The 115,343-nt window shown below is 52.7% G+C and carries 89 protein-coding genes, 1 rRNA gene and 1 riboswitch (1 of these 91 running past the window's edge); of the genes, 21 read left to right on the forward strand and 69 right to left on the reverse strand.

Annotated elements, in window-relative coordinates; all coding sequences use genetic code 11:
• A 16S ribosomal RNA gene (locus tag F1379_RS13155) occupies positions 1-373 on the reverse strand; the annotation flags it as partial.
• Between the two features lie 490 nt (positions 374-863).
• On the opposite strand from F1379_RS13155, the gene F1379_RS13160 reads away from it, so the two are divergent.
• Both F1379_RS13160 and F1379_RS13165 read left to right on the forward strand, forming a co-directional pair.
• Positions 864-2,120: an MFS transporter gene (locus tag F1379_RS13160; protein ID WP_150270327.1), complete on the forward strand. Its 1,257-nt coding sequence runs from the start codon at positions 864-866 to the stop codon at positions 2,118-2,120.
• Between the two features lie 174 nt (positions 2,121-2,294).
• Positions 2,295-3,563, forward strand: coding sequence for a molybdopterin-dependent oxidoreductase (locus F1379_RS13165; RefSeq protein WP_150270329.1), 1,269 nt, complete (start codon positions 2,295-2,297; stop codon positions 3,561-3,563).
• Positions 3,564-3,659: 96 nt separating this feature from the next.
• Here the strand turns inward: F1379_RS13165 and F1379_RS13170 are convergent, their stop codons facing one another.
• The 8 genes from F1379_RS13170 to F1379_RS13205 form a co-directional block, all read right to left on the reverse strand.
• Positions 3,660-5,543 carry a transglycosylase domain-containing protein gene (locus F1379_RS13170; RefSeq protein ID WP_150270331.1) on the reverse strand — a complete coding sequence of 628 codons (1,884 nt, stop codon included), beginning with the start codon at positions 5,541-5,543 and terminating at the stop codon, positions 3,660-3,662.
• Positions 5,540-6,205 carry a hypothetical protein gene (locus F1379_RS13175; protein ID WP_150270333.1) on the reverse strand — a complete coding sequence of 222 codons (666 nt, stop codon included), beginning with the start codon at positions 6,203-6,205 and terminating at the stop codon, positions 5,540-5,542. Before F1379_RS13175 ends, F1379_RS13170 begins: the two co-directional genes overlap by 4 nt.
• Positions 6,206-6,318: 113 nt before the next feature.
• Positions 6,319-7,425, reverse strand: coding sequence for a sensor histidine kinase (locus F1379_RS13180; RefSeq protein WP_150270335.1), 1,107 nt, complete (start codon positions 7,423-7,425; stop codon positions 6,319-6,321).
• Positions 7,426-7,440: 15 nt separating this feature from the next.
• Positions 7,441-8,148 (reverse strand): response regulator transcription factor, encoded by a 708-nt coding sequence (locus F1379_RS13185; RefSeq protein ID WP_150270337.1) that lies wholly within the window; start codon positions 8,146-8,148, stop codon positions 7,441-7,443.
• 144 nt (positions 8,149-8,292) lie between these two features.
• On the reverse strand, positions 8,293-9,255 hold the full coding sequence (locus F1379_RS13190; protein ID WP_239004661.1) for a hypothetical protein: 963 nt from the start codon (positions 9,253-9,255) through the stop codon (positions 8,293-8,295).
• 13 nt (positions 9,256-9,268) lie between these two features.
• Entirely contained in the window at positions 9,269-10,606 is a 1,338-nt protein-coding gene (locus tag F1379_RS13195; protein ID WP_150270339.1) for an ABC transporter permease, read from the reverse strand.
• On the reverse strand, positions 10,603-11,322 hold the full coding sequence (locus F1379_RS13200; protein WP_150270341.1) for an ABC transporter ATP-binding protein: 720 nt from the start codon (positions 11,320-11,322) through the stop codon (positions 10,603-10,605). The genes F1379_RS13195 and F1379_RS13200 overlap by 4 nt, the downstream gene beginning before the upstream one ends.
• Before the next feature lie 12 nt (positions 11,323-11,334).
• Positions 11,335-13,056, reverse strand: coding sequence for an alkaline phosphatase (locus tag F1379_RS13205; protein WP_150270343.1), 1,722 nt, complete (start codon positions 13,054-13,056; stop codon positions 11,335-11,337).
• Positions 13,057-13,311: 255 nt separating this feature from the next.
• Here F1379_RS13205 and F1379_RS13210 point away from each other — a divergent pair, with 255 nt between their 5' ends.
• Positions 13,312-13,788 carry a GNAT family N-acetyltransferase gene (locus F1379_RS13210; protein ID WP_150270345.1) on the forward strand — a complete coding sequence of 159 codons (477 nt, stop codon included), beginning with the start codon at positions 13,312-13,314 and terminating at the stop codon, positions 13,786-13,788.
• A gap of 162 nt (positions 13,789-13,950) precedes the next feature.
• Here the strand turns inward: F1379_RS13210 and ligA are convergent, their stop codons facing one another.
• From ligA to F1379_RS13325, 23 genes are all read right to left on the reverse strand, one after another.
• Positions 13,951-15,963 (reverse strand): NAD-dependent DNA ligase LigA, encoded by a 2,013-nt coding sequence (gene ligA, locus F1379_RS13215; RefSeq protein WP_150270347.1) that lies wholly within the window; start codon positions 15,961-15,963, stop codon positions 13,951-13,953.
• 109 nt (positions 15,964-16,072) lie between these two features.
• Entirely contained in the window at positions 16,073-18,415 is a 2,343-nt protein-coding gene (gene pcrA, locus F1379_RS13220; protein ID WP_150270349.1) for a DNA helicase PcrA, read from the reverse strand.
• A 256-nt stretch (positions 18,416-18,671) separates the two neighbouring features.
• The gene (gene pcrB / locus F1379_RS13225) at positions 18,672-19,382 is read right to left on the reverse strand and encodes a heptaprenylglyceryl phosphate synthase (protein ID WP_150270663.1); all 711 of its coding nucleotides are present in this window, start codon (positions 19,380-19,382) and stop codon (positions 18,672-18,674) included.
• 421 nt (positions 19,383-19,803) lie between these two features.
• Entirely contained in the window at positions 19,804-20,664 is an 861-nt protein-coding gene (locus F1379_RS13230) for a phosphatidylinositol-specific phospholipase C/glycerophosphodiester phosphodiesterase family protein (RefSeq protein ID WP_150270351.1), read from the reverse strand.
• Positions 20,665-20,754: 90 nt separating this feature from the next.
• Positions 20,755-22,155 (reverse strand): undecaprenyl-phosphate glucose phosphotransferase, encoded by a 1,401-nt coding sequence (locus F1379_RS13235; protein ID WP_150270353.1) that lies wholly within the window; start codon positions 22,153-22,155, stop codon positions 20,755-20,757.
• Positions 22,152-23,105, reverse strand: coding sequence for a glycosyltransferase family 2 protein (locus F1379_RS13240; RefSeq protein ID WP_150270355.1), 954 nt, complete (start codon positions 23,103-23,105; stop codon positions 22,152-22,154). The genes F1379_RS13235 and F1379_RS13240 overlap by 4 nt, the downstream gene beginning before the upstream one ends.
• Before the next feature lie 273 nt (positions 23,106-23,378).
• The gene (locus F1379_RS13245; protein WP_239004662.1) at positions 23,379-24,473 is read right to left on the reverse strand and encodes a glycosyltransferase family 2 protein; all 1,095 of its coding nucleotides are present in this window, start codon (positions 24,471-24,473) and stop codon (positions 23,379-23,381) included.
• A 151-nt stretch (positions 24,474-24,624) separates the two neighbouring features.
• Complete coding sequence (gene rfbD, locus F1379_RS13250) at positions 24,625-25,485, reverse strand: dTDP-4-dehydrorhamnose reductase (protein WP_150270667.1); 861 nt, start codon at positions 25,483-25,485, stop codon at positions 24,625-24,627.
• A gap of 8 nt (positions 25,486-25,493) precedes the next feature.
• Entirely contained in the window at positions 25,494-26,516 is a 1,023-nt protein-coding gene (gene rfbB / locus F1379_RS13255; RefSeq protein ID WP_150270357.1) for a dTDP-glucose 4,6-dehydratase, read from the reverse strand.
• A gap of 315 nt (positions 26,517-26,831) precedes the next feature.
• Positions 26,832-27,653 carry a glycosyltransferase family 2 protein gene (locus F1379_RS13260; protein WP_150270359.1) on the reverse strand — a complete coding sequence of 274 codons (822 nt, stop codon included), beginning with the start codon at positions 27,651-27,653 and terminating at the stop codon, positions 26,832-26,834.
• A 19-nt stretch (positions 27,654-27,672) separates the two neighbouring features.
• Complete coding sequence (locus F1379_RS13265) at positions 27,673-28,485, reverse strand: sugar phosphate isomerase/epimerase family protein (RefSeq protein WP_150270361.1); 813 nt, start codon at positions 28,483-28,485, stop codon at positions 27,673-27,675.
• Positions 28,482-29,255 (reverse strand): NAD-dependent epimerase/dehydratase family protein, encoded by a 774-nt coding sequence (locus F1379_RS13270; RefSeq protein WP_150270364.1) that lies wholly within the window; start codon positions 29,253-29,255, stop codon positions 28,482-28,484. The genes F1379_RS13265 and F1379_RS13270 overlap by 4 nt, the downstream gene beginning before the upstream one ends.
• Before the next feature lie 15 nt (positions 29,256-29,270).
• A complete protein-coding gene (locus F1379_RS13275; RefSeq protein ID WP_150270366.1) occupies positions 29,271-30,245 on the reverse strand; it encodes a glycosyltransferase in 975 nt (324 codons plus the stop codon).
• The gene (locus tag F1379_RS13280; RefSeq protein WP_150270367.1) at positions 30,242-31,354 is read right to left on the reverse strand and encodes an FAD-dependent oxidoreductase; all 1,113 of its coding nucleotides are present in this window, start codon (positions 31,352-31,354) and stop codon (positions 30,242-30,244) included. The genes F1379_RS13275 and F1379_RS13280 overlap by 4 nt, the downstream gene beginning before the upstream one ends.
• 16 nt (positions 31,355-31,370) lie before the next feature.
• Positions 31,371-31,718: a DMT family transporter gene (locus F1379_RS13285; RefSeq protein WP_150270369.1), complete on the reverse strand. Its 348-nt coding sequence runs from the start codon at positions 31,716-31,718 to the stop codon at positions 31,371-31,373.
• Between the two features lie 53 nt (positions 31,719-31,771).
• Positions 31,772-33,892, reverse strand: coding sequence for a DUF6020 family protein (locus F1379_RS13290; protein WP_150270371.1), 2,121 nt, complete (start codon positions 33,890-33,892; stop codon positions 31,772-31,774).
• 23 nt (positions 33,893-33,915) lie between these two features.
• On the reverse strand, positions 33,916-36,111 hold the full coding sequence (locus tag F1379_RS13295; protein ID WP_162551155.1) for a glycosyltransferase: 2,196 nt from the start codon (positions 36,109-36,111) through the stop codon (positions 33,916-33,918).
• 40 nt (positions 36,112-36,151) lie between these two features.
• Positions 36,152-37,324 carry a class I SAM-dependent methyltransferase gene (locus F1379_RS13300; protein WP_150270375.1) on the reverse strand — a complete coding sequence of 391 codons (1,173 nt, stop codon included), beginning with the start codon at positions 37,322-37,324 and terminating at the stop codon, positions 36,152-36,154.
• Between the two features lie 11 nt (positions 37,325-37,335).
• The gene (locus F1379_RS13305) at positions 37,336-38,067 is read right to left on the reverse strand and encodes an ABC transporter ATP-binding protein (protein ID WP_150270377.1); all 732 of its coding nucleotides are present in this window, start codon (positions 38,065-38,067) and stop codon (positions 37,336-37,338) included.
• 25 nt (positions 38,068-38,092) lie between these two features.
• Positions 38,093-38,869: an ABC transporter permease gene (locus F1379_RS13310; RefSeq protein ID WP_150270379.1), complete on the reverse strand. Its 777-nt coding sequence runs from the start codon at positions 38,867-38,869 to the stop codon at positions 38,093-38,095.
• Complete coding sequence (locus tag F1379_RS13315) at positions 38,866-39,813, reverse strand: NAD-dependent epimerase/dehydratase family protein (RefSeq protein ID WP_150270381.1); 948 nt, start codon at positions 39,811-39,813, stop codon at positions 38,866-38,868. The genes F1379_RS13310 and F1379_RS13315 overlap by 4 nt, the downstream gene beginning before the upstream one ends.
• A gap of 597 nt (positions 39,814-40,410) precedes the next feature.
• A complete protein-coding gene (gene galU, locus F1379_RS13320; RefSeq protein ID WP_150270383.1) occupies positions 40,411-41,298 on the reverse strand; it encodes a UTP--glucose-1-phosphate uridylyltransferase GalU in 888 nt (295 codons plus the stop codon).
• 234 nt (positions 41,299-41,532) lie between these two features.
• Positions 41,533-44,052: a U32 family peptidase gene (locus F1379_RS13325; protein WP_150270386.1), complete on the reverse strand. Its 2,520-nt coding sequence runs from the start codon at positions 44,050-44,052 to the stop codon at positions 41,533-41,535.
• A 255-nt stretch (positions 44,053-44,307) separates the two neighbouring features.
• Here F1379_RS13325 and rfbA point away from each other — a divergent pair, with 255 nt between their 5' ends.
• Positions 44,308-45,186 (forward strand): glucose-1-phosphate thymidylyltransferase RfbA, encoded by an 879-nt coding sequence (gene rfbA / locus F1379_RS13330; RefSeq protein WP_150270388.1) that lies wholly within the window; start codon positions 44,308-44,310, stop codon positions 45,184-45,186.
• A gap of 24 nt (positions 45,187-45,210) precedes the next feature.
• Positions 45,211-45,774 (forward strand): dTDP-4-dehydrorhamnose 3,5-epimerase, encoded by a 564-nt coding sequence (gene rfbC, locus F1379_RS13335; RefSeq protein WP_150270390.1) that lies wholly within the window; start codon positions 45,211-45,213, stop codon positions 45,772-45,774.
• Between the two features lie 104 nt (positions 45,775-45,878).
• Here rfbC and F1379_RS13340 read toward each other — a convergent pair whose 3' ends face one another.
• Complete coding sequence (locus F1379_RS13340; protein WP_150270392.1) at positions 45,879-47,843, reverse strand: stalk domain-containing protein; 1,965 nt, start codon at positions 47,841-47,843, stop codon at positions 45,879-45,881.
• Positions 47,824-48,894, reverse strand: a complete 1,071-nt coding sequence (locus tag F1379_RS13345; protein ID WP_239004663.1) for a S1C family serine protease — start codon at positions 48,892-48,894, stop codon at positions 47,824-47,826. Before F1379_RS13345 ends, F1379_RS13340 begins: the two co-directional genes overlap by 20 nt.
• 381 nt (positions 48,895-49,275) lie before the next feature.
• Here F1379_RS13345 and F1379_RS13350 point away from each other — a divergent pair, with 381 nt between their 5' ends.
• Positions 49,276-50,907, forward strand: a complete 1,632-nt coding sequence (locus F1379_RS13350) for a nitrite/sulfite reductase (RefSeq protein WP_150270396.1) — start codon at positions 49,276-49,278, stop codon at positions 50,905-50,907.
• A gap of 81 nt (positions 50,908-50,988) precedes the next feature.
• Here the strand turns inward: F1379_RS13350 and uvrA are convergent, their stop codons facing one another.
• Both uvrA and uvrB read right to left on the reverse strand, forming a co-directional pair.
• Positions 50,989-53,862, reverse strand: a complete 2,874-nt coding sequence (uvrA, locus tag F1379_RS13355; RefSeq protein WP_150270398.1) for an excinuclease ABC subunit UvrA — start codon at positions 53,860-53,862, stop codon at positions 50,989-50,991.
• A 440-nt stretch (positions 53,863-54,302) separates the two neighbouring features.
• The gene (gene uvrB, locus F1379_RS13360) at positions 54,303-56,294 is read right to left on the reverse strand and encodes an excinuclease ABC subunit UvrB (RefSeq protein WP_150270400.1); all 1,992 of its coding nucleotides are present in this window, start codon (positions 56,292-56,294) and stop codon (positions 54,303-54,305) included.
• 181 nt (positions 56,295-56,475) lie between these two features.
• On the opposite strand from uvrB, the gene F1379_RS13365 reads away from it, so the two are divergent.
• From F1379_RS13365 to F1379_RS13375, 3 genes are all read left to right on the forward strand, one after another.
• Positions 56,476-57,261: a flagellar motor protein gene (locus tag F1379_RS13365; protein WP_150270402.1), complete on the forward strand. Its 786-nt coding sequence runs from the start codon at positions 56,476-56,478 to the stop codon at positions 57,259-57,261.
• Positions 57,258-58,157, forward strand: coding sequence for an OmpA/MotB family protein (locus F1379_RS13370; RefSeq protein WP_150270404.1), 900 nt, complete (start codon positions 57,258-57,260; stop codon positions 58,155-58,157). The genes F1379_RS13365 and F1379_RS13370 overlap by 4 nt, the downstream gene beginning before the upstream one ends.
• Before the next feature lie 75 nt (positions 58,158-58,232).
• Positions 58,233-58,874: a hypothetical protein gene (locus F1379_RS13375; protein WP_150270407.1), complete on the forward strand. Its 642-nt coding sequence runs from the start codon at positions 58,233-58,235 to the stop codon at positions 58,872-58,874.
• A gap of 94 nt (positions 58,875-58,968) precedes the next feature.
• Here F1379_RS13375 and gcvH read toward each other — a convergent pair whose 3' ends face one another.
• Positions 58,969-59,361, reverse strand: a complete 393-nt coding sequence (gene gcvH / locus F1379_RS13380; RefSeq protein ID WP_150270409.1) for a glycine cleavage system protein GcvH — start codon at positions 59,359-59,361, stop codon at positions 58,969-58,971.
• A 250-nt stretch (positions 59,362-59,611) separates the two neighbouring features.
• Positions 59,612-59,710: riboswitch (glycine riboswitch) on the forward strand.
• A 234-nt stretch (positions 59,711-59,944) separates the two neighbouring features.
• Here gcvH and gcvT point away from each other — a divergent pair.
• From gcvT to gcvPB, 3 genes are read left to right on the forward strand one after another with little or no spacing between them, the layout of a single operon-like run.
• A complete protein-coding gene (gene gcvT / locus F1379_RS13385) occupies positions 59,945-61,069 on the forward strand; it encodes a glycine cleavage system aminomethyltransferase GcvT (RefSeq protein ID WP_150270411.1) in 1,125 nt (374 codons plus the stop codon).
• The gene (gene gcvPA / locus F1379_RS13390) at positions 61,066-62,418 is read left to right on the forward strand and encodes an aminomethyl-transferring glycine dehydrogenase subunit GcvPA (protein WP_150270413.1); all 1,353 of its coding nucleotides are present in this window, start codon (positions 61,066-61,068) and stop codon (positions 62,416-62,418) included. The genes gcvT and gcvPA overlap by 4 nt, the downstream gene beginning before the upstream one ends.
• Positions 62,415-63,875, forward strand: a complete 1,461-nt coding sequence (gene gcvPB / locus F1379_RS13395) for an aminomethyl-transferring glycine dehydrogenase subunit GcvPB (RefSeq protein ID WP_150270415.1) — start codon at positions 62,415-62,417, stop codon at positions 63,873-63,875. Before gcvPA ends, gcvPB begins: the two co-directional genes overlap by 4 nt.
• A 142-nt stretch (positions 63,876-64,017) precedes the next feature.
• Here the strand turns inward: gcvPB and F1379_RS13400 are convergent, their stop codons facing one another.
• Entirely contained in the window at positions 64,018-64,806 is a 789-nt protein-coding gene (locus F1379_RS13400) for a helix-turn-helix domain-containing protein (RefSeq protein WP_150270417.1), read from the reverse strand.
• 269 nt (positions 64,807-65,075) lie between these two features.
• Between F1379_RS13400 and F1379_RS13405 the strand changes: the two genes are divergently transcribed.
• From F1379_RS13405 to F1379_RS13415, 3 genes are read left to right on the forward strand one after another with little or no spacing between them, the layout of a single operon-like run.
• Positions 65,076-66,128 (forward strand): ABC transporter ATP-binding protein, encoded by a 1,053-nt coding sequence (locus tag F1379_RS13405; protein WP_150270419.1) that lies wholly within the window; start codon positions 65,076-65,078, stop codon positions 66,126-66,128.
• Positions 66,109-66,915, forward strand: coding sequence for an ABC transporter permease (locus tag F1379_RS13410; protein WP_150270421.1), 807 nt, complete (start codon positions 66,109-66,111; stop codon positions 66,913-66,915). Before F1379_RS13405 ends, F1379_RS13410 begins: the two co-directional genes overlap by 20 nt.
• The gene (locus F1379_RS13415) at positions 66,905-67,732 is read left to right on the forward strand and encodes an ABC transporter permease (RefSeq protein WP_239004664.1); all 828 of its coding nucleotides are present in this window, start codon (positions 66,905-66,907) and stop codon (positions 67,730-67,732) included. The genes F1379_RS13410 and F1379_RS13415 overlap by 11 nt, the downstream gene beginning before the upstream one ends.
• Before the next feature lie 107 nt (positions 67,733-67,839).
• Here F1379_RS13415 and F1379_RS13420 read toward each other — a convergent pair whose 3' ends face one another.
• The 5 genes from F1379_RS13420 to F1379_RS13440 form a co-directional block, all read right to left on the reverse strand.
• Positions 67,840-68,124 carry a hypothetical protein gene (locus tag F1379_RS13420; protein ID WP_150270423.1) on the reverse strand — a complete coding sequence of 95 codons (285 nt, stop codon included), beginning with the start codon at positions 68,122-68,124 and terminating at the stop codon, positions 67,840-67,842.
• A 244-nt stretch (positions 68,125-68,368) separates the two neighbouring features.
• Positions 68,369-69,532 (reverse strand): cation:proton antiporter, encoded by a 1,164-nt coding sequence (locus F1379_RS13425; RefSeq protein WP_150270425.1) that lies wholly within the window; start codon positions 69,530-69,532, stop codon positions 68,369-68,371.
• A 250-nt stretch (positions 69,533-69,782) separates the two neighbouring features.
• Positions 69,783-70,946 carry an ABC transporter permease gene (locus F1379_RS13430; RefSeq protein WP_150270427.1) on the reverse strand — a complete coding sequence of 388 codons (1,164 nt, stop codon included), beginning with the start codon at positions 70,944-70,946 and terminating at the stop codon, positions 69,783-69,785.
• The gene (locus tag F1379_RS13435) at positions 70,939-72,120 is read right to left on the reverse strand and encodes an ABC transporter permease (protein ID WP_150270429.1); all 1,182 of its coding nucleotides are present in this window, start codon (positions 72,118-72,120) and stop codon (positions 70,939-70,941) included. Before F1379_RS13435 ends, F1379_RS13430 begins: the two co-directional genes overlap by 8 nt.
• A gap of 18 nt (positions 72,121-72,138) precedes the next feature.
• On the reverse strand, positions 72,139-73,080 hold the full coding sequence (locus F1379_RS13440; RefSeq protein WP_150270431.1) for an ABC transporter ATP-binding protein: 942 nt from the start codon (positions 73,078-73,080) through the stop codon (positions 72,139-72,141).
• Positions 73,081-73,272: 192 nt separating this feature from the next.
• On the opposite strand from F1379_RS13440, the gene F1379_RS13445 reads away from it, so the two are divergent.
• Both F1379_RS13445 and F1379_RS13450 read left to right on the forward strand, forming a co-directional pair.
• Complete coding sequence (locus F1379_RS13445; protein ID WP_150270433.1) at positions 73,273-74,436, forward strand: sensor histidine kinase; 1,164 nt, start codon at positions 73,273-73,275, stop codon at positions 74,434-74,436.
• Positions 74,437-74,526: 90 nt separating this feature from the next.
• Positions 74,527-75,177 carry a response regulator transcription factor gene (locus F1379_RS13450; protein WP_150270435.1) on the forward strand — a complete coding sequence of 217 codons (651 nt, stop codon included), beginning with the start codon at positions 74,527-74,529 and terminating at the stop codon, positions 75,175-75,177.
• A gap of 128 nt (positions 75,178-75,305) precedes the next feature.
• Here F1379_RS13450 and F1379_RS13455 read toward each other — a convergent pair whose 3' ends face one another.
• The 5 genes from F1379_RS13455 to ftsE form a co-directional block, all read right to left on the reverse strand.
• On the reverse strand, positions 75,306-76,610 hold the full coding sequence (locus F1379_RS13455; protein ID WP_150270671.1) for a PDZ domain-containing protein: 1,305 nt from the start codon (positions 76,608-76,610) through the stop codon (positions 75,306-75,308).
• A gap of 554 nt (positions 76,611-77,164) precedes the next feature.
• A complete protein-coding gene (locus F1379_RS13460) occupies positions 77,165-78,634 on the reverse strand; it encodes a S41 family peptidase (protein WP_150270437.1) in 1,470 nt (489 codons plus the stop codon).
• A 120-nt stretch (positions 78,635-78,754) separates the two neighbouring features.
• The gene (locus F1379_RS13465; RefSeq protein ID WP_150270439.1) at positions 78,755-80,053 is read right to left on the reverse strand and encodes a murein hydrolase activator EnvC family protein; all 1,299 of its coding nucleotides are present in this window, start codon (positions 80,051-80,053) and stop codon (positions 78,755-78,757) included.
• Between the two features lie 55 nt (positions 80,054-80,108).
• Positions 80,109-81,023: a permease-like cell division protein FtsX gene (ftsX, locus tag F1379_RS13470; protein ID WP_150270441.1), complete on the reverse strand. Its 915-nt coding sequence runs from the start codon at positions 81,021-81,023 to the stop codon at positions 80,109-80,111.
• Positions 81,013-81,699, reverse strand: a complete 687-nt coding sequence (gene ftsE / locus F1379_RS13475) for a cell division ATP-binding protein FtsE (protein ID WP_150270443.1) — start codon at positions 81,697-81,699, stop codon at positions 81,013-81,015. The genes ftsX and ftsE overlap by 11 nt, the downstream gene beginning before the upstream one ends.
• 281 nt (positions 81,700-81,980) lie before the next feature.
• Here ftsE and F1379_RS13480 point away from each other — a divergent pair, with 281 nt between their 5' ends.
• Both F1379_RS13480 and F1379_RS13485 read left to right on the forward strand, forming a co-directional pair.
• Positions 81,981-83,408, forward strand: coding sequence for a VanW family protein (locus tag F1379_RS13480; protein ID WP_150270445.1), 1,428 nt, complete (start codon positions 81,981-81,983; stop codon positions 83,406-83,408).
• A gap of 208 nt (positions 83,409-83,616) precedes the next feature.
• Positions 83,617-84,018 (forward strand): CBS domain-containing protein, encoded by a 402-nt coding sequence (locus F1379_RS13485; protein WP_150270447.1) that lies wholly within the window; start codon positions 83,617-83,619, stop codon positions 84,016-84,018.
• Here the strand turns inward: F1379_RS13485 and F1379_RS13490 are convergent.
• The 8 genes from F1379_RS13490 to F1379_RS13525 form a co-directional block, all read right to left on the reverse strand.
• Positions 84,005-84,622, reverse strand: a complete 618-nt coding sequence (locus F1379_RS13490) for a DL-endopeptidase inhibitor IseA family protein (protein WP_162551156.1) — start codon at positions 84,620-84,622, stop codon at positions 84,005-84,007. The two genes, F1379_RS13485 and F1379_RS13490, sit on opposite strands and share 14 nt — an antisense overlap.
• A 202-nt stretch (positions 84,623-84,824) precedes the next feature.
• Positions 84,825-85,466, reverse strand: coding sequence for a type 4a pilus biogenesis protein PilO (gene pilO, locus F1379_RS13495; RefSeq protein ID WP_162551157.1), 642 nt, complete (start codon positions 85,464-85,466; stop codon positions 84,825-84,827).
• On the reverse strand, positions 85,450-87,051 hold the full coding sequence (gene pilM / locus F1379_RS13500; RefSeq protein ID WP_162551158.1) for a pilus assembly protein PilM: 1,602 nt from the start codon (positions 87,049-87,051) through the stop codon (positions 85,450-85,452). Before pilM ends, pilO begins: the two co-directional genes overlap by 17 nt.
• A 16-nt stretch (positions 87,052-87,067) precedes the next feature.
• Positions 87,068-87,817: a prepilin peptidase gene (locus F1379_RS13505; RefSeq protein ID WP_150270455.1), complete on the reverse strand. Its 750-nt coding sequence runs from the start codon at positions 87,815-87,817 to the stop codon at positions 87,068-87,070.
• A gap of 148 nt (positions 87,818-87,965) precedes the next feature.
• Positions 87,966-88,478: a type II secretion system protein gene (locus F1379_RS13510; protein ID WP_239004666.1), complete on the reverse strand. Its 513-nt coding sequence runs from the start codon at positions 88,476-88,478 to the stop codon at positions 87,966-87,968.
• Positions 88,479-88,621: 143 nt separating this feature from the next.
• Positions 88,622-89,830 (reverse strand): type II secretion system F family protein, encoded by a 1,209-nt coding sequence (locus F1379_RS13515; RefSeq protein ID WP_150270457.1) that lies wholly within the window; start codon positions 89,828-89,830, stop codon positions 88,622-88,624.
• Positions 89,817-90,878, reverse strand: coding sequence for a type IV pilus twitching motility protein PilT (locus tag F1379_RS13520; protein WP_150270459.1), 1,062 nt, complete (start codon positions 90,876-90,878; stop codon positions 89,817-89,819). Before F1379_RS13520 ends, F1379_RS13515 begins: the two co-directional genes overlap by 14 nt.
• Before the next feature lie 18 nt (positions 90,879-90,896).
• Entirely contained in the window at positions 90,897-92,561 is a 1,665-nt protein-coding gene (locus F1379_RS13525) for a GspE/PulE family protein (protein WP_150270461.1), read from the reverse strand.
• 369 nt (positions 92,562-92,930) lie between these two features.
• Here F1379_RS13525 and F1379_RS13530 point away from each other — a divergent pair, with 369 nt between their 5' ends.
• Positions 92,931-97,670: a collagen-binding domain-containing protein gene (locus F1379_RS13530; protein ID WP_162551159.1), complete on the forward strand. Its 4,740-nt coding sequence runs from the start codon at positions 92,931-92,933 to the stop codon at positions 97,668-97,670.
• Between the two features lie 61 nt (positions 97,671-97,731).
• Here the strand turns inward: F1379_RS13530 and F1379_RS13535 are convergent, their stop codons facing one another.
• The 3 genes from F1379_RS13535 to F1379_RS13545 are packed head-to-tail and all read right to left on the reverse strand — an operon-like array spanning position 97,732 to position 100,849.
• Entirely contained in the window at positions 97,732-99,582 is a 1,851-nt protein-coding gene (locus F1379_RS13535) for a hypothetical protein (RefSeq protein ID WP_150270465.1), read from the reverse strand.
• A gap of 12 nt (positions 99,583-99,594) precedes the next feature.
• The gene (locus F1379_RS13540) at positions 99,595-100,125 is read right to left on the reverse strand and encodes a PulJ/GspJ family protein (RefSeq protein WP_150270467.1); all 531 of its coding nucleotides are present in this window, start codon (positions 100,123-100,125) and stop codon (positions 99,595-99,597) included.
• Positions 100,109-100,849: a prepilin-type N-terminal cleavage/methylation domain-containing protein gene (locus F1379_RS13545; RefSeq protein ID WP_162551160.1), complete on the reverse strand. Its 741-nt coding sequence runs from the start codon at positions 100,847-100,849 to the stop codon at positions 100,109-100,111. Before F1379_RS13545 ends, F1379_RS13540 begins: the two co-directional genes overlap by 17 nt.
• A 183-nt stretch (positions 100,850-101,032) precedes the next feature.
• On the opposite strand from F1379_RS13545, the gene F1379_RS13550 reads away from it, so the two are divergent.
• A complete protein-coding gene (locus F1379_RS13550) occupies positions 101,033-101,818 on the forward strand; it encodes an alpha/beta hydrolase (protein WP_150270471.1) in 786 nt (261 codons plus the stop codon).
• Positions 101,819-101,877: 59 nt separating this feature from the next.
• Here the strand turns inward: F1379_RS13550 and argH are convergent, their stop codons facing one another.
• From argH to secA, 10 genes are all read right to left on the reverse strand, one after another.
• The gene (gene argH / locus F1379_RS13555) at positions 101,878-103,284 is read right to left on the reverse strand and encodes an argininosuccinate lyase (protein WP_150270473.1); all 1,407 of its coding nucleotides are present in this window, start codon (positions 103,282-103,284) and stop codon (positions 101,878-101,880) included.
• Positions 103,285-103,437: 153 nt separating this feature from the next.
• Positions 103,438-104,676: an argininosuccinate synthase gene (locus tag F1379_RS13560; protein WP_150270475.1), complete on the reverse strand. Its 1,239-nt coding sequence runs from the start codon at positions 104,674-104,676 to the stop codon at positions 103,438-103,440.
• Between the two features lie 291 nt (positions 104,677-104,967).
• A complete protein-coding gene (argF, locus tag F1379_RS13565; RefSeq protein WP_150270477.1) occupies positions 104,968-105,936 on the reverse strand; it encodes an ornithine carbamoyltransferase in 969 nt (322 codons plus the stop codon).
• Complete coding sequence (locus F1379_RS13570; RefSeq protein WP_239004667.1) at positions 105,936-107,219, reverse strand: aspartate aminotransferase family protein; 1,284 nt, start codon at positions 107,217-107,219, stop codon at positions 105,936-105,938. Before F1379_RS13570 ends, argF begins: the two co-directional genes overlap by 1 nt.
• A 568-nt stretch (positions 107,220-107,787) precedes the next feature.
• Complete coding sequence (gene argB / locus F1379_RS13575) at positions 107,788-108,588, reverse strand: acetylglutamate kinase (RefSeq protein ID WP_150270479.1); 801 nt, start codon at positions 108,586-108,588, stop codon at positions 107,788-107,790.
• Positions 108,589-108,630: 42 nt separating this feature from the next.
• Positions 108,631-109,860: a bifunctional ornithine acetyltransferase/N-acetylglutamate synthase gene (gene argJ, locus F1379_RS13580; protein WP_150270481.1), complete on the reverse strand. Its 1,230-nt coding sequence runs from the start codon at positions 109,858-109,860 to the stop codon at positions 108,631-108,633.
• 21 nt (positions 109,861-109,881) lie between these two features.
• On the reverse strand, positions 109,882-110,931 hold the full coding sequence (gene argC, locus F1379_RS13585; RefSeq protein WP_150270483.1) for an N-acetyl-gamma-glutamyl-phosphate reductase: 1,050 nt from the start codon (positions 110,929-110,931) through the stop codon (positions 109,882-109,884).
• 188 nt (positions 110,932-111,119) lie between these two features.
• A complete protein-coding gene (locus tag F1379_RS13590) occupies positions 111,120-112,004 on the reverse strand; it encodes a YitT family protein (protein ID WP_150270485.1) in 885 nt (294 codons plus the stop codon).
• 223 nt (positions 112,005-112,227) lie between these two features.
• Positions 112,228-113,341 (reverse strand): peptide chain release factor 2 gene (prfB, locus tag F1379_RS13595; RefSeq protein WP_150270487.1). Its coding sequence is split into 2 segments (ribosomal slippage): positions 112,228-113,268 and positions 113,270-113,341, totalling 1,113 coding nucleotides; the frame shifts between segments, so codons are not numbered across the junction.
• 359 nt (positions 113,342-113,700) lie between these two features.
• Positions 113,701-115,343: the 3' portion of a preprotein translocase subunit SecA gene (secA, locus tag F1379_RS13600; RefSeq protein ID WP_150270489.1), read on the reverse strand. Its footprint extends 862 nt past the window's final position; the window shows 1,643 of its 2,505 coding nt (coding positions 863-2,505); its start codon lies off the right edge, out of view — the gene reads right to left on this strand; it ends in the stop codon at positions 113,701-113,703.

A 115,343-nucleotide genomic window follows, 5' to 3' on the forward strand; every position in this document is an offset into this window, starting at 1 on the left:
TCCCTACTGCTGCCTCCCGTAGGAGTCTGGGCCGTGTCTCAGTCCCAGTGTGGCCGTTCACCCTCTCAGGTCGGCTACGCATCGTCGCCTTGGTGAGCCGTTACCCCACCAACTAGCTAATGCGCCGCAGGCCCATCCCTTGATGACAGATTGCTCCGCCTTTCATTCTTCCGCCATGCAGCAGAAGAAATTATCCGGTATTAGCTACCGTTTCCGGTAGTTATCCCAGTCCAAGGGGCAGGTTGCCTACGTGTTACTCACCCGTCCGCCGCTAAGCTAATCAGGAGCAAGCTCCATCATAACTCCGCTCGACTTGCATGTATTAGGCACGCCGCCAGCGTTCGTCCTGAGCCAGGATCAAACTCTCCAATAAGGTTTTTTCAAGCGGTTACTTCATTCGAATTGCTTCGAGAAAATAACCATCCGAAAATCTATCGAATAAGCTGATAGCTCATTTTGAAACTGACGATTCATTAAATGAATCTATTACTTTTAAAGCGTTCCATTTGTTCAGTTTTCAAAGAACTTGCTTCCCGTCAATCAACTTTCGTTTTTTTTGAACAGGAATTAGAGTATATCATGTTGTGTTTCTTCTTGTCAACTTATTTCTTCTTCGCTTTATCAATTCAGCGTCGATGCCTCATAAGCACAAGAGCTAATATATCACGCTGAGCTCAGGTATGCAACACTTTTTTATCAAGACCCAATTTCAATGTATTACATGCCTTCTAGCCGCACAAATTGATTTCCATAATATCGAAGCTGTCGCTACAATAGAGGTTACACGGATAGTGGTTACATAGGATGTTATTTACACCCTGATTCCTTCTATTACTATTACGACTGTCCCGAAAGGAGATTATATGCAGAACGATTCTACTCCGGCTGCACAGCCGCTGAAATTGACAGGCGAGCAGCAGCGGAACAGTCAGCAGACTACGGTTTACCGGATTTTGCTGGCGATCAGCTTTGTGCATTTATTCAATGATTCCATCCAGGCCTTGATTCCGGCGATGTTTCCTATCCTTAAAGATAATCTCGTGCTCAGTTACGCCCAGATTGGCTGGATCTCTTTCGCGCTCAATATGACCTCTTCGGTAATTCAGCCGGTGATCGGCTATGCAGCGGACCGCAGGCCCCGCCCTATCCTGCTGCCGCTGGGCATGTGCTGTACTTTCCTCGGCGTGTTAATGCTGGCTTTTGCCGGGAATTATGTACTGGTCATCTTCTCGGTAATGCTTGTTGGCTTCGGCTCTGCCGCATTTCATCCGGAAGGCATGCGCGTGGCTCATATGGCCGCGGGTCAGCGCAAGGGCTTGTCCCAATCTATCTTTCAGGTAGGCGGTAACGCCGGACAATCACTCGGCCCCCTGTTAATGAAGTGGATCTTTATTCCTTTTGGGCAAATAGGGGCGCTTGGTTTCACAGTCATTGCTGCCGCCGGCATCGCGGTTCAGTCCTATGTGGCGAGATGGTACGCCCAGATGCTGAATGCGGGTTACAGCTTCAAGAGCAAATCATCCTCCCGTACAATGGATCCGGCCCGCCGCAAAAGCATATTGACCGCAACGGTAATCCTCGTCTTTATTGTATTCGTCCGTTCCTGGTACGGCGCTTCAATCGGCGGCTATTACTCTTTCTATTTGATAGACCGGTATGGTATCTCACTGGATCAGGCTCAGGTGTATATCTTTATGTACCTGGCTGCGGGGGCGGTTGGCACATTCTTCGGCGGACCGCTGGCCGACCGTTTCGGACGGCGCAATCTGATCCTGGCCTCTATGCTGGGGACTGTCCCTTTTGCGCTGGCGCTGCCTTTTGTCAATCCGTTCTGGGCGGCAGTACTTCTGATCATCTCCGGATTCATCCTGCTCTCAAGCTTTTCGGTAACCGTTATCTACGCCCAGATGCTGTACCCGGGCAAAATCGGCACCGTATCCGGCCTGATCACCGGTCTGGCGTTCGGGCTGGGCGGCATCGGATCTGTGGTCATTGGTGAACTGATCGACCGGATCGGTATCGTCACGGTGTTCGTGGCATGCGGGTTCCTTCCGCTGCTTGGCCTGCTTACTCTGCTGCTGCCGAATGACCGGAAGCTTGAGGAGTGGGCGGCTGAATAATATTGCCTGAGGATTCATCTTCTCTTCCGGGAGAGTGATGGATCCTTTTTTGTTGTATCCCGGACTTGTTACAGGAAGCTCTGCGATCCAATATCAAGCGGCTCTTTTCTAGGGTACAATTAATTAAAACTTGAACTATCTATAATGGCCCACGGGCAAGCAGGAGGGATAGGCTTGAAAAAGGCGCTTGCAACCATCCGGCGCGGATACGGGAAAAAGCTGGTGTCCATTCACAAATGGAATGCCTGGCTGGTGTTGTTTCTGGCTATAAGCGGCCTTGTGCTGATCGGAGGCTTCTGGCGGGAGGTACTGGGCGAAGGGCGGGTGTGGCTCAAATGGGCGCATATTGTCCTTGGGTTGGCACTGCTGGTCCCGGTCGTCTACTATTTGCTGCTCGCAGCCAAGCATTGGAAACGGCTGAAGGGTAAGCCGGCACAGAAAGCCAATGTGATCTTCGTGCTGGCCCTCCTGATTGGCTGGCTGCTGTCAGGCATTGTGCTGTGGCAATTCCGGCTGGCCGGGCCACGCGCGGCCAATACCGCCCTGATCATACACGATTTGCTGACCTGGGTCGGTCTTCCGGTCATCATCTATCATTCTGTAACGCGGGTCAAGTGGCTGAACCAGCCGCAGAAGCGTTCGGTCACGGCTGAGGCAATGTCCACGGAGGCGGGGGACAGATCGGCCAAACAGGAGCTGCCCAGCAGCGGCCCGCAGCCTATCTATACTCGGCGCGGTTTTATTAAGGTCGCCGTGGGGGCGGGACTGGCTGTTACCGTCGGCCCCACCTTTGTCCGTTGGGTCGGCAGGTCCCTGCAGCTGCCGGGCGCGGTGGATTACACGGCAGAGAATGCCAATGCGCTGCTCCCAGACCCCGTCCCTCTGGCAGATTCCTCTCCCCCGGTAGGCGGAGGAGCGGACGGATACTTCCGTGTATATACCGTGACGGATATCCCGGCGTTCGACAACTCCAACTGGTCGTTTACTGTCGATGGTCTCGTGGACAAACCGCTGCACTGGAATTGGGAGCAGTTCGTACAATTGCAGCGTGAAGTCCAGGTCAGCGACTTCCACTGCGTTACCGGCTGGTCGGTCTATAAGAATACCTGGGAGGGCATCCCGCTCTCCAGACTGATGGACATGGCCGGCGTGCGGCCTGAAGCGGTCATGGTCAAGCTCTACTCCGGCGACGGCGTCTATACCGATTCTCTGACGCTTCCGCAGGCGCGGATGGAGGATGTAATGGTGGCTGTCCTGCATGACGGCAAGCCGATCCCCAATCAGCTCGGCGGGCCGGTCCGTCTTGTCACGCCCCAGATGTATGCCTACAAGTCGGTGAAGTGGCTGAACCGGATCGAGCTGATTGCCGAGGATCACGTCGGCTATTGGGAGCAGCGCGGGTATGACAAGGATGCCTGGCTGCCCGGAGCCAAACGGGTGTAGAACAGGCTTCATAAAACGCCCTGTACAGGAACGGGCGGTAAAACCACCTGCACTGGAAGCTCTGTACCTGTACACGAGCAGTATCTGTAACGGGCTTTACCAAGATCCGCTTCCCGTTACAACCTTTGACATCACGGCCGCGAACAAGGCGGCGGCTTTGCCGCTGCCTTCGTACAATACATGCTCCTTGTCGGTGCGGTCGAAGCCCATCCAGACAGCCGCTGTCCAATCCGGCGTATAGCCGGCAAACCACAAATCCCGGTTAGCCTTGGCGGAGACACCGGGCAGGCCAGCCTGGGTGGTTCCGGTCTTCCCGGCCACGGGAACGGCCAGTCTCGCCTTCCTCCCCGTCCCTCCGTTCACCGCTTCGCGGAGCATTCGGGTCATGCTCTCCGCTGTCTGCGCCTTGATTACCCTTTGCGGTTCCGGCTCGTAGCGGTAGAGAAGCCGCCCATCCGCACCCGTAATGCTCCGCACGGTATGGGCTTCTTGATATATCCCGCCGCTGGCAAAAACACTGTAAGCCTGCGCCAGCTTCAAGGGCGATACTCCCTGGTGCAGCCCTCCGAGTGCAATGGACAAATGACTGTCCTCCGGCGGCAGCGCAATACCCAGCCTGGCCGCAAATTGCCGTGCCGGGGATATCCCCACCTGCTTCAGCAGCCACACGGCAGGGGCGTTGATCGACTCCCGGAGGGCCGTACGCATACTGACCTGTCCCCGGTAGACACCGTTCACGTTCTCCGGGCTGTAACCCCCGTATTTCTGCTTACGGTCCGGTAATATGCTGTCCGCTGTATACCGTCCGCTCTCCAGCGCCGGCCCATAGGCTATAATCGGCTTAAAAGCGGAGCCCGGCTGGCGTGCGTCAATAATGGCCCGGTTCAGGCTGCCTGTGGCTGCATCCCTGCCGCCGATCAGCGCAGCCACTTCACCGCTGTGCTGGTCTATAATGACCATCGCCGCCTCAACCCGGGCAGATGCACCGTCAGGCGGGAAATTGTCTGCGTTGCGGAAGGCCTGCTCCAGCGCTCCCTGTGCCTGGGCGTTCATGGCAGTCAGTATCCGGTAACCGCCGGTCTTCAGCTCTTCCGGAGTTATGCCGGTATGGCGGGCCGCTTCCTGGAGCGCCGCATCAATATAAGAAGCGCCTATGTAGCTGCTTTCACCAGCGGCCTTGGGCGGATGGTATTCTCCGCGGGCGGCCAGCGCCCGTTCCTGTGCAGTAATCAACCCCTGCTGCTCCATAATCCGCAGCACCAGCTCCTGCCTCGCGGAAGACACGGCATTATTCTCCGCAGGGTTGTAAATGGAGGGCCCCTTCGGGGTCGCTGCCAGAGCGGCAATCTGCCCTATATCAAGCTGCCGTAAATCCGTTACACCGAAATAGTATTCGGCAGCGGTTTTCACTCCGTACTGCCCCTGTCCCATATAGATCTGGTTCAGATATAGCTCCAGAATCTCATCCTTGGACAGCCTTCTCTCCAGCGTCAGCGCAATGGAGGCTTCATTCAGCTTCCGCAGCAGTGTCCGGCTCCGGTCCAGATACAGATTACGGGCCAACTGTTGGGTGATGCTGCTGCCGCCCTCCGTAATCTGCAAGTTGAGCGTGTTGCGGACAGCCGCGCGGGCAATTCCGGAATAATCGAGTCCGTTATGGGTGTAGAACCGCCGGTCCTCCACTGCCAGAACAGTCTGTATCAGCAGCTCCGGCATTTCGGTAAGACGGGCTATGCTGCGGTACCCCGATTCCGGCAGGCGGATTCTGCGCAGAACCGTTCCATCCGCGCCGAGAATGACGCTGGATTCCTGAAGAATCAGCCGGTCGGCGGCACGGTTCACAACCGTCTGCCCATAGGTATGGATGTATAACAGCAGCGCTAAGAACAGAAGCGCAGCAAGCACAGCCAGATCAAAGCCGATGTAGACCGCCCGTCCTGGAAACCTCCGGCGGAAGGCGGCTCCATGTCTGGCTCTCATGACTCCGCCAGCAGGCTTGCCAGGACCTGCTCCATACCCGCCGCTTCGTGCCGGAGCGCCTTCAACTGCTCCGCAGGCCAGCCCTCAAGAGACGCATTGTGCGTCAGAGTGTCCAGCATGCGCTGCAATGTCCGCAGCCGAAGAGCAAGCGTAAGCAGCTCTTCATGTCCGGGTCTCTCCACCCCTGCGGACTCCATGGCTGAAGGAGCTGCCGGGGCTGCAGCGGGCGGGAATGGTTCACGAGAATCCAGTATCCGCAGGTGTTCGGCGATCAACCCCAGCTCCCCGCCGGACATAACCTTCAGCTCCCGCAGTGAGCCGCGCTGCGCCAGATCCCCCGTCGCCTGCACGAGCGAACGGAGATCATCCGCCTGCTTCTGCGAACGCAGCAGAAAGAACAGCACAAACAGTCCGGCGAACAGCAGCAGTGCCACCGGCGTCCGCCCGATATGATTAATGATCCAGCGCAGCAGACGGATGGCCATAGCGGCAGAATCCGGCGTGTTACGTGCATACAGATAGCCTGCCGCTGAATGCAGGATCAGAATGGCGGCTCCGCTCAGCAGCAAGCTCCCTATGCAGATATAGAGATATACGGCGCGCACTGTGTATTTGTTGAACAACTCATTTCCTTTGTTAAACCAATTATTGCTTTTGAACAAGACAATCCCCTCCCGTTACCCGGACGCCGCTTCCGCCCGTAAGCAACAGGATACCTGTAAAATCTAAAGAATCCCCCGCAAACTTCTAAAGATCCTCTTAAGATTTCCCCATCTTAAGCCGGCGGCGGAATCAGCGGAAAGCGGGTAATGAAATCAGTGCGGCTGCTGTCGCTCTGCGCTGTAATGCTGCCCTGATGGCGTTCCACAATGCCTTTGGCAATGGCCAGACCCAGACCGGAACCGCCGGTATGCCGCGAACGCGAGCGTTCGGCTCGGTAGAACCTTTCGAAGATGAGCGGCAAGTCGCTCTCCGCAATCATCTCCCCAAAGTTGCTGATCCGCACAACGGCTTCCTCCTCCTCCCGGAGAAGGACAATCTCCAGTCTGCGGCCGTCTTGTCCGTAGCGGATCGCATTGGTAATCAAATTCTCATACGCACGCAGCAGCTCGAAGGGGGCTCCCTGAATCCAGAGCGCATCCGGGGTATCGTGAAGTTCATATACCATACCCGCCCGGGCCAGCTCTGTCACCGACTCCTCCGCCAGCTGCCGGATGAAGGCCTTCAGATCCAGCGGCTCGGCCACCAGCGGCTGCCCGCCGCTGTTCACCCGGGTGTATTCGAACAGGTCGTCGATCAGCTTGCGCAGGACCAGTGTTTTTTGATAGGCAATGGCGACATAATAGCGCAGCTCCGTCTCCTCCCGGCAGCGGTCCTGCTCGATATATTCCAGATACCCCAGCATTGAGGTCAGCGGTGTGCGCAAATCGTGGGAGACCCCGGTGATAAGGTCGTTTTTGGCCTGGACGGCCTTTCGTTCCTCCAGCAGGGATTGCTTCAGCCGCTCAGACATGATATTGATATTCTCCGCCAGTACCCCGAGCTCGTCGCCGGTTCTGACCGCGATCGGCTGGAATTCCCCCAGCTTCGTTATCTGCTGGATGCCGCGGGTAATTTCCTCAAGGTAGGAAACGATTTTGCGCGTATAGAGAAAAAAGAACAGCACAAAGCTGGCAATACCCACCGCCGCCATCACCGGTAGAGACCCGATATGAATGACGATCCATTTCAGCACCGGTGCTGCGGGCGACGCCGGATTGTTAAGCAGCAGAAAACTGGCTAGCCGGTAGCCTCCCAGGAGGATGACGGCACCGGTCATCATACTTAAAATAAACGCCCAGATGAACTTCCAGCGTACGGTATTTATATATTTGACACTCATCTGCTCACCTCCGCCTTAATAAGGCCCGTCCAATTTATAACCGACGCCCCAGACGGTCTGAATATAGCGGGGCTGCTTGGGTTCCGGCTCGATTTTCTCGCGGAGGTTGCGGATATGCACCATTACGGTGCTTCCCCCGTCCAGAAAGGGCTCATTCCAGATATTCCGGTAGATCTGCTCCATGCTCAGCACCTGCCCCTGATGACGTGCCAGCAGCTCCAGAATGGAGAACTCGCGCGGAGTGAGCTTGACCTTCCGTCCGCCGGCACTCACCTCATGCTTCAATATATCAATTACCAGATCATCAAACACCAGCTCGTTCTCACTGCTCTTCGCCGTCGTATCCTTATTCAGCCGGTGATAGCGCCGCAGCTGGGACTTGACCCGCGCTACCAGCTCCAGCGGATTAAACGGCTTGCCGACATAATCATCCGCCCCGATGCTGAGCCCGGCGATCTTGTCCATATCGGTATTTTTGGCGGAGAGCATAATGATCGGCATGTTCCGCTCCTCGCGGATCCGCATACAGGCGGCAATCCCGTCGAGGTTCGGCATCATCACATCCATAATAATCAGGTCTACCGTCTCCTGCTCCAGGCAGGCCAAGGCTTCCATTCCGTCAAAAGCCTTCAGCAGCCGGTAGCCCTCGTTGCTTAAATAGATCTCCAGCAGGTTCACGATCTCACGTTCATCATCCACCAGCAGTATCGTTTCTTGTCTCACAGTCAGCAATCCTTTCCTGATCCGGGTTCAGTTAGCACTGCCTCTATCATACTATGAGAAGCTGCCCGAACGAAAAAGCAAAAAGCCTGCGTGACCGGACACATGTCCCGGACCAACACAGGCTTATGGCATACTGACAGAGGATTACAGGCTCTTGAAGGAGGCGTCATAGAGCCGGAACATTGTTTTGTAGCCGGATTCGTCGATCTTGATGCCGACATCCAGGCGTCCGCTGATCTCCAGCGCACCGGAGGTATAGCGGAGCTTGCTGCCTTCCGGCACAAATACGATCATGATTTTGTTCCAGTAGGTCTCGTCGCCGTTGTCGAACGGACATTCTGCTCCCGGCTCCGGAATCAGCAGGAACCAGTTCTTCTCGAACGACAGCACCTCGCCCATGAAGCCTTTAATGGTCACCTTGCTGCCGCTCAGATCCCAGAACTCCTCCGAAGGCCGGGTCTGGTCGTCGCCGTCAAAGAAGCCGTCCCAGCCGATCAATGTATTGCCGGCTGGCGCCTTGTCCGCGGGCGCGGGCGGTTTCGCGCTTGCGGCTTGGGTGGCCGCCGGACTTGGCGCGGCGGCAGCTTCGGTGGCCCCCGGCGTCGCTGAGCCGGGGGCGGCGCTTGCAGCGGCTGCAGGCGCCGCTGCGGGCTTCGGTGCGGCAGCGGTGCTGGCCGCTGCCGCGCTGCCCGGCGGGCGCTCCCCCGCCGGGGAGGCCTGCGGCGCAGCCGGCGCGGTGCCCGGCTGGCCGGAGGCGGCCGGTGCCGGCGCGGCACTGCGCGGCGCCGGGGAAACGGCAGCGGCGGCCTCCGCTGCTGGCGGCGACGCTGCTGGCGGCGACGCTGCCGCCGAGGCCGGCCCGCCGGCAGGCGCAGCGGCCGTGGCGGCATTGCCGGTAGCCGACGGCAGCGCACCTTCGGCTGCCGGCTGGCTTGCTTCCGCAGCGGCAGCTGCCGTGGCTGAAGCTTCCGCCGGTGTGCCATTGCCGGCAGCCGCAGCGAAGGATTCTCCGCCGGCGGAGTCTTGGTCTTGTCCGCAAGCCCCAAGCATCAGCATGGCAATAAGCACTCCTGTCAGCGGCCATAACCTGCTCTGTACTGTTCTCAACGTGGTGTACCTCCTAAGATTTGAACAACGCAAGCGGATGCTGGCGGTACATCCGGAAAGCCGGCCCGAGCGAAGACAGCAGTCCAATCGCCAGCGCGCCCAGAATAATGAGCACATGCTCCGAAGTGAAATGAAAAGGCTGAATCTGGATGCCGGCCTGTGCAAATAAAGCATCCTTGAGCATAGCTGCACCTGCATGTCCCAGCACAAGACCGGCAAGTAGTCCTGCAGCCGTTACCAATATGCCCTCGCTGGTCAGCGTCAGCCAGACATAGGCCCGGGATTTACCGAGCAGGCGGAGCAGGCCCACGTCCTTGGTCCGTTCTCCGGCTGCCGCAATTAATGAGAGCAGGATCGCAACTGCTGCCAGCAGCACGCAGATGGCCGTTAGCACGCCAACCAGCTTAGAGCCCTGGTCTACGGCGTTCAGCACATCGCCTACGGCATGGCTCGTATAGACGGCCTGTACACCATTCTCTCCGTCCAGCGCCTCTTTCAGCGCATGGGCGCCCAGCAGGCTGGCGGGCTTCACCAGGACCGCCGTAATTTCGCGCTCTTCGGGCGTCAGCCCGTGCACCGCCCAGGCGTAGTCGGTCGTTGTAAACACCGCGCGGTCATCGGGCGTATGCAGCTCAGGCAGAATGCCGGCTACCGTATACCGGAAGCTCTCATGGGCATGCGCCTCCTCCGTTCCGCCGGCTGCGTGTGCATCTCCATCTTCTCCAGCTCCGGAAGTCTGCTCTTCTCCATGCCCCCCGGCTGCACTTTCATGCTGGTCTTCATGCTCCTCTGCTCCGCCGCCGTGTACATCATCATGATCATCGTCATGATGATCTTCATGGCCTTCCTCCTGCACCAGCCCATGCGCTCCGGCAAAGGTATCCCCTACCTGAAGCCCCAGTGTTCTGGCGACATAGGCGCCGACAATCGTCTCACCGGTAGAAGCATACATCGCACCTTCCTGCAGACGTCCGCCGTCATAACGGACAGCAAAGTATCCGGGGTCGATGCCGACAATCGGAAACCCTTTATAGTTGTCTCCGGCCGTCATCGCATAGGCCTGATCGACACCGGCATCCGCCTGGGCCTGCTCCAGCACCGCAAGCGGGATATTGCCGGTCGGAGCGCCGACATGATAGAACGTGTTCAGCACGAGCTGGGTCTCGCTGCCCGCTGCCCCGATGACCAGATCGAAGGGACCGTAGCCCCGCTTGGCTCCTTCCTCGACACTCTCCCTGGACAACGACAGCAGTACGATAAAAGCGACCGTCACGGCGACTGCCCCCACCGTCAGCAAGGACAGAAAGCGCCGGTGCCAAATGTTGCGCAGTGTCAAGTGGAATAAGCTCATACAATCCCTTCTTTCCGCTGCTCCGCTCCGGGCGGCCTGCCTTGCGGCTTCTCGCGGCGGACACGGTTAATGTCCTGAATGTTCAGCCGCCGGGGAAAGCGGGCCGCCATATTCAAGTCGTGGGTGACCACAATCAGCGTATGCCCCTGTGCGATGCTCAAATTCAGCAGCAGAGAGGAGATTTCATCTGCGGTCTCCCAGTCCAGGCTGCCGGTGGGCTCATCGGCCAGCACCAGCGCGGGATGGTTGACCAGTGCGCGCACAATTGCCACCCGCTGCTGCTGGCCGCGGGAGAGCTGGGAAGGCAGATGCCCGCCGCGCTCGCTTAAACCTACCCGCTCCAGCCAATCGTCCACAAGCTGCCGCCGCTGCTTGTGGGCAAGCGGGGTGGTCAGGGCAATCTCTACATTCTGCCTGGCCGTCAGCGCAGGAATGAGATGGAATTCCTGCAGCACATACCCGATATGGGCGGCGCGGAACCGGTCCCGCGCCGCCTCCTTCATGTGCTGCAGCGGTGTCCCGTCCACCTGGATGCTGCCGCTGTCCGGCTGCAGAATGCCGCTGACCAGATGCAGCAGCGTGCTTTTGCCGGAGCCGCTCGGTCCGGTGATCGCTACCTGTTCCCCGCGCTCTACACGCCACTCTGGAATATCAAGAATGGGCACCGTTCTTCCGTCTACGCGAAAATGCTTGTTCAGCTCATGAATCTGGAGCAAGGCCTGCCACTCCTATCTCAGTGAAATCCGTTCGGAGAGCGAATCCCATTTCAAAGTCGTGCCCTTCAACTGGCTGAATGCGCCAAGCGGCAGATACAGCACGCCGTTATCTACATCCACGGTGTAGGATGCAGCTTTGCCGTTAAAGGTTGCCGTACCGGCTGTAAGGTTAACGTTCAGCGTATTTTTTTGCAGCGTCAGTTTCGCAGTGGTGGCATTGCCTGTGTACGAGCCGCCAAGCGCTTTAACCAGTGCGGATGCAGGATAGAGCACTTCGTTGTCGCGGCTGATTTTAAATTTCGGATACACATATTTCGATTGCAGCTCACTGGAACGCTTATTCAAATCAAGGCCGAGTGTAGCAGCGCCCGCTTTGGCAATCTGCGTATTGTCCACCTGCCCTCTGACCTGATCGGCAATCGGACCGTACGCCCAGATCCCAACATCCACAGCCGAATGGCCATGTCCTGACCAGCCGACCAACAGACGCTTGGATACCACGGCATTATAGGCTCCCTCACGCTTATAGGAGGAGCCGTCGCCCGCCATAATTTGCGCCACTTCTTCGTCGGTCAGATCGGTAATCCACGTATTCTGGGTCACGATGCTGCGGATTTCCTCGGCAGTCTGGGCGGCTTCCAGCGAGGCGGCGATACTTTCCGAGGAATGCTTCTGCTTATCCCACAGATCGATATTGATTTCATAGATATTGTCGCGGGAGAGCGACAGACCGCCTGTCTCGTGGTCGGCTGTAACGACTACAGAGGTATTGCCGTCTTTTTTGGCGAAATCAATGGCTGTCTTAAAGGCCGCGTCGAAGTCGAGCGCTTCCTGCACCAGTGTCGGCAGATCGTTGGCATGACCCGCATGGTCGATGCGTCCGCCTTCAATCATGATCACAAAGCCGTCTTTGTCTGCGGACAGGATATTCAGCGCTTTAGCGGTCATTTGCGACAGGCTGGGAATTTCCGCTGTACGGTCAGGTACATAGGCCACATGGGAGCTGCCGAAGAGGCCGAGCACCTTGTCATTCTTGGAGGTCAGTTTACTCAGTGCACTGGTGTTCTCCACGACGATATAGCCTTTGGCGGTAAAATCGCCCAGAATGTTCTTGTCCGAGCGTTTGCCCTTCTCATCCTTGGTGACAAAGAACTGCTTGCCCCCGCCCATCAGCACATCGACGCCGCTCTCCAAATACTGTGATGCAATGGCTGCCTCATTGTCGCGGCTGCGGACATGGGATGCATATACTGCCGGAGTGGCATGCGTAATCCGCGCCGTTGTAACGAGTCCTGTCGCCTTACCGGTGCTTTCAGCCGCTTCGATAATCGAAGCAAACGGCTTCGACACATCCTCATTGGAGACGCTGATGCCGGCATTGTACGTCTTGTGGCCTGTGGCAAAAGCAGTGCCCGCCGACGCGGAGTCCGTGACGATTCCCGATACTACCGTTCCGCCGTCTTCGCCGCGGTCCGCATATGTAGTAGCTTGTCCCACATAGTAGGGGTCCAGGTTCAAGTGACTGATATTCTTGGTGTACTGCTGATAGTATCTCGCTGCAGAAATCTGCGCCGGACCCATGCCGTCGCCGATCAGTACAATCAGGTTTTTGGATTTCGCCTTAGCCGCTCCCCCGGCCGTATTACTGCTCTGTGCCGCCGTTGCCAGTGTTGCCCCGGAGACGACAGCTGCCGCCAAACCTCCAATTACCATACCCCTCATTAACTTGTTCATGGTATTCCCCTTCCTTGTAATGGATATCTTCACCAATTCTACATGAGGAAGGTTATGGAATTGTCAAAATAAGTTAAGGGTTGTATTAAATCCTTCATGGCGCTAAGGTGGATTGGTAGCTACCATTGGAGAGACGTCATTCAATACGAGGAATCCGGGAAGACTGTGCCGAATTGCCGAATAGTTGAAAGAGATTACGAGAGTCAGACCAATTACACCTATGATTCTGAACTGTCTTAATGGAGGGAAATACGCATGGAAGTTTCATTATGTAAAGCCGACGTAAGCGAGGCGGCACTTATTCACGAAATGCAGGTCAGAGCCTTTATGCCTTTACTCGAAAAATACCAGGATTTCGAGACAAGCCCTGCGAATGAGTCCGTAGAACGGGTGAGCGCGCGCATCAGTCAGCCACTGTCCGATTATTACATTATTAAGTATGGCGAGGCAGCGGTCGGCGGAGTCCGGGTCGTGCAAAAGGAAAACCACCTGCATTGGGTCAGCCCGGTATTTATATTGCCTGAGTACCAGGGCCACGGCATTGCCCAAAGCGTTTTTGCAATCCTTGAGCAGATCTATCCCGATGCCCGGCTGTGGGGGCTGGCTACCATCCTCCAGGAGGAACGGAATTGTTACCTGTATGAGAAGCTGGGCTATGTACGAACAGGAGAGCCCAAAGCCATCAATGATAAATTGACTATCGTAGTGTATGAGAAACATCTCCAGGGGTAGAGCTTATAAACGCCTATATTATAAAAAAGCCCTGTGGGCCTCGCCGTTAAGCGAATGTCCCACAGGGCTTTCGTATGCAGAGAGTTGGGCCTCCATCAAGCCAATTCGGCTGTAAGGCTGCCCTTCTCCTGTTCTTATAGCTCATTGCTCATTGCTCAGTGTTCAGCTTTCCAGCAGCCGCAGCAGCTCATCTTCGTCGTCGATGACGGTGATGCCAAGCTGCTGCGCCTTGGCCAGCTTGCTGCCCGCCTTCTCCCCGGCGATGACCAGATCCGTCTTCTTGGAGACGCTGCCGGACACCTTGGCCCCCAGCGCTTCCAGCCGCTCGGCTGCCTCATCCCGGGTAAGCTTGTGCAGCGTACCGGTCAGAACAACGGTCTTGCCGCTGAAGAAGGAATCTGTGCTGACCTGGCGCGGCGCCTCCGGCTCTTTAGGCTGCACACCCAGCTCCAGCAGACGGTTGATTCCCGTTACGATGAACGGGTCGGCGAAGTAGCTGACGATGCTCTCAGCGACAATGCCGCCGACATCGGGCAATCCGGTCAGTTCCTCCACGGTGGCGTTCATCACTGCGTCAAGGCTGCGGAAATGATCGGCCAGCATCCGGGTGGTCGCCTTGCCGGTATTCGGGATACCAAGGGCGTACAGGAAGGAGGCGAGGTCGCGCCCCTTGCTCTCCTCAAGCGCCTTGAGCAGATTGTCGGCCTTTTTCTCACCGAAGCGTTCCAGCTTCACAAGCTGCTCCAGCTTCAGCTCATACAGATCCGCCGGCTCACGGACATTCAGTTCCTCGTACAGCTGTCCGGCCGTCTTGTCGCTGAAGGTCTCGATGTCCATGGCGTCGCGGGACGCGTAATGGGTGATCCGCGAAATAATCTGCGGCTTGCAGTTCAGCTTGTTGTTGCAAAAGAGATGGGCGCCGCGCATTTCCAGCGGGAAACCGCATGCCGGACAATCAACCGGATAGATAATCTCGCCGCCGTCACTCTCTTCCGTAACCTTGCCGAGGATCTCCGGAATGACATCGTTAGAGCGGCGGATGAAGACCCGCGTGCCCAGGGCAAACTTCAGATTCTTGCGTTCGATATCGCCGACGTTGTTGAGCGTGCAGTTTTGCACGGTAACCCCAGCCAATTCCACCGCCTCCACACGGGCGAGCGGGGTGACCTTGCCCGTACGGCCCACATTCCAGCTGACCGACTCCAGGATCGTTGTCGTCTCTTCAGCCTCGAATTTGTAAGCTACCGCCCAGCGCGGGAATTTATCGGTATAGCCAAGCACCTCACGGATGCGGAAATCGGTGACCTTGATAACGGCCCCGTCGATCAGGTAGTCCAGACTGGCCCGCTTCTCTTCGATCTCCGCGAGCTGCTCGGTCACATCATCGAAGTTCTCGAAATAGGTCAGGTATGGATTTACCTTGAACTGGTTGGTCCGCAGGAAATTCATCATTTCCTGATGATCGGCAAACTGCGTGCCTTCCGCATACCCCACATTGTAAAAGTAGGCGTTCAGCCTGCGCTCGGCCGTTAGCTTCGGATTCAAATTCCGCAGCGCTCCGGCCGCACCGTTGCGCGCATTCTTCAGCGGCTCTGCCGCGCGGGTATTGTAGTCTGCCAGCACGGACAAATTCATAATCCCCTCGCCCTGCACTTCGATCAGTCCGTCCTTGAACGGAATGGTCAGCGGCACGGACTTGATCGTCTTCACCTGGGCCAGAATTCCCTCGCCGACTACGCCATTGCCGCGCGTAGCCGCCTGTACCAGCTTGCCGCCCTCATAGGTAAGATTAAGCGTCAGGCCGTCGAACTTCAGCTCCACCGCATAGCAGGGCGCAGGCAGCGGCCGCTCCGGATTCTTGGTGTTGTAGTCATTCACCAGCTTAAGCACCCGTGTGTTCCAGCTGCGAAGCTGCTCAATATTTTGCGCTTTATCCAGACTCCACAGCGGCGCCAGATGCCGGTGCGGTGTGAAGCCCTTCAGCAGCTCCCCGCCTACCCGCTGGGTCGGCGAATCGGGCAAAGCAATCCCGCTTTGTGTCTCCAGGGCCAGCAGCTTATCATAGAGAACGTCATATTCCTTGTCGCTGACCAGCGGCGCGTCGAGCGTATAGTAATGATAGTTGTATTTATTCAGCTCGGCGACGAGCTCTTCCATGGTATGCATTTGATCCATCCGGGCAGATCCCTCCGTATCGGGGTTAAAGTACCGCTTCTTAGTATCTTTATATTCCATAATCGCATTCGTTAACCGTATGCGGTTATCCTGCGGCTTATTCTGCCGATTATTCGACCTTCGTAATCGGTGCGAACCCGGCCAGCAGGCGCTTCACGCCTGTCGGCGCCGGAAAAGCAATCTGCAGCTCCGTATCGTTTCCACTGCCCTTCACGGCCACAATGGTGCCGATGCCCCATTTGCCGTGGGACACCTTGTCGCCGGCCTTGAAGCCGTCCGGCGACACCGCTCCCGGAGCGCGCATTGCGGCTCCGGTCGTCACGGTCACGCGGCCCGCTGACGGGGCCGCGGAGGCTGTGCTGCCGCCGCTTGCTGCTGCGGCGGCTCCGCCAGTTGCGGCAGCGCCTGTGCGGCTGCCGAAGTTGCTGCGGCTGCCGCTGCCGAAGCCGCGGCTGCCGTAGGCTCCGCCGGCGTCAATGCCGCGCCGGAAGCGGTCGCCCCCGGAGCCGGTATCTTCCCTCAGCTCCTCGGGAATCTCCTCCAGGAAGCGGGACGGCGCATTCGCGGTCGTCCGCCCGAACAGCGTGCGGCTGCGCGCGCAGCTGAGGAACAGCTGCTTCTCCGCACGCGTAATGCCCACATACGCCAGCCGGCGTTCTTCTTCCAGCTCCTGATCGTCCTGGAAAGCCCGGCTGTGCGGGAAGACCCCTTCCTCCATGCCGATGATGAAGACAACCGGGAACTCCAGGCCCTTGGCGCTGTGCATCGTCATCAGTACAACAGCATCGCTGCGCTCTTCCTCGTCATCGTTCACGCTGTCGATATCGGCAATCAGCGCAAGATCCGTCAGGAAGGACACGAGCGACTTGTCGTCGTTGTTCTTCTCAAATTCCATCGTTACGGACAGGAACTCGTCGATGTTCTCCAGCCGCGCGCGCGATTCCAGCGTGTTCTCGTTCTGCAGCTCCAGGCGGTACTGCGACATCTCGAGCACCTTCTCCGTTAACTCCGTTACGGACAGGAACTCCACCATCCGGTGCAGCGCCTCGATCATATCGTAGAACTCGACCAGGGCGTTACGCGTCTTCCCGGCAAAGCCCAGATCATCGACAGTCTCCAGCACCCGGAAGATGGATACGCCGCGTTCGCCCGCAGCTGCAGCCAGCTTGGCAACGGTCGTATCGCCAATCCCCCGCTTCGGCACGTTGATAATACGCACCAGGCTGATATCGTCGTCGGGATTGGAGAGCAGGCGCAGATAAGCCAGCAGGTCCTTGATTTCCTTACGGTCATAGAACTTAATGCCGCCGACAATTTGGTACGGGATATCAGATTTAATCAGAATTTCTTCTATAACACGGGACTGGGCGTTCGTGCGGTACAGAATGGCGTGATTCTGGTAGGCCTGGCCCTGCTTTACATTCTTGCTGATCTCTCCGGTGATGAAATAGCCTTCATCATGTTCCGTATCCCCGCGGTATACCTTGATCTTCTCGCCCTCGGCAGAATCCGTCCAGAGCTTCTTCGGCTTACGCCCGGAGTTGCGGGCAATTACGCCGTTGGCGGCATTCAGTATGTTGGAAGTCGAGCGGTAGTTCTGCTCCAGCAGAATTGTCTTCGCTTCAGGATAATCCTCTTCGAAATTGAGAATGTTCGAAATATCGGCGCCACGCCAGCGGTAGATTGACTGGTCACTGTCGCCGACGACGCATATCCGGTGATGGCCGTCCGCCAGCATCTGGCAGAGCATATACTGCGCCCGGTTAGTATCCTGATACTCATCGACGTGAATATACTTGAATTTCTTTTGGTAGAAATCAAGCACTTCCGGCACAGTCTTGAACAGCTCGATCGTCTTCATAATAAGATCGTCGAAATCGAGCGAGTTGTTGCTCTTCAGCCGCTTCTGGTACATCGTATACACCTTGGCGACGATACCTTCGAAATAATCGCCGATCTTCTGCTCGTATTGCGCCGGAGTCACCAGTTCATTCTTGGCGGTGCTGATCATCGCCTGTACGGCTTTAGGCTCGAATTTCTTGGTATCAATATTCTGATCCTTCATGCAGTTTCGGATGACAGACAGCTGGTCCGCTGAATCCAGAATCGAGAAATTGGAGGTGAAGCCAATCCGCTCAATATCCTTGCGCAGAATGCGTACGCACATCGAGTGGAATGTCGAGACCCAGATGTCACGGCCTTCCGGACCCACCAGCTTGGAGACACGGTCCTGCATTTCGCGTGCCGCTTTATTGGTAAAGGTAATCGCCAGGATAGCCCATGGCGGCGCCTTGCGGGTGGCTATAAGATAAGCGATCCGGTGTGTCAGTACCCGGGTCTTGCCGCTGCCTGCACCGGCCATAATCAGAAGGGGGCCCTCCGTTGTTTCGACCGCCTGCCGCTGCGGGGGATTCAACCGGCTTATGGCGTCATGTATGTTAACAAGCTGCATGGTAAACATGCTCCTTTCTGCAAATAAACCTTTATTAAATTGAACTAATTTATTCTATATCGGATTTGCCGTGACTCCAAAGAATGTTTGGACCTCCGGCCGCTGTTGTCTGAAGATTTCTTTAATTGTAGCCGCTATTCGCGGTAGAAATCCGCAGACAAAGGCGGGCGCTATCGCTCCTCCAGTTCCAAACTTCTCCTCCGCCACTTCTTCCTTTAAGATTATTTACAAGTCCAATTTATAAAGTTTCTTTTATTTAATCAACAGCAAGCTTCACCGTATTCTTCACGGCCTCAACCGTAGCCAGCCCCTGCTGCACATCGCTGTATATAATGTTGCCGACCACGACCGTATCGCACAGAGCGGCCGCTTGCTTAGCTTCAGTCTCACTCTTAATGCCGCCTCCGTAGAAGAGCTGGCTGCACTCAACCACTTCCCTAACCGTGCGTACGGTTTCCATATCGCCGAAGGTACCGCTGTATTCCAGGTACACTACCGGCAGCTGCATCAGCTTGTCCGCTATCTGCGCATAGGCAGCCGTCTCCTCGGCGTTCAGCGCGCAGTCCGCTCCCGTCAGTCTGGCCACGGAGGAATCGGCGTTCAGCACGATATAACCCTCTGTCAGCAGCAGATCCCAGGGAATCAGGCTTCCATAGCGCTCAATCGCCTTGCGGTGCTGTCCGAGAACCCAGGCGGTATCAGCGGTGTTCAGCACCATCGGAATCATATACAGGTCAAAGCCCGGGACCGCCGCCGCCAGATCGGATACCTCCAGCGCGCATGGGAGCCCGTAGGGGCGTAGCCTGTGCAGCAGATCCTGCGTATTCCTGTACGTCACACCGGTAGAGCCGCCCACCAGAATGGCGTCGGTTCCGGAGCCGCAGACGAGCGCGAGCTCCGCTTCGCCGAGCTCCCGATCCGGGTCGAGCTTAAATACATGCCGCCAGGGCTTGATCAGTTGCCGCATTTCGTTCATGGCCGTCCATCCTCATTCATTAATTCACAGCCTGCAGGCCGTACTCGCAGGCCCCAAAACCGTAACTCTAGCATATGCCAGCGGCAAGGGGGTGTCAATTTATCGGGCAGAAAAAATGCGAACATTTTTTCGCTTTTTTATATTCACATACAGTGTATTTGGAGCCCAGCAAAATCACAGAATAAGCTACAGAGATGCACTTCACTTTGTGGGGATATAAATCGGGGCCCCCGCACAGTATTCGGATAACGCTACAGCGTTTCGCTTCACTTTGTGGGGCATCTGTGGGGGTCCCCGCAAAGTACCCGGAATACGCTACAGAGATGCACTTCACTTTGTGGGGTTATAAATCGGGGCCCCCGCAAAGTACTCGGAATAAGCTACAGAGGATCGCTTCACTTTGTGGGGATATTCAGCGTATACCCGGGTAACCTGCAAGCTCATCCTCCGGCACAAAATCGGTATAAAACCCGTCTACCCCAAGCCGCGACAGCTTGACAATCTCCTTCTGATCGTTGACCGTATGCACATAGATCCGGGCACCGGCCTGCTTAAGCTGGCGCACGAAGCTTTTGCTGGCTTTAGTGACAGGCATCGTGATGTCTACGCCGGTCTCTTTTACAAAATCAACAACCTGTTCCTCACTGTCCCGCGACTGATAAAGCGTATATATAATTTCGGGAAACTCATGCACCTTGTTCACCATATCCAGCATATCCCGGCTGTAAATCTGCGGCACAATACGCGCCAGCAGTGCAGGATCACGGCTCTCCGCGGCTTCCACAATCAGCTCAAACTGCCGGGTCACCAGCTCCGGCTTCAGCTCCTTCGTATCCGTGACTATATAGGCGTCGGGGTAGGCCCCCAGCAAATCCATGAGCTTATCAATATCGACCGGCGAGTATAAATCCAGAATCGGACTGTCCATAAAATCACTGTAGGTCAGAACGGCCCCCTGCTTAGCCGCAGGAAGGACCGTCAGCTGGCCCAGCAGCTTGCTCATGTTACCGGTCCACTCATGGCGGGCAACCAGCTTGTCATCGGCGCTCAGCAGCAAATCCGCTTCAAACACCCGGGTTCCCATCTCATAATTGGCGATAAACGCTTCATAGCTGTTCGTGTAGGTGTATCCGTTAATGCCGCCCAAAGCATGGGCAATCACTTTGTATGCAGCAAACCCGGTCTCCGGCTCTTTCCTGCCGCTCAGGGCGAAGACAAACAGCAGCGCTATTGCACATATCATCATCACGACGGCCAGCATTCTTTTTTTCATATCTGCAGATTCCTTTACACAGTTGGTAGTAGAAAAAGAAAAAACGGCTGTGCCCTTGTTCAAGGTTGGCAACCGTTTGGATGAATGAGTTCAATACGCATTTTTGAAGCCGTTGCGGATGGTCTTGAAGATGATCCGGATATCAAACAGCAGCGACCAATTCTCGATATAGAATATATCGTGCTTGATCCGCTCCTCGATTGAAGTGTCGCCGCGCAGCCCGTTGCTCTGCGCCCAGCCGGTAATCCCCGGCCGCACGTGATGCTTGACCATATATTTGGGGATCTCTTCACGGAACTGCTGCACATAAAAGGGACGCTCCGGACGGGGACCCACCACGCTCATCTGGCCAAACAGTACATTAAAGAACTGCGGCAGCTCATCAAGACTGGTGCGGCGGATAAAGCTGCCAAACCGGGTGCGGCGCGGGTCCTGCGGCGTGCTCCAGCCGGTGTCCTCTTCGCCGTCCTGCTGCATCCGCATAGAGCGGAATTTATACATCATGAAATTATGACGGTTCAGGCCGACCCGCTCCTGTTTGAAAATAATCGGACCCGGAGAGGTCAGACGCACACCAAGCGCGACCAGCAGCATCACCGGTGACATCATAATAATTGCAAATAAGGAGAAAATAATATCGAACGCCCGCTTGGCGACTTTGTTGCCCGTCATATCCAGCGGAATATCGCGTACATTAATCATCGGCATTCCGGCGAAGTTATCGAAGTACGGCCGGGCCGGCAGATAGTCGAAAAAGTCGGGAATAATCAGCGTGCGCACACCGGCTTTCTCACAAGCAGCGATAATCGCCGGATACTTGGAGTGTGCGTCGAGCGGAAGTGCCAGAATGACCTCATCCACCGGCAGCATCTCCAGCATTCCTTCCAGCTCATCAACCTTGCCGAGAATCGGCTTGTAACGCTGCGCCTCAATTCCGTCCCACCTATGATAGTCATCCAGGAAGCCGATCGTTTCGTATCCCAGCTCCGGATACTGCACCAGATTGTTGTAGAACCGCTTGCCGAGTGTGCCCGCCCCGATGATCAGCACGAACTGGCGGTTGTAGCCTTTTTGGCGGAGTGATTTCAGCATCTTCTTCAGCACATAACGGTACAGCATGATGGACAGGACATTGAAGCCCATATAGATGGCCAGGTATTGGCGGGAAACGTCGATTTCCTTCAGGAAGAACATCAGACCGAGCAGAATAAAGATCGCCATGATGTGTACCTGGAATATTTTTAGAAACTCATCAACGAACCGCTTCTTGCGTTTAGGCAGGTACAGCGAAAGCAAGAATCCGATCATTACGGCTATAGCACCGTAGAGTAAGCTCCAGTATGCATACGATTCAACGGGCAGCGTGTTATAGGACTCCAGCCAGCCGCTTCTGAATTTCAGCCACCAGGCCGCCAGAAACGACAGCTGGATGACCAGGAAATCGGCCACCATATAGAGATTGGTCAGAAACTTCTGATTCCGGCGGATCATAATCTCACCTCGGTATTCGAATCTTGTCGACCGGTGTTCGTTCCGGTGCCAGAAAGACTTTGAGCCGGGGACGGGACCGCGCGTGGTGAAATCAAAGCGTTCTTGAGCAGTGAAAGTGCAAATTTGACGCCGACACCCGCATAGACTACTCCATTAATCATAATGTTATAACGGCCGGCATAATGCTTCCGGTGAAATAAAATCATCGCCCGGTGGAACTCATACACAATCTTGAACGGTCTGCGCCGGGCGCTTCCGCCCTTGAGATGGACGATCGACGTCCGCGGGTAATAATAAATGCCCCATCCGGCCTCCTTGATGCGGTAGCACCAGTCCAAGTCCTCCCCATACATAAAGAACTCCTCATCCAGCCCGCCAACCTGCTCCAGCGTCTCCCGCCGAACCAGCATAAAAGCCCCCACCAACGCGTCAATTGCATATTCCTGATCAGGGTCGAGGTAACCGAGCTGGTAGCCATTAAATCTGGGCTTATCCGGGAACAGTCTGCTGAAGCCGAATGCGTAATAGAAAGACGCCATTGGGGTTGGAAATCCACGTTTACAGGCTTTGTCGAGGGAGCCGTCCGGCAGAATGATTTTGCAGCCAGCCGCTCCAAGGTCGGGACGCCGGTCCATCAAGGCCACCATCGTCTCCAGCGTATCCTTCCGCACCACCGTATCGGAGTTAAGCAGCAATACATACCGGCCGGTTGACACTTCCATTCCCTGGTTATTGCCCTTGGCAAATCCGACATTCTCCGTGTTGGCGATCAGCCGCACATCCGGGAACTCCTGCCGGATCATCTCCACCGAGTTATCATGGGAGTTGTTGTCTATTAGAATAATTTCATAGGAAAAGCCTGTCTCCGAATCATAGACCGACCTGATACAATCCATCGTCAGGCGGCATGTGTTGTAATTGAGTATTAATATGCTTACATCTACACTCACTGCAATAACGCTCCTGACAAAATTAGTAATCTATCGACAACCATTATAACACAAAACCTCCCTCATAGGGACCGCCTATGAATGGGAGGTTTATGCAGAATGCAAGTGGATTAGGGAACAATAATGGAGCGGCTCGCTGATCCAGAGAATCCCTGTTGCGACACGCTCCCGACAATCTACCAGCCGAGAGTCTTACGCATAGCTCTTCCGGTAACCGTCTTAATGCATTCAACATTTCGGCTTATACTATATTTCTTTCGGCCCGTACTACAGCTACTTTTCCCGCTGCTTCACCCGCTTTTGAATATACCTCCGCTTCCGCCGCAGCTCCTTGCGCTGCGACCAAAAGGTCGTCCAGGCTTTGAGCAACTGCGGTTCCCTCAGGAGCATATAACCATTGGCGGCAATTTCGTACGGCAGCGAACATATGAGTGTAGGTAGAAGCGTACGCGCGGGTTCATTTTTATAGAGCATCTTGTAACGGTTAATATAGGAGATCCGCCGGATAAATAGCGCCTTGCCGCTGCGCCCCGCTGTCTTCCAGCCCCGCTCATGGTAGCCTACAGCTTCTGCATCGTAGAATGCGTTCCAGCCGAACAACTGCGCCCGCCAGGCAACATCCACATCTTCTTTATACGCAAAAAAATCTCCGTCAAAGAATTCATCCTCGACGCTGATATCCTCGATCATCCTCCGGGAATACATCGCCGCCGCTCCAGATACGCCAAACACAGTGCCCGAGTCCGGCCCCAGCGCCGCCGCTTCCCCCGCTCCCCGGTCAAACGCCCGCCGGGCCCGGTTCATCCGCAGCCCCGTACTGTCCAGCAGCGCCGGATTGGCTTTCAGGAGCAGCTTTCCCGTCGCACTGCCGATCCGCGAATCGGCTTCCATGACCGCAACCAGCCGTGATACATAATCAGGCGCCAGCTCCAAATCGGGATTAAGCACCAGCACGTAGTCCGTATCCGTGGCGGCAATCGCTTGATTGTGTGCGGGAGCGAAGCCGGTATTGATTGTATTTTCGATGAGGGTAAGCCCAGGGAGAGTAATGTAATGTCTCACTACCGGATGTTTCTCCATCAGCGGGTTCCCAGCCGATTCGTCTGAATTATGCCGCTCAGCCTTCGACAGTTGATCTCCTGTTTGGCTAATCATCGGCCCTTTCTGGAATGCTGCCTCTTGTTGCTGTGCTTCCATCCCGCGGTACCACTCACGTACTCTGTCCGCTGAGCCATCGGTTGAGGCGTTATCCACCACAACCATCCGCTCTATCGGGTAATCCTGGGCAACCACCGCCTGAAGACAATCTATAATGTCGTCCCCGCTGTTGTAGGTAACGATATGTACGCTGACCGCTTTCATGTTCATTAGTAACTCCGCATCTTTACAAGATTGGTAATTCTATTCGTCCATTATATCGAAAACATTGCGGGTCTGCTATGCATGGGTCTGTCAAAGCAAAACTCCCGTACCGTCAGTCGCGGTCCGGGAGTGATCTCATTACCTATTCGGCTAGTGTTTACTTCAATTCCAGCAAGAAATCCCGCAGACCTTCCCGCCATGGCCGGATATCCTGGAAACCATTCGTACGGATCGACAGATGCTCCATAACGGAATACTGCGGACGCGGCGCCGGACGCGGAAACTGTTCGGTCGTGCATGGCTCCAGCTTAGCGGTAAACTTAATTCCAAGAAGCTCCTCAGCTTCAGCAAAGATCGCCTGCGTAAACTCATACCAGGTGCAGGCTTCGCTGTTAGAGGCATGGTAGACTCCGTATTTCTCCGTTTGGATCAGCTCAAGTACAAAGCGGGCCAGATCAACGGTATAGGTCGGTGACCCCTTCTGATCGTCAACAACCTGGAGCAACGGCTTCTCCTGTCCCAGCTTCAGCATGGTCTTGACGAAATTGTTGCCGTATTTGCCGTACACCCAGGAAGTACGAACAATGAAGAATTTAGACGACAGCGACTGAACCAGAATCTCTCCGGCCCGTTTCGACTTGCCGTAAATGCTCTGCGGGTCTGTATTATCGTATTCGTGGTATGGCTTCGTACCCATGCCGTCGAATACATAATCGGTACTGATATATACCAGCTTCGCTCCGGCTTGCTCCGCAGCCAGTGCGACGTTTCGGCTTCCCGTGGCATTGATCAGATATGCGCCATCGATATCTGTCTCCGCGACATCTACTGCTGTGTGCGCAGCGCAATGAACTACGGCATCGGGCGCAAAGCCGCCAATTACTTCTTTGCACTGATCCAGATCGGTAATATCCATCTCCTGTCGGTCGCAGCCCATCACTTCATGACCCTGAGCAGTCAGCAGCAATACCAGGTCCTGACCCAACTGTCCCGCCGAACCGGTTACCAAAACCTTCAGCTTCGACATTACAGCGAATCCCCCAGACGGCTGCCGTATTGAAGCGCGGCATACTTCTGATATTCGCCGGATTGAATCCGCGTCCACCACTCCTGGTTGTCGAGATACCAGCGGATCGTTTCTTTGATGCCGGTCTCAAAGGTATGCTTTGGCTTCCAGCCCAGCTCACGCGTAATCTTCGTCGGATCAATGCCATAACGACGGTCATGTCCGGGGCGATCCTGGACATACGTAATGAGCGATTCCGGCTTGCCGAGCTCCTGCAGGATGGTCTTTACGATATGCACGTTGGTGCGCTCGTTGTTGCCTCCAATGTTGTAGACCTCGCCAATAACACCATTATGAATAACCAGATCAATGGCGCTGCAGTGGTCTTCAACGTACAACCAGTCACGGATATTAAGCCCGTCACCATACACAGGCAGAGCCCCGTCGTTTAGCGCACGCGAGATCATCAGCGGAATCAGCTTCTCCGGGAACTGATAAGGCCCGTAGTTATTCGAACAGCGTGTAATGTTCACCGGCAGACCGAAAGTCTCATGGTAGGCACGGACCAGCATATCGCCGCCCGCTTTGCTGGCGGAATACGGACTGTTCGGCGTGAGCGGCGTTTCCTCCGTAAACAATCCGGTGGCACCCAGCGTTCCATACACCTCATCGGTGGACACCTGCACAAACTTGGTCACGCTGTATTTCTTGGCTGCATCCAGAAGCACTTGCGTGCCCAGCACATTCGTCTTTACAAACACATCCGGCTCCAGAATACTCCGGTCCACATGCGACTCCGCCGCAAAATTGACCACCACATCCACACCCTGGCCAATCAGCTCATCCATCGCCTTTACATCGGTGATATCTGCTTTGACGAACGTATAGTTCGGGTGATTCTCCACCGACTTCAGATTCTCCAAATTGCCTGCATAAGTCAATGCATCCACATTGACAATTTGATAATCCGGGTGCTGCTGCAGCATGTATATTACGAAATTGCTGCCGATAAATCCGGCGCCGCCGGTGACGAGAAGTTTCATGGGATAACCACCTTTATAATAGAGTAAACCATCATACTGCCAATCTAGTCTGAGTACAGGATTATTTCATGATATGCTACGGTCATTCACAAGGGAATGTATTCGCTGAGATTAACTTTAAGCACAGCCCATATGCAGGCGAGCCGTGACGGACATCGACAATAACATCCTAAAAGAACACCGGACTGGACACGGATCAGCTTACCCCCAAAAAAACCGGTTGTCACAATGGACCACCGGTTCGAGTAAGCTTACGCTTTGAAGATCTAAAGGAGTGACTTTATAACTAAACTCCTAATTTATAGTTTTGCTATTTCAGAGGGATTGAGTATATTTATTATCTTGAACCGTTACATTGGGATTATACTTTTGGAGAGCCAAATCCAACAATATCCTCATTAGAAGTATATTCCCTTTTAAAGGACTGATCTTCGTAGGAACTTTACCTTTCGGATAGGCTCTTGTAACAGGAATCTCTATTACCTTAGAGCCTATTCTGGCGCTCCTCACAGATAAATATGCCAAGAGCTCATAAGTATTAAATACTTTTCTGAAGGGTTGAACTTTTTCATTTAACAATAGTTTTGCTGAATGTGCTCTAAAGCCATTCGTAGTATCCGTATAATGAAACCCTGCAATTAACGAGATTACTGGAGCATGAATCAGCTTAATTGCCCACTTTCGAGATAGTGGTGTATTGATTTCTTTTCCGCCCGGAACGTATCTGGAACCTTGCACAAAATCATAACCTTCATTGAGTTTCTGTATAAAAGCCGGGATCGATTCAATACTATCCTTGTTATTACCATCAACAGTCAGAACACCCTCATAACCTTGCTGAAGTGCGTATGCAAAGCCCATTCGAAGCTGTGCGCTTAATTTACCCATATCTTTTTTTACAAGGAGCGCCTTTATGCCCGCACTTCTTAGAAAATCCAAATCTAAAGAACCATCTGTGCTACCGCCGTCTAATATAATTATATCTATTTCCTTAGAAAAAGCAGACATCTTAGTTAACTGTTTCTGTATTTTTTCCCCTTCGTTAATAACAGGAACACATATACAGTATTGACTTTTAGCGTTATCATTCAGTTCAGTTGCTACATAATTAGGAACTTCCCAGTTTTCTTTGCTCATTGCCCAGTAGTCCCCCCAATTAATATAATTCACTCACAAAATTCAAAGCTCTTTTAACGCTTTCTATATTTGAAGGAAGTATTGCATTTTTCATTTCGATTGAGATGTAATTCTCATAATGTAACCCTTTTAATATTTTCGAAATTTCATGGTGATGATTATGTTTACCTGACCCTACTAACTCCAGATAAGGTTCACTGATATGGAAATGTGCTAAATACGGCAAACTTGCTTCAATTGATTCCGCAAAATTCTCTTCGTTCAGAATCAGTGCACCAGTATCCAAATGAAGCTGAAATCCGGGGTGATTCACTTCTTTGACTAGTTCTATTCCTTGCTGTGTATTTGTAACAAAGTCACAACCATACTGTTGTGGATTCGGTTCTATGCAGAACTTCAGATTATTATCTACAGCATACTGTCCTATTTCATAAAAAAAACCGCTGGCAATTGACAACTGTTCCGACTTACTCATACTTCTGGACAATCTATTTTTAGGAGAACCGAATACTACAGCTTTAATACCAAGTACTCCTGCCATTTCAATTATTTTTTTCAGATATTTCTTCATTTGGTTCCGAGCATTTTCATCTTCAAATAAAGTTAATTGGGGTTGCCCGAATAGAAGGGATTGCATGGCAACAATTTTAATTCCTTGATCTTTACATTTCAGACGATAGTCTAAAATCTCTTCCCTTGAACAATCAATAGGTGTACTCCATATTTTTGTTGGAGCAAATTCCAAAGCAGTTATATTATAAGCATTAAGTAATTGGAATACAGTATCATCTTCTTCTGCATTCCAAGCAATATTTGAGATGGAGAGGTTCATAATCTAGCCCTCTCTTTATTAACAAACTCGCTTATTTCCAATAAGATTTCTTTCTTGTTTTTAAAGTACCCTTGTCCATGTTCATTATAAAAGTGACTATACCGACTCTGCATATCATAAGATACAGGAGCATTATCCGTTTCATTATCAAATAATACAGACAATGAGGACTCTGCTACTTCCCTAGCGCTAACAGGCTCTGTTGTAAAGTTGACCAAGAATAGAGAATGCGAAAGGGCAAGTTTAATATCGCTCCACAATGACTCCAAATTATAAAACTGAAATACACTTTTATGATGTGTTAAATGAAGACAATTTGTATGAATAAGATCATAGATAAAGTTCTTTTTCAAACCCGGACCAAATAATCCTGGAAGTCTAACAACGAGATGGTTAGCAAATGTATCACGGACAAATTCCTCCAGGTAGAATCTGTGGCGGCCATAAGGGGCCACCTCTTCTGGGTTAATCTCTGTATTTTCATCTACTCCTCTAGGATCTTTATATACATCCACTGTAGATATAAGTATGAATTGCTTTGCACTAACTGTTTTCAAATAACCTTTAATGCTTTCTATATTTTTAAAATCTTCTTCAGGGTTTTGATTAGCCTTCCATTTGACCGCCGGAGCAGCGGCACAGACAATAAGATCATATTCTTTTCCTGTAATATCAGCAATATTTTTGGAATTATAGAGATCATTAAATGTAGTCTGTGCAAGTAAGGTGGAACCAACGTAACCAGTAAAACCAATTAAACAAGTTGACAAAGTATCCCCTCCCGATTAAACAGAATAATTATCTTTATTACGTTCAACCAATTGTAAATGTTGTCTTTTTTCTTTATACATTTCTACAGAGCTTGTACTATAAAATGGCCGGTTCTGAATCTCGGTTAGGATTCTAGAAATATACTCTCCAATAATTCCAAATATGAAGAATAGGCCTGCAAACCCAAATGAAATTAAAATCATTAGCGTAGTCCATCCTTCAACAACGGATTGATTGAAGAAATAGTTATAAAGAGCATAGGCCCCCATAAGCAAAGAGAATCCAAAGAAAGCAATAGTTAAATAATGAGCAGCCTTTAAGCCCGCATTTGAAAACGAGACCAGTGCATCGATCGCCAGCGATACATTTTCCCGAGTAACCTTTTTGCTTTTTCCCTTAGATACAGATTCATAGGTTACTATACTCTTTGAGTAACCTGTCAGCTCGTATAGAGCTTTACGATACCGCACTTTTTCTTTTAGGTTTAACATTGAATTAAGCGCCCGGCGGGTAACAAGACGAATAGTTTCAGTTTGCAAAGAAAGCTTCATGTAAGACAAATTATTTAGCATTTTGTAAAACATTTTAGATTTCCAGTCTGTCGATCCCGAAGTTGCAGCTACAATGTCAAACCCTTTTTGTGTTGAAGTCTGGAAAATTTCATAAAGCAGTTCTATCGGATAATCTACTGCAGCGGACTCTATTTCAAAAACAAAATCGCCCATAGATTTATTTAATCCAGCCATCATTGCATGTTCAACACCATGCTTTCTGGATAAATTAATAATAGTAGTATCCCCATGAATGAGTTTTATGGCTTCTCTGGCATTTGATAATGTAGCGTCTTGACTAAAATCATTGACAATGATCAGTTCATAACTTTTGAAGTGCCTGTCAAACAGCTGATCGAGTAAGATTAACGTCTGAGCCACAGTTGATTCATTGTTATGGACATAGAATACGACGGAAACAAAGACTTGCTCCTTCATAGTACATCCTCCAAATCATAAATAGTGTTGAATTTCCCTGAAAATACAGAGATAAATGATGGTGAATCTGAAAATTCTTTTATCACTGTCGGTCTCGAATCATCAAGTTCAGAAGCACTGATTAAAGCTTTAACAGCAAACAAGGAGCTTTCATACGTAACTGATATATCTGGAATTAAATACTTTTTTGCCAACTGATGCATCCTGTTCCAAGCGGATTGAGGTTTGGCAAAACATGTATTGCAATTCTGAAGCTGTTCTGATGAACAATCCTCACGAAAATCTTGGCATGCGAATTTAGGCAATGAATAATGGGACGATTCATGAGGTGTATGGCCTACTGAAGTAAGTGAATGATACCCGCTGACACCAAATGGCATTAGTGAGAAAAAAGGGCCATCCATCACCGTAATACCCACATTATTCACATTTTGTGATACCTTCGTCATAATTACTTCGCAAATTTCATATTTTGTTGTAAACAATTCGTAGTTAAATAACTTCAGGATCTGATTTATACTTGCATAAGTTGCGTTCAAGACCTTTTGAGCTGTCATAATCTCACCATCTTGAAAATGCAGTTTAAAATGAGTTTCCTCATTAAGTCCTTGTACTATTTTTTTGTTGTAATATATGTCTACATTTTTAAATTTCTTTAGCTCTTCGATATACCAGTTTCGAATTAAATTAGCATCATAGCTATATTCTACAGTTTCGTAAACAGCTTCCACTGTCCCCTTATTAAAATAGGGTCTGCTGCTCACCTCATTTGCAGGAATTTCAACATATTCACAAAATTTAAGGAATTGCTCAGCATTCGTCAGGGAGTCATTGGCGGATATTGCATAAATTTTCTTGAAACGATCATTTATAGAAAACGAAAAATCTCTGGAGAATCGCTCGTAATAACTTGCTGATTTGGCTGCAGTCGAGACACTCCTTGGATAATGGTACCCATTGTGAACCCTGGCTTGATTAATATAACTAGCCCTTTGTAGAGGACTATTATCAAATTCAATCACAGCTACCTTTAAGCCCTTACGGGCCAGCAGATTGGCAGCATATAAACCATAAATACCCGCACCAAAAATGACATAATCAAAATGCACTGCTTAAAACTCCCTCTCAGCGAAAAATGAAAAAGATCCCACATAATACCAGCAAAACCCCGAGTACCTTTGTTATCGTTAAAGGCTCATGAAAGAAAATAATTGAAGCAGAGAACAAGCCGACAATAGTCAATGCCTGTGCCCCTATGGAAATACGTCCCAGTTCTCCTTTGGATAAGGCAAATAAATACACAAAAAAACTTGCTCCATATATTATAGCACCCGACCATACATAAGGAGAGGAGGCTAGCCGAATAACATTACCAAAATTCATTCCCTTAATATCCACAATATTCAACCCATGTTTTAATACTAACTGTGCTGTTATATTAAACAGTACAGAAATAATAATTAGGTACCACAAATGAGCACTCCTCCCGATAACCGTTAAAAGAAATCAATTTGCATTTCACACTATTATTCAACATAATCTCTTTTAAATTTCACAAATGCCAATATTATTATTATCGGAGCTACCAACGTTACAGAGTAGAAGTATCGGGAATCTTGCGCTGGCGTAGATATCATTAAACCAGCTGCTTCAAATAACACTGGAGAACAAATTATCACAGCCTTAAGATCATTTCTTCTAATTAACAGACACCCGAAGATAATAACACAATATAGAAATAATGCGGGTCGCCAAAACATCCAACTGATATTACTTTTCTCAGTCAGTTGAACTACATCAATAATTTCGTTTCTTAGCGAAGGCAAATAATTTTGTTGAGTAATCCCAAAATTATTTTCATCTATGCCTCTATGAACAGTATACAGGTATCCATCAGCAGGCGTGTTCAACTGCCATATTAACGAGGTCATTGACATCCAATCCTTTATGGCGACCGCTGGATTCCTTTGTACCAAGTGAATCCAATGTTTCAAAAACTCCACTCTGTCCTGTATGATAGGCTCAGGATTTAACTTCGGATGAAAGAGAATATAATTTGCTGTGTATTTAGAATAATAACTGTCGCTTCCATTCCAGCTCTCCAAAGGAAGTATCTCCTTGAAATATTCCTCTTCTTCTCTGCTTAACGCAACATTCTCGTGAATCATTGTCCCTACTTGATGTAATTGAAGCGCAAGCGTAAAATGAGCCGGAGCAGGGGTAACCTCCATAACTTTAGAAATTGGCCCTTTAAAAAGAACAATTGATACAACAATGATCGATGCGATTAGCATATTTCTTTTCCAAAACTCTCTATAAAATAATAGAAGAACTGCAAGTACTCCAAACACGCTTGCTATTCCATTATGTCTAAGAAGACCTACAAATACCAACACAAAAACCATCAAGAACATGTTTCTATTTTTAAGCAGCCATTTGTAATTCGTCCGATAAACATTTATTAAAAAATTAACCAAAATAAGAGTGAATATTGCAAACGGAATGTCCTTCCATAGCGTTACAGACATCATTCCATTTACAGGGTTAAGAGCGTAATATAACATTAAAGGATATATTATAAATTTCCTAACCCCTAAAGTTTGCAATTTATACGCGGTTATCCCCATAGCAATAGACATTAAAAAAATTTGAAACAGTGTAATAATAGCTGGATAATTATATATTCTTGTAATAAACCATATTAATAATGTGTGAAAAAAGGGTTGCCAATTACTAAATTGCCCCGTCTGCGCCTGATTCCATTGAAACAGAGAGTCTGCACTCATATTCCCCGGAAAAAAAACTAAAAAATATACCGTATGCACAAACAGAAAGAAGGCAATGTAAATCCAAACTATTCTTTTGGCAGGGGGAGAACGATCCAAGCTTTTCTTAAATACCCAAGAAAGCAATGCAAAAATAAGAATGATCAATACAATTGAATTGATAACCATCAGTCCGACTTTCTCCAAATTTTTAATCGGATTGTTGGAAACATCAAAATGAAATGCTTTACTTATATCTTTGTTATTGTATAAATCGTATACCTTCGGTTCACCATTAAAAAGAACCTCTGCTTTCCCACTCCATGGGTGATGTTTAAAAGTAAGTGTTATTTCTGAACTAGCTTGTCCAGACCACATAAAGGTTGCACCTTGTTGAGCGGATTCAAGAGATCCATAAAGCGTTTGCCAGCCCTCATCAATAGTTACTTCATTTCCATTTATTATATCTTTTTCGATGCCATCAATTTCAAGTTGTTCAATCCAGACCTCCGACCCTTGAGATAGCTTATTTTTCTCTCCAAGAACCTTTACTATCACCTTTACATTTTCTTGTTGATTTGAGATACCTTGGATAAATATAGTTTTGTTCATTACGGTTGCTAAAGCAAGGCTTAAAAGGGCACTTAAAATCAATATAACTATTGAAGCCTTGCGGTTAAATCTAAAGCGGGTAAAATCCGACTTAAAAATAAAACAGAAAATCAAAAAAAATACAAAAAACAGAATTACTAATATAACAACATTCCATAAGTTATTAAGAGGGAAACTCTGATACAGAAAATTGAAAATAAATAAAGAAAAAAATAAGGATAGAATAGAAATTCCTATTTTCACATTCAAGCTTCCGCTGTCTGGTTTCACTCTTGGCCACCCTTTATAATAGACTATTTCAATAATCTATTGAGCTTTAATTTGAAGGCTAACTTAATTAAACGGGACCCCCATTTAGAACTCGCCAGTCTTATTAATTCATATTTTTGTGCATTCACATCGCTGAAATCATCCGTATTATTCACTCCATAACCGATAACAGGATATGTAAACGTGGGGTTATCCCATAAATAACCAGGACCATTTGCATCGATCAATTTGAATAGTTCCGCTCCATATTTATCATAAACCTGAGAGTTAATGCTAGCCATGCGCTCACGTAAATAAATAACTACATCACGATTGAATTGACGCGCCATTGAATTACTACGCACACGGTACTTCACCAAAGTTTCCGGGATACTTACGCCTAGACATCCACTGGCACACATGGAAAGCCACCCTTCGTAATCCTCCATGCCATATTCCATCTCTTTTTTATTCATTCCATATCTTATAAAATCATCTCTTCTGACAACGACAAATGCTGAGAGCATGTTCGAAGCCATCAAGTACGGAAACTCTGTATTAAATGTCGGCCATACATTATTAGAGTTCCCAAAGTATCTAAGCCAGCTGTAAACAAACGATACATTACTGTACTTGTCCAGTATTTTTATAGCTTTTGAGTAGAATGAACTGTCGATAAGATCATCCGCATCCAAAAAGGCCAGATATTCACCATCAGCCAGAGAAGCACCAATATTTCGAGCATTGGCCAATCCTTGATTTCTAATATCTGCGATTTTAATTTGCGGAAATCCTTCCCTGTATTTATCCAGAACAACAAGACTGTCTGTATCTGATGTCCCGTCATTCACTATTATAATTTCAACATTTTGATAATCTACCTGAAGAGCACTTGCAATTGTCTCATCTAAGTGAACACCCAGATTATAGTAGGGAATGATTATTGAAAGTTTTCCTTTTACGTCCTGAGTAAGTTTGAAATCATTCTGCTTCTCGACTTCAAGCAGTGAAGGAAAGAGGTCTTTTGAATTAATCTTAGCAGTCTCAATTACTTGAGAAAAGTATACCTCCCTGGCTCTCAAATTATCCTCCACATTGCATAAACTTCTGATTTTCGAATGTGAATTCTTACTCATAGTCATTAATTGATCAGTGTCAGCTTTAATTAATCTTAATAATTTCGCTTCAAAATCCCCATCAACTTTCCAGTCAAAAACAAGACCCGAAGTTTCATCGGCTCCAACCATTTCCGCCTGGCCTCCGGCACTGGACACTAACATCGGAGCCCCCAGCCACATAGAGGTCAAACAAGTATATGGAAAATTCTCATATAAAGAAGGCACAATAACTGCCCTTGCGTTTAAAATTTCCGGATTCAAATCAGCGGGTGGGATAGAATCTCTGAAGATAAGTTTGCCCTCTTTAATTCTATGATCATATTTCTCCTTCAACATTTCTCCTAGATTTCTGCCTTTAGGGTGAAAATAAGTGTCCCCACCAATGATCTTCAATTTAAAATCATGTCCATCAGTCCACAGGTTTTCCACACCTTGTAACATTTGAGATACACCTTTTCTATACTCTGTCCGTCCGAAATACAAAAAGGTATCCGACTCGAAGTCTCTTTCATAACCATCGCTGTATGTTTCAAGTTCATAAGGCAAATTAATCACTGTTATAGGATTTTGAGGGGCAACATCTTGGATTTGATTGGCTAAAAATTGACTTGGGCTGAGCAAGGCATCTGCAGCCTTCATACAGAACTTCTCCATATGACCCAACCAATAATTAGGGAATCTATATCTTGGCACTTGATTAACTTTGTCTAATTCGAATGTTGGAGTGTGTAGATGGAGGACAACAGGGATATCTTCAAACACAGGGTCCAATTCCCATTTGCGAATAAGCATATAGTAAGCCAGACCGTTATAGTCCTGGATCTCTATGATATCAGGTTTCTTACCGTCAGATTTAATCAAAGCAGCAATCTCTTCGGCATATTGGTAGGAGAGTGCTGTCCAATACCCCAAGAAGTTATAATACTCTCCTTGCATATGTTGGAATCTAACCACTCTTAAATGAGGTCTTTCATAGGTAACAGATGATTTATGAGGGTCTCTAACCATTACAGTAACTTGATGTCCGCCTTTTGCGAACATTTCAGCCGATTGGTTAACATACATTCCAATTCCCCCGCCAAAATCAGGAGGATATTCACTAGTTATAATCCATATATTCAATAAACTCACCTATCTTTTAGATTTAGATTCAGAAATTATTTTATTTCCCTCTGAAAAAATTAAACATTCTTCGTAATGGAGACGTGATCTTCCAACTTTTAGAGTTCATTAACGAATCTATTTCAGCCTCAAGAGCTTTAATTCTTGAATCATCCTTTACTACTTTTTCCACAGTCTTAATAGTAACCGCATTCTGCCAAAAGTTCTTTTTTAGAACATTATTTTCTTTGTTGGTCGCATCAAGAATCAGCTCGATTCTGTCTTTATCTTTGTGCAGTCCGTCCAATTGGTTATTTATATCGGCAATTTGGCTATTCAGTTCATCGATTCGATCATGAAGATTACCTATATATTTAACATGCTCGTTATACGCAATATTATTTTGTTCAATCTGTTTTCCTAACTCAACATATGAGTCATAGGAAATAACTCGCAGTTCCTCCATAGAAGTACCATAGAAAGAGGAAGTATTTTTGACCGAGATATCTTTATCTCCCCATACTCCAACAAAATAACTAACGTTAGAACTGCTAACCCCATAAGTGGTAGGTATCATTATAGTATTCAGGTCATCAACAAAATTACTGATTGTTTCCGCATTGCCTTTTGTGCGCTTGTATAGAAGAGCATGGTCTGCCTCGACATTAGCAAATCCGGCCACAGGCAACCCGTATAGATACTTATTTGCAGGGCCAAGAACGCCTTCGCACAGCGTGAGGAATTGTTGGAAATCATATTTTTTCAGATGAAACGGATTACCTTGTCCCTCTTCTTTGTAGTACCAGTAATCATTCGGGCAGGATATAATAATAACTCCATCTTCTTTAACCCATTTCCGGATATTCTGAAGGAACTGTTTCGGGTTGTTCAAGTGCTCAATAGTCTCAAAAGATACCACTACATCAAAATAATTTTCTTCGAAATGTGTCGTACCACTTTCGGCATCCAAAGTATTAAACGCCACATTTTCTATTTGAAAATTATTGCGTGCCTTATCTATTGCTATCTGTGACACATCTACTCCATGCACTTCCTTAGCTCCCCATTTGTGAGCCATCACATAAGAGCCATAACCTTCACCGCAAGCAATATCCAACACCTTTTTCCCATGACAGTATTGCTTCGCCAGAAGATAACGCCCTAGATGAATTGACATTTCCACAGCATTATATTCTGAATCTTCTCCAAATTCTAACCTCTCGACAATTGACATAATATCCACCTTTACTCTTTTAAGTATTTTTCCATTACCTCTTTAGTTTCACCTATTTCAACAATTTGCCCTCTTTCTAGATAAGCCACACGGGAGCACAACTGCTCAACTTGAGCTGCACTGTGGGACACAAAAAGAACAGTAACCCCTTTATCCAGCATTCCTTGAATCCGATTCATACACTTCTGCTGGAACTTATAATCTCCTACTGCCAATATCTCATCTACGATCAGAATATCGGGTTCAACGACGGTCGAAATGGCAAAAGCTATTCGCGCCAGCATCCCTGATGAATAATTTTTCAGAGGAGCGTCCAGAAATTCTCTGGTTTCTGCAAAATCAACGATTTCATCAAATTTTTCAGCTATGAATTTCTTCGTATATCCTAAAATAGCGCCGTTTAAATATATATTTTCTCTAGCAGTCAGTTCCATATCAAAGCCAGCACCTAGTTCAATAAGTGGTACTATGTTACCGTTAATTGATACTTTACCGCTAGTCGGTTTAAGAACACCCGCAACTACTTTCAGCAATGTGCTTTTCCCCGCACCGTTAAGTCCAACAAGCCCAAATATTTCTCCCTTTTTAACGTTCAAAGAAATATTTTTCAAACCCCAAAACTCTTTATAGTTGACTTCGCCCTTCAACAACTTAACAAAATATTCTTTAAGACCGTCGATTCTTTCAGTCTGCATATTAAAACGAACAGAAACATCCTCAATTGAGACAGCAATATCCTCCATATTTTCCCTTCCCTATAATATGTATTTAAATATACATAATAAATTTATCCTGCTTTTTCCGGAAAACTAACACGCCTAATAAAAAAGTAACACCTGATATCGCTAATAAAACCAAGTTTTGTCTAAGGCTAGGCAGCTCATTATACATGATAAGTTGACGCAGCATCTGAATAATTTGGGTTAACGGGTTCAAGCCAACATAGTACTGCATAGTTTCAGGCATAATGTCAATCGGATAAAACACCGGTGTCAAAAAATTCAGAGCTGTTATTAATATTCCATATAGGTGTGCAAGATCTCTGAAAAAAACTGCTGCAGTTGACAACATTAATCCAATTCCAATGCTGAACACAAAAAGATAGAATACAGGGATAAAGAACAATAATCCCGCTGAATAGAATGGAGCTTTTGTAACAAGCATAACTATAATCACTGCAATAAAAGAGGTTAGTAAGTTAATCAAGCTAAAAATATGCTTAGAAAATGGAAACATATATTTTGGGAAGTAAACTTTTTTTATCAAGGAGGCATTAGAATAAATTGACCCTAAAGCCAGATTAGTAGATTCAGAGAAGTAATTAAAAACTACAGAGCCGCATAAAAAATACACCGGATAGTTAGGAATATTTGATTTAAAAAGTTTTGAAAAAACAAGAGTCAGGATAGTCATCGTTAAAAGCGGGTTTAAAAGTGACCATAGAACTCCCAGAACAGATCTTTTATACTTCACTTTGAAATCTCTTGTAACAAGTTGGCTTAATAAATAGCGATACTTTAAAAAATTTTGAATATATATCCTCAACTAAAGAGCCCCCTTAAAGAATTAATAGCTCTTTGTTGTTCATAATAGTTAAACGTGAGCCTCAGGCCTTCTTCAAGAGTATATTCAGGCCCCCATCCAAGCACATTAGCAGCTTTATTATTATCTAAACAACTGTTCTTGATATCGCCTGGTTTCGGGTCTAAATACTTACATTGAATAGTCTGATCTATGACTGCTGACATAACATCCACTAAACCATTTACAGATACACGATAATTTGTACCAATATTTACAACCTCCCTATCCCCTGCATTAAGCGCCGCTATATTCGCCGAAACTACATCTTTTACAAATATAAAGTCTCTAGTTTGAGAACCATCACCATTAACGTTTAATGTTTTATTTTCAAGGACATTATTTACGAAAATCGATATAACTCCACCTTCACCCAAGTGATCTTGTCTCGGGCCAAATACATTGGCGTACCTTAAAATAGTATATTCTAAACCATAAAGTTCGAAATAAATCTTTAAGTATGATTCAGGGACATATTTAGAAATACCGTAAAATGAAGTGGGGACGGTAGAATGCTCTTCATCAACAGGTAAATATTGAGGATTTCCATATACTGCAGCAGAAGAAGCATAAATAATTTTTCTAACGTTGGATTTAACACAACCCTGTAGTAAATTCAATGTTCCCCTGATATTTAGTTCCTGATCCAACAATGGATCCGCTAACGATTTGCTGACACTTACTTGAGCAGCATGATGGATGACAACCTCCGGTTGAAAATCCATAAAAACTTCGAATAATTCCGGTGAATTTATATCTATTAAAGCAAAAGCGGCTGCTTTATTAATATTTTCTTCTTTGCCGGTAAATAAATTATCCACAATTAAAATTTGGTGACCCAATTGAATCAATTCATCAACAATGTTAGAGCCGATAAACCCTGCTCCGCCAGTTACTGCGATCCTCATGAACTACTAACCTCCTAAAAAATGAATACATCCCCAAAACTATTAATAAATATTAAAATTATATATTTCAATATTAAAACATCATATTTGTTTTTAGTCCTCTGTCGAAACCAGTATACGGTAAATGCGCGGTACAGTCGAGAAATGTTGTAAAGATATCCAGACACTTATGGTTGTTAACCGTTACTTTCACTGCCTTTCTGGTTTGGACCCCGTTCCAAATCTGGAGGATCAGTGCTATCTCCTTCCTCCTAGCTGCTCCCTGTCACTCTTTGTCGCAGCTTCACACTTAATGGCGATGAATCTACTGTTTGTACAATGCGTATATACTGCAGTATTCATTATATCGTTATATCTCTTGAAGCAAAAGCAACTAAATGTTGTCATTCAAAACGCCATGCTTAGGCGGCTGTCCGGTAGGCTGGTTCTCCAACACTATCATCTATGTAAAGTATTTAAATGAAGTAATGACTGACTCCAACGGGCTCCGTCTGTATTGTATCTTTAAACACGCCAATAACTAATTAATATAGAGGCCTGCGAATCTCACTGGCAAGGGTGAAATCGCAGGCCTTTTCATAGGTTATTAAAAATAATTTACTGGGCCGCTTTTTGCGTTTCCTTCTCAATCACTTCCTGCAAGTATTGCAGGAGCCCCTCTTTTAACTCTTCATGCTGCAGCGCATAGTGAATGGTTGTTTGAATGAAACCCATTTTCTCTCCCACATCATGACGGTTACCTTCAAAGTCATAAGCAATGATCCGCTCTACTTCGCTCAAGCGGGCAATAGCATCGGTCAGCTGGATTTCACCGCCGACACCGACCTGCTGCTCTTCCAGCATATCGAAAATCCGCGGAGTCAGGATATAACGGCCGAGAATAGCAAGGTTCGAAGGAGCATCCTCCCGTTTTGGCTTCTCTACCAGGCGGTTAGCCTTATATACACGATCTGCCAGTGGAGCACCGTCAACGAGACCATAACGCGAAACCTCTTCCCAAGGCACTTGCTGCACGCCTACAATTGAAGACTTATATTGATCGTATACTTCAATCATTTGTTTCAAGCAGGGCTTGTCCGCTTCGACAATATCATCGCCGAGCAATACGGCGAACGGTTCATCACCGATGAACTTCCGTGCGCACCAGATAGCATGTCCGAGGCCGCGCGGTTCCTTCTGACGGATATAATGAATATCTGCCATTTCGGAGGACTTACGAACGGACTCCAGCAGCTGCCATTTCTGTTTCTCCGCGAGGTTAAATTCCAGCTCAAATGAATTGTCAAAGTGATCCTCAATGGCGCGTTTGCCTTTACCGGTAACGATAATAATATCTTCGATCCCCGAAGCAACGGCTTCCTCAACGATATATTGAATGGTGGGTTTGTCGACAATGGGCAGCATTTCTTTAGGCATTGCCTTCGTTGCCGGCAGGAAACGGGTACCTAAGCCGGCGGCAGGAATAATGGCTTTACGGATTTTCATCTCATGGCTCCTTCTGGTCTTCTTTTCTCCAACTTCACCTTAATCCATACAAAATGGCATAATTGCTTTAATTATAGCAGTTATCGCCGGTAATTGGCAGATCGGATGTATAAATTAGTAAACATAAAGAGTCATATGCCCTATACAAAAAGCCGGGCGATTCAAGAACAGTATTGTCCTTCCTCGCACGGCAATGAGTTGTTGCTATCGTAATTTAGTGATTGATATTGAAGCCTATTTTGCATTCACCAGTTGCCCGCGAGTAACTCCAAGCTGATTGGTTGCCTTCAGCGTCTTCCACACCTGCGTTCCGGAAATCTCGCCGCGAAGCGCGCGGGTATAGAGGCTGATGACCTCCGCTACCTGTTCCGGGGTCTCTTCCAGGAATTCCACACGGTAAGATGATACGCCCAGCTCCTTGAAGTTATTCAGGTATTCGGCACCCGATTGCTCTACCGCATTGTAGACAGTGTTCCGGCAGCCTTCGTCCACCCGTACCGGGTGGGACATACCGATGCGGTCTTGCAAGGAAGCGCGGTGGTCTTCACATGGACGGCCGCAGTTCGTGTAATCCGTCCCTTCACTCATGAAGGTGCAGTATACGCAGTGTTCGGTGTGGAACATCGGCAGATGTTGATGAATGACGACCTCCATCCGCGAGGTATCGCTGCGTTCCAGCAGATCGACCATCTGTTGAATGTTTAAATCGTAGGATGGAGTAACCATATCACAGCCTGCCTCCAGGAACAGGTCAACCGCCTTGTGATTGGCGATATTCAGCGAGAAATCGCCGATCAGGCGCGGATGCACCGCATCCGGCTGCTCCTGGCGGCGGCGCAGATAATAGTACAGCGCGCCGGTGTTGCGCACCAGCACGGCATCCGGCTGCAAACGCAGGATATTCGCGTGGTAGCCGTTCTCGCCGGGCATATGGATCCGTGGCGTAGCCAGCGCAATCGAAGCGCCGGCCGCCCGTACGGCGTCCACCGCCGCCGGGAACTGCTTGATGAACTCGAAGTCGGCGTAGATGCTCTTCACGCCGGCCTCGAGCGCAGCCTGCACCTGCGGCAGGCTGCGGCACAGCGCGGTAAGCTCCGCTTCACCGCGCACCGGAGTGGCGCCCCTGCGGGCAGCGTCGCCATACACCTCGGCCGCCCGTTTCACATAGACGGGCGGCTTGGGGCGCTCGCCCGCAAGCAGCTCCACCGCGCGGCGGCGGATGCTGTTCAGCTCGCGCATCGGCACGATCACGTCGCCTTCCAGCTCCGACGTTAGCGCCTCCAGCTGGAATACCGTGCCGCCGAGACGGCCGAACTGCTCTTCCAGCAGGGCGGCATCCATCGGCCGCTTCTGCGCTGTCTCCAGCGGCAGCTCCGAATCCACTTGGACGGTGATGCCTTTCTGCACATCGGTCCACCAAGTGGAGAGCAGCTCACCGGCGCGGCCGGAAGCCTGCACCTGCACCGGGAAGATGCGGTAAGGCTTCTCGGTCTCGAAGGTCTGGCGCAGCGCCTTGTCCAGCGCCGGGTCATTGGTCTTCCAGATGCGGTCGCCGACATGCAGGCGGCGCAGGTCAACGTCATTGCGGCCAGGGACGATATCAATGATCCAGCCCTCTCCTGCTTCGCCTTCCAGCTTCACACCTTTACGGCGAAGATCGTAGACGCGGCCGCCTTCTTCCTTCTTGGTCGGATCGCCGGCGTCAAATACAATCCCGTCGCCCCGCTTCAGCGGAGCATTGATTTTGCAGACGACACCGTCGCGGAGAATTTGCTCCACCGTTCCCAGATAGACACCCCGACTTTTCGGGAAGCTCCCGTCCACCAGCTTCTTGTTATTCGTGCCTTCCAGGAAGCCGTGGGTAAAGCCGCGGGAGAAGCTTTGCTGCAGCTCGCGCATCTCTTCTTTGGTCGGCTTGGACCATTCCCCGTCGAAATAACGGTCAATCGCTTTGCGGTATTTGCCTACCACATTCGCTACATACTCAGGGCTTTTAAGCCGGCCCTCAATTTTAAAAGAAGTGACACCCGCTTCAATCAGCTCCGGCATCAGGTCAATGGCCGCCAGGTCTTTGGGTGACAGCAGATAGGCGATGTCCCCCATTGGCTTCACTTCGCCGTCCACCATCAGGTCGTAAGGAAGCCGGCAGGCCTGCGCGCATTCCCCGCGGTTCGCGGAGCGGCCGCCCCACATTTCCGACGTCAGACACTGCCCGGAGTAAGAGACGCACAGCGCTCCGTGCACGAACACTTCCATCGGCAGGCGGGCCTGCTCGCCAATGGTCTGGATCTGCTTCAGATTGTTCTCCCGCCCCAGTACGACGCGTTCGATATCAAAAGGCTTTGTAAACTCTACCGCCTCCGGAGAGGTAATAGTCATTTGTGTGGAGCCGTGAATCGGGAAATCGGGTGAAATTTCACGGATCATTTTGACCAGACCCAAATCCTGCACGATAACCGCATCCACACCGGCGTCGACACAAGCGTCAATCAGTACCTTCGCGTCCGGCAGTTCATTTTCAAAAACCAGTATATTAAAGGTCAGAAATCCCTTCACACCGTAACTGTGCAGAAAGGCCATAATCTCCGGCAGCTCGTCCATCCGGAAATTATTCGCTCTGGCCCGGGCATTAAACTTCTCTACGCCAAAAAAGACAGCATCCGCCCCATTGGCCACCGCCGCACGCATGCAGTCCCAGTCCCCGGCCGGAGCGAGCAGCTCCACGTCTTCCCTGCGTATGTCTTGCTTGTTCATTTATATCCTCCTAAACCGCCACTGTGGCGGAACATTTCCATACCTGTAACTTATTAATTGTATCAAATATCACAGTGAGCTTCCAGTGATTTAGAAAAGTTTGGTTATCTTGTTCACTAAGCAGCACCTCGCAACAAGATAGGTAAGTCCTTGCTCAATGGACAGATTAAGAATCTACAGCGTAAAATATCATGTAAGTGTAACGCGCTGAATCATATTAACAGATTTCATATATTCAAGGAGAGATTACGCTATATGAAAGGCATAATTCTTGCGGGAGGCAGCGGTTCCCGTCTCTATCCTCTTACGATGGTAACGAGCAAACAATTGCTTCCGGTTTACGACAAGCCGATGATTTACTATCCGTTGTCTACCCTGATGCTGGCAGGCATTAGAGACATTCTCATAATTTCTACTGAAGAGGATACACCCCGTTTTGAAAATCTGTTTGGCGACGGCTCACACTTTGGGATTTCGCTGCAATACATTGTTCAACCTAGTCCAGATGGTTTAGCCCAGGCTTTTATTTTGGGCGAGTCTTTTATCGGAGACGATTCGGTCGCCATGGTCCTCGGAGACAATATTTACTATGGCAACGGAATGACTAAACTGCTTAAACAAGCGGCTGATAAGAAACAAGGGGCGACAGTGTTCGGCTATCATGTCCAGGACCCCGAACGCTTCGGCGTGGTCGAATTTGATGCTGACGGTAAGGTGCTTAGCGTAGAAGAGAAACCAAAGCAGCCTAAGTCCAACTACGCCATCACCGGTCTCTATTTCTATGACAATCGTGTGGTGTCTTTAGCCAAGGAAGTTAAGCCTTCTTCGCGCGGCGAGCTGGAGATCACCTCGATCAACGAAGCTTATCTGAAGATGGGGGAACTGGACGTCGCCTTGCTGGGCCGCGGATTTACCTGGCTGGATACGGGAACGCACCAGAGTCTGGTCGATGCCACCAATTTCGTACGGACCATTGAAGATCATCAGGGCATTAAGATTTCCGCACCGGAGGAAATTGCATATATTAACGGATGGATTACGAAGGAACATCTGCTGGAATGCGGCCAGAAGCTGGGCAAGACGGGTTACGGACAATATTTAATTAAAGTGGCCACCGGCAAAATCCAATACTAATCAACCGAAGGAAAGGTGACTGCGATGAAATTTAGCGAAACAAATCTGGAAGGTGTTCTGGTTGTAGAACCGGCCGTTTTTGGAGACCACCGGGGCTGGTTTATGGAGACTTACAGCGAGTCCAAGTTTCAACAGCAGGGGCTGAAGCTGCAATTCGTGCAGGATAATCAATCCTTTTCGGCTGCCAAAGGAACGCTGCGCGGACTGCATTTTCAGACCGATCCCAAGGCCCAGACCAAGCTTGTCCGCTGCACCAAGGGAGCCATCTTTGATGTGGCGGTCGATATCCGCCGGGGAAGCCCTACCTATGGACAATGGTTCGGCATTGAGCTGACTGCAGAGAACAAGAAGCAGCTTCTCATCCCTAAAGGCTTTGCCCATGGGTTTATGACGCTGACCGAGGATGTAGAGGTTCAGTATAAATGCGATGAGCTGTACGCACCGGAATGCGACGGCGGCATTCTGTGGAATGATCCGGAGATTGGCGTGGAGTGGCCGATGGACATTCAGCCTGTACTTTCGGCGAAGGATGAGCAGGCTCCTTTGTTAAAGGACTCGAAGCATAATTTTGTGTACAATAAAGGCTAATATTCAGCAAAACAACGCCCCTCCAGACCAGTTGGCCTGAGCGGGGCGTTGTTTCATTTACCGGAGCTATGGTCATTCCCGATGACTCGCAATTCAGGGACTGCCTACTCCGCATCCACCACCTTGAACGACCCTACCACCTTCTCCACCAGCGCCTGCTGGGCAGCTGTAGCGTTGGCATCGTTCAATGTCAATGTCAGGGTGTAGACCCTGTCGTTATACTCCAGAACGAAGTGCCAGATACGGAGCGGAATTCCGCTCTTCTGTTGATGTACGGTGATAACGGTTGCCGGGATACCTGCAATAGTTGCTTCCTCCACACTTTCCAGATTTGGGCCCGCAGGATCGTTCTTGCTGTTCTGGTACAACCGGCGCAGCTGGTCCACGGTGTACTCAGACGTACTTTCCGGATTCACGGCGATTTGGAAGCGCCCCCCGGTGAAGCGGTACTCCACATTCGTCATTTCAAAAATATCCTGGACCGGCGTCCACAGCCGCGGGATATCGACAGCATAGCCGTAGGCTTTGGAGATTTTATGCGTAGTTGCATGATGAAGTGCAGTATAATCTTCGCTTGGCAGCTTGCCGAAGTTCTCCGTCACCATTGTAAAGTCGATGTCTACAGACTCTATAATTTTTGCAAAATACCTCTCGTCCGCTTCCCGCCCGGCCGCTGCATAATACTCAAGGAAGTACCGGTATCCCTCCTTCTGCAGCAGAACCTGAGTCAATGTTCCCCAGCCGTTCCCGGAATTCAGCGAAGCTTCCCGCATCAACGCCGGTTCACCGGAGACCTGGACCCTGGCGCTGTGTTCGAGACGGTATGCCCCCTCCACATAGCTGTCCTTGATACGGGCATCCAGACCGGCAAGCCAGCTGTCGAGCGTGGAGCCGGCGGGAGACGAGGTGACCCTCAACCGCAGGTAGCTGCCTTGCTTCCCCTCATAATTGAGGTGCAGATCATCCATGCTCCATTCGGCGGGAACAAGAAGTCCAATGCCGTAATCCCCGTTGTACCCTTCGCGCAGCCCATCCTGCACCGTGGACAAATCGCGGCTGCCCGGATCTTCGGAATCAAAGCTGGGCCGGAACGAATCCAGCAGTTCCGCATGCTTCGTCAGGTCTTTATAATTTACCGCCCTGTCATCGGTCAGATACAGCTCATAGAGCCGCCCTTCTGCCGCATATTGCCGGCCCTCCCATAACGCGCCGCTGGTATCCTTGCTGATCACCCGCGCATACGGAACCGTCGCCTTGGGGAACGCCTCGCGGTCGAGTACCAGCTCTCCGGCTTCTTCTGCCGCCCGGACCAATCGTTCCAGCAGCTCTTCGGCGGTAGCAGGTGTCTCCAGCGGAGAGGCATGTACCTCCAGATAATATTCGTTCTCCGCGCTGACAAAAGTCGCTACACTCTCATTGCCGCCGCTGTCCCCTACAACAAGCTCAGAGGGATAGCTTAAGCTCCACTGATAATAGCTGTTGCCGATCCGCTTCTTGCCGACACTGCTGTCGATTCCGCCCCCAGCCGGCGATGGCTCCTTCTCCTCGGCCTGGCGGGTAAGCGTAACGACAAGCTCGCCGTTCGTTCCCGGTGCGATCCGTGCTCCCAGCACTCCAGCTACAAATCGAAGCGGCACCATCAGTACATCCGACACCATCTGCGGCGGGGCAGCCAGCTGAATCTTCGTCCCATCCTTCCAGGCGGTGGTACTGCCAATCATCATGGCTCCGGTATGCGGGCCGTACATCACCTTCACTACATCGGTGCCTGTAAGCGTAACGGTACTGCCGAACGCTTGCCCGAAAATTCCCAGCGGCACCATAACAACGCCCTTCCGCATGACAGGCTTGGGAATGGTCATCTTGCTGCCGTTCACCGTCGCCGCCGTAGATCCGACCTTAAGCGTTAGCCGCTTTACGGCACTCTCAGCCGCCTGCGCATTGCCGAGTGGCAGCATCATTACCGCAAGCAAGAACGCAAGAAGTAGATGAGCTGCCCGGTAGAATCTCCTATGCTCCGCTCTACGGGCGCCTGCCGAAGCTACGGTACTATTCCTCCGTATTTCCATCGGAATCCCCCTCTGCTCCAGTTACATTCAATAAGGGATCTCCTTGGCTGAGCACCAGCTTGCGGGCTACGATGTCGCCCCCGCTTTGCATCAGCAGCTTGACCGTCTTCCCCGGTGTATATGCTTTGAACAGCTCATTGATGTCCACCTGTGAAAATACACGATGGCCGTCGATGGCATAGAGCGCATCGCCTTCCCCAATACCCGCTTCCCGTGCTTCGTCCGAGATTAACCCGGTAACAGTGAGCGGCGCTTCCGTCGGCAAGCCGACAATTGCCGGCCAGCTCTCTTCGAGCTCCAGGCCCAGGCTTGGCCGGATGACCTCCCCGGATTTCAGCAGCTGGCTGACGATGTACTGTACCGTGTCGGCGGGAATGGCAAAGCCCATGTTCTCAACATCCACAGCTGCATACTTCAGGGTGTTAATTCCCAGCACTTCGCCCTTCAGGTTGACCAGCGGCCCGCCGCTGTTGCCGGGATTGATTGCCGTATCGCTCTGAATCAGACGGTAAGCTGCATCGACGGAACGGTTAAGCCCGCTGATGACTCCCACCGTGGCTGAGTTGCGCAGCGAGAAAGAGACCGGCGTACCGATGGCAATGACTTTGTCCCCTACCTGTGTCTTGGCCGCAGGGGCGGCAAATTTCACCGGCTTGAGTCCTTTGGCATTCACTTTGAGCAGTGCCAGGTCGCTGACTTCGTCCAGGACAGTTTTGACAATATCATAGGTTTTGCCGTCCGATGTGACCGCCACCGCATCCTGTAGATCCTTCATGACATGGGCATTGCTGATGATCCAGCCATCCGCTTTCACCACAATGCCAGAGCCATGGGTCAGGTTGTAGCGGGAATCCGGTCCGGCGGTATCCCCGGTATATTTTCCGATAATGCCGACCACCGAGGGAGACACCGCTTTGATGATTTGCGGCACCACATCACTTGTATCCTGGCGGCTTGCGGCTTGTCCTGCAGCGTGCACTTGCGGAACCACAATGCCCGATCCGGCCAGCAGCAGTGTGCATAGCAGCAGCTTCCGAATTTGTTGACCCATACTCATTCCCCATTTCGATTTCGTGGCTAGCTTGTACTCTCTTAACTTCAGTCTACATATATGCACTTCCACCCTGCAAAATGCTATAAACCGTCCGGCAGTGAAATCTCTTGCCCAGCTTTAGCTGGTGCACGTGCAAGATTATATAAATATATGTATAGGCTCTATGTTCTATCATCCCGGGCCCTCTTAATCATTCAACGCATTCCGCCGCAATTGAATCTGCTCCGCCGGAGGTTCCATGGCTATGGCATCTATCAGCAATGCCTATATTTCTCATAAACAATCGTAATAGCAAAAGCCACAACCTTCACAGCCCCCGCCCTGTGGCCATGATACCATCAAGCGTAGACGACAGTATCGCACAGGGGGAGATTAACCATGGCTTATGAACCGATTTGGCAAAACGAGCCGGATAAGCTGGCCAAGTTCGAATGGGTCAAGCTGCAGAAGGACGGATTGGAGATTATCCGCAGCATTATCGAAAAATACGCGTTGGAAGGCTTCGCCTCCATCCCGGCCGACGAGCTTGATCTGTTCAAGTGGGCCGGTGTCTATCAGCAAAAGCCGCGCGACGGACACTTTATGATGCGTGTGCGCATCAACACCGGAATAATGACTACGGAGCAGGCCCGAACGATCGCTGAAATTTCCCGGCTGTACGGACGGGGACTGGTGGATGTGACGACCCGCCAGGCTGTGCAGTTCCACTGGCTAAAGGTGGAGCATTTCCCGGATATTTTCCGCCGCCTGGAGGCCGCCACCCTTTACTCTTATGAAGCCTGCGGCGACTGTCCGCGCACGATTGTCGGCAATCCGCTGGCCGGCATCGATAGCAATGAGCTGTTCGACACCGCCGGCATTGTCGAGGAGCTCAATGATTATTTCCTGCTGAACCGCGATTTCTCCAATCTGCCGCGCAAATTTAAAATATCAGTATCAGCGAATATCTATAATAACGGGCAGGCGGAGATTAACGATCTGGCATTTACTCCTGCTGTCAAAATCATTGGCGATGAAGAGGTCGCCGGTTTCCACGTAATGGTCGGCGGCGGCCTCTCGGCCAAGCCGATGCTGGCACAGAAGCTGGACATTTTTGTCCGGCCGGAGGATACGCTGAAGGTGGCGTCTGCGGCGGTCACCTTATTCCGTGATCATGGTTACCGTGAGAAACGCAACCATGCCCGTTTGAAATTCCTCATCGCCGACTGGGGCGCGGAGAAATTCCGGGAGAAGCTGGTTGAATTAACCGGAGACCTGCCTGCGCGCGGAGAAGACAAAACCGCAGGCTGGCATGCCGCCTATTTCGACGGCGTGCATCCGCAGCGCCAAGAAGGGCTGTACTATATCGGCCTCAATGTTCCCGTAGGCAGACTGAATGCAGATGAGCTGCTGCAGCTCGCAGATCTGGCCGATCACTACGGTGAAGGACGGCTGCGCACCACCATGTCGCAGAATATCATTATCAGCGGTGTTCCGGAAGGTAAGCTGCAGTCCTTATTGCAGGAACCGCTGCTGCAGCGGCTCTCACCGTCGGCAGACCATTTCATCAGCCGCACCGTCTCCTGCACCGGCAACGAATTCTGCAATCTGGCCCTGGTGGAAACGAAGCAGCGGGCAGTTCAAACCGCCGACTATTTGGAGCAGAATGTAGAACTGGATGAGAAGCTGCGGCTTCATTGGGTCGGCTGCCCTAATGCCTGCGGGCATAAACAGATCGCCGATATCGGCCTGCAAGGCTCGCTGATCAAGACACCGGAAGGAATGGTTGAGGCGTTCGACCTGGCCGTAGGCGGAACATTGGGCGGCGGAGAGAGTAGTCCGGCAGCACAGTTTGCACGTCCGCTAAAAGGCCGTATCCGGAGTGATGAGATTGGCCCTGTGTTGGCACAGCTCATAGCCTTCTACAAGCAGGAACGCCGGGAAGCGGACAGCTTCCATTCTTTTGTGGAACGCGTAGGCATTCCCGTACTGCAAGAACGGTTAACGGACATCCTTGCCGTTCAGGCTTAGCCCTGAATATAATCCAGATAAGCAGATTGCTCGGCAAAGAGCCACGGCGTTATGCCGTGGCTCTTGTCATGTGCATATGATTTATACCGATTCCGTAGGCTCCAGCTCCAGCGCCTTCGTCCGCTCGGTGTCACGGAGCAGGATCGGTTTAAGGTATTTACCTGTATAGGATTCCTCGACCTTTATCAGCTTCTCCGGTGTACCGGTGGCCAGTACTGTACCGCCGCCGCTACCGCCTTCCGGTCCCATATCAATGAGATAGTCGGCCGTCTTGATGACATCCAGATTATGCTCAATCACCAGCACAGATTCACCGGAATCCACCAGACGGTGCAGCACCTCCAGCAAGCGGCCGATATCGTCGACATGCAGGCCTGTGGTCGGCTCATCAAGAATATATAGTGTCTTGCCGGTGCTGCGGCGGTACAGCTCGGAAGCCAGCTTCACCCGCTGCGCCTCACCGCCCGACAGCGTTGTTCCCGGCTGACCAATCTTGATATAGCCCAGCCCGACGTCAAGCAGCGTCTGCAGCTTGCGGTGAATCTTCGGAATGTTCTGGAAGAATTCCGTGGCATCCTCGACCGTCATTTCCAGTACATCAGCAATGCTCTTGCTTTTGTATTTCACTTCCAGTGTCTCGCGGTTATACCGTTTGCCCTTGCAGACCTCGCAAGGAACATATACGTCGGGCAGGAAGTGCATCTCGATCTTGATGATGCCGTCGCCTTTGCAGGCCTCGCAGCGTCCGCCCTTGATGTTGAAGCTGAAACGGCCTTTCTGGTAGCCTCTGATCTTGGCTTCATTGGTCTTGCTGTAGAGGTCTCGGATATCGTCGAACACTCCGGTATACGTAGCCGGATTGGATCGCGGCGTACGGCCGATCGGCGACTGGTCGATATCAATGACTTTATCAAGATGCTCCAGCCCGCGGATCTCCTTGTGCGCACCCGGACGAACCTTCACCGCCCGGTTCAATTGACGGGCCAAGCTCTTGTACAGAATCTCGTTGACCAGCGATGATTTACCCGAACCGGAGACTCCTGTCACCGCAGTAAATACACCGAGTGGAATTTTGACATTGACGTTCTTCAGGTTATTCTCCTTGGCGCCGCGGATTTCTATCCAGCGGTCATCCGTCGCCCTGCGCTTGAGATTGACCGGGATAAACTTTCGTCCGCTTAAATATTGGCCGGTCAACGATTTCGGATCATCCATAATCTGCTGCGGCGTACCTTGCGAGATCACTTGCCCGCCATGTATCCCCGCACCCGGACCAATGTCGATAATGTAATCCGAGGCCAGCATCGTATCCTCGTCATGCTCGACAACAATCAGTGTATTACCGAGATCGCGCATATGACCGAGCGTGGCAATCAGGCGGTCATTATCCCGCTGATGCAGTCCAATACTGGGCTCATCGAGAATATACAGCACGCCCATCAGGCTGGAACCAATCTGCGTAGCCAGCCGGATACGCTGCGCTTCCCCGCCGGATAGCGAGCCTGCCGCACGGCTGAGCGTTAAATAATTCAGTCCAACATTGACGAGGAATCCAAGGCGGCTGCTGATCTCTTTCAGGATCAGGTGGGCAATGGACTGTTCCTTCTCGGTCAGGTTCAGACCTTTGAAGAAATCCTGGGCCTCACCGATGGATAGATCTGTAACGTCCGCCACATTGCGGTCGTTAATTGTAACGGCAAGTATCTCTTTCTTCAGACGTTTGCCTTTGCAGGTGCTGCAAGGCTTGGCGCTCATAAAGCCTTCGATAAATTCACGGATGCCCTCCGAGGCGGTCTCCCGGTATCTCCGCTCCAGGTTCGGCACGATGCCTTCAAAGGCCACAAGCGCTTCTTTCCGCTGTCCGAAGTCGTTCTCATACCGGAAACGGATCTTCTCGCTGCCGGTTCCGTACATCAGCTTATTCATCTGCTCAGGAGTCAGCGTACTGACCGGAACATTCTGCGGAATCTTAAAATGTTCGCAGACCGACTTCAGAAACTGCGGGTAGTAGTTGGAGGTACTGCCTGTCCAGGCCAGAAATGCCCCATCCTCCACCGACTTCTCCGGATCAGGGATGAGCAATTCCGGGTCTACCACCATATTCATGCCAAGACCGTCGCACTCCGGGCAGGCGCCAAAAGGGCTGTTGAACGAGAACATCCGCGGCGCCAGCTCTTCGATGCTGAAGCCGCACACCGGACAAGCAAAGTTAGAGCTGAACAGCAGCTCTTCCTGACCAATGATATCGACCAGAATTTGTCCGCCCGACATCTTGAGTGCCATTTCCAGAGAATCCGTCAACCGGGTCTGGACATCCTCTTTGATGACAATGCGGTCGACCACCACTTCAATGGTGTGTTTTTTATTCTTTTCCAGTTCTATCTCTTCCGAAACCTCACGCAATTCGCCGTCTACCCGTACACGGACAAAGCCTTGCTTGGCGATGTCGCTGAAGACGCCTTTATGCTCGCCCTTACGGCCGGAAATGACCGGGGCCAGAATCTGCAATCTGGTCTTCTCGGGATACTGCATGATCCGGTCCACCATTTGCTCGACAGTCTGCGACGTAATCTCAATACCGTGGTCCGGGCAATGCGGATGGCCGATCCGGGCAAACAGCAGACGCAGGTAGTCGTAAATTTCGGTGACTGTACCTACCGTAGACCGCGGGTTGCGGCTGGTGGTCTTCTGGTCGATTGATATCGCCGGAGAAAGGCCATCAATCGAATCGACATCGGGCTTCTCCATCTGGCCCAGAAACTGGCGGGCATAGGCGGAAAGGGATTCTACGTAACGGCGCTGTCCTTCGGCGTAAATCGTATCGAAAGCCAGCGAGGATTTACCCGAGCCGCTAAGTCCCGTCAGCACGACGAAGCGGTCACGCGGAATCGTCACGTCGATGTTCTTGAGATTATGCGCTCGCGCGCCTTTGATTACTATGTTTTCATTCGCCAACGGTAAAACCTCCCAATGTGAAATACCAAAATCTTTTAAATTATTTTCGATCCCTCCCAAACCCTCCCTTCCAAGGGAGGGCCCCAAGGGCTGCGCCCTCTGGACACCCGCAAGGCTGGCGGAGGAGTTACGGCGGGACGGACTTAGCTGCTGTGTGCAAGGAACGCTTATCCCTGACGGGACCGCTTGACTTTGGCGCGACAGGCGGTTGTTGCACACTTCGTATGTGCAACGGGTGCTGTCCCTGCGGGATGCGCACAAAGTTACTGAAAAAAACAAATCCCGTGGGTTGCGCAACGAAATTCTGTCTCTGCAGATGCACTGGCTGAACCTAGAAGCCTACTACCTATATAAAACAGCATAGAGCAAAAAGAGGTAAAGGAACGGCCTGTCATAGCACCGTTCCGTTACTAGCTTAATTCCAAACATCCCAGGCCGCCTTACTCAGCCTGCAGCTCCAGCAGTGCGTCACGAAGCTCGGCGGCGCGTTCGAACTGCAGGTTCTTGGCGGCATCCTTCATCTCGGCCTCCAGACGCTGCATCAGGCTGCGGCGGTCCTTCTTGCTCAGCTTGCCCTCCACGCCGGTAAGATAGTCGGCCTTGGATTCGGCGACCTTGGTTGCCTCGATGATATCGCGGATCTTCTTGTTGATGGTTGTCGGCGTAATGCCATGCTTCTCGTTGTAGGCCTCCTGAATGGCCCGGCGGCGCTGGGTCTCCCCGATCGCCTTCTCCATCGACTCAGTGATCCGGTCGCCGTACATGATTACCTTGCCGTCGGAGTTACGCGCGGCGCGGCCGATGGTCTGGATCAGCGAACGCTCGGAACGCAGGAAGCCCTCCTTGTCGGCATCGAGAATCGCCACGAGCGACACTTCAGGCAAATCAAGGCCTTCTCTTAGTAAGTTAATACCCACCAGCACATGGAACGTACCGAGACGGAGGTCACGCAGAATCGCCATCCGTTCCAGCGTCTTGATGTCGGAGTGCATGTAGCGCACCTTGATGCCGATCTCCTTGAAGTAGTCGGTCAGATCCTCGGACATCTTCTTGGTCAGCGTCGTGACCAGTACCCGCTCGTCGCGGGCGACACGCTCGCGGATTTCGTTGATCAGATCATCGATCTGACCTTCGGTAGGGCGAACGTCAATGATCGGGTCAAGCAGGCCTGTCGGCCGGATAATTTGCTCTACCATCGTGTCGCAATGTTCCATTTCATAGGGACCTGGTGTAGCGGAGACGTAGACGATCTGATCGACCTTCTCCTCGAACTCCTCAAACTTCAGCGGACGGTTATCCAGCGCCGAAGGCAGGCGGAAGCCATGGTCCACCAGCACGGTCTTCCGCGCCCGGTCACCGTTGTACATCGCCCGGATCTGCGGCAGAGTTACGTGCGACTCGTCGATGACGATCAGCAGATCGTCAGGGAAGTAGTCCATCAAGGTATACGGGGTTGCCCCCGGCTCACGGAAGGTCAGCGGTCCGGAATAGTTCTCGATCCCGGAGCAGAAGCCGACCTCCTTCATCATCTCGATATCATAACGCGTCCGCTGCTCCAGCCGCTGGGCTTCCAGCAGCTTGCCGGCGTCGCGCAGCTCCTTCAGCCGGTCCTCCAGCTCACGCTCAATGTTGACCAGAGCGACCCGCATCGTCTCTTCCTGGGTGACAAAGTGGGACGCCGGGAAGATGGCAACATGGTCGCGTTCGCCGATCAGTTCTCCGGTAAGGACATCAATTTCGGTGATCCGTTCAATCTCGTCGCCGAACAGCTCCACACGGATCGCATGCTCGCCTTGGGAGGCAGGGAATATCTCCACCACGTCGCCTCTTACCCGGAAAGTCCCGCGTACGAAATTGATATCGTTGCGTTCATATTGAATGTCTACAAGCCGGCTCAGCAGCTGGTTACGCGGCTTCTCCATTCCTACACGCAGCGACAACAGAAGACTGCCGTATTCCTTCGGCGAACCGAGGCCGTAGATACAGGATACACTGGCTACGATAATGACATCGCGCCGCTCGAACAGGGAGCTGGTCGCGGAGTGGCGCAGCTTGTCGATCTCTTCGTTGATGCTGGAATCTTTCTCGATGTAGGTGTCGGAGGAGGGAATGTAAGCTTCTGGCTGGTAGTAATCGTAGTAACTGACGAAGTAATCGACCGAGTTGCTTGGAAAAAACTCCTTGAATTCGCTCGCCAGCTGCGCCGCAAGCGTCTTGTTATGTGCAATAACCAGCGTAGGGCGATTAAGCTTGGCGATGGTATGTGCGATGGTAAACGTCTTGCCTGTACCGGTCGCGCCCAGCAGCGTCTGATGCTTCTTGCCTGCCCGAATGCCTTCCACTAGCTCGTTGATGGCATTAGGCTGGTCGCCCTGGGGTGTATACTCCGACTCCAGTTTAAAAGTCTTCGTACTGACGACAAGATCACTCATTTGCCCGTCTCCCCTCTATCGTCTAAAATATACAAATATATTATAATTGTTCTCTGATTGGTTCCTGTCCATACGAAACCCGGAAAACAAAACGGATAGGAATATTTGTTCCCGTTTATTATACAGTGTAGACTACAGTGTTGCAAACTCTATCTTAGAGAAATGTTAGGAGTCTGAACTCATGGATATCATTACCCTTATCGGCCTGCTCGCCGGGCTGGCGGCCCTGGTCGGCGGCTTCCTCCAGGAGGGCGGAAGCCTCTCCGGGCTGCTGCAGCCGAACGCCGCCCTGATCGTGTTCGGCGGCACGCTTGCCGCCGTGCTGGTCAGCTTTCCGGCTTCGCGGCTGCGCACGGTTCCCTCTGCGCTGCGCATGGCTTTCGGCCGGCGGCAGGACGACGATGAAGCGAAGGCTGAAGAGCTGATCGCCATGTCTGTCATTACCCGCCGCACCGGCGTGCTGGCACTGGAGAAACGGGCCGAGGAGCATCCCGACCCGTTCACCCGCGAAGGGCTGCTGCTCATTGTCGACGGCAATGATCCTTCCCAGGTACGGCAAATTCTGGAGCTGGAGATGGATGCGGCCGAAGCCAAATATGAAGGCTATGCCAAGATCTTTGAGGCGGCTGGCGGCTACGCCCCGACCATGGGCATCATCGGCACCGTGATGGGGCTGATCCATGTGCTCGGCAGTCTCAGCGATCCATCCACGCTGGGGTCCTCGATTGCCGTTGCCTTTACGGCGACGCTGTACGGGGTAGCCAGCGCTAATTTAATTTTTTTACCCATTGCTTCCAAGATCAAATCCCGCAGCCAAAGCGAGCTGAGCAGCATGGAAATGCTGATGGTCGGCATTCTCGCCCTGCAGAACGGCGACCACCCGCAGCTGGTACGCAAAAAACTGAATTCCTTCCTGGGCGCGGCCGCTTCGCCTGAGCCGTCCGCAGAACCGCGGGGCCGGCGATGAGGCAACGCGAACGGAGACAGCGGCGGCGCGCAGACGGGCGGGATAACCAGGAGCGCTGGATGATTACCTATGCGGATTTAATAACGCTGCTGCTCATTTTCTTTGTCGTCATGTATGCCATGAGCAGTCTGGATACGGAGAAATACAAGATTGTCACGGATTCTCTCTCCGAGACCTTCAGGAACGGCAATCCGGTGCTGGAGGGCGGAAGTGGTATATTGGACGGCGAACAGGGACTTGAGGGCGGAAACGCGGAGAACTCCGTTAATCCGGGAAATGCCGGGGAGGATCAGGCGGGAGGCAACGGGCAAGGCGGAACTGGCAGCGACAGCGGAGCAGGCAGCGGCGGAACTGCCGCAGGCTCCGTTGAAGCCCCCGAAGAGCAGGACCAGCCCTCGGCCCGCGAGCTGGCCTTCCGGGAACAGGAAACCAAGCTGGCCGCCCTGATGGGTGTGATTACCCGCTATGTGCAGGACAATGAGCTGGGCGATCAGATCTTTGTCGCCGACAAGCCGCAGGGCATCGCCATTACGCTCAGCGACCGTTTCCTGTTCGACCTCGGCAGAGCAGACCTGAAGGCCCCGGCCTTGCCGGTCCTGCGCCAGCTGTCCGGCTTGTTCGGCGATATCGGAGCCGTGGTCAGTATTGAGGGGCATACCGACAATACGCCCGTTTCGGCAGGCTCGCAGTACAATGATAACTGGGAGCTGTCGGGTGCGCGCGCGCTGTCCGTACTGCGATTTTTTCTGGAGAGTGAAGGTCTGAATCCGCAGGAATTCCAGTACGCCGGTTATGCGGATACCCGGCCTGCCTATAATAACGGCACGGCGCAAGGCCGGCAGAAGAACCGGCGCGTGGAGATTATTGTCTTGCGGCAGCTGCAGGAAGAAGAGTAGATCCATCGCCATTCAACCCAGAGATCGGCAGAGGCAACAGATTTTATTATGCTGGATAAGGAGCTTGAACGGACTATGCATACCATGGATGAAACTCCCCGCAGTCCTGCCCGGTTATCCGGTGCGCTGCGGCTGCTGGCCGCACTGTTTATCGTTATGTTTGCGCAGGGGTTCATTACTTTTCTGCTTGGCGCCTTTTCGGCAATATTCTTGTTCTTCGGTGAAAGCTTCGCGGCTCCGGGCTGGGATTCATCTACCCTTTTCCCTTGGCAGGGCCTGCCTTCTATAGCCGTCTCCTGTCTCATCCCCGCTGCAATGTACGCGCTCTGCTGGTTCGGCGTCTGGTGGATGCAGCTCGAAGCGGCGGGAAACAAGCAGATTTCCTTATTTCCGCTGCGACTGGCCGCTGCATGCATCCCTCTGATATTGCTTATCCTGCAGATCAAGCCGTCTTATAACCCGGATGCCATGATTCCCTATGGAGTCGGCCACTCCATACTTATCGTCTGCATGGGCTGGTCGGCGGTCATCCTGTTCCCCTTTTATTCCGCAGGGGTCTATTACTTTGTGCTCAAGCCGGATATGCGCCTGCGCAAAAGGTACCGCTTGCTGCTGCTCCTGCTTGTATTCGCGCTGCTGGCGCTGCCGCTGCTCCGGCTGCTCTGGGAAATCGCCCCGTCTTTCTATCCTTCACTGCTTGAATTTCCGGACCAATAACAACTTAATTAACAGATCTGTAGACACAACAAGGCAGACCCCGCCCTTCCCGCGAAATCTGCCTTGTTTGCTTTATCCTTGTTTGGCGTAAAAATTACTCCGCAACCAGCTCGCGGTATGCCGCCGCGTCCAGCAGGCCGGAAGCCGACTCCGCAAATTCCCCTTCAAGCTCAAGCTCGAAAATCCAGCCGCCGCCGTAAGGCTCGTCATTGATCAGCTCGGGGCTCGCTTCCAGTGCGTCGTTGATTCTGGTCACTTTTCCCGCTACCGGTGAATATAATTCGGAAACCGTCTTGACGGACTCAATGCTGCCTACACTGTCGCCTGCGGCAATGGATGCGCCGATCTCCGGGAATTCCACGAACACAATATCGCCGAGCAGATGCTGGGCATGATCCGTAATCCCAACACGTACTACGCGTCCTTCGCCCTGCTGTGCCCATTCATGCTCTTCGCTGTACAGCAGGTTGTCCAGCACTTCACTCATTCTCTCGCGCCTCATTTCCGGAATGGATATGTAAATTCAGTTATAGACTAAGTTATGGCTCGGCCCTATGTCAATATAACTGACAGGAAAATAAATTTTGTCAGCTTTTTGACGTTTTTTTGTTGACAGTGGGATGGATTACCCGGTTTAATGGAGTCAGCAGAATTGAACCCCACGAAGTGAAACACCTTTCAACGGGATTTACTTCGGGCACTTTGAAGGGGTCCCAATAACAACATACGGTTTGCGAATGAGGGTACAGGGAGAGACTGTCTCACAAGAAGACAGCGCCGAAGGAGTAAGCCCGGGGTTGGGTGAATCTCTCAGGCAAAAGGACCTGTGCCGGACGCATCTCTGGAGAGCATCAGACTGCAGCAGCAGGATACTGGTCACCAACGGGGAAACCTGCCTAGCGGCTTCATGCAGGTATGCAGGGTAACTCTCAGGTACAAAGGACAGAGCGGAAAGCTGATTATGCGCGTGCGCGTGCATCTTTGGCATCCGCCTGTCCTTTTTTTATATTCTTCCGGCCCGGCAAATGCCTGGGTGCAATTCCCGCCAAACAGACTAAGGGAGTGACCACATGGATGCTTTGAAGAGAACGCCTTTTTATGAATTTTATTCCGCCTTTGCAGAAGCCCGCTGTATCGATTTCGGCGGCTGGGAGCTGCCGGTGCAGTTCACCGGCATTGTGAAGGAGCATGAAGCGGTACGCCGGCAGGCAGGCCTGTTCGATGTCTCGCATATGGGCGAGTTCATCGCGGAGGGCAGCGGCGCCGAAGCGTTCCTGCAGAAGATGACCACCAACGACGTATCCAAGCTGACGGACGGTGCGGCACAATATACGCTGATGTGCTATCCTTCCGGCGGTGTCGTCGATGACCTTCTCGTATACCGCCTCGGCGAAGAGCGTTATATGCTTGTCGTGAACGCCTCTAACATCGACAAGGATTTCCAGTGGCTGCAGGAGCATCTCACCGCCGAATTCAGCGGCGTCAGCCTGACGAATGTCTCGGACGAGACGGTTTTGCTCGCTTTGCAAGGCCCACTGGCCGAAACGATTCTCCAGTCCGTCACCCCTTCCCCCCTGAATGAACTGAACCCCTTTCACTTTATCGAGCATGCCGAAGTCTGCGGCGTATCCGTGCTGCTCTCCCGTACCGGATATACCGGCGAGGACGGCTTTGAGCTGTACGCTTCCGCCGGCACTGCGAAAGCGCTCTGGAACGGCCTGCTCACTGCAGGCGAGCCGCATGGCCTGACGCCCGCCGGTCTCGGCGCCCGCGACACGCTGCGCTTCGAGGCCAAGCTGCCGCTGTACGGCCAGGAGCTGGCGGCGGACATTACGCCGCTCGAAGCAGGCGTCCAGTTCTTCGTGAAGCTGGACAAAGCGGACTTCATCGGCCGCAGCGCCCTGCTTGCGCAGAAGGAAGCGGGACTTCCCCGCCGCCTCGTCGGCCTGGAGATGATCGACCGCGGCATCCCGCGCACCCACTATCCGGTCTACGCGGGCGGCGTGAAGATCGGCGAGATCACCACCGGGACTCAGTCGCCGACGCTGAAGCGCAATTTGGGGCTGGCACTGCTGGACGCCGCCTATGCCGCCATCGGCACCGAAGTATACGTTGAGATTCGCGGCAAGCAGTTGAAAGCGGCCGTAGTCAAGGCGCCGTTCTACAAAAAGAGCCAAGGAGTGAACCCGCAATGAAGCACCGCTATCTGCCCATGACCGAGCAGGACCGCCAGGAAATGATGGAGGCCGTCGGCATTCAGTCCGTAGAGGAGCTGTTCGCCGACATCCCGCAGCAGGTCCGATATCAGGGCACGCTGCCGATGTCGGAAGCGCTCGATGAATACGCACTCCTGCGCCACATGAAGGAGCTGGCGGACAAAAACGCGAACTTCGACACCCACACCAGCTTCCTGGGCGCCGGACTCTATGACCATCACATTCCGGTCGTGATCAACCATGTCATTTCCCGTTCGGAATTCTATACCGCTTATACGCCTTATCAGCCGGAGATCAGCCAGGGCGAACTGCAGGCCATCTTCGAATTTCAGTCCTATATCTGCGAGCTGACCGGCATGAAGGTCGCCAACGCGAGCATGTACGACGGAGCTACAGCCTTTGCGGAGGCGGCTGTATTGGCTTCGGGAGCGACCAAGCGCAAGAAGCTGGTCGTCTCCCGCACCGTGCATCCGGAGGCGCGCCAGGTGCTGGCCACCTCAGCCCACGCGCTGGGGCTGAGCATTGTCGAGGTCGGTTACAGGAACGGTGTAACCGACCAGGAGCAGCTCGCCGCCGCCATCGACGGCGAGACGGCGGCCGTGCTACTTCAATCGCCGAACTTCTTCGGCGCGATTGAAGACCTCGCGGCCATGGAGCCGCTGATTCACGCGGCCAAGGGCCTGCTCGTCGTCAGCGCGAACCCGCTGGCGCTCGGGGTGCTGGAGACGCCGGGCAAGCTCGGCGCCGACATCGTGGTCGGTGATGCGCAGCCGCTCGGCATCCCGGCTTCGCTCGGCGGGCCGACCTGCGGCTTCTTCGCCGTCGCCGAGCATCTGATGCGCCGCATGCCGGGCCGCATCGTCGGCCAGACGGTCGACAAGAACGGCAAACGCGGCTTCGTGCTGACGCTGCAGGCGCGCGAGCAGCATATCCGCCGCGAGAAGGCGACGTCGAATATCTGCTCCAACCAGGCGCTGCTGGCGCTGTGCGCATCGGTCTACCTGTCCATCATGGGCAAGGAAGGCATGCGCGAGGTCGGCGAGCTGAACATCCGCAAGAGCCGTTATGCCGCTGGCAAGCTCGCCGGAATCAGCGGAGCCGAAGCTGCCTTTACTGCACCTTACTTCAATGAATTCGTCGTGAAGCTGCCGGAAGGCGCAAATATCCCAGAAATTAATAGACAATTGCTGAAGGCCGGTATTCTCGGCGGCTACGACCTCGGCCGTGATTATCCCGAGCTGGCCGGACATATGCTGATTGCCGTTACCGAGAAGAGAAGCAAGACCGAAATCGACCAATTCGCGAGCGCACTGGAGGGCTGTCTATGAAACCGGAACAAAGTCTGATCTTCGAGCTGAGCCGCCCCGGACGCTCGGCCTACTCTCTGCCCGTCTGTGACGTACCGCAGGGTGAAGCCCTGGAAAGCCTGATTCCCGCCGGACTTCTGCGCAGCGAGCCGGCGGTGCTGCCGGAAGTGTCGGAGGTCGATGTCATCCGCCACTATACCGCCCTCTCCCGCCGCAATTTCGGCGTCGACAACGGATTTTATCCGCTGGGCTCCTGCACGATGAAATATAATCCGAAGATCAACGAGGATGTTGCCCGCTTCCCCGGCCTGTCCAAGATTCATCCCTACCAGCCGGAAGAGAGCCTTCAAGGCGCACTGGAGCTGATGTACACCCTGCAGCAGGACCTCGCCGCCCTGACCGGCATGGATGCCGTCTCCCTGCAGCCGGCCGCCGGCGCCCACGGTGAATGGACCGGCCTGATGATGATCCGCGCCTACCATGAGAGCCGCGGCGAGACCCGCACCAAGGTCATCGTGCCCGATTCCTCGCACGGCACGAACCCGGCCAGTGCCGCAGCCGCCGGTCTCGACACCGTGACGATTCCGTCCAATGCTCTGGGAATGGTCGATCTGGAAGCATTGAAGGCGGCGGTCGGCAGCGACACCGCCGCCCTGATGCTGACCAACCCGAGCACACTGGGATTGTTCGAAACGCAAATTGTCGAGATCGCGTCCATCGTGCATGAAGCGGGTGGCCTGCTCTACTACGACGGTGCCAACTCCAACGCGATTATGGGCATCACCCGCCCCGGCGATATGGGCTTTGACGTCGTGCACCTGAATCTGCACAAGACGATGAGCACCCCGCACGGCGGCGGCGGCCCGGGCGCCGGTCCGGTCGGTGTAAAGGCGAAGCTGATTCCGTTCCTGCCGCAGCCGACCGTAGTCCGGAATGAAGACGGCAGCTTCTCGCTGCATTCAGGCGGACCGGAGTCGATTGGACGCGTGAAGGCTTACTACGGCAACTTCGGCATCCTTGTGCGGGCTTATGCCTACATCCGCACTTATGGTCCCGAAGGCCTGCGCGAAGTATCCGAGAATGCCGTGCTGAACGCCAATTATATGATGCACCGGCTGGCGCCATATTTTGAAATCCCGTATCCGGGCGTCTGCAAGCATGAATTCGTCATGTCCGGCCGCAATCTGAAGCAGTACGGCGTACGGACACTGGATGTGGCCAAACGGCTGCTTGACTTCGGTTACCATCCGCCGACCGTCTACTTCCCGCTGACCGTTGAGGAATGCATGATGATTGAGCCGACCGAAACCGAAAGCAAAGAAACGCTGGACGGCTTTATTGACACGATGATTCAGATCGTTAGAGAAGCGCAGGAAACGCCGGAGATTGTCATCAACGCTCCGCATACGACGGAGATTAGCCGGCTCGACGAGACGCAGGCGGCCCGCAAGCCGGTGCTGAACTGCGCCTGCGGCTAAATAACAACCCATATTGGCGCTTTGCGTAAGGCTCCCAATATCTGCATACCGGTTAGATTAAACAGCAACGGGTGTACTCTCCTGGTCAAGGAAAGTACACCCGTTCTTTGAGTCGTATAGACAACCTCTATGTATAAATACGTTACATTTCATCCCCCGAAGACCGTACCAGTCTCTTCACAAATTGCGACCGGTCGTTCACCTTCATCTTTAAGTAGATACTCTTCACCATGTTCCGGACCGTGCCTTCACTAATCCCCAGCTCATTGGAAATGTAGAGCGCACTCTTCTCGTGGGACCACAAATGGGCCACATCCCGCTCCCGGGCCGTCAGCCGGTATTGCAGGAACAGGATTTCCTGACTGCAGCGCTGCAGATCCGGGGTATGGTTCAGCCACTTGCCCGCAATGCTGGAGACGATTTGCCGGACGAACGGAATGGCGAATTCAATTTGCTGTCCCTGATGAAAAGAAATATCCAGATAGCCCCGGACCATTCCGTCCAGATGAACCGGCGCACAGACGCAATTCCAGCTCTGCAAAGCCGGATTGGAGTGCTCCGCCCCCTTCACCACAGCCATCCGGTTCATTTCCATGGACAGCGAGACCGCATTCAAGCCGGCGTGGTCTGCAGAGAGGCTCTTGCCGATGCTAAAACCTATTTGCTCCATTTCGGCCTGGATGTCAAGGGAGGAGCTGGAGAACTCCAGTAGCCGTCCGGATGAATCTGTCAGAAAAAAAGCGTGCGGAATAGATATGTATCTTTCAATATCGGCAATCTCCTTGCGGATTAACTGGATCATAGCATGATGGTAGGCATGCTGCAGAGTATCTGTGGAAGCGCCTCTCTTCTGGACTGCAGGCATTAACGGCTGGAAATTCAGATCCCCCGGCGTACACCAGGCTTTGCGGTCTGTAAATGAAGTGTTCAACCCATTCCCCCCTCGCCAGACCGTATTTTGACATAAACAACGATTGATTATTCTATTATGTATATTCCTGTAAAAAAATCCACTCTAAATTTTACCGCAAACCATAAACAAAGTAAATATACGCTGCCGGCGTCTTCCCTTCCTATGTTCCGCTGCAAATAAATTTGCTTTCTCGCTATAATCCGCTAGTTTTCGACAAAGCTGGAGTGCTATATTGACTAGGCATGTCTTTGGAGATGTGAAAAAGCTATTAAAGGGAGGTTCGCGTCTTGAGTATTATCGAAGCCAAAGAGCTGTCCAAGTCCTTCATGCAGGCTGTGAAGGAACCGGGTCTTGCGGGTGCGTTCAAGCATCTGCTGTTCCCGAAGCATATCGAGAAGGTGGCGGTGAAGCCGCTGAACCTCAGCGTGGAGGCCGGTGAAACGGTAGCGTATGTCGGACCGAACGGTGCCGGCAAATCGACCACGATTAAGATGCTGACCGGCATTCTGGCCCCTTCGGCAGGCAGCATTTCTGTAAACGGTATCAATCCTTACAAAAAAAGAATGGAGAACGCCGCCCAGATCGGCGCCGTCTTCGGCCAGCGCACCCAGCTGTGGTGGGATATCCCGATTGTCGAATCGTTCTCGCTGCTGAAGGATATCTACCATATCCCCGAAGCGGTGTACCGCCGCAACCTGGATCAATTCATCGAGCTGCTGGGTATGGATGAATTCATTCACCTCTCCGCCCGCAAGCTGTCGCTCGGCCAGCGCATGCGTGCCGATCTCGCAGCCGCGCTCTTACATAATCCGCCGATCCTGTACCTGGATGAGCCCACCATCGGTCTCGATGTATCCGTGAAGCAGAAGATCCGCGAGTTCATTAAAAAAATTAACGAAGAGCAGCAGACCACCGTCATGCTGACCACCCATGATCTCGGCGATATCGAGGACCTCTGCAAGCGTCTGGTCATCATCGACCACGGGTCCATTATTTATGACGGCAGCCTGAGCGAGGTCAAGTCGCGGTTCGCCCGAAACCGGTTGATCTTCTTCCAGATAGCCGAGCCGCTGCCGCTCCTGATGGAGCAGCTTGCTGCCACGCCCGGCATGAAGCTGGTACAGCAGAGCGAGCTGGAATTCTCTGTAGCGTTCGACCGGTACGAATACACGGCCAGCGATGTCGTCAGCCGTGTGATGCGTCAGGGGGAAGTCGTCGACTTCCGCATGGAGGAGACGGGGATTGAGCAGGTGATCAAGGCAGTCTACGACGGCAATCTGGAGCTGAATCACGCCGAAAGCGGGGAGGTGGCACAGAGTCATGCCCACAGCCAGGCTTAAAATGTACCGCAGCATCGCCAACCGTTCCCTGCAGAATGTGCTGGCCTACCGGAATTCCTATGTCATTAATTTTCTGGCAGGTACCATCAACCTGCTGGCGATTTACTTCTTATGGAAAGGGATTTATAGCGGCCGGATCGAGGTGGGCGGCTACACATGGGATCAGATGAAGACTTATTTGCTGGTCACCTTTCTGGCCAACTCCGTATTGTCCTGGTACTCCGAGACAGCCATCTCCGGCAAAATCCTCGACGGCAGCGTAGCTGTCGACCTGCTAAAACCAATTGACTTTCAAAGTGCGCGCTTCGCGGAGACGCTGGGCTCCAGCCTGTTTGAAGGGGCGCAAAGCCTGATTCTGATTACCGTGTTCGCCCTATGCATCACCGGCATCGCGTTTCCGGACTCTGCCCTTGTCTATGTACTGTTTATCTTCAGTCTGCTGGGGGCAGTGCTGGTCAAATTCGGCATTGTGTATCTCGCGGCGCTGGTCTGCTTCTGGTCCACCGGCTCCATGGGCATTGTCTGGACCCGGATTGCCCTGACCAATCTGCTGTCCGGTGCGCTGGTGCCGCTGGCTTTCTTCCCGGACTGGCTGGAGCGTCTGGCTCTGGTGCTGCCGTTTCAGAGCATTATTCATACACCGACGATGATCTTTCTGGAGCAGGCCGGAACCTGGGAGAGCCTCTCGCTGATCGGCTTGCAGTGGTTCTGGGGCATCCTGCTCTGGCTGGCCGGCAAAGCCATGTGGAGCTGGGCCGTCCGGCAGGTGACCATTCATGGCGGATAAATCACAGGGAGGGAAATCCATGTCCTTAGGGCGGATGTTTTATTTGTACCGGAGGCTCTATGTGCAGCAGCTGAAGGCCATTCTGGAATACAACAAGGACTTCTATATCCTGATGTGCTCCGCGGCGCTGACCCAGGTACTCGGTTTTATATTCTTATGGGTCATTTATGACCGCATTCCCGATATCAACGGCTGGCAGTTCTGGGAGGTCACGTTTATGTATGCGATGATCTTTCTGACTGAAGGCGTAGCCTCCTTGTTCTTCGAGGGGACCTGGCGCATGGCGAGGCTGGTGAACTTCGGGGAAATGGACCGCTACCTGCTGCGGCCGGTGCCGGTGGTGCTGCAGGTGTTCTGCACTGGGATCGGCATCAATGGCCTCGGCAACCTGCTGATCGGCGGAGTGATTATCTGGCAGTCGCTGGCGCATGGCCAGGTGGAATGGACTGCCGGCAAAGCGGCGGTGATCGTACTGCTGCTGGTGACCGCCGTCATTATCCGGGTGGCGATCAACCTGGCCGGCAATTCTGCCGCCTTCTGGATCCGCAATGCCGGCAATGCCTTCCCGCTGATGGTGCATAACCTGGCCGATCTGGCGAAGTACCCGATTACCCTGTTCCCGCAGGCCATCCGGATATTGATTTCTACGATCCTGCCTTATGCCTTTATCAGCTTCTTTCCTGCCACTTATATTTTCGGCAAAAGCGAATGGTCCGGCTGGTGGATGCTCGCACCTGTAGCGGCCATAGCCATGGCCTTCGCTTCCTACGGCATCTTCCGCTTCGGCCTGTCAAGGTATGAGAGCACGGGGAACTGACCCCGGACCGTCCACAGAGCCTTAGCCGCATACCGATGATGTTCGTCTCGAACTGAACGGGCCATCCCTTCCAAAGCCTGTCGGGCTTACGGGATGGCCCGTTTCTTTTATTCAGTAAGAGCGAGCCTCTCAATGGTTTCCGGTCCGCTCCAATGCGGTTTCTCCCCGCTCCACTTCTGTCTTTCACCCGTTCCATTCACGTCTGTTTTTACCGCATGCCGGATATTCTGCCCTGTCTCCTGCCCTGTGCCGCCGCCCAGCCGCCGGCCTGCTTCCGGCGTAAACTCCATCGGCAGCGAGGTATAATGGAGTACCCCCATTAATAGAGCCGTCAGCGCAAGAATACCCGCAGTGTATTTGTAGCCGAACGACCATTTCGATAACCAGGCCATCCTTCACTCCTCCATTCCCCAATCTGATATTGAATTCTAATCCCCGTATGTATCTTTCTTTTCCTTGATTAAGTGTAGTGGCAGAATGCCTCCGCCAACACCTTCCGGCGCACGGTTTCCGTCTCCGTCCGCAGGCGGATTTCGGAGTCGTTCCCTGGGCAGAACCGGCCATGCCAAAAAGCCATTCCGGATGGAATGGCTTCCTGGTATTCACTTGTACCTGGCGGACGGCCAAAATCTGCGCCTACATCTTCTCAGCTATCCGCGCTTCCTTCGGTGCACGGAACAAAGCCTTCAGCAGCGGAGGCGTGACCAGTGTGGTCAATATCACCACAATGATGACCGAGGTGAAATATTCCGGGACCAGCAGTCCGCTCTCCAGCCCGGTGGCGGCAATGATCAGCGCAACTTCGCCCCGCGACACCATACCCGCACCGATTATCGCGGAAGAACGCATACTAAACCCGGTCAGCCGCGCCCCCATTCCGCCGCCAAGCAATTTGGCCAGTACGGAAGCCACAAACAGGATCACGACAAAGCCGATCTGCTGCCCAATCCCTTCAAAGGTTACGCTAAGGCCGATGCTGACGAAGAAGACCAGCACAAACAGTGAATAGGCGATCGGCTCGACCTTGGTCTCCACCACATGCTTAAATGAAGTCTGAGCGATGGCGATGCCGGCCATAAACGATCCAATGATACCGGCCATTCCCATGCGCTCGGCGAAATAGGCATAGGCGAAGCAGATAATCAGCGCAGCCGTGACCGTGGTTTCCGTTACGCGAAGCGGAGCGAACCACTTCATTATCCGCGGCACCAGCAGCCAGGCGAACAGCAGTGCAACCGCGAAGAAGATCACTTTTTTGCCGATCAGCAGACTTAATGAAATATCACTCCCGGTGCCAAAAAAGCTCATCAGCACGGCCAGCAAAATGACGACGAGAATATCATCGACCACAGCGGCACCGAGTATCGTCGTGCCTTCCGGTGAATTCAGCCGGTCCATCTCTTTCAGCACCTGTACAGAAATACTGACCGATGTCGCACTCAGCGCCACTCCAAGAAACAGGGAGTTGTGGTATGCGAAGCCAAAGGCCTCACCGATCCCCAGCCCTCCGAGAAACGGCAGTACAATACCGCCCACGGCAACCGCGACCGCCGACTTCCAGTTGCGCCGCAGCTGCTCCAGATCCGTCTCCAGCCCGGCAATGAACATCAGGAGCAGCACGCCGATCTCGGACATGTAATGAATGAATTCGCCGTCCTGCACCCAGCCGAGTACCGCCGGACCCAGGATGATCCCGGCAAGCAGCTTGCCGAGGACGGCAGGCTGGCCCAAGCGCACCGAAAGATCGCCGGCCAACTTCGTGAACAACAGAATAAGCATAAGCGTCAGAATGAATTCCATTGGGGGCATCCCCTCCTTCTCTAAGCTGTCGGAACTGAACGGAAGGGCCCCCTTGACCCAAAAAAGACAAAAAGGAGCCCTTGGTGACAGGCTCCTCCTAAAAGGATCATTTTATTCAGTTCAATTACGAATAATTATACCGGTAAAGTCACCGGCTGTAAACCGTATCCTTCTGGTAAAAGCCTTTGGGTCGGCTGCACAGATAGCTGCGATTGTAGCCGGGAAGCCGCTTTGAACCATGCAATCCCGGCTAAACCCCGATACTCGCCTCGCTTGGGCGCATCACCGAGGAGCCGATGACCAGCAGAATCGCCGCCATCAGTCCCAGCACAGCGAAGGGCTGCCAGAGCACATCCCAGCCGCCGCCGGTCGAAGCCAGATCCACCGCCTGGATCGCCCACTTCTGCGGAACGAAGTTGGCTGCCTTCTGCATATATTCCGGCATAATGGACAGCGGCCAGAAGCAGCCGCCGAGCATGCAGGTAGGCGTGAGAATCAGCATATTAATCATGCCGGCATTCTTCGGATTGCGCAAGAGCCCGGCAATGGTAGAGGCGATCCCCATTGCCACCAGCATAAAGGTCGCCAGCACCAGGAAATAGAAGGTCATCGGTACCTCGTAGTCGTAGCGGAGCACCCATTTGCCGAGCACCAGCACGACGAGAATCTGAATCACTCCGACCATGCAGCTGCCTAGAAAGTTCCCAAGGGTAATCTCATAGGCGCGCACCGGAGCGCTGAACATCCGCATCATCGTCCGTCCCGTGCGGTCCTTCAGAATCTGCGTTACTGTACTGGATACCAGGTTCATCAGAAACAGCAGCGTCATGCCGGTCGCGACCCCAAGCGTCTGCCGGGGATACAAATCATAATCCGTGCGGATGCTGCCGACATTATGCTCCCTGGCCTGCTCCAGAACTGCGGCGAATTGCGCTGTCTGATCCGCCTCACCGCTTGTATCGGCCGCTTGAATCAGACCCGCTGCGGCTGTCATTTCTGACACAATGGTATCGACCTTCATCTTGACCAGAATTGAGGATTCGCTGGTTCTAAGCTCATACATCCCCACCTGCGGCCGGTTACCCTGTAATATATTGGCAGTATAATCAGCGGGAATCCACAGCCCGGCAGAGCCTTCCTGCGCAATGACCGCTTCCTTCAGTTCAGCCTCATCCTTTACTTCTTTTAAAGTATAGGCCCCCGTCCGCTCCAGCTCCGCAATCAAATGGCCTCCGGCCGTTCCCGCATCGCGGTTGCCGTACAGCAGAACCGGGTTGCTGGCCTCCATCCCGCCGGTAATGAAGATCACTCCGGCTACAACGATCGACGGTACAAGAATGTGAATCAGCAGACCTTTACGCGAACCGATCGTCCGCTTGATCATATTCCAGGCGATTGCCAATATTTTATGCATGATAACCCACCTTCCGGTAAGAGAAAATAGCGGCTCCGAGCAACACCAGCGCAATCAGTGACATGACCCACAAATTCGGCAGCAGCTGGGACAGCCCCGAATGCAGCATCATCCGGATGATGGAATCCATGGCCCAGTGATTGAACGTGAAGAGACCCACGCTGTGAACCCATTCATCCGGGAGCGGGTTCATGCCGCCGCTAAGGAACGTCATTCCGACAGTGACAAAGTTAACGATGGTATTGGCGGTCGTCAAGGTCTTGCAGAACATGGAGACAATGATCGAGAAGGTCATGGAGACTACAATCATGAGCAGACAGAACAGAATCAGCAGCCAGGGCCGGTTGCCCCAATAGACGCCGAACAGCAGATTGCTCAGGATAATAATCGTCGCACATTGAAGCGCCGCAACGATGCCGATTCCGAGAATTTTGCCGAAGAAAAGTTCACGTCCGGTAACCGGCGTCGAGCCCAGGCGGTACAACGTATGCCGGTCCTTCTCGCCGAAGAGCGATCCGCTGACATCCAGTCCGCTGTACAGCAGGAACATCAGCAGCATGGAGGCCGCATAATATTGCGATGCCGTATAACTCTGCCCCCCGTTATTCAGGTCGCCCAGCTTCACCGCTGTCTCCCTGCTGCTGGCCGGTTCAGCAGCGGCCGCTGCTGCCACCGCCGCCTGCGGGCCCAGTGCCTGGACCGCCGCCTGGCGGTAATTGATGGCGCCGAGGAAGTTATCGAACACGGTTCCGGCAACCGTATTGTCCATGCTGTTCTTCCCCAGTATATATTCCAGCTTCACTTCCTGACCGCGCTGCACCTTGCCGTCGAAGTCCTGCGGAACTATTACCGCGTAGCCGTATTTACCGTTTCTCAGTCCGCTCTCCGCCTCATCCCGGCTGGAGGATTCCACCGGAATAATATAGCCGTCAAGCTCCGGCGACTTCATAAAATCGGCTACCGCCGAAGCCTCCTGCGGGTCGCCTCCCGTATAGACAACGGCTACCCGCACGGGGTCAATGCTCGAATCGCCCTTTACCCCAACCACACCCGACAACGCCGCACCGAGCAGAAAGATCAGCACGAGCGGCAGCAAAAACGTATTGAGCATCACCGAGCGCGACCGGAACATCATACGCAGCTCATTCGCCGCAATCGTCCATATATTTGCCATGACTCTTCTCTCCTCTCGCTAATCCCGTAAAGTCCGGCCCGTCAGGTTCAGAAACAGCGTCTCGAGGTCCGGTTCTTCAATCTGCAGCGAAGCAATCACGCCTCCGTGCTTGGCGAAGATAAATAGGATATCCTGCAGCTCGCTCTGCGAGGAAGGCAAGTACAGCTCCACCGTCTCCTCCAAGGTCTTCACACGGTTGATGCGCGGGTGCAGATTCAGCTCATCGAGCAGTTCCGGGGCCAGCGGCCCGGCGCCGGATTTGATGACGATCTTCTCCTCATGAGCCACCCGTTCCCGGAGCTCCTGCTCTGTGCCGCAGGCAATGATATGGCCTTTATCCATAATGGCTACCCGGTCGCAGATCGCCTCGACCTCCTCCATATAGTGACTGGTGTAAATGATGGTGGAGCCCATCTGATTGAGCGTCTTCACCGACTCCAGAATGTGGTTACGGGATTGCGGATCAATGCCCACCGTCGGCTCATCCATAATAATCAGCTTGGGGCGGTGCATAATGGCGCAGGCAATATTGAGCCGCCGCTTCATACCGCCGGAGAAGGTGGACGGCTTCTCCTTCGCCTTGTCGCTTAATCCGGTAAAAGCCAGCGCCTCCTCCACCCGTTCCTTCAGCAGCTTGCCGCGCAGGCCGTACAGTCTGCCGAAGAAGGCGACATTCTCTGCAGCGCTCATCATCTCATATAAGGCGAGCTCCTGCGGCACAAGCCCGATCCGCTTCTTGACGTCCAGCGGTCTGGCCTTGACGGACAGCCCGTCGATCAGGATCTCCCCGCCGTCCGGCTCCAGGAGGCCGCAGATCATGCTGATGGTTGTGCTTTTGCCCGCGCCGTTCGGGCCGAGCAGACCGAAGATTTCCCCTTCCTCGATCTTGACATTGACATGATCCACCGTTAATTTCTGATCGTACCGCTTCACGACATTGCTCAGTTCCGCAATCGCCATCTCCATATCACTCCTGTTCCTGTTCTCGATGTAATCATTGTAGTACAGTAACGAATTTCGCGAAGGTAGCCTGCGTCATTTTCTAAAGGTGACGAAAGTCATCTCCTGATCAGGCGGTAAAATATGCTAAGATGAACCTGTACCAGGTAATTTCCTGAGGCATTGATGGCATACAGCGAAGGATGAACTGATTTGAACCGCGAATTCACTCTGCTGCGCTACGGGCTTATCATCGCTCCGGCAATTCTTACGATTTATGTGTATACCTATGATTACGAGCTGTTCACCCTCCATTTTCTGCTGCTGCTGCTGCTCGTAACGGTACGCGCACGGATTCCGAAATTTCTGCCTGTACCGGCTGCCGCCTGCGAGCTGTTTCTTTCCTCCTGGCTGTGCTATCATTACGGGTTCCTGATGATTTTTCCCGCCGTTTCGACGCTGCTCAGCTACTCCGCTCTGCGCGAGCGCCGGACATCGGTTTGTCTCTCCTGTCTCCACCTGCTCTTCTTGAACCTGGCCTTTGCCATCAATCATATCGATCTGCTGGAGTGGGCGGCGATGAACCTGACGCTGCTGCTGGCTTGGGTGCTGAATGGACTGCTGCATAAAGCCGGACGCGGACGCGAAGAGACGCTGTTTCTGTACGATGAGCTGCGGCGGAAGCATTTCGAGCTGGAAGAGGCCCGGACGCAGCTGCTGCAATTTACCGCCCAGATCGAGAACGCCACCCAGACGGAGGAACGTGTCCGGATTTCCCGCCAGCTCCACGATGATATCGGCCACCGGCTGATCCGGGTCAAAATGATGGTCGAGGCGGCGATCCACACCCTGCCGGTCTCCCCCGAGACCGGGCTGGGCATGATGAATCAGATCCGTGACCAGCTGGCGGCCAGCATGGACGAAATGCGCGCCGCCGTCAAACGGATTCACCATGACCCGAAACTGGAAAGAACCTATGATCTCGACCAGCTGCTGGAAGAGACGGGCCGCGATACCGGGATCAAGACAGCCTGCCAGGTGCAGGGGATGGCCTATCCGCTGTATCCGAGTGTTCAGGTCGTGCTCTATAAAAATGCCCGGGAAGCCATCACGAATGCGCTCAGGCACGGAAAGGCGGATGCCGTCTGGATTACGCTGATCTATCGCGAAGCCGAGGTGATCATGGAAGTAGCCAATAATGGCGTGCCGCCCGGCCGGGAGGAGCTGGAGCGCTTGTCCGGCGGCGGTGGAGGCATGGGCATGCGGGGGATGAAGGAACGTGCCCGCCTGATCGGCGGCACTGTGGAATGCAAAGGCGCTGCGCCGTTCAGTGTGGTGACCCGGCTTCCCGTTTACAGGCAGCGGGAGATTGTGTAGCCTGCATTCAGGAGATTGGCTAAGGCACGCCAGGGCCGATCTATAGATGGATTAATAAATTTACTGTAATTAAAGGAGCTTGTTCCAGCCATGATCAATATCGTAATTGTCGACGACGATCCTTTTATCCGCGAGAGCCTCAAGGTACTGGCCGGACTCGATCCGCAGATCCAGGTGACCGGTGCTGCAGGCAACGGCCATGAAGCGCTGGCGCTGCTGCAGGAGCAGGCTCCGACCGACGTCGTATTAATGGATATCCGCATGCCGGGCTGTGACGGTGTGGAGGGCACACGCCTGATCAAGTCTGCCTTTCCGCAGGTTCAGGTGCTGATGCTTACCACCTTCGACGATGATGAATATATTATCGAGGCGCTGCGCAACGGGGCCAGCGGCTATCTGCTGAAGAATATTCCCCCGGACCGGATTATCCAGGGCATCAAGACGGTCCATGAAGGCAATATGCTGATTCATCCGGACATCGCCCGTAAGCTCACGGGCTTCCTCCAGTCCTCTCCCCGGCCGGAAGCGCCAGCCCCGCTGGAAAGCTACGGGCTCACCAAGGCGGAGCTGACGATTGTCGCTTCCATTGCCGAAGGCCACACCAACAAGGAAATTGCCGCCGAGCTGTTCCTCAGCGAAGGCACGGTCAAGAATTACATCAGCGAGATTCTCGGCAAGCTCGGGCTGCGCGACCGCACGCAGATCGCTATTCTCTATTGGAAGCAGCGGCAGGGGCAATGATCTGCTCCTGCCTGCCTCAACGCCCGCACCGTAAAAAAGCCTGCAGTCCGCAAATTGTTGCGGACTGCAGGCTTTAATGTATGCGGCCAGTAATCTTCCGGTCGGTCGGCTTCTGCCTCAGCGGCCTACTAGCCTTTGGCCGGCTTCCGGACCGGCTCATCAGCCTGTCCCCGGGCCAGGCTGACCTCTGCCGGACGGCGGCGCAGCGTCCCGGTCTTCCTGCCGATAATGCCGAAGATGCCAGGCGGCTTCGCACCGGCGGTAATCGGCTCATCGCTCTGCGGAGCCAGAATCATCCCGAGCTGGTGGTGGTCGCCGTCATAGATCGCACGCTGGAGATACTTGCTCTCACCGGCCAGATTCTGCACCTCCAGCTTGCAGAAGGCCGGGTTCATGCGCAGCGCTTCATGCAGCGCTGCGGGACCGGTCAACAGCATCCCGTTGACCTTCAGCAGCACTTCGCCCGGCCGGATGCCCAGCTCCTCGGCCGGGCTGCCCGGCAGGACCGCCAGTACCTTGCGGCCGGCGGGAGGGTGCACGAAGGCCGGACTGAGGCCGCGCTCCTCGAGCGCGCCGTAATGGAACAGGCCTTCGCGGAGCAGCAACGCCAGCAGCGCTGCCGGCAGCGTCAGCGGGCTCCACCAGGCGGCCAGTGCAGCGCCGCCGAGCAGGGCCAGGCCGGCCAGCGCCAGCCGGCCGGAGATGCGGGTGGCCTTGCGCGCAGGCAGCAGGCCCTGGGTCACGTCGCTGAAGCCGATGAGCACCGGCAGCGCGACCAGCCCCAGGCCGCCGCCCAGCAGCGGCTGCCAGGGAAGCTCCCCGGCGCCGGGCCCCGCCGGGAGCAGCAGGAACAGCGGCACCGGCCAGAAGGCTTCGAGCCGGTAGCCGCCGACCACCTTGCCGCGCTTGCCGGCAAGGAACAGCGGCGTGGCCAGTGCGGCCCCCTGCCAGCGGGCCAGCAGTGCCTCGCTAAGGTGCAGCAGCCCCGCCAGCACCAGCAGCGCCGGAATATCCATGGCCCGCAGCGCACCGGCCACCGTTCCTGCCCAGCCGCTCTGCAGTGTATCCGGGAAGAACGAGAGCACGAACTTCGCGATGCCCAGTATTCCGATGGCATAGGCGAAGCACAGGTAGCGTACCCGGAACAGCATCAGCAGGAGGCTTACCGCCCAGATCAGACCTACGGCTGCGGGCGGCAGCGTAATTCCAAGCCCGACGGCGGCCAGGGACAGCGGAAGCGCCGCTGCCAAGCCGCTCCATATTCTTAGCCAGGCTTCCTTGCCCCAGCTGTGCAGCTTGACGTGGATCAGATCCCGCTCCTGCGCCAGCTGTCTGCGGTAGTACAACATAACGAAGAGCAATGCAATATAGTAATAGGGCTGAATCAGCAGCTTCAAAGACGCTGTGCCCCAAGTCGTCAACCAATCAGCCATCACATTCAAACCGTCCGTCACACTCCTTCACTCCGGTTAATTATGATCTGCTTATCCACAGGCGTGCAAGCCTGAGTTCCAATATGTAGAACATGATGTAGAAACCACTGGCACTAGTTCAGTATAGTTAGCTGAACGCAGGGTTGTTCAGTATGCTTACACTGAACGATGGGCGGCTCAGTACATTTATGCTGAACGAAGGGCAGCTCCAGTTCGTACGCTTTCGTACACTGTAGTTGGAAAATCGCCACTTAATTTCACCTATGTGGTGAATGAAGCCACACCTAGTTGGATAATCACCATTTAAAATGGGTGAAAATTAATGTTTCCACCTATTTCGTCCAAATTAAGTGGCGATAATCGAATTAGATGGCTGAAATCCATGAAATAGGCTAAATTAGTGTGCGATTATCGAACTATTTCGATCGGCAGTGAACGTTAGAGTTTCCCATGAGGATCAGTCCACTGCAATCGCACCTTTGCAATCGCACCTTGCGTGTTGTTTATGGTTCAAACTATCTATTTAGAAAAAAAGAAGGCTGGGTCTCAGCCTTCTACTTGTTCGACGCCGCCGCCGTGATCTCCTTCCGGATCTCGGCAATCGCCGTATTCCGCTGGTTATCACGGGTAGGGTCTTGAATGACCTTAATCAGCGCCGCTTCCAGCGCCTCCGCCGTCTTGGCGTCGATGATGCCGCTCGGCGTCAGCTTGGAAGCCGTCTGGAATTTCTTGACCGCATTCTTCGTGGCGGCATCGAAATATCCGTCCTTGCGGCCCGGCTTATAGCCCAGCCCATCCAGCATGATCTGCGCGTTCTTGACGTCGGTGCTGTTCATGTTGAACTGCAGGGTGTTGCTCTTGTTAATAGGGGCTACTGCGAAATAATCCGGCTGGGCCACGGAGATATCCGGCTCGATGCCCTTGCCGTGAATCCAGGTACCGTCCGGCGTCAGCCATTTGGCAATGGTAATCTTCAGCAGGCTGCCGTCGCCGAACTGCTTGTCGAAGCTGGTCTGCACTGTGCCTTTACCGAAGGAATGCTCGCCGATCAGCTTGGCTCCCGCCGACTGCTGCAGTGCGCCGGCGAGAATCTCGGAGGCGCTGGCGCTGCCTTTGTTCATCAGCACAGCCACCGGATAATCCTTGCTGGAGCCCTTGGAATTGCTGACCTCACGCTGCTTGTTCTTGTCTTCCACTTGTACGATCGCTTTGCCGGAAGGAACAAATTGCTCCGCCATTTCAATCACGACCGGCAGCACACCGCCGGGGTCATTGCGGACGTCGATCACCAGGCCCTTCATGCCCTTCTTCTCCAGGGCCGCCAGCTCTTCCTTAAAGCGATCTGCCGTATTCACCGAGAATTGGGTCACTTCAATGATGCCGACTCCGCCCTCTTCCATCGTCGCATAGACGGTCTCCAGCTTCACATCATCGCGGACAATTGTGAATTTCAACGCCTCCGCCGAACCGGAGCGCTGAATCTCCAGGACCGCTTCGCTGCCCTTGGGTCCGCGGATTTTGGCCACGGCATCATTGAGCTCCAGGCCTTCCAGCGTGTCGCCGTTGACCGAGAGAATGATGTCCTTGGCCTGAATTCCTGCCTTCTCTGCCGGTGAACCCTTGATCGGGGAGACGACAACAACCTTGCCGTTCTCCGAAGAGACCTCGGCGCCGATGCCCGAGAAGGAGCCTTCAATGCTCTCCTCGAATTTCTCAGCCGTTTCCTTGCCCATATAGTTGGAATATGGATCGCCCAGCGCTTCCATCATGCCGTTGACCGCTCCGTCGATCAGCTTGTCCCGGTTCACGTCTTCATAGTAGTTGCCCTCAATCAGGCTCAGGGCCGTGCCGAGCTTCTGCGCTTCCTTGTCCTCCAGCCCGCCTGTGCTTGGCAGAACAGCCGCCAGCCCTTGCCCGGCAGCTTGTCCGAACACATTGGCATAGCCTGTTATTCCCAAGGTCAGCAGGCTGCCGCACAGCAGCGCGGCCACAATCATAATAGCCGCAGTGCTCTTCTTCAACATGATGCTCCCACCGTCCCTTCATATCCTCTGACACCGTAAAGAAAAGTCCCGTTCGCTTGAGGAACGGCATCTCTTCCAGTATATGCCGGAGAGGAGCTTTATATTTACAGCCGCGTAAATTTACAGATAAGGCATCGGATTTACAGTAACACCGTCTACCCGCACTTCGAAATGCAAATGCGGTCCGGTCGAACGGCCGGTTGAACCCGACTCTGCAATGACTTGTCCACGATCTACCTTGTCGCCGGCTGAAACTCTCAGGCCGCCTTCACGGATATGTCCGTACAGCGTCCACACACCGCCGCCATGGTCAATAATGACGCAGTACCCGTAGCCGCTCCACCATTCCGCCACCAGCACCGTGCCGGAATCAGCAGCGTGAATCGAGGTTCCCTGCGGCACTGCAAAGTCTACACCCGTATGCATCTTGCCGATTTCACCGGTCACCGGATGCGTACGTTTGCCGTAACCCGAGGAAATTCTCGCCTGTCCTACCGGCAGCAGGAACGGGCCGTTTCCGCCCATATACGAGGAAGATACCGAAGCGGTGCCGCTGCTTGCCGCAGCTGCTTTCTTCGCGGCTGCAGCAGCGGCTGCGGCTCTGCGGGCAGCTTCAGCCTTGGCAGCGGCTGCCTTGCGCGCCGCTTCCTCCGCCTTCAGCTTATCCTTCTGCTTCTCAAGTGCAGAGCGTTCGCTGGCCAGCTGCACCAGCTTGGCCTCCTGCTCCTCGCTGATTTCGCCGTTCTCCTGAATTTCATCATCATAATAAGCGATGAGCTCCTGCTTCTCGGCTTCCTTCTCCTTCAGCAGGCTGCGCTGGCCTTCAAGCTCCGTATACAGCTGCTTGGCCTGGGCATATTGCCCCTCAAGCTCCTGCTTCTTCTCGATAACAATCTGCTTGTCCTGCTTATGCTGCACAAGCAGGTCCTGGTCCTGATCCACAATCATCTTGAGCGAATCGGCCCGGTCCAGGAAATCGGTAAAGCTCTTGGAGGACAGCAGTACATCCAGATAGGAGACTGCCCCGTCCGTATACATTAAGCGGACACGGGATTCCAGCAGCTTGCTGCGCGCCTCGACGCGCTCTTCGGCTTCGTCCAGCTCGGTGGCCGTCGCGGTCAGCGACTGCTCCGTGCTGGCGATTTTGGCGGAAGTCGTATCCATCTTGCCCTTCACTTCAGCAATTTGCGACAACACATATTCCAGGTTGAGAGTAGTCTTGTTCTTATAGTGCTGGGCCTCCTGCGTCTTTGCAGCCGCCTTCTCCTGAGCAGCCTTGGCCGCCTGCACTTCCTGCTGCAGCTTCTTCAACTGCTGGTCGATTTCCGCTACACTTGTCTTTTTGGCATATCCGTCAGAGGGTCCCCATAAAGTGACAGCCAGCAATGCAACAGCCAATCCGGCAGCAATCTTCTTCAACTCGCACTCCCCATCCTTTGTTCCAAATGTATATATGAATTCGCCATAATGTCTCTTAAACCTTCAAAAACTTGCGAATCGACACCGTACTTCCCCAAATGCCGATCAAAACGCCGAGTCCTACCAGCAGTCCGCACAGATACAGCCAAATATCGGCAAAAGGCACCAGTGAGAGACCCAGCATCGGGTCACCCTGAACGGAATTGGTCAGTGCCGTATAGCCCAGATACAGAACACCCGAGGTGACGAGAGATCCGATCAGACCGATCAGCGCCCCCTCGACAAAAAACGGCCAGCGGATAAAGTAATTCGTCGCTCCCACCAGCTTCATAATGCCGATTTCCTTGCGGCGGGCGAGAATCGTTACCCGGATCGTATTGGAAATGAGGAACATCGAAATCAAGGCCAAGCCGGCTACAAAAATAAGACCGATATTGCGCACTGCACGTGTTATTTTGAACAGGGTCTCCACGGAGCCCTTGCCATAATTCACTTTGAAAATCGGCTGCTCGGGGTGCTTCTCGTTAAGTGCTTCGATCTTCTCGGACACAAACGGCACCGTCGTCGGCTGTATAACCTCCACCAGCAGCTTGTCCGGCAGCGGATTATTGTCTACATCGAAGCCGTCCAGCAGCTCGGCCGCATCCGGCCCCATATCCTCGCGGAATTCCTTAAGTCCCTGCTCTTTGGAGATGAATTCGATCTTGCTGACCTCCGGCATAGCGCCGATTTCATTCTGAACGGTGTCGATCATGCTCTGATCAATGTTCAGTGCCAAATGCACGTTGATCTGCACCTGGCTGTCGGCTTTGTCGGCGACAGCATTCACATTCAGCACGAGTAAAATAAATACACCCAGCACAAACAGCGAGACCACGATAGAGGTGACCGACGCCACCGACATCCATCCGTTGCGGAATACGTTCTTGAAGCCTTCCCGCACATGCCGCAAGAAGGTTCTAAAATTCATAGCCGTATTCCCCTCTCTGCTGGTCCCGGACGATCTGTCCGCTCTCAATCGCCAGCACCCGCTTGCGCATCTTGTTCACGATATCGCGGTTGTGCGTCGCCATAACAATGGTCGTCCCGCGAAAATTAATCTCATCCAGAAGCTGCATGATCCCCCATGACGTCTCGGGGTCCAGATTGCCGGTAGGCTCGTCCGCCACAATGACCGACGGATTGTTGACGATGGCCCGCGCAATCGCAATCCGCTGCTGCTCACCGCCTGAGAGCTGTGAGGGCTCACGGTTCGCTTTGGCCCGCAGTCCGACGAGATCGAGCACCTCGTTGACGCGTTTCTTGATAATCTTCTTCGGCGCCTCAATAACTTCCATGGCAAAAGCCACATTCTCATAGGCGGTCATCTTGGGCAGCAGCCGGAAATCCTGGAATACCACACCGATGTTGCGGCGGACATACGGGATCTTGCGCGGCTTCAGCTTGCCTATGTTAAAGCCGCCCACGGAAATTTGCCCTTTGGTCGGCGTCTCTTCTCTATAAATCAGCTTCATGAACGTGGATTTCCCCGCACCCGAAGGCCCGACGACATACACGAACTCGTTGCTGTCAATCTTGACGGATACCCCTTGGAGCGCATTGGTTCCGTTGGGATAGGTCTTCCATACATCCTGCATTTCTATCATGAACTCTATCACTTCCCGGTTGTGACTTGTACGCATAAAGGCCGCAATGGAGCCGGCGGAATGCGGTCCTTCCATAAAATGCATAAACCGCAGACGTATCTATTGTAACAAATTCGTAACCGCTTGAGTACCCGAAAGTTTTACCGATTCTTAACATATACATGGATATTAGGACACTGCTACTCCATTATATCGGGCTGCGGCTGTTGTTTCATAAGCGTTTCAGCCCATACGGCACTTGCCCGGAGCAAAAAATTCACCCCTCTAAAGGAGAATCACTCATGACCAAAATTCACGCCGCCCTCATTGCCATCATCAGCCTGATTCTGACCGGCTCACTTGTCTATGGCGGGCTGTACTTATATGGCCATTCGCCGGCTTTGCCCAAAGGGACGGCTCTGGCCGGATGGGAGATCGGCGGGTTACATGCGGAAGAGGCAGCGGAGGGGACGCGCGCCCGATTGGCGGCGCTCGCGTCAATTCCCCTGGTACTGACGGCACAGAACGGGGCAGAGATGAAGCTGACGCTGAAAAAGGCGGGAATCGCCTACGAAGCGGAAGACTTCCTGCGCAGCCTGGGCGCATTGACCTCCGGTGAGCTGCTGGACCGTGTGCGCACCCGCCGCAGCTTCCCCCGCCGCTGGGAGCTCGGTATCCATCTGGAGCTGTCGGAGCTGAAGAAGCGCCTGAGTGCTGATTGGGAACAGAAAAGCTTCGGTTCCCCCGTCAACGCCACCCGGCAGATCACAGCAGATGATCGTGTAGTCTATACGGAAGAAACGACCTCGTTCGCAGTGGATTGGCCTGCGCTCGAACAAGCTCTTCGCGCCGCTGTGCCCACCCGGTTCAAAGATCCGGCAGAACTGCAGGCTCTGGTGATCCGGCTGGAGATTCCGCTGACGGTCAAAGATCCCCCGGTTACACTGAAGCTGCTCAAGGAGCAGGGGGTCGAGCGGCGGATCGCCCAATTCAGCACCTCGCTCGGTGTCAGCGGTCCCGGCCGCTCCTACAACGTGGAAGCGGCCGCCAAAGCGGTCAACGGTACCGTGCTGCCCCCGGGAGCCGTCTTCGATTACGGTAAAGCGATTGAGAAGGCGCAGGCAGAGTACGGCTTCCGCGAAGCGCCGGTCATTGTCAACGGAAAGCTGCAGCCGGGAACGGGCGGCGGCATCTGCCAGGTGTCCAGTACCCTTTACAATGCCGCCCTGCATGCGGGTCTGGAGATCGTCGAGCGGCGCAATCATTCCCTGCCGGTCAACTATCTGCCCAAGGGGCGGGACGCCACCTTTGCCCAGGGCTACATCAATTTCCGCTTCCGCAACAATACCGGCAAGTATCTGATTATCAAGACTGCGGTGCAGGGCCGCAGCCTGACGGTCAAGCTGTTCGGCACCTTTCCGCGCAATGTCACCTATAGCGTGGAGTCGCGGACGGTAGAGGTGCTGCCGCCGACCGACAAATATGTCAGCGATCCTTCGCTGCCCAAAGGCGGGACGCGTGTCCTGCAAGCCGGCAAAACCGGCTATATCGTCGAGACCTATATTACCAAATTCGTCGACGGCAAAGCTGTGGAGAAGAAGCAGCTTTCGCGCGATGTCTACCATGCCCAGAAACGGGTCATCGCCATCAACCGCGGCGGCATGAGCCGAACGGCGCAGCCGGAGCCCCCCAAGAAGCCGCTGGTCGAGGATGGCGTGAAGGACAGTTGACCTTGGAAGTACGCGGAAATAAACAAACGGCTGCCCACCTGTTATGACAGGAGGAGCAGCCGTTTGTTGTTCGTTGTTCGCAGATAGTGAATAGTATGGCAGTTCATCCGCATAATTGATTTTACATACCGCTGATCTATGCAGCCATTGCCGTTAACGGTACTACTGTACACTGGAGGGACACCTAATACAGAGAGGATGACCGATTATGAGTACCGTAACTGTAAGTCCACTCTCCGCGTTTCTCCGCAGCGCTCCCGCCGTTAATGCTTCCCAGACCTGCCGTGAAGCCCTGCGCGTCATGTTCCAGCATCCGGAATCGAAATGCATCGTCGTCTGCAGTGGCGGACAGGAGCCGGCGGGATTGCTGATGAGCGAGCGCTTTTTCCTGAAGGCCACCGGACGGATGGGCAGCGATATGATCTACCGGGAGCCGGTAGCGAAGCTGATGAACCGCCAGACGCTGACACTCGACCTCACCACCCCGCTTGACGCCGCCAGAGCCGCAGCAAACGGCCGCCCCGAAGCGATGAGAAACGACAGCATCATTATTACGGACCAAGGCAAGTATGCCGGTGTCGTATATCCCGCGGACCTTATCCCCGTCTAAAAAGCGTATCCGGCGACATGTCGATCCGCCAGTACCCTTCCACCTTCTTCAGCTTCACCTCAGCGGTTACCGTCTCTCCTTGCACCCCTGCTACCGGGATGGTTAATTCAAATACTGCATTGGTCGCATTCTTCGAGACCATTCGGGCCGTAGCCTGATCATAATGCAGCGGAGTGCCCACATTGGCATTAACCTGCGCCATCCGTCCTTTATACTCCAGGAACTGTGAGGATACATAGAAGGCCGCTGCATTGTGCGTGAACGCCCGCTTCACATAATTCATCAGCTGTGTCTTCGTGCCCAGATTACTGATTAGAAAGCGGTACTCCGTCCCGTTGTACGTTACAAGCTCAGGAGCATACACATTGCCGCCCTGGCTGGTGTAAGTGTAAATCTTCTCGGCATGAACCACCAGCGGGATAATGCTCTTCACCGTTAAATTGTTAATCGTAGCCGGACCTTCCTTGCCTGTCGGTGCGGCTACAGCCGCGACTGTCTTTACGCCATCTACAGCGCCCGCAGACGCTGCCACCGCACTACCCGAAGCGCCTGCCAATCCCAGTGACAACGCCAATACTCCGCTCAGCCATTTCTGCTTGTTCATTTTCCATTCCTCCCAGTAGTGTAGTCCATCAGAGTCCATTGCAAATACCTGAATTTCCGCAATTAGCACGATATAACTTACGATAGGCTGTAAGCAAAAATACCCACTCCCGCCGGGGTGAGAAACGGGTTCGGCGGGGTGGGCTGCTGAAAATTATGTATGAAAGCAAAAATCCGCCTGGAAAGGCGGATTAAGGGCATCATTATGGCTGATCTTGATTAAACGCGGTCACTTGCTCTTCTGTTTCTTCAGACGCAGGTGCATCTTCAAAATAAGCGGTGAAGGTGACGTTTGCGGTAATGATGTTTGAACTTTCCTGGGCATTATCATTGTTGGACGACCGCTGGAACGAATACGTATCGACATTGACAATACGCGGCATGGTCTGAAGCGCCAGCAACCAACTTATAATTCCGGGGTAGTCCCCCTCCACTACCGCCGTCATGTTGAGCTGTTTCACTGTCGGGTAAAATGCCGTACTGGAGCCTGTCATCTCTTGAATCGGATTCGTATCTCCTACACTGAAGCTGATATCCTTCAATCTCGTACCGGTAGCGGACCCGATTGCCCGCAGATCCAGAATCAACTGTTCGCTGTTGTCCCCTTTCGGCAATTGGGCGAGTAATTCAGCCTGTTCGGCTTGCTGGGAGCTGTCATTCATCTTCTCATCGATCTTTTTCTCAAGTAACTCATTCTGTTCGTTCAATTGGCTAAGCTGCACTTCCTGTTCCTTGATCTCCTGACTAGCAGGCTGCACCCCCAGCATGAAGAACGCGAATAGCAGCAGGAAGAGGATTAGCAAGCCCAGCACAATGGGCGACCGGTATTTATTCAGTTGTTCCACTGCCATCCCCCTCTCCTGTGGCACTTTGTCCGCCTGCTGCCGGCTTGATCAGACTTACATGGTACACGGCGGTATACGAACCATATGACGAAGCTGCGCCAGACTCCGCTGCCGTATCCCCTTCCGTCAGCTTCTGGATTTCCGCACTAACCGTGAAGGACATTTTGCGCAGATTTGCCAAATAAATCGAGGCATCCTCCATGCTGGGAACCCTTACGGTCAGATCAATAGAGGTGCGGTACGTATAGTTAACACTGCGCATGATACTGCCTTGCGGCAGGCCGTAAGCCAACTCAGTCATGACGGCTACGATATCCATTTTATAAGCCATAATTTCATCTACTGCTGCTTTCCGGTTCAGCACACCGGAGGTTCCGTTCAGCTTGGCCAGTTCAGCCTGCAGCATCAGAGAGCGGTCCTGGGCACCTTGGAGCTGCTGTTCATTATCGGCGATCTGCCCTTTGTTAGACATATAAAAATATCCGGTTCCAAGCGCAACCAGCAAGAAAACTCCGGCAAGCCCGGCGGCAACGTAGGGAAAGAGAACAGCTTCCCGGTCTTCCTTGGGGAGGAGGTTAATCGTTAGAAAATTACTCCCCCGCAGTGCGGCACCGGCTGCTACCCGATAATCATTCAACTCGGGATCAGTAGCGCCGCCGTCAGCAGAATACTCCAGCCCGATTGTAGCTACCTCCAGCTCCGTTAAGGACTGATTTAATTCCTCAAACAGCTGGCGGCGGATCCGCTGGGGGCCCGCGATCAACACATTTTGGATTCTGGTGGTTCCGTCATGAAGGCTGTACTGATAGAAGTTGAGCATCCGTGAGATTTCTGCAGTGATCTCCACCATTTGGCCGGGCATAAGCAAATCGTCAGCAAATTCGGACGAAGCTGCCGCTTCCTGAGCGTAACCTCTATCCGGATGAAAGGCAGGCTGGGCTCCACTATTCATATCCCTTTGGTTAATTGTCCGGATGAATACCGGATTTCCGCTGCGGAACATATAAACGTCGAGTGTGGTCCGCTCAATATTAATGAGCATGGTTTCCTCGAACTGGGCTTTCTGGCCAAGCGCGAGACTGCGGGCCAGAGCGGTCGCTGCAATTTCAACGCTGTTTACACGCAAGCCCGCACCTTCCAGAATATCGATGTAATCCTGGATCGGCTTGCGGGGCGCAGCGAACACAAGCAAATGGCTGGTCTCTTCATCGACATCGATGGTGACATAGTCGTAGACGGGACTCTCAAAAGGCAGATGCAGCCCTGTCTCTACCTCCAGCTTCACGAGCTGCTCCACCTGCTTCGGGTTCGTGCTCGGAATACTCATTTTACGGATGATGATCTGCGAAGGCGGAATGGACAAGGCGACCCGGCTGCCGCGCAGCTTCTCCTCTTTGACCCATTGCTTGACCCGTTCCAGAAGGGCTGCACTGTCGGCAACCTGATTCTCCACAATCATGCCTGGCGAAAGCGGAAGATACCGCTTCTTGCGGACCTCCCATGACTTTTTGTTCTTTAAGCTGATATAGCGGATACCTGTCTGCTCAATCGCAAGACCGGCCGCAGAATTCTGTAGTCCAAGCATATGAGCGATAATCCTCCTAATGGATAAGCGAGAGATACCCGCCAATAATCTGTGAGCCATAACCGTAGGCAAGCAGCGCTCCCACGGCCAGCCAAGGGCCGAACGGAACGGGTTGTCCGCGCTTCACGACACCCGTCAATTGCAGCATGCCGCCAACCAGCGTTCCCAGGAAACAGGCCGTGAAGAAAGCAAGCAGGACGCCAGGGAACCCTATAACCAGCCCCAGCAGCGTGAACAGCTTCAGATCGCCCATGCCCATCCCGCCGAACCAGGCGAAGGGCAGAATGATCCCGCCGCCAACAACCGCTCCAAGTACATACAGCCACAAGGAACCATCGGCATTCAGCAGGGTGAGCACAAGCAGGAGCGGTGCAAACAAGAGCAGCACCTTGTTCGGAATCAGCATGTATTTCAGATCCGCCACCGTCACAATCACGGCCAGGCTCGACAAGACGATTGCCGTGATTCCCCGGACGGTGAGGCCGAACTCCAGGTAAGCCCACAGGAACAGCAGTCCGGTCGCCAGCTCACCGAGCGGATACAGCACGGACACTTTAGCTCCGCAATGCCGGCACTTCCCCCGACTGGCCAGCCAACTGAACACCGGCACCAAATCCCGCGCCGTCAGGCGAGCTCCGCACCCGGTGCAGTGTGACGGCGGAGACATAAGCGATTCCCCCGCTGGCACCCGCAGCGCAACAACGTTATAAAAGGAGCCCAGCACTAGTCCGAGTAGTGTGATGTAAATGGCGATAATGATGGTCATGGTAGATTCCTTTGTGTGGGATTAAACTGTCAGGAATAGATATAGAACTGATACCCTGACAGAGTAAATTTGAGGTGGTGTTTAAAAAAGGAATCGGAATGGTCCGATTCCTTTAGTGAATTATATACTGTTTATATTCTATTCCAACTTAAGGAGCAGGAGTAGCTGCGACGGACTTCAATACCTGTGAAGCTGTAAAGCTGCCTCCAGCTGTCGTCGCTGTTCCATCTGCATTCGTGGGTACCTTTGTTTCAGCTTTTGAACCAAGTGGCTGTGGAGCTATTTGCACTGAAGATAACTGACCATCTTTAGTAAAGAGCACTGCACCACCCGTTATAGAATCTTTTGAACTTGGAAGACTTAAGGCAGTATCCAGATATCCTTTAGCCTGCATTTCAGCAATGGTAATCTGAAAAGATGCGTCTCTATTAAATTTACCATCACTCTCACCAGCAATGTATAAACGTGCTGCATCGTAAATTTGCCGAGCTGAGGCTACGTCTGAGTCTTTTTTGGCGTCAGAAATAATATTACCGATCAACGGAATCGCAATAACCGCAATAATCCCCAGAATTACGATAACCGCCAAAAGCTCGATCAGCGTAAAGCCCTTCTGCCCCTCTTCTTTATTTAATCTCTTCTTAATCGCATTTGCTAACATTTAATCTCCTCCTAAAATTATTATAAATGAATGAGTGACTGCCTACTTAAGATAGCTGCCCACGCTGCTCTCTGATTTCTTCATTCGTCAGCACGAAGGGTCATTTCCTTTCGCCCGGCGTCACCCCTCTCAAAGTTGGACTTCTATGACATATTGCTGTAAATACTAAACATCGGCAGCATAATCGCCGCTACAATCACCCCGACAACTCCCGCTAGGAAAGCAATCAGTAGCGGCTCCAGCAGCGACTTCAGGCGGTCAACGGTATTCTCAACATCCAGCTCATAGAAGTCCGCCACCTTGGACAGCATCTGATCCAATGCCCCAGTCTCTTCCCCGATCGCGATCATTTGCGTCACCAGCGGTGGAAAAACCCAGGCCTTCTTAAGCGGCTCAGAAAGTGGCTTCCCCTGCCTAAGTGAATCACTGGCACTTCGGATATACTTCCCAATCACTTTGTTGCCCGCAATCTCTTCGACAATCGTCAACGACTGCAGAATCGGCACAGAACTTGCATAGAGAGACGAGAAAGTTCGTGTGAACCGGGCAATCGAGCCCTTCTGGTTCAACATTCCGAACACCGGCATCTTCAGCTTGGCGTAGTCCAGAGCGTAAGCGCCCTTCTCCGTACGTCTCGCGATCTGATACGCAGCGATTATTATGACAAGCCCTAATCCCCAGAAATACCACTGTCCTTGAATGCTCTTGCTTAGGGCAAGCACCATCTTTGTAATCCCAGGGAGCTCAGCATTCATCGATTCGAACATCGATACGAACTGCGGCACGATAGCCCACAGCAGATAAACTACTGCGGCTACCGCCATCACGGCGACGGTAATCGGGTACATCAGTGCAGATTTGATCTTTTCGGTCGTCGTATGCTGTTTCTCGAAATAAATCGCCAGCCGCTCCAGCGTCCCTTCCAGATCACCAGACTCTTCCCCTGCACGCACCATACTAACGAACAGATTCGGAAAAATCTTTTTATGCTCCTGCACGGCTTGCGAGAAAGATATCCCGCGTAGAAGGCTCGAGCTTACATCCTGCAAAGCTTTTGACAAAGGCTTGCTATCCGTCTGATCTGCCAGGATACGGGTGGCATCGACAATGGAAACGCCCGCCCGGATCAAGGTGGCGAACTGGCGGCAGTAAATAATGAAATGGATCGTCTTGACCGGGTTCCCGATATAGATTTCCATCGACAGAATGGAGTTCTTCTGCTCATTCAGCGAGAACACAGTAAGACCCCGCTTACGAAGCTCCTCCATCGCCGTGGACTTGTCCAATGCGGTCAGCTTACCCTTGAGCGGCTTCCCGGCCGCCGTCTTGACCTCGTACTCAAATTGCGGCATCGGCTTTCACCTCAACGAGATACGCCTTAGCCGCAGCCGGATCGATTAGCCCCAGCCCCAAATATTCGCGTATGGTCATATCCAGCGTATGCATGCCCAGCGCTTTGCCGGTCAGCATCATATTCTTGATCTGGTGCGTCTTTTCACTCCGGATCAGGTTCCCGACCGCCGGGGTATTGATCAGAATCTCAGTAGCGCAGAGTCGCCCCTGCCCTCCAGCCCGTGGGAATAACCGCTGAGATACAACCGCGAGCAGTACAGAAGCCAGTTGCAGACGAATCTGGTTCTGTTGATGTCCGGGAAACGCATCGATAATCCGGTCAATCGTCTGCGGTGCATCGGAGGTATGCAGGGTAGCCAGCACCAGATGGCCTGTCTCTGCTGCAGTTACCGCTGCCGAGATAGTTTCCAAATCCCGCATTTCCCCCAGCAGAATGACATCCGGGTCCTGACGAAGCGCTGCCCGGAGGCCGCTGGCGAAGCTGGAAGTGTCGTTGCCTACTTCCCGCTGATCTATGATGCAGGTGCCATGGCTGTGCAGAAACTCAATCGGATCTTCCAGCGTCACGATATGCTTGCGTTCGCTCCGGTTAATATGGTTGAGCATCGCCGCAAGCGTGGATGACTTGCCGCTCCCTGTCGGACCGGTTACCAGGATCAAGCCCTGCGGTTTCGTGGCCAGAGAGGACAGAATGGGCGGTAACGCCAGCCGCTCCAGAGATGGAATATCGGCTGGTATGCTGCGGGCAGCGATACTGATGCCGCCCCGCTGACGGTATACGTTAACGCGGAACCGGACTCCGCCTTCCAGGGGATAGGAGAAATCATATTCTCCCGCCGCACGGAACCCGGCCTCTCTCTCCGGTCCCAGCAAATTGAGCGCCATTTCCTCGGCTTCGCCCGGACCGACGAGCGGACCCTCCACGTTCTGGAGTCTCCCATCAATTCGCAGCACAGGAGGGGAACCCACAGATATATGCAGATCGGATGCTCTGGAGGAGTAGGCCATGTGCAGAAGTTGCGTAATATTTCTGGATGAAGTCGGCATTCGCATCACCTCCTTTGGTTAATGGGATACCGTCTCGCGCAGCACTTCCTGGAGTGTGGTCATCCCTTGGGACACTTTAAGCAGTCCGTCCTCCATCAATTGAATCAAGCCGCGTGCCTTGGCAGCCGAACGCATCTCTTCGATTGAAGCAGAGTCTGTAATCAGCTGACGGAGGTAATCGTCAATGGTTAGTACTTCATGAATGGCAATCCGGCCGCGATAGCCGGTGGAGTTGCAGCTCCCGCAGCCGCGGCCCTTGTGAAGAACTTCACTCTTGAGGCCATGGCGTTCCAGCATAATGGCTTCCTGCTGCGAAGGCCTATAGGTCTCCTTGCAATCGGTGCAAATCTTGCGCACCAGCCGCTGGGCAACAACGCCGATCAGGGAAGAAGCGATCAGGTACGGCTCAACCCCCATATCCCGGAGACGGGTTACACTGCTCACAGCATCATTCGTATGCAGCGTGGACAGCACCAGGTGACCGGTCAGAGAGGCTCTGACCGCAATCTCGGCAGTTTCGGTATCCCGGATCTCCCCTACCATGACAATGTTGGGGTCCTGGCGGAGGATGGAACGCAGGCCTGCTGCAAACGTAAGGCCGATGGACGGATTGACATGAACCTGATTAATCCCTTCGAGCTGATACTCCACCGGGTCCTCTACTGTAATGATATTGACCGTCTCCTGATTGAGCTGGTTCAGCGCCGAGTACAGCGTCGTTGTCTTACCGCTCCCTGTCGGTCCTGTGATAAGCATAATACCGTAAGGGCGGCTAATCATTTCCTTGAAGGCGACGGCATTGCTGTCACTGAAGCCCAGTGTATCAATCGATTTCACACCGGTGCTGAGATCCAGGAGCCGCAGCACGATCTTCTCGCCATGCATCGTCGGCAGGGAGGAGACACGGATATCAATCATTTTATAGTCAAACTGCATCTTGATCCGTCCGTCTTGGGGCAGCCGCCGCTCGGCAATATTCAAACGTGCCATAATCTTGAGTCTAGCGGTAATAAAGCCCTGCATCTGCTTCGGAATCAGCCGCTCGGTCCGCAGCGTTCCGTCAATCCGGTAGCGGATGGCCAGGTTATTCTCACCCGGATCAACGTGAATATCGGAAGCCCGCAGCTGAACCGCCTGCTGAATCATCTGGTTGACGAGCCGGACAATCGGCGAATCCTCGTCGGTAATCTCCGTCTCTTCAATCTCTTCCTGGGTCGGCAATTCGACCAGCATCTGGTTCATAGAATCACGCATGCCGTAATGGCGGGCAATAGCACGCTGCAGTTCGTCCCTGGTAGCAATGGCCGGCTCGATCCGGAACCCGGTGCTCATGCGCAAATCTTCAATTGCAAAATAGTCCAACGGGTCCGCCATGGCCACCATCAGTTTCCCGCCTTCCTTCAGAAAAGGAAGCACCTGGTAGCGTTTGGCCATACTTTCCGGAATGATCTGCGTAATCGCCGGATCGATCTGATATTTAAAAAGACTGACATGCGGAATTCCCAGCTGGAACTCCAGTACCTCTATTAATTGCTGTTCTGTTATATAGCCTTGTGAAATCAGCAGGTCGCCCAGCTTGCGCTTGGATTTACGCTGATCGGCCAGCGCCTCCTGAAGCTGCTCCTGTGAAATGACCCCATTCTCTACCAGCAAGTCTCCAAGTCTCTTCTTAACGATTGCCAATCTAAGCTCATCTCCATGCCGTGTAGTATGTATAAGGTTTATCGGTCTTTTTTCGCTCAAAATGAAGTAATTAATCAGGCTAAGTTCCTACATTCCTCTTGCACTTTTGCCGATGAAATTAGGTATGTATGTCTCAGTCGTTTTGACAAACCGGGCTTACTGGTTCAAATTTTAAATTCTGATAAATCTCTGATTCATTAGTCTTAAATTTCAGGGTATATTTACACTTTCGCTCATTGCCTAACTGTGAAAATTATCCTAGAATGATATATAGCATATATTAGGTAATCTTACAATAAAACTTGGTGAATAATGCTATATTTTCAGACTATATATACCAATTTATCGACAAATCGGGGAGCGATGGGAATGGAAATATTCAAACGGAGAAAGCTTGTTTTTCTTTCCGGGGCTGCACTGTCCTTATTGTTAGTGTTCCTGCTGGTTCAATGGTTCAGTGCAGATGTTGAAGCATCGGATAACAGCTATCCGATCCGCATCCTGGAAATTACAGACCCCACTAACTCCAGCTTGGGAACGGACGGCAGCGAGTTGGACGAGCTTAAGAAGCTCCCTAACGTCACTATAGATACCGTTACGATGAAGAAATTCGTCTCGCTTCGTGAGGACTGGGATGGGAAGTATGACGCCGTTTATATCGGTCTAGGTGAATACACTCCAAAGGCCGTATCCACCAACGGCAGCTCCGACACTAAGACGCGCACTGATGCCCATAATACCAGCGCCGTCGAGAATGATATTACACGATTGAAAGCCAAAGAGCTCACAGAATACTACATCAATAAAGGACTCTACGTCTTCTTTAGAGAAGAAACGTTCAGTGCTCAGGCCGCAAGCTCCGCTAAACAAGGAAATCTATACAATAGCTTCAATACCTACCGGACAGGCAGTTCCAAGGCTAACGTTGTATTTTTGGATGCCACCGGATTTAATAATCTCGCCCCTGAGATCAAGAGCGGCACATCGCCATTTATAGCCGGCTTAACCCAGAGACCGCGGCTCACCATTTCGAATACAACGGATATCAAGAGCTATCTTACTACTCCGAATTACACATACGCCGCCGGGGACAAGCTGAATTTCTCAATTAAGATGAGTAATACACCGAATCTGCCTGCCAGTCCTATCCGGGTGAAGCTATATATGAATGTGGACTCATCGCTTCCTATGGCTGAAAGCAATGTGGTCGCCACAGAGGTATTGAGTACTCCGACAGGAACGCTCTCCTACACGCTGCCCGCAACTTACTCAGGCCCGCTCTACTGGAAGCTCGAAGTGAACGATACCACAACAGGCTTCAAGGATTTCGACAGCGGGGTCATCCGGTTCAGAGGGCTTAAGCCAGTGATTAAAGTTCTCCAGGTTATGCCCGCCGGAAAGACCGGCAGCAGTCTGCTGAACACGTCCAATATGAAGACACAATATCTGTCCAATCCGGATTATGAGATTCAAATCGAAGCTCGTGACATGGCCTGGTTTAATGATTACATCAGTAAGAAAGCCAGTTCCAATGACAAAACCTCGGGATTGAACGGCGTATATGATATGGTGGTATTCGGATTTCAGGATCAATACGACCGTGTAACCAATCCCATGATATCGAAAGACGCAGCTTTGGCGGTTAAAGCTTTCGCTGAAGAAACCAAGCAAAGCATCATGCTTACACACGATACTATTTATAATGATCCGGCCAACCCGACTATCGAGAACTATACCAACAAGGTGCCCAACACTAACTATTGGAGTTACTACTTTCACAATCTGGTCGGCCAGGATATGCCGCGCACCTATTTAGGCGGTAATGCAGTGGCTACCTCCAAAACAGTAGTACCGGTGAATAACGGCCTGCTAACACAATATCCGTTCAATTTGTCGTCCGTTACAATGTCACCTAATCAGTCCCGCTACGCTGTAGCTTTAACACACGATCAATTCTTCCCGCTGAATCTGGAGCGGGCTGACGTAATTCCCTGGTACAACATCTCCGGCAGCAGCCGTGATGTCAACGACAGCCGGAACCATTTCTATACGTATTCAGTGGGCAATATCACATTCTCGGGAACAGGCCATACCAGCACTAACTTCCCCGAATGGGAGCAAATGCTGTTCGTTAATACGATGTACCGAGCATTTGTGGGTGCCAACCATGCGCCCGAGATTACTGTAAAAACACCAACAGACAACAAAGAAAAGCCTTCCTACCAGGATAAAATTACAGTCAGCTACACCGTAAAAGATTATGATTTCGAAGACAAGCAGTTGACCACCAGTCTTCAGTTCAAGGTTGGCGATACTCCTGTAAGTGGATATTCTGTAGACAACAAGGCTGTATGGTCAGGCGAAACCGTAACATTTAATTTTGACAATCCCCTACCCGAGGGCGGAATGCTTACCATTGAAATTACAGTCAAAGACACAAAAGGGGCTGCAGCCATCAAGACTGTGAACGTTCCGATTACACGGATCGACTCAAACCTGGCGATCAGCAGAACCGTATCGTCCGCTGCGGTAGAACGGGACACGCCTACAGCCATTCAATACACGGTTACACCTAATCCCGTTCCGTACCTGTCAGTCGATAGCGAAGAACGTGGAATCGAACAGCTTGTCATTACGAATGTAAAGTTTGAGGAGACTTTTCCGGCAAATCTGGAGGTTAGTGGCAGCGGAGAATTCACCAGAACTGGATCTCTTGCGGAAGGCTATACTTTGACCCGAGACCTCGGTACCATCACTTATCAATTGACTGAAGTGAATGGCTTAGAAATGTACATTCCGCAAAATTCAAGTGCTTATGCTTTCAGTTTGAATGTCATTCCGAAGGTCAAGCAGTCTTACTTGATGGACAATTCAAAAATCACTTTTGAAGATATACATGCAGCACCAGTGGCTACTGCTACACCTACATCTACACCTAGCTCGAGTCCTACTCCGTTGACGACACCAGTATCAACGCCGGCTGCCAGTTTCCCGGGCTCATCAGCTCCGGTAAATGCGCTAGGCCTGGCAAATGATTATTCAATCTTCATGTTGGGTGATATCACTTTCTTAAATAATGGTTTTACAAACACTGGCCGAATGGCGGCTGGAGGCCATGTTTCCATCGGCTCGTTTGATTTAGGTACCGGTTTAGGAGAGAATCCAACGGGTGCTACTATTGTGGCCAACGGAAATTTACAACTCAGTACAAACGGAGGCACTCTAAGAGGAAAGGCGTACTATGGCGGCACGGTAACAGTTCCTGGCTACATGAGCGGACAAACAGAAAAAATGACTGCGCCAAATTCTTATATTGATTTTAATAGTGTAGGAAACTCTCTAATTTCACGTTCTAACGGTCTCTCTACCTTATCCAAAACAGCAGATACAAAGTATGACAGCAACGGATCTGTAGAGCTGAAAGGTGAGCGTTCAGATTTAAACGTATTTTATATAAAAGCTGAGGCTGCCAGAGAATTACACAGTATTACCATTGCTGCACCAGCAGAATCAACTGTTCTTATCAATATTGCTGGAACCGCCAACCAGTTTAAAGACGGAAGTTTGAAAATTACAGATTTAAATGGAGTTACAGTAAGCGGGCGCTCAAGAGTTATTTATAATTTCTTTGAAGCCAATAGTCTTTCTATACTGCAATATGGTGATGTTCAGGGTACAATATTTGCTCCTTTAGCGGATATTTCTTTTACTGGAAACCTGTACGGCTCATTTATCGGCCGCTCTATTCGTGAGCTCAATGGTGGACACTTTATCTCCATGGCACCTTTCACAGGTACTTTTCCGGACACACCAGCGGCTACAGCTACACCATCGCCAACAATGACGCCAACCCAGACGCTAACTCCAGCGCCTACAGCGACATCGCCTGCAGCATCGGCAAAGCCTAGAGAAACAAAAACTTTATATTTCAGCCCGTTGACGCTTGAAGGCATCGTGAGGGTTAGCGGCATTTCCGTCAATGGCACCGACATCCGGATCGGCAATGAGATTAAGCTATTCCCGGTTATCACTCCCGAGGATGCCAATAATCAAAATGTCAGCTGGCAATCGGACAATCCCCTTATAGCAACAGTGGATGCAGGTACAGGAGTAGTTAAAGGGATTTCCGTGGGGGAAACTACAGTCACTGTTACGGCAAGCGACGGCAGCAAAACATCAGCAACAGCCACAATCCGGGTAATATCGCCTAATCTGTCCATAAGCGGTCCTGGGAGTGCCAAAGTAAACCAGAGCATTGATTTAAGTGCCATCTATAATACTATTCAAGAAACTGTAACCGGGTATGCCTGGTCCATTCAGAACAGTAATAACAACGCAGACAAAGCAGCCGTAACTTCAGTTACCGATGACAATAGCACTGTTCGATTCCAGGCAAGCCAATCCGGAACATACACAGTTATCGTGAAGGTTACCACCGATGCAAATCCCGACGGGGTCCTGGCTGTCAAGGCAATCACCGTTGGTCTGAATAGCCTTCGTATCCAAGCAGAAGAGGTAGTCTACCTTAATAACAAGATTACCCTTAGAGTCGTTCCGGATCCCCTTACTGCCAATAATGAGCACTATGAATGGAGCCTCGCTAACGCCGATGAATTGCAATATGGAGGGTTTGTGAATGCAGAGGGCCGAACGGTAGCCACACTGACTACCTCCGGAAATGCTGTTGAATTCAAGGGAACCGGTGTAAAAGAGGGGATTGATATCGTTGTCAAAGCAGCCGGAATCACCAGTGCCGCTCACCCGGTCAGTGTTGTAGACGAGCCAGGCCTGATGTTCTCTCCAGATACCCAAGGAACAATCAGCGTGGGGAAAACGCTAGAGTTCATTCCTAATCAGAACTTGTTCGCAAAACCCTATGGTCCGCTCTCTGACAGCATTATTTCCAGACTTCAATGGTCTATTGCGGGAGGTACCGCTTCGGCAATCCATCTGTCTTCTAATGGAGTCGTTACCGGAATAACTCCTACAAAACCCGGCGAGCCTGTACAAATTCAGGTTAAGTATAAGACCTTTAGCGGTGTAGACCAAACGGCCGTTTATACCCTGACGGTTCGTGGTCCTGAAACCTCCGGAGATAACCGGTATTAGCCAAACAAAAAGCACTGGCCCACATCGCGGGGCCAGTGCTTTTTGTTTTAATATCCTTTTTTTATAACGGCTTCAACTCTACCGGTCCGGCATTAATGTTGATTTGCTTGACGCGCGGCAGTCCGATCTTCTGATGCTCAAAGACCGCCTCATTATAGTCAATGATGAATCTGGAATCTTCAGGATCAGTCAAGTGTTGCTGATCCTCAAATTCAAATTTAGATTGTCCGGTTCTTTCGGACACCTCTCCTGCTACAGCATTGATAGTGAGTGTTCCTCTGGCAAAGAAGCCCCCATTCAGTGAAAAAATAGATCCGACTCCGTAGAGATCCGCGGTACTGTCCGTGTAGAAGAAAGCCTCCAGCTCCGTAACCTGATTCTTGTCTTTAAATTCATCCACTCGGTTCAATAAGATCGAGCCCTTGGAGATTAGCACTAGCTCCTTCTCATCTTTTCCTGTAATGCTGGCATTAATGATCTCGGTTTTACCCAGGGTAAATAGTGTGGAGTCAAATTGAACATCCCCCTCAATGAACAGGTCACCGGTCACTAGCAGATTAGCTTGTATAACAACCTTGCTATGTGTATCATTAACAATTTTGAGGTCTCCATTAATGATGAGCCAGTTAGACGGAATCGTACTGGAACCTGTATCCTGTGGGCGGTTAGCCTTCGTTACATCTGTAATATTATTTAACGTATTACCATTTAGGAATAGGCTGCCATCATAAATAACACTGGTGGAAAGGTTGGCTAGCTTCGTCTTCCATGCCTGAAAAGCCGACTGATACTGCTGCTCCCTCCAGTTCTCCAGCTCCACTCCGGTCAATATGCCTTCTTCATCATGGTCGTTCTCATAATCGCTTCGCTCGGGCATTTTAAGAACCGGAAGAGTTCTGTTATTAATCAATGAATTCACCAGACGGCCGCCCCGTACCTTTGGTTCTTCTCCGCTGCCCTTCCCTCCAAGACCATAATAGGTGGTGGCAAAAGAGCTTTTGTTATTCTCCGCACCAGATGCTTCAGCCATCTTATCCAGAAAGGAATCCTCTACATCGATCTGTACAAAAGTGGCCTTCTTCTTGATCAGAGAGTTCTCGTAGGCCTGTTTCACCCGATTATCCAGTAATTGATATTGCTCTTCATCGCCGCTTGGAACCTTAGTATACCCTCCGCCATTCCAATACTGAATGCTGTTCAGGTTCTGGATGTGTGGTTCTCCTTCAATTAAAGGAAACAGCGAGGGCTGGGTCAGATCTGCTCCATTATGCGTATACTCAGCCACCGGGCTAAGCTTCAGTTCGCCGCCGGCGTAGACATTCCCCTTAATATACGGGGCACCGTTCAGGATCACATCTCCTTCAGACGACCCCAGAGAATAATTCAGAAAATCAGGGAACGTCGTCACCGTTACCCGCTGCTCCAGATTACGCGAAACTCCATTCACAATAGCATTGGCCCGGATAACAATGGCATATTGGCTGCCGGTTGACGCCGATTTATCTAAAGTGATACTGGTAATTTGATTTGCCGCCCCATCCAGATTGGTTGCAGACTTAAACTCTCCAGCTTGGTTTTCCAGACCAGTGAGGAATGTCTGAATCTTGTTATTCAACTCGTTCTGTGGAGTATCAGCGCCTTGCATCAGCATGAGATTTAAGCGTTCCGTCATATACGCAATAACCTCATCTATTTTTTTCTGTGCCAAATGCAGACTCTGGACGTCATTCTCCCGTGTCTCTGCACGGCGTGCCCCGCCTACCGTTGCACTGAGCACACCAACTCCCATGATGGTTAGCAGCAGGACAATAAACATCACTAGTACAAGCACTGATCCCTGCTCAGACGATAGCCTTTTCTTTAGCGCTATATCATCTTTCCTACTGTTTCTGGAGCTACCATTGCACCACATTCGCCGCCCCTCCTAATATCCAAATTGGCTTCTTAGTTCCAGCTTGTTCTCATTGCTGCCTTCGTATTTCAGAACCAGCTTAATTTCAATCGTCCCTGAGCTGCAAAGCGAACTGATCGTACACTTTCGACCGTCAGCAGTATAAGCAGTAATCTCGGAGTCACCCAGCTCCGAACGAACCTCAAGCGGTGAATTGGTTCCTTGTCCGGTTCCATTTCCAGATATAATGATTTGATTGCCGACGACTTCAATAGTTTCCTGAGTTACTCCGCTTCGGATGAGCTCGATGCCATTGCCGTTGGACGTATTCTGGACCTTATCAGGGGCATAAGTGTACAGTTTAGTAATAATGGAAGACATAATGAAATCTGCCTCATCCCGTAATTCATTCTGTATCGAAATTCTCTCGTAGCTCCGCATACCAAACGTAATAAGGCCTGAAATGATTCCTGCAATCATGGCAAAAACCGTGACCGCCGCAATCAGCTCAACTAATGTGAAACCCTGCTCCCGGATCCGTATCCGCTTAGCGAATTCTTTCATCGGTGATGTATCCCTCCACCTTTACGTCATATACAGGCTGATTCCCCGGGTCAGCGCGTCTAACCTTTACCAAGACCGGAAGCAGGTAGTCTCTGGATTTGGACAAGTCGATAGAAGAAGCTGCCCCAGAGGGTGAAGGCTGCGTCTTCTCAGACCATATTTCAGGCTGATATACTACATCAATCTGGTATTTGATGCCGTTAACCGTAGGATTAAAGACATCGGTGGGTGAACCGGTAAAGGGGATAGGATCCGCCAATGTACAACCAGCAGTTCTACAGTCATCCGCTTCGATAGCCGGATGGTTCGTAAAATAAGTCTTCACAGCTTCAAAATCCTGCTTCTCCATATAAAAAAGCGCGTTCCGCGCCAGATTAACCATAATCGTCTTGTTCTGATTAGACTTAGAATAGGACATAGCATTGGTAAAGTAGGAGGTCAGCACCAGGGAGACAATCGACAGTATAACAATAGCGGCTAGAACTTCAACTAGGGTAAATCCACTCTGACTATACACTCGGCCTAAGTTGGCCTTAATCCTATTGTGCTGCGTCAGACTTCGCTGGGCCTGGCCCTCATGACACAGCCTGTCTTCTATTGTTACCTGGCGAAGAGCTATAATTTCCTGCGCTTCTAGTTTATCCGCAGGCGTATGCGTGAGGCCTATGAATGGTGCCTCTGCACGCCTGTCCAGGAACATCTCCCCGCAGCCCTTTTTCCGCATTCCGTTCGCTCCCATCTCTGATTCTTTCTACCCACTTCCATTATATTCTTTCCCCTAAAGACCCAGCAATCCCGTATACGAAGAATTACGGCATCATTCGTGTAAATCTAGCGATTTTCTATACTATATATCGGTTTCGGGGTGTGATATCATTTGTGCTGACAGATGAAGGGAGGAGTTAGTATGGCTTTAATCGAATGCAGGTTTTATTCCGAAGTACTCGGACTGAGTACGTCGATGACGGTGATTCTGCCGCAGCAGACGAGGACGCAGATTGGACTGGACAATGTGACGCGGGGTGAGCTGCACCCGACGCTCTATCTGCTGCACGGTTTGTCGGACGACGATTCCATCTGGCTGCGCCGGACGTCCATTGAACGGTATGTCGCTTCGATGGGCATTGCCGTGGTCATGCCGCAGGTGCACCGGGGCTTCTACACGGATATGCACCAGGGCGGCAAGTACTGGACGTTCATCAGCGAGGAGCTGCCGGCGCTGGCGCGTTCATTCTTCCCACTGTCGGGAAAGCGCGAGGATAATTTCGTAGCCGGTCTATCGATGGGCGGATACGGGGCATTCAAGCTGGGCTTGCGTAAGCCGGAGATGTTCGCCGCAGCCGCGAGCTTGTCGGGGGCGCTGGATATGGCGCATCATACCCTGAACTGGGAAGATCCCGCGCAGAAGAGCGAGGAGTATAAACGGATCTTTGGCGAGGAAGACATCGCTGGAACACCGGAAGACCTGCTGTGGCTGCTGCAGGAGCTTGACCGCTCTCCGGGGCCGAAGCCGCTGCTCTATCAATGCTGTGGGACTGAGGACTTCCTGTACCAGGACAATCAGGTGTTCCGCCAGGCCTGTGCTGAAACCTCACTGTCCCTGACTTACGACGAAGGGCCCGGAGAACATGAATGGGGCTATTGGGACGCCAAAATCCGCGATGTGCTGGCCTGGCTTCCGCTGAGCAAGTAAACGAAAAAGGTGGCCGCTCCGCTTAAGAGCCGCCACCTTAATTATTTTATGACACTACTTTAGTTGGTTTTCAATGCCACCCATTCCCCGGCCTCCTGCAGCGCTGCCTCTGCCCGCCCGATAGCCGCTACAACTTGAACGGTAGCCGTGCCGCCATAGACGTTGCGCGCGTTCACGACAGCCTCAGGCTGCAGCACTGCGTAGATCTGGTCGTTGAACAGCGGAGAGAACTGCTTGAATTCATCCAGGCTGAGATCAAGCAGAAATTTGCCTTCGTTGATGCAGTAAAGGACGGTTTTGCCGATGACCTCATGGGCCTGGCGGAACGGAAGTCCTTTGCCGACCAGGAAATCGGCGATGTCCGTAGCATTCGAGAAGTCCGTGTTCACCGCTTCGCGCATCCGGCCTTTGTTAACTTTCATCGTGGCGATCATCGGCGCGAACAGCTGCAGTGCACCCGTCAGCGTAGCCACCGTATCGAACATGCCTTCCTTGTCTTCCTGCATATCCTTGTTATACGCCAGCGGCAGCGACTTCAGCACAGTCAGCAGACCGATGAGGTTTCCATAGACACGTCCGGTCTTACCGCGTACCAGCTCCGGAACGTCCGGGTTCTTCTTCTGCGGCATGATGCTGCTTCCCGTGCAGAAAGCATCGTCCAGCTCCACGAAGCTGAATTCGGTGCTGCTCCACAGCACCAGCTCTTCACTGAGCCGGGAGAGGTGGGTCATGATCAGCGAAGCGTTCGCTAGGAATTCGACGATAAAATCCCGGTCACTGACCGCATCGAGACTGTTCTCATATACGCCGTCAAAACCGAGCTGCTCCGCCACAAAATGGCGGTCAATCGGGAAGGTCGTTCCGGCCAGCGCGCCTGCGCCCAGCGGCAGCACGTTGATCCGCTTGTAGCTGTCGGTCAGGCGCTCCGCATCGCGGCGGAACATCGAGACATAGGCCAGCAGATGATGGGCGAACAGAATCGGCTGCGCCCGCTGCAGATGCGTATAGCCCGGCACAATCGTCTCTACATTGTCCTTGGCCTGGGTGATCAGGGCTCCCTGCAGCTCATGCAGCAGAGCAACCAGCTCCACCACACGGTTACGCAGGTACAGATGCATATCCGTCGCTACCTGGTCGTTACGGCTGCGCCCTGTATGCAGCTTGCCGCCGACCGGGCCGATTTCCTCGATGAGGTTCTTTTCGATATTCATATGGATATCTTCATCGGACACGGAGAATTCAATTTCTCCCGCGCGGACCTTCGCCAGCACCTTGTTCAATCCGGCTTTGATGATCTCCACATCCTCCTGCGGCAGGATGCCGCACTTCCCCAGCATCGTTACATGGGCCAGGCTGCCCTGCACATCCTCTTCGGCCAAAGCCTGATCAAATCCGATGGATGCCGTGTATTCCTCCACCAGCTTGTTGGTACCCTTCGTAAAACGTCCGCCCCACAGCTTGCTCACTTGATGTTTCCTCCTCGATAGACGCCAGAAGGGCCGCTCCTGTCCCGGCGGGAGGAACGGCCTTCGGTTGTCGCATGGTATTTAGTTCTATTACATCGCCCTCAGTCAAAACAACACTCCCGTTGAAGGGATGAGCTGGCTGCTGCAGACGATTTATTGTTTATTCGATTCAGCTACGCCTGCGGACACCTTCAAACGCAGGGCATTCAAGCGGATAAAGCCTGTAGCATCGCCCTGGTCGTACGCCTGGGTCGGATCGGCTTCCATAGTCGCGATATCCGGGTTGTACAGGCTGACCGGGCTCTTAACCCCTGCGCCGATGATGTTGCCCTTATACAGCTTCACGCGCACGGTACCAGTCACGTTCTTCTGGCTCTCGGTCACGAGCGCCTGCAGCGCCAGCCGCTCCGGAGCGAACCAGAAGCCGTTGTACACGAGTGTGCTGTAACGGGTAATCAGGCTGTCGCGCAGGTTCATCACTTCGCGGTCCATGGTGATGGACTCCATTTTGCGGTGGGCGGTGAAGAGGATCGTGCCGCCCGGAGTCTCATACACGCCGCGGCTCTTCATGCCGACAAAACGGTTCTCGACCATATCGACACGGCCGATGCCGTGCTTGCCGCCCAGCTCGTTCAGCTTCTCCATCACCTGCAGCGGGTTCAGCGCCTCGCCGTTCAGCGCAACGCAGTTGCCCTGGAAGAATTCCAGCTCCAGATATTCCGCCTCATCCGGAGCATCCTCCGGTGCATTGCTAAGCAGGAACATGCCCTTGTTCTCCGGTGCGCTCGGATCGAACCACGGGTCTTCCAGCACGCCGCTCTCATAGCTGATGTGCAGCAGGTTGCGGTCCATGGAGTACGGCTTGGCTGCTGAAGCCTGTACCGGAATACCGTTGGCCTCCGCATAAGCGATCATCTCGGCGCGGCCCGGGAACTGGTTACGGAACTCCTCCAGACGCCAAGGTGCAATCACCTTGATGCTTGGAGACAGCGCAGCCGCGTTCAGCTCAAAGCGCACCTGGTCGTTGCCCTTGCCGGTTGCGCCGTGGGCAATCGCCGTTGCGCCTTCGGCAATGGCGATGTCAACCATGCGCTTGGCGATCAGCGGACGGGCAATGCTGGTACCGAGCAGATACTGGCCTTCATACAAGGCGCCCGCCTGAAACATCGGATAGATGAAGTCGTTCGCGAACTCGTCGCGCAGGTCGTCGATGTATACTTTGGAGGCGCCGGTAGCCAGCGCTTTTTCCTCCAGGCCTTCCAGCTCTTCCTTCTGGCCGATATCTGCGGTGAACGCGATGATCTCGGCGTCATAGGTCTCCTTCAGCCATTTCAGGATTACCGAGGTATCCAGACCGCCGGAATAGGCGAGTACGATTTTTTCTTTTGCCATGGGAATGCTTCTTCCTTTCGTGGGTGGATAGGCCGGGTACGAAAAATGCGCTCATAGAACCCTGGTAACATCATCCGTATCTCCGCGAAATGTTTGAACTTCCGGCCGCTGTTGTCTCCAAGTTTTTTAAATTGTTGACCGCAATCGGCGGATAAAACTTGGAGACAAAGGCGGACGCTAACGCTCCTACAGTTTCAAACTTTCTCTGCGCTACTACTACCAGGATTCCATCGCTTACTTTTATAACCCCAGCCTATTTATATTTTTATATTATATAATTTCTCAAATGCCTTAACCCATCAGGGCGGCCATCAGCGCCTTCTGGGCGTGCAGCCGGTTCTCCGCCTGGTCGAAGATGACCGAGTTCGGGCCGTCGATGACGCCCGTGCTGACCTCTTCCTCACGGTGTGCCGGCAGGCAGTGCAGGAACAGGTAGTCGCTCTTCGCGCCCTTTACCAGTTCCTCGTTCACCTGATAGTCCTTAAACGCAACCTCACGTACCTTCTGCTCGGCTTCAAAGCCCATGCTCGCCCAGACATCCGTGTAGATGACGTCGGCATCCTGCACCGCCTCCTGCGGACTTCGGGTGACGGTAATCGTGGAGCCGCTCTCCTTGGCGATAGCCTGGGCCTCCGCTACCACAGCCGGGTCCGGCTCATAGCCTTCCGGGCTGGCAATCGCAACATGCACGCCCAGCTTGGCGCCGCCAATCATCAGGGAGTGGGCCATGTTGTTGCCGTCCCCGATATAAGCGAGCTTAAGGCCCTTCAGCTTGCCTTTGTGCTCATACACCGTCTGGTAGTCGGCCAGTATCTGGCAGGGATGGGCTGAGTCGCTGAGGCCATTAATGACGGGCACCGTTGCATAGCGCGCCAGCTCCTCCACCTTGTCATGGCCGAAGGTACGGATCATGATGCCGTCCAGATACCGGGACATTACCTGCGCCGTATCGCCGACGGTCTCACCGCGTCCAAGCTGAATGTCGTTCTTGCTCAGGAACAGGGCGTGGCCGCCGAGCTGGAACATCCCTACTTCGAAAGAGACGCGTGTGCGGGTCGAGGATTTTTCAAAAATCAGCCCGATCGTCTTGCCCTTCAGCGGATGGTACACCTCGCCGTTCTTCTGTTTCCGTTTCAGTTCAATGGCCAGGTCGATCAAGTAAATGATCTCTTCTTGGCTGTAATCGTTCAGCTCCAGCAGATCGCGGCCTTTAAGCTGCTTCGCAATCTTGTCCGCGCCGCTGTGTACACTCTGGCTCATCAATGTGCCTCCCCGTCTTTTTTGTTAGCATAAGTATGAATGAGTTGTTCGAGGATGTCCACCGCCAGGTGAATCTCCTCATGGCTCACGTACAGGTTAGGCAGCAGCCGGATGACGTTCGGACCGGCTTGAACGAACAAGAGGCCCTGCTTCTGTCCGGCGAGAACAATGTCGCTGACCGGGCCGGCGCATTCGATGCCGATCAGCAGCCCCTTTCCGCGCACCTCCTGCACAAAAGGCGTATCCGCCAGCTTCTCCCGCAGCAGTCCGCGCAAGTACTCACCCAGCTCCTCAGCACGCTCCGGCAGCTTGTCTTCGAGCATCGTCTCAATTGTCGCTTCCATAACTGCTGCAGCCAGCGGTGTGCCGCCGAAGGTGCTGGCATGGCTGCCGGGACTGAACGCTTCACGCAGGTATCCCTTGCCCAGCATCACACCTGCCGGGAAGCCGCTTGCCACGCCTTTGGCCAGTGTGAAGATATCCGGCTCAATGCCGTAATGCTGATGGGCGAAGAGCTTACCCGTACGGCCTATGCCGGTCTGGACTTCATCCACGATCAAGAGCAGGCCATGCTCCTGACACAGCGCAACAACGGCATCCAGGAAGCTTTGTTCTACGACCAGCACGCCGCCTTCCGCCAGCACCATCTCCAGCATGATGGCCGCCGTATTCTCGCTGATGGCGGCTTTGAGCGCGTCCAGGTCATGGAGTGGCACGGTCTTGAAGCCTTGCGGCAGCGGCAGGAAGCCTTCCTTGACCTTCTGCTGGCCGGTTGCCGTCAGCGTCGCCAGTGTGCGTCCGTGGAAAGACTGCTCGAAGGTAATGACCTCATAACGTCCGGTCCCTTTGACCTTCTGGTGGTAGCGGCGGGCCAGCTTGATAGCCGCCTCGTTCGCTTCCGCCCCGCTGTTGCAGAAGAATACCTGATCCGCGCAGCTATTGTCCGTCAGCAGCTTCGCCACCCGGTCCTGGCCGGGAATATGGAACAGGTTCGACACATGCCACAGCGTATCGATCTGTGCTTTCAGCTTCGCGCCAATCTTCTCCGGGGCATGCCCGAGACTCGTTACAGCCAGACCGCACATGAAATCCAGGTATTTATTGCCCTGATCATCCCAGACCCAGCTGCCTTTACCCTTGACCAGGCTGATATCATATCTGGCGTAGGACGGGAACACCGCACCCAGCTTGGCAGGAGCGGACTCCTGCGCTTCCGTCTGCAGACGGCGCGCCTGCGGCTCCCCTGTCAAAGAATCTTTTTCCGCTTGTGTAAGCTCACTCATTCTTAGTCACTCTCCCACCAGGCCGCTGCGGTTATCCGTCAGGGCTGTCATTTTAATAATAATTCTATATATATAAATTGAACTATTGAAATTCACATGAGATTAGGTAGTAACTGCGGGGAATGTTTGGACTTCCGGCCACTGTTGTCCCCAGATTTCTAAATTTTAACCGCTCTTAGCGGTTGAAATCCGGTGACAAAGGCGGACGCTATCGCTCCTCCAGTTCCAAACTTCCCCTCCGTACTCCCATCTCTTTGTGTTGTTCTTTTGTTCAACTTATATAGTTGGAAAATCGCAACCTAATTTCACCCACATCATGGGTTTCACGGATCTAGTTGGATAACTGCCACTTAATATGGGCGAAAAGTGATGATTATAGCAAAAACGTTCAAATTAAGTAGCGATAATCGAATTAAATTGCAGAAATCAGGAAAACAGACTAGATTAGTGTGCGGAAATCCAACTATTTATATTAGAACAACCTAGTAGCACACGAGACTGGTCATAGCTCCAGGAAAAGGCTTCCCGCAAGCTTCCCGTCGTAGACACTCCCGGATTTCATCCGCCTTCATCGCAGTATTCTCGTCCCGATTGCTTCCCCGCCCAGCACACGGCTGAGCACCTGCGGCTCCTTGCCGTCCACGATCACCACTTCGGATACGCTGCCCTGCAGGCAATCCATAGCCGCACGCACCTTGGGAATCATTCCGCCATAGATTTCTCCGCTGGCAATCAGCGCTTCAATTTCCGTCTCGGTCACGGACGGCAGTACCTTCTTCTCACCCTCAAGGGTCCGCATAATGCCCGGCACATCGGTCACCACAATCATTCTGGGCGATTCCACGAACGAAGCTACTGCGCCTGCTGCCGTGTCGGCATTGATATTGTAGCGCCGTCCCTCCGCATCCACACCAATAGGAGCGATGACCGGTATATACCCCATAGCGAGGATGCCTTTTATAAGTCCCGCCTTTACTTCAGTCACTTCGCCGACCTGACCCACCTCAGCGGCGTTTGCCACCGGCCGTGCCGTAATGAGCTGGCCGTCCACACCGGAGAGACCCAGAGCCTGCCCGCCGCTGCCTTGGATACGCCGCACAATCGCCTTGTTGATGCTTCCGGCAAGCGTCATTTCCACCACGTCCAGCACTTCTTCGGTCGTCACCCGCAGGCCGTTCACGAAACGGCTCTCGATCCCCAGCTTCTCCAGATTGCCGGAAATCGCCGGGCCCCCGCCATGGACAATTACCGGCTGAACGCATGCCTTCTGCAGCTCCCGCAAATCAGCAAAAAAAGAGTCCGGAAGTGCAGCCAGCGTGCTGCCCCCGCATTTCATCACAAATAGCTCCGCTATAGCTTCTCGCGTCATAAGTATCGGTATCCTTCCTTGTGGCTTATACAGCCGTCCTGATCAGGTACGGTAGGCGGCATTGATGCGTACGTAGTCGTACGTAAGGTCGCAGCCCCAGGCGGTTGCCTTGCCGTCGCCGTCGGACAGGTCTACCGTGATCAGCACAGTGTCGCTCTTCTGCAGGTAGTGCAGCGCTTGCTCTTCGTCAAAAGCGACCGGCCGCGAAGCCTTAAGCACCGCAATGTCTCCCAGCGCGATATCCACATTCCCGGGCGACACCGGAACTCCGGCACGCCCTACTGCGGCGATGACCCTCCCCCAGTTCGCATCCGCGCCGAAGATCGCCGATTTCACCAAACTTGAGCCGACCACCGTCTTTGCGATCGCAGCAGCAGCCTCATCATGCACCGCTCCGTTGATTTGCACTTCAATCAGCTTCGTCGCGCCTTCGCCGTCACGGGCGATGGCCTTGGCCAGCACCTTGCACACATGCGTGAACGCCGCGGCAAAAGCATCCCAATCCGGATGCAGCCGCGTAAGCGGCTCATTCCCGGCCAGTCCGCTGGCCATCGTCACCAGCATATCGTTGGTGCTCGTATCCCCGTCCACCGTGATCATATTAAAAGTAGTGTTCGTCGCAGCGCGCAGCAGGCTGAGCAGATCCTCCCCGCCGATAGCGGCATCGGTCGTCATGAAGCCGAGCATCGTGGCCATGTTGGGGTGAATCATCCCCGAGCCTTTGGCGGCTCCGGCAATGGTTACTGTAACGCCCCCTACGAGCACCTCTACACAGCTTTCCTTCTTAACCAGGTCGGTCGTGAGGATCGCCTGGCTGAACTCCTCCGCCCCGGCGCTTCCGCCATCCAGCCTCTCCGGCAAAGCGGCGATGCCGCCGCGCACGCAGTCCATCTTCAAGAGCTCACCGATCACGCCGGTCGAAGCGACCGCGACATCCTGCTCCTTGACGCCCAGCGCCCGGGCTGCGGCAGCGCGCATTTCATAGGCATCGGCTTCGCCCTGCTCGCCTGTGCAGGCGTTGGCGTTGCCGCTGTTCACGATAACCGCCTGCAGCGTGCCGTCGGCAAGGCTCTCCCGCGTCACCTTCAGCGGCGCAGCCTGAAACACATTGGTCGTATACACCGCCGCCGCAGTTGCCGGAACCTCGCACCGGATGGCTGCGAGGTCGTTGCGGTCGGTCTTTTTGAGGCCGCAATGCAGTCCTCCGGAGATGAAGCCCTTCGGTGTGGTGATGCCTCCGCCTTCCACGACGGTAAATAGCTGTTCGCTCATGTTCTCGTAACCGCTTCGCCCTTAAGGATACACCGGTGTGAATCCCAGCCCGCGGGTTTCCTCCCATCCCATCATCAAGTTAAGGTTCTGAATTGCCTGGCCTGCTGCGCCCTTGACTACATTGTCAATTACCGACACAATCGTAACCCGCCCTGTGCGGGGATCGGCGGCAAAGCCGATATCGCAATAGTTCGAGCCGCTGACCTCCTTCGTCGCCGGAAGCACTCCCTCGCTTCGCACCCGTACGAACGGCCGTCCCGCATAATAATTACGGTATAATTCCACAAATTCACTTTCGCTGTGCTGGCCGTTCATTCCTGCATACATCGTGCTCATAATCCCTCGGGTCATCGGCACCAGATGAGTGGTGAATGTCACCGTCACCGGCTTGCCGGCCGCCTCTGTCAGCACCTGCTCGATTTCCGGTATATGCTGATGCTTGTTGACCTTATACGCTTTGAAATTCTCGTTCACTTCGGCAAAATGCACCCCAAGGCTGGCTCCGCGTCCCGATCCCGATACACCCGACTTGGCATCAATAATAATGCTCTCCGGCTGAATCCAGCCTGCCTCCAGCGCCGGAAGAAGTCCCAGCAGGGTTGCCGTCGGATAGCATCCGGGATTGGAGATGAATCTGGCACCAGCAGCGTGCTCTCCATACACCTCGCATAACCCGTAGACCGCCTCTTCAAGATATGCCGGCGGCGGAGCCGGGTGCCTATACCACTGTTCGTATTCAGCTCTATCCTTGAGCCGGAAATCGCCGGACAAGTCAATGACCTTGAGACCTGCCTCCAGCAGCTGCGGCACGAGCTTTCCGCTTACACCGGAAGGTGTTGCCGTGAATACCACATCCGCCTTGCCGGCAATCTCCGCCGGGTCAACTCCGTCCAGTGGCTGCGCGAACAATCCCGTCAAATGCGGAAATCCCGCTTCAATCGGCTCCCCGCTGCTGGAAGAGGAGATTACTGAGGTTATCTCAACATCCGGGTGGTTCTGCAGCAGCCTGATCAGCTCCACACCACCATATCCCGTTGAACCGACAATCGCTGCCCTAAGCTTCCCTTGCACTGTACATCCCCGCTTCCCGCTGCATGCTATAATGAATACCGTCCTGCAAATATGTATTATTATACGACCCTATTAATATAAATACAACATATTGCGTTAACTTTTATTTTCCCTTTTTTCAGGAGCTTTCCTGCACACAGACCCTTTTACTCTCCATAAAAAGAGAGCGCAAGCCCTCTTCCCTGGGCTTACGCTTCTCTCTTAAATCCTTCGCCGAGCACCTCATGCGCTTCGGTAATAATGACGAATGCCTCCGGATCGACGGAACGGACGATTGCCTTGAGGCGGGTGATTTCATTTTGCCCGACAACAGCCATCAGCACAGTACGTTCATCGCCGGTATAACCGCCCTGCGCATTCAGCTTGGTCAGCCCCCGGTCCAGATCATTGAGAATGGCCTGGGAGATTTCCTCCGTCTGATCGGAAATAATGTATGCCACCTTGGTAACACTGAATCCCACTTCGAGGGCATCAATAACCTTTCCGGTAACGAAAAGTCCAATCAGCGCATACATCGCCTGCTCCATGCCCAGCACGAATGCCGCTAGTGTAATGACCGTACCATCCAGCAGTACTACAGACAGCGAGAAGCTGAAGCCAGTCACCTTCTGGATAATTTGCGCCAGGATAGTCAGCCCGCCTGTAGAGCCGCGGCCCCGGAATACAAGGCCCAGTCCCAGTCCCACGGCGATACCGCCGTAAATGGACGCCAGCAGCGGGTTGGTGGTCGGCACCGGACCGTCCTTGGTCAAATAAATAAACAACGGAAGCACAATACTGCCCAGCAGGGAGCGCATGCCGTACTGCTTCCCTAGGAAGATGATGCCCAGAATAAACAGCGGAATATTAAGCGCCCACTGGGTGAATGCCGGCTCGGCACCGAACCAGGCCTCGGCCAGGACGGACAGGCCCGACACTCCGCCGGAGGCAATCTGGTTCGGCAGGAAGAACAGATTGAATCCGACGCCTGTAATCAGCGAGCCAATCAGGATAAGCGCGATATCCACGGCGTGGCGGACCGGTCCGTTCAGCGGGATCAGCGGCGGTTGTTTGCGTTTGTTGATCTTTTCCATGTGTGGTTCTCCTTAAGCGGTAATCAAAACTTTACCCCACAAAGTGACGTGAAGCTCTGTGGCTCATTCCGGGTACTTTGCGGGGACCCCAATAATAAGCTCCACAAATTGACGCAATGCTCTAAAGCTTATTCCGGATACTTTGCGGGGACCCCAATATATGTTTTCTAGACCGATCACAAAAAATTCCTACACCTCCGAAGACGCGTAGGAATTCTTGTTATTATTCAACTTCTGTCTTGATCTGGCTGCGCAGATAGCCGTCGATGAACAGATTGATATCGCCGTCCATTACTGCACCCACGTTCCCCGTCTCCACGGAAGTACGGTGATCCTTTACCATACTATAGGGATGGAATACGTAGGACCGGATCTGGCTGCCCCAGGCAATATCAGATTGCTCGCCGCGAATCTCATCCAGCTCCTGCTGCTGCTCCTGCAGCTTACGCTCATACAGCTTGGAGCGCAGCATCTTCATCGCCTGCTCCCGGTTCTTGATCTGTGAGCGTTCGTTCTGGCAGGTAACAACCACGCCGGTCGGAATATGGGTAATCCGCACTGCGGAATCGGTGGTGTTAATATGCTGTCCACCTGCGCCGCTGGCCCGGTACGTGTCAATCTTCAGATCTTCGGTACGGACTTCAACCTCTACATCGTCATTAATTTCCGGCACCACATCGCAAGAAACAAAAGACGTGTGGCGGCGGCCCGAAGCGTCGAACGGCGAGATGCGCACCAGCCGGTGGACACCTTTCTCCGCTTTCAGATAGCCGTAGGCATTGAAGCCCTTGATCAGCAGAGTGACACTCTTGATTCCGGCCTCATCACCAGGCAAATAGTCGAGAACTTCGACCTTGAAGCCACTCTTCTCGGCCCAGCGGGTGTACATCCGCAGCAGCATTTGTCCCCAGTCCTGGGATTCCGTACCGCCGGCTCCCGGATGCAGCTCAAGAATAGCATTCAGCTTATCATAAGGCTGGTTCAGCAGAAGTTGAAGCTCGAACTCATCGACCTTGCTCACCAGAGCCTTAAGCGTGCCTGCACTTTCCGCCGCCAGCTCCTCATCGCCTTCCTCGTCAGCCAATTCCAGCATCATCGAGGTGTCATCGTATTCCTGCTGTAATTTCTCATACTGGTCCACACTGGCTTTGACGGCATTCATCTCGGAGATAACACCCTGCGCCTTCTCGGGATCATCCCAGAAATCCGGCGCCGACATCTTCTCTTCGAAGTTAGCGATCATTTCCTTCTTGAGGTCTAAGTCAAAGAGACCCCCTAAGGTTAGTTAATTTCTTGCCGATTTCACGCAGATCCTGCTTCACACTGGAATCAATCACTGTTAAATCCCTCCGTTGCTTGAATCTATATAAGTTGAACTTTTGAAATCCACATGAGATTTAGTCGTAACTGCGGGGAATGTTTGGACTTCCGGCCGCTGTTGTCTCCAGATTTCATGATTTTACCCGTCTATTCGGTTGAAATCTGGTGACAACTTGAGCTTACGATGCGAGCTTTCCTTTGGAAAGCTTTCAGGCGGACGCTATCGCTCCTCCAGTTCCAAACTTCCCCTCCGCACTCCATCTTTTTGTGTTGATCTTTTGTTCGCTTTATAGCTTAAATATGCTTCATAAAAAACGGCCGGACCGCAGACGGGAAATCCCCGGGCCCAGCCGCTATTCATTGCCCGGCCAATCGCTTAGCTCTGGCCGTGGCAGTTCTTATATTTCTTGCCGCTGCCGCATGGGCATGGATCATTACGGCCAATCGCCGCCTGCACCTGCACAGGACGCTTCTCGGTCGGTTCACCGTTGGTCGAGATTTTGTCCTCGTCTACAACGGATTGCCGCTGCTGGTTGGTTTCGATATGGGCCTTCATAATGTAAGTGGAGACTTCCTCCTGAATGGCGGCCGTCATCGCATTGAACATCTCAAAGCCTTCGAACTGGTATTCACGCAGCGGATCAGTGCCGCCGTAAGCGCGCAGATGAATCCCTTGACGCAGCTGGTCCATCGCGTCAATGTGGTCCATCCACTTGCTGTCTACGGAACGCAGCACGATAACCTTCTCGAATTCGCGGACCAGCTCGGCGCCGAGCCGTTCTTCACGGGCTGCGTACTTCTCAAGTACACGGCCGAAGATATACTCCACCATTTCTTCGACTTCCTTGCCCCACAGATCATCGCGGGTCAGGGCGCCTTCCTCGAGCAGCTTGCTGTTCACATAGTCGGCAACTTCCTGCAGTTCCCAGTTCTCCGGAATTTCATCGCTGCAGTGGGCCGCTACTACACGTTCTATAACCGGCTTGATCATCTCAAGAACGATGTCCTTGATGTTCTCGGACTCCAGAATTTCGCGGCGCTGCTTGTAGATAATCTCGCGCTGCTGGTTCATCACGTCGTCATACTGCAGAACCACCTTGCGGATATCGAAGTTGTTGCCTTCGACCCGCTTCTGGGCGGATTCAATAGCGCGGGTGATCATCTTGCTCTCGATCGGCTGATCTTCCTCGAATCCGAGACGGTCCATCATATTAAGCACATTGTCTGCGCCAAAACGCTTCATCAGTTCATCGCCCAGCGACAGATAGAACTGGGTCGAACCCGGGTCGCCCTGGCGTCCGGCACGGCCGCGCAGCTGGTTATCGATACGCCGTGATTCATGGCGTTCCGTACCGATGATATGCAGACCGCCCAATTCGGTTACGCCTTCGCCGAGTACAATATCCGTACCGCGTCCGGCCATATTCGTGGCAATCGTCACCATGCCCGGTTGACCGGCATGTGTAATGATTTCGGCCTCTGCTGCATGATGCTTCGCGTTCAGTACCTGGTGACGGACACCTTTACGCTTCAGCATTTCGGAGACGCGTTCGGAGTTCTCAATCGACACCGTACCTACCAGCACCGGCTGGTTCTTCTTGTGGCGCTCTACAATCTCTGCGACAACCGCGTTAAATTTGCCGTTCTCGCTCTTGTAGACCACGTCAGGCATGTCTTCGCGCTGGTTCGGTTTATTCGTCGGCACCTGCAGAACCTCAAGGCCGTAAATCTTCTTGAATTCTTCTTCCTCGGTCTTCGCAGTACCGGTCATACCGGCGAGCTTGCGGTACATCCGGAAATAGTTCTGGAACGTAATCGTTGCCAGCGTCATGCTCTCGTTCTGCACCTGGATTTCTTCCTTGGCTTCAATCGCCTGGTGCAGCCCATCGCTGTAACGGCGTCCGGCCATCAGACGGCCGGTAAATTCGTCGACGATGACTACTTCGTCTTCATTTACAACATAATCCACGTCCCGCCGCATAATAACATTCGCCTTAAGAGCCTGAACGATATGATGAT

Source organism: Paenibacillus tepidiphilus, assembly GCF_008635795.1.
Taxonomy (GTDB): Bacteria; Bacillota; Bacilli; order Paenibacillales; family Paenibacillaceae; genus Paenibacillus_AQ; species Paenibacillus_AQ tepidiphilus.

Bases quoted from the DNA above. Each gene is read 5' to 3' on its own strand.
- F1379_RS13340 (WP_150270392.1), bottom strand. From the start codon at position 47,843: ATGGAAATACGGAGGAATAGTACCGTAGCTTCGGCAGGCGCCCGTAGA.
- F1379_RS13545 (WP_162551160.1), bottom strand. From the start codon at position 100,849: ATGCGGAAAAAGGGCTGCGGGGAGATGTTCCTGGACAGGCGTGCAGAG.
- F1379_RS13350 (WP_150270396.1), top strand. From the start codon at position 49,276: ATGGCTTATGAACCGATTTGGCAAAACGAGCCGGATAAGCTGGCCAAG.
- F1379_RS13235 (WP_150270353.1), bottom strand. From the start codon at position 22,155: ATGATCCGCCGGAATCAGAAGTTTCTGACCAATCTCTATATGGTGGCC.
- galU (WP_150270383.1), bottom strand. From the start codon at position 41,298: ATGAAAATCCGTAAAGCCATTATTCCTGCCGCCGGCTTAGGTACCCGT.
- F1379_RS13515 (WP_150270457.1), bottom strand. From the start codon at position 89,830: ATGCCGCAATTTGAGTACGAGGTCAAGACGGCGGCCGGGAAGCCGCTC.
- F1379_RS13505 (WP_150270455.1), bottom strand. From the start codon at position 87,817: ATGACCATCATTATCGCCATTTACATCACACTACTCGGACTAGTGCTG.
- F1379_RS13450 (WP_150270435.1), top strand. From the start codon at position 74,527: ATGATCAATATCGTAATTGTCGACGACGATCCTTTTATCCGCGAGAGC.
- ftsE (WP_150270443.1), bottom strand. From the start codon at position 81,699: ATGATAGAAATGCAGGATGTATGGAAGACCTATCCCAACGGAACCAAT.
- F1379_RS13160 (WP_150270327.1), top strand. From the start codon at position 864: ATGCAGAACGATTCTACTCCGGCTGCACAGCCGCTGAAATTGACAGGC.
- F1379_RS13530 (WP_162551159.1), top strand. From the start codon at position 92,931: ATGGAAATATTCAAACGGAGAAAGCTTGTTTTTCTTTCCGGGGCTGCA.
- argJ (WP_150270481.1), bottom strand. From the start codon at position 109,860: ATGAGCGAACAGCTATTTACCGTCGTGGAAGGCGGAGGCATCACCACA.
- ligA (WP_150270347.1), bottom strand. From the start codon at position 15,963: ATGGATCAAATGCATACCATGGAAGAGCTCGTCGCCGAGCTGAATAAA.
- F1379_RS13535 (WP_150270465.1), bottom strand. From the start codon at position 99,582: ATGTGGTGCAATGGTAGCTCCAGAAACAGTAGGAAAGATGATATAGCG.
- rfbC (WP_150270390.1), top strand. From the start codon at position 45,211: ATGAAATTTAGCGAAACAAATCTGGAAGGTGTTCTGGTTGTAGAACCG.
- F1379_RS13460 (WP_150270437.1), bottom strand. From the start codon at position 78,634: ATGTTGAAGAAGAGCACTGCGGCTATTATGATTGTGGCCGCGCTGCTG.
- F1379_RS13205 (WP_150270343.1), bottom strand. From the start codon at position 13,056: ATGAACAAGTTAATGAGGGGTATGGTAATTGGAGGTTTGGCGGCAGCT.
- gcvT (WP_150270411.1), top strand. From the start codon at position 59,945: ATGGATGCTTTGAAGAGAACGCCTTTTTATGAATTTTATTCCGCCTTT.
- F1379_RS13365 (WP_150270402.1), top strand. From the start codon at position 56,476: ATGGATATCATTACCCTTATCGGCCTGCTCGCCGGGCTGGCGGCCCTG.
- F1379_RS13300 (WP_150270375.1), bottom strand. From the start codon at position 37,324: ATGTCAATTGTCGAGAGGTTAGAATTTGGAGAAGATTCAGAATATAAT.
- ftsX (WP_150270441.1), bottom strand. From the start codon at position 81,023: ATGAATTTTAGAACCTTCTTGCGGCATGTGCGGGAAGGCTTCAAGAAC.
- F1379_RS13480 (WP_150270445.1), top strand. From the start codon at position 81,981: ATGACCAAAATTCACGCCGCCCTCATTGCCATCATCAGCCTGATTCTG.
- F1379_RS13210 (WP_150270345.1), top strand. From the start codon at position 13,312: ATGGAAGTTTCATTATGTAAAGCCGACGTAAGCGAGGCGGCACTTATT.
- gcvH (WP_150270409.1), bottom strand. From the start codon at position 59,361: ATGAGTGAAGTGCTGGACAACCTGCTGTACAGCGAAGAGCATGAATGG.
- uvrB (WP_150270400.1), bottom strand. From the start codon at position 56,294: ATGAGTGATCTTGTCGTCAGTACGAAGACTTTTAAACTGGAGTCGGAG.
- F1379_RS13260 (WP_150270359.1), bottom strand. From the start codon at position 27,653: ATGAGCAAAGAAAACTGGGAAGTTCCTAATTATGTAGCAACTGAACTG.
- F1379_RS13435 (WP_150270429.1), bottom strand. From the start codon at position 72,120: ATGGCAAATATATGGACGATTGCGGCGAATGAGCTGCGTATGATGTTC.
- F1379_RS13410 (WP_150270421.1), top strand. From the start codon at position 66,109: ATGCCCACAGCCAGGCTTAAAATGTACCGCAGCATCGCCAACCGTTCC.
- pcrA (WP_150270349.1), bottom strand. From the start codon at position 18,415: ATGCAGCTTGTTAACATACATGACGCCATAAGCCGGTTGAATCCCCCG.
- F1379_RS13560 (WP_150270475.1), bottom strand. From the start codon at position 104,676: ATGGCAAAAGAAAAAATCGTACTCGCCTATTCCGGCGGTCTGGATACC.
- F1379_RS13415 (WP_239004664.1), top strand. From the start codon at position 66,905: ATGGCGGATAAATCACAGGGAGGGAAATCCATGTCCTTAGGGCGGATG.
- F1379_RS13430 (WP_150270427.1), bottom strand. From the start codon at position 70,946: ATGCATAAAATATTGGCAATCGCCTGGAATATGATCAAGCGGACGATC.
- F1379_RS13455 (WP_150270671.1), bottom strand. From the start codon at position 76,610: ATGGCTGATTGGTTGACGACTTGGGGCACAGCGTCTTTGAAGCTGCTG.
- argB (WP_150270479.1), bottom strand. From the start codon at position 108,588: ATGACGCGAGAAGCTATAGCGGAGCTATTTGTGATGAAATGCGGGGGC.
- F1379_RS13550 (WP_150270471.1), top strand. From the start codon at position 101,033: ATGGCTTTAATCGAATGCAGGTTTTATTCCGAAGTACTCGGACTGAGT.
- F1379_RS13195 (WP_150270339.1), bottom strand. From the start codon at position 10,606: ATGAGCTTATTCCACTTGACACTGCGCAACATTTGGCACCGGCGCTTT.
- F1379_RS13520 (WP_150270459.1), bottom strand. From the start codon at position 90,878: ATGCCGACTTCATCCAGAAATATTACGCAACTTCTGCACATGGCCTAC.
- argF (WP_150270477.1), bottom strand. From the start codon at position 105,936: ATGAGCCAGAGTGTACACAGCGGCGCGGACAAGATTGCGAAGCAGCTT.
- F1379_RS13315 (WP_150270381.1), bottom strand. From the start codon at position 39,813: ATGAGGATCGCAGTAACTGGCGGAGCAGGGTTTATCGGCTCTAACATT.
- pcrB (WP_150270663.1), bottom strand. From the start codon at position 19,382: ATGCGGCAACTGATCAAGCCCTGGCGGCATGTATTTAAGCTCGACCCG.
- F1379_RS13345 (WP_239004663.1), bottom strand. From the start codon at position 48,894: ATGGGTCAACAAATTCGGAAGCTGCTGCTATGCACACTGCTGCTGGCC.
- F1379_RS13590 (WP_150270485.1), bottom strand. From the start codon at position 112,004: ATGGAAAAGATCAACAAACGCAAACAACCGCCGCTGATCCCGCTGAAC.
- F1379_RS13510 (WP_239004666.1), bottom strand. From the start codon at position 88,478: ATGTTAGCAAATGCGATTAAGAAGAGATTAAATAAAGAAGAGGGGCAG.
- F1379_RS13245 (WP_239004662.1), bottom strand. From the start codon at position 24,473: ATGAACATGAAAGCGGTCAGCGTACATATCGTTACCTACAACAGCGGG.
- F1379_RS13375 (WP_150270407.1), top strand. From the start codon at position 58,233: ATGCATACCATGGATGAAACTCCCCGCAGTCCTGCCCGGTTATCCGGT.
- F1379_RS13490 (WP_162551156.1), bottom strand. From the start codon at position 84,622: ATGAACAAGCAGAAATGGCTGAGCGGAGTATTGGCGTTGTCACTGGGA.
- F1379_RS13325 (WP_150270386.1), bottom strand. From the start codon at position 44,052: ATGAACAAGCAAGACATACGCAGGGAAGACGTGGAGCTGCTCGCTCCG.
- F1379_RS13540 (WP_150270467.1), bottom strand. From the start codon at position 100,125: ATGAAAGAATTCGCTAAGCGGATACGGATCCGGGAGCAGGGTTTCACA.
- F1379_RS13170 (WP_150270331.1), bottom strand. From the start codon at position 5,543: ATGAGAGCCAGACATGGAGCCGCCTTCCGCCGGAGGTTTCCAGGACGG.
- gcvPB (WP_150270415.1), top strand. From the start codon at position 62,415: ATGAAACCGGAACAAAGTCTGATCTTCGAGCTGAGCCGCCCCGGACGC.
- F1379_RS13570 (WP_239004667.1), bottom strand. From the start codon at position 107,219: ATGAGTGAGCTTACACAAGCGGAAAAAGATTCTTTGACAGGGGAGCCG.
- pilM (WP_162551158.1), bottom strand. From the start codon at position 87,051: ATGCTTGGACTACAGAATTCTGCGGCCGGTCTTGCGATTGAGCAGACA.
- F1379_RS13420 (WP_150270423.1), bottom strand. From the start codon at position 68,124: ATGGCCTGGTTATCGAAATGGTCGTTCGGCTACAAATACACTGCGGGT.
- F1379_RS13265 (WP_150270361.1), bottom strand. From the start codon at position 28,485: ATGAACCTCTCCATCTCAAATATTGCTTGGAATGCAGAAGAAGATGAT.
- F1379_RS13370 (WP_150270404.1), top strand. From the start codon at position 57,258: ATGAGGCAACGCGAACGGAGACAGCGGCGGCGCGCAGACGGGCGGGAT.
- rfbB (WP_150270357.1), bottom strand. From the start codon at position 26,516: ATGAAACTTCTCGTCACCGGCGGCGCCGGATTTATCGGCAGCAATTTC.
- F1379_RS13440 (WP_150270431.1), bottom strand. From the start codon at position 73,080: ATGGCGATTGCGGAACTGAGCAATGTCGTGAAGCGGTACGATCAGAAA.
- gcvPA (WP_150270413.1), top strand. From the start codon at position 61,066: ATGAAGCACCGCTATCTGCCCATGACCGAGCAGGACCGCCAGGAAATG.
- F1379_RS13230 (WP_150270351.1), bottom strand. From the start codon at position 20,664: ATGAAAAAAAGAATGCTGGCCGTCGTGATGATGATATGTGCAATAGCG.
- F1379_RS13485 (WP_150270447.1), top strand. From the start codon at position 83,617: ATGAGTACCGTAACTGTAAGTCCACTCTCCGCGTTTCTCCGCAGCGCT.
- F1379_RS13305 (WP_150270377.1), bottom strand. From the start codon at position 38,067: ATGGAGGATATTGCTGTCTCAATTGAGGATGTTTCTGTTCGTTTTAAT.
- F1379_RS13275 (WP_150270366.1), bottom strand. From the start codon at position 30,245: ATGAAGGAGCAAGTCTTTGTTTCCGTCGTATTCTATGTCCATAACAAT.
- F1379_RS13425 (WP_150270425.1), bottom strand. From the start codon at position 69,532: ATGGAATTCATTCTGACGCTTATGCTTATTCTGTTGTTCACGAAGTTG.
- rfbA (WP_150270388.1), top strand. From the start codon at position 44,308: ATGAAAGGCATAATTCTTGCGGGAGGCAGCGGTTCCCGTCTCTATCCT.
- F1379_RS13180 (WP_150270335.1), bottom strand. From the start codon at position 7,425: ATGAGTGTCAAATATATAAATACCGTACGCTGGAAGTTCATCTGGGCG.